Annotated in this window: 99 protein-coding genes, 1 tRNA gene and 1 riboswitch (2 of these 101 only partly in view); of the genes, 67 read left to right on the forward strand and 33 right to left on the reverse strand. The window is 50.9% G+C overall.

Features of this window, described 5'->3' with window-relative positions:
* Window positions 1-411: the beginning of a PIG-L deacetylase family protein gene (locus FW415_RS14170; RefSeq protein ID WP_148386106.1), read on the reverse strand. The gene continues 465 nt to the left of window position 1, outside the view; only the first 411 of its 876 coding nucleotides appear in the window; its start codon is at window positions 409-411; its stop codon lies beyond the left edge, outside the window.
* Window positions 412-535: 124 nt separating this feature from the next.
* Between FW415_RS14170 and FW415_RS14175 the strand changes: the two genes are divergently transcribed.
* From FW415_RS14175 to FW415_RS14190, 4 genes are all read left to right on the forward strand, one after another.
* Window positions 536-1,102, forward strand: coding sequence for an RNA polymerase sigma factor (locus FW415_RS14175; protein WP_148386109.1), 567 nt, complete (start codon window positions 536-538; stop codon window positions 1,100-1,102).
* A 67-nt stretch (window positions 1,103-1,169) separates the two neighbouring features.
* Window positions 1,170-2,183 carry a FecR family protein gene (locus tag FW415_RS14180; protein ID WP_148386112.1) on the forward strand — a complete coding sequence of 338 codons (1,014 nt, stop codon included), beginning with the start codon at window positions 1,170-1,172 and terminating at the stop codon, window positions 2,181-2,183.
* Window positions 2,184-2,251: 68 nt separating this feature from the next.
* On the forward strand, window positions 2,252-5,575 hold the full coding sequence (locus tag FW415_RS14185; protein WP_148386114.1) for a TonB-dependent receptor domain-containing protein: 3,324 nt from the start codon (window positions 2,252-2,254) through the stop codon (window positions 5,573-5,575).
* Window positions 5,576-5,594: 19 nt separating this feature from the next.
* Window positions 5,595-6,413 carry a hypothetical protein gene (locus FW415_RS14190; RefSeq protein WP_148386116.1) on the forward strand — a complete coding sequence of 273 codons (819 nt, stop codon included), beginning with the start codon at window positions 5,595-5,597 and terminating at the stop codon, window positions 6,411-6,413.
* A 212-nt stretch (window positions 6,414-6,625) separates the two neighbouring features.
* Here FW415_RS14190 and FW415_RS14195 read toward each other — a convergent pair whose 3' ends face one another.
* A complete protein-coding gene (locus FW415_RS14195) occupies window positions 6,626-6,829 on the reverse strand; it encodes a cold-shock protein (protein WP_148386119.1) in 204 nt (67 codons plus the stop codon).
* Window positions 6,830-7,003: 174 nt separating this feature from the next.
* On the opposite strand from FW415_RS14195, the gene FW415_RS14200 reads away from it, so the two are divergent.
* From FW415_RS14200 to FW415_RS14240, 9 genes are all read left to right on the forward strand, one after another.
* Complete coding sequence (locus FW415_RS14200) at window positions 7,004-7,837, forward strand: S1 RNA-binding domain-containing protein (RefSeq protein WP_148386121.1); 834 nt, start codon at window positions 7,004-7,006, stop codon at window positions 7,835-7,837.
* Window positions 7,838-7,965: 128 nt separating this feature from the next.
* Window positions 7,966-8,346, forward strand: coding sequence for an SRPBCC domain-containing protein (locus FW415_RS14205; RefSeq protein ID WP_148386123.1), 381 nt, complete (start codon window positions 7,966-7,968; stop codon window positions 8,344-8,346).
* Window positions 8,343-8,822, forward strand: a complete 480-nt coding sequence (locus tag FW415_RS14210) for a hypothetical protein (protein WP_148386126.1) — start codon at window positions 8,343-8,345, stop codon at window positions 8,820-8,822. Before FW415_RS14205 ends, FW415_RS14210 begins: the two co-directional genes overlap by 4 nt.
* 139 nt (window positions 8,823-8,961) lie before the next feature.
* Window positions 8,962-9,879 carry an AraC family transcriptional regulator gene (locus FW415_RS14215; RefSeq protein ID WP_148386129.1) on the forward strand — a complete coding sequence of 306 codons (918 nt, stop codon included), beginning with the start codon at window positions 8,962-8,964 and terminating at the stop codon, window positions 9,877-9,879.
* Between the two features lie 69 nt (window positions 9,880-9,948).
* Window positions 9,949-11,466, forward strand: a complete 1,518-nt coding sequence (locus FW415_RS14220; RefSeq protein ID WP_148386131.1) for a S10 family peptidase — start codon at window positions 9,949-9,951, stop codon at window positions 11,464-11,466.
* Window positions 11,467-12,692: 1,226 nt separating this feature from the next.
* The gene (locus FW415_RS14225; RefSeq protein WP_148386133.1) at window positions 12,693-15,845 is read left to right on the forward strand and encodes a SusC/RagA family TonB-linked outer membrane protein; all 3,153 of its coding nucleotides are present in this window, start codon (window positions 12,693-12,695) and stop codon (window positions 15,843-15,845) included.
* 36 nt (window positions 15,846-15,881) lie between these two features.
* The gene (locus FW415_RS14230; protein WP_148386136.1) at window positions 15,882-17,384 is read left to right on the forward strand and encodes a RagB/SusD family nutrient uptake outer membrane protein; all 1,503 of its coding nucleotides are present in this window, start codon (window positions 15,882-15,884) and stop codon (window positions 17,382-17,384) included.
* Window positions 17,385-17,404: 20 nt separating this feature from the next.
* On the forward strand, window positions 17,405-18,088 hold the full coding sequence (locus tag FW415_RS14235; RefSeq protein ID WP_148386138.1) for a fasciclin domain-containing protein: 684 nt from the start codon (window positions 17,405-17,407) through the stop codon (window positions 18,086-18,088).
* A 6-nt stretch (window positions 18,089-18,094) separates the two neighbouring features.
* Window positions 18,095-19,090, forward strand: coding sequence for a DUF5007 domain-containing protein (locus tag FW415_RS14240; protein WP_148386141.1), 996 nt, complete (start codon window positions 18,095-18,097; stop codon window positions 19,088-19,090).
* A 323-nt stretch (window positions 19,091-19,413) separates the two neighbouring features.
* Here the strand turns inward: FW415_RS14240 and FW415_RS14245 are convergent, their stop codons facing one another.
* From FW415_RS14245 to FW415_RS14255, 3 genes are all read right to left on the reverse strand, one after another.
* Window positions 19,414-19,626 (reverse strand): hypothetical protein, encoded by a 213-nt coding sequence (locus FW415_RS14245; protein ID WP_148386142.1) that lies wholly within the window; start codon window positions 19,624-19,626, stop codon window positions 19,414-19,416.
* Window positions 19,627-19,693: 67 nt separating this feature from the next.
* A complete protein-coding gene (dinB, locus tag FW415_RS14250; RefSeq protein WP_210420694.1) occupies window positions 19,694-20,767 on the reverse strand; it encodes a DNA polymerase IV in 1,074 nt (357 codons plus the stop codon).
* Window positions 20,768-20,796: 29 nt separating this feature from the next.
* On the reverse strand, window positions 20,797-21,819 hold the full coding sequence (locus FW415_RS14255; protein ID WP_148386144.1) for an NAD(P)-dependent alcohol dehydrogenase: 1,023 nt from the start codon (window positions 21,817-21,819) through the stop codon (window positions 20,797-20,799).
* Window positions 21,820-21,946: 127 nt separating this feature from the next.
* Between FW415_RS14255 and FW415_RS14260 the strand changes: the two genes are divergently transcribed.
* A complete protein-coding gene (locus tag FW415_RS14260) occupies window positions 21,947-22,336 on the forward strand; it encodes a helix-turn-helix domain-containing protein (protein WP_148386147.1) in 390 nt (129 codons plus the stop codon).
* 22 nt (window positions 22,337-22,358) lie between these two features.
* On the opposite strand, the gene FW415_RS14265 is transcribed toward FW415_RS14260, so the two are convergent.
* Window positions 22,359-22,673 carry a hypothetical protein gene (locus tag FW415_RS14265; protein WP_148386150.1) on the reverse strand — a complete coding sequence of 105 codons (315 nt, stop codon included), beginning with the start codon at window positions 22,671-22,673 and terminating at the stop codon, window positions 22,359-22,361.
* 95 nt (window positions 22,674-22,768) lie between these two features.
* On the opposite strand from FW415_RS14265, the gene FW415_RS14270 reads away from it, so the two are divergent.
* Entirely contained in the window at window positions 22,769-23,275 is a 507-nt protein-coding gene (locus FW415_RS14270) for a DUF4251 domain-containing protein (RefSeq protein WP_148386152.1), read from the forward strand.
* On the opposite strand, the gene def is transcribed toward FW415_RS14270, so the two are convergent.
* Window positions 23,276-23,809: a peptide deformylase gene (gene def / locus FW415_RS14275; RefSeq protein WP_148386154.1), complete on the reverse strand. Its 534-nt coding sequence runs from the start codon at window positions 23,807-23,809 to the stop codon at window positions 23,276-23,278. It abuts the gene before it with no gap.
* An 86-nt stretch (window positions 23,810-23,895) separates the two neighbouring features.
* On the opposite strand from def, the gene FW415_RS14280 reads away from it, so the two are divergent.
* Both FW415_RS14280 and FW415_RS14285 read left to right on the forward strand, forming a co-directional pair.
* Window positions 23,896-24,699: an AraC family transcriptional regulator gene (locus tag FW415_RS14280; RefSeq protein WP_148386157.1), complete on the forward strand. Its 804-nt coding sequence runs from the start codon at window positions 23,896-23,898 to the stop codon at window positions 24,697-24,699.
* A gap of 45 nt (window positions 24,700-24,744) precedes the next feature.
* Window positions 24,745-25,239, forward strand: a complete 495-nt coding sequence (locus FW415_RS14285) for a hypothetical protein (RefSeq protein WP_148386159.1) — start codon at window positions 24,745-24,747, stop codon at window positions 25,237-25,239.
* A 69-nt stretch (window positions 25,240-25,308) separates the two neighbouring features.
* Here FW415_RS14285 and FW415_RS14290 read toward each other — a convergent pair whose 3' ends face one another.
* Window positions 25,309-25,953 carry a DsbA family oxidoreductase gene (locus tag FW415_RS14290; protein WP_148386161.1) on the reverse strand — a complete coding sequence of 215 codons (645 nt, stop codon included), beginning with the start codon at window positions 25,951-25,953 and terminating at the stop codon, window positions 25,309-25,311.
* An 80-nt stretch (window positions 25,954-26,033) separates the two neighbouring features.
* Here FW415_RS14290 and FW415_RS14295 point away from each other — a divergent pair, with 80 nt between their 5' ends.
* Both FW415_RS14295 and FW415_RS14300 read left to right on the forward strand, forming a co-directional pair.
* Window positions 26,034-26,615, forward strand: a complete 582-nt coding sequence (locus FW415_RS14295) for a hypothetical protein (protein ID WP_148386164.1) — start codon at window positions 26,034-26,036, stop codon at window positions 26,613-26,615.
* 91 nt (window positions 26,616-26,706) lie between these two features.
* Window positions 26,707-28,668: a M1 family metallopeptidase gene (locus tag FW415_RS14300; protein ID WP_168208825.1), complete on the forward strand. Its 1,962-nt coding sequence runs from the start codon at window positions 26,707-26,709 to the stop codon at window positions 28,666-28,668.
* A 79-nt stretch (window positions 28,669-28,747) separates the two neighbouring features.
* Here FW415_RS14300 and FW415_RS14305 read toward each other — a convergent pair whose 3' ends face one another.
* The 7 genes from FW415_RS14305 to sufB are packed head-to-tail and all read right to left on the reverse strand — an operon-like array spanning window position 28,748 to window position 34,786.
* Window positions 28,748-29,215, reverse strand: a complete 468-nt coding sequence (locus tag FW415_RS14305) for a GAF domain-containing protein (protein ID WP_148386167.1) — start codon at window positions 29,213-29,215, stop codon at window positions 28,748-28,750.
* Between the two features lie 11 nt (window positions 29,216-29,226).
* Window positions 29,227-29,535, reverse strand: a complete 309-nt coding sequence (locus FW415_RS14310; protein WP_148386169.1) for a DUF59 domain-containing protein — start codon at window positions 29,533-29,535, stop codon at window positions 29,227-29,229.
* A gap of 6 nt (window positions 29,536-29,541) precedes the next feature.
* A complete protein-coding gene (locus FW415_RS14315) occupies window positions 29,542-29,970 on the reverse strand; it encodes a SufE family protein (protein WP_148386172.1) in 429 nt (142 codons plus the stop codon).
* An 11-nt stretch (window positions 29,971-29,981) separates the two neighbouring features.
* On the reverse strand, window positions 29,982-31,223 hold the full coding sequence (locus FW415_RS14320; RefSeq protein ID WP_148386174.1) for an aminotransferase class V-fold PLP-dependent enzyme: 1,242 nt from the start codon (window positions 31,221-31,223) through the stop codon (window positions 29,982-29,984).
* A gap of 12 nt (window positions 31,224-31,235) precedes the next feature.
* Window positions 31,236-32,552 carry a Fe-S cluster assembly protein SufD gene (gene sufD / locus FW415_RS14325; RefSeq protein ID WP_148386177.1) on the reverse strand — a complete coding sequence of 439 codons (1,317 nt, stop codon included), beginning with the start codon at window positions 32,550-32,552 and terminating at the stop codon, window positions 31,236-31,238.
* A gap of 4 nt (window positions 32,553-32,556) precedes the next feature.
* Window positions 32,557-33,324, reverse strand: coding sequence for a Fe-S cluster assembly ATPase SufC (sufC, locus tag FW415_RS14330; RefSeq protein WP_148386180.1), 768 nt, complete (start codon window positions 33,322-33,324; stop codon window positions 32,557-32,559).
* Window positions 33,325-33,340: 16 nt separating this feature from the next.
* Window positions 33,341-34,786: a Fe-S cluster assembly protein SufB gene (gene sufB, locus FW415_RS14335; RefSeq protein WP_148386182.1), complete on the reverse strand. Its 1,446-nt coding sequence runs from the start codon at window positions 34,784-34,786 to the stop codon at window positions 33,341-33,343.
* A gap of 235 nt (window positions 34,787-35,021) precedes the next feature.
* On the opposite strand from sufB, the gene FW415_RS14340 reads away from it, so the two are divergent.
* Both FW415_RS14340 and FW415_RS14345 read left to right on the forward strand, forming a co-directional pair.
* Window positions 35,022-35,663, forward strand: coding sequence for a metalloregulator ArsR/SmtB family transcription factor (locus FW415_RS14340; protein ID WP_148386184.1), 642 nt, complete (start codon window positions 35,022-35,024; stop codon window positions 35,661-35,663).
* 81 nt (window positions 35,664-35,744) lie between these two features.
* A complete protein-coding gene (locus tag FW415_RS14345) occupies window positions 35,745-36,878 on the forward strand; it encodes a serine hydrolase (RefSeq protein ID WP_148386187.1) in 1,134 nt (377 codons plus the stop codon).
* Between the two features lie 149 nt (window positions 36,879-37,027).
* Here the strand turns inward: FW415_RS14345 and FW415_RS14350 are convergent, their stop codons facing one another.
* The gene (locus FW415_RS14350) at window positions 37,028-37,441 is read right to left on the reverse strand and encodes a nuclear transport factor 2 family protein (protein ID WP_148386189.1); all 414 of its coding nucleotides are present in this window, start codon (window positions 37,439-37,441) and stop codon (window positions 37,028-37,030) included.
* Window positions 37,442-37,445: 4 nt separating this feature from the next.
* On the reverse strand, window positions 37,446-37,970 hold the full coding sequence (locus FW415_RS14355; protein ID WP_148386191.1) for a TetR/AcrR family transcriptional regulator: 525 nt from the start codon (window positions 37,968-37,970) through the stop codon (window positions 37,446-37,448).
* A gap of 169 nt (window positions 37,971-38,139) precedes the next feature.
* On the opposite strand from FW415_RS14355, the gene FW415_RS14360 reads away from it, so the two are divergent.
* The 4 genes from FW415_RS14360 to katG all read left to right on the forward strand — a co-directional run bounded on the left by FW415_RS14360 (window position 38,140) and on the right by katG (window position 43,336).
* Entirely contained in the window at window positions 38,140-38,709 is a 570-nt protein-coding gene (locus FW415_RS14360) for a hypothetical protein (protein ID WP_148386194.1), read from the forward strand.
* A 96-nt stretch (window positions 38,710-38,805) separates the two neighbouring features.
* Window positions 38,806-39,813 carry an SDR family NAD(P)-dependent oxidoreductase gene (locus FW415_RS14365; protein ID WP_148386196.1) on the forward strand — a complete coding sequence of 336 codons (1,008 nt, stop codon included), beginning with the start codon at window positions 38,806-38,808 and terminating at the stop codon, window positions 39,811-39,813.
* A 116-nt stretch (window positions 39,814-39,929) separates the two neighbouring features.
* Entirely contained in the window at window positions 39,930-40,739 is an 810-nt protein-coding gene (locus FW415_RS14370) for a helix-turn-helix domain-containing protein (RefSeq protein ID WP_148386198.1), read from the forward strand.
* A gap of 320 nt (window positions 40,740-41,059) precedes the next feature.
* The gene (gene katG / locus FW415_RS14375) at window positions 41,060-43,336 is read left to right on the forward strand and encodes a catalase/peroxidase HPI (protein WP_148386200.1); all 2,277 of its coding nucleotides are present in this window, start codon (window positions 41,060-41,062) and stop codon (window positions 43,334-43,336) included.
* Window positions 43,337-43,398: 62 nt separating this feature from the next.
* Here katG and ppsA read toward each other — a convergent pair whose 3' ends face one another.
* The 4 genes from ppsA to FW415_RS14395 form a co-directional block, all read right to left on the reverse strand.
* Window positions 43,399-46,014, reverse strand: coding sequence for a phosphoenolpyruvate synthase (gene ppsA / locus FW415_RS14380; RefSeq protein ID WP_148386203.1), 2,616 nt, complete (start codon window positions 46,012-46,014; stop codon window positions 43,399-43,401).
* A gap of 53 nt (window positions 46,015-46,067) precedes the next feature.
* Complete coding sequence (locus FW415_RS14385) at window positions 46,068-46,529, reverse strand: MarR family winged helix-turn-helix transcriptional regulator (RefSeq protein WP_148386205.1); 462 nt, start codon at window positions 46,527-46,529, stop codon at window positions 46,068-46,070.
* A gap of 176 nt (window positions 46,530-46,705) precedes the next feature.
* The gene (locus FW415_RS14390) at window positions 46,706-47,644 is read right to left on the reverse strand and encodes an alpha/beta fold hydrolase (protein ID WP_148386208.1); all 939 of its coding nucleotides are present in this window, start codon (window positions 47,642-47,644) and stop codon (window positions 46,706-46,708) included.
* 192 nt (window positions 47,645-47,836) lie between these two features.
* Window positions 47,837-48,367, reverse strand: coding sequence for an NAD(P)H-dependent oxidoreductase (locus tag FW415_RS14395; protein ID WP_148386210.1), 531 nt, complete (start codon window positions 48,365-48,367; stop codon window positions 47,837-47,839).
* Window positions 48,368-48,466: 99 nt separating this feature from the next.
* Here FW415_RS14395 and FW415_RS14400 point away from each other — a divergent pair, with 99 nt between their 5' ends.
* Complete coding sequence (locus FW415_RS14400; protein ID WP_148386213.1) at window positions 48,467-48,823, forward strand: helix-turn-helix domain-containing protein; 357 nt, start codon at window positions 48,467-48,469, stop codon at window positions 48,821-48,823.
* Between the two features lie 137 nt (window positions 48,824-48,960).
* A complete protein-coding gene (locus tag FW415_RS14405) occupies window positions 48,961-49,389 on the forward strand; it encodes an EthD family reductase (protein WP_148386215.1) in 429 nt (142 codons plus the stop codon).
* A 49-nt stretch (window positions 49,390-49,438) separates the two neighbouring features.
* Here FW415_RS14405 and FW415_RS14410 read toward each other — a convergent pair whose 3' ends face one another.
* Together FW415_RS14410 and FW415_RS14415 are read right to left on the reverse strand one after the other, a co-directional pair.
* On the reverse strand, window positions 49,439-50,356 hold the full coding sequence (locus tag FW415_RS14410; protein ID WP_148386218.1) for an AraC family transcriptional regulator: 918 nt from the start codon (window positions 50,354-50,356) through the stop codon (window positions 49,439-49,441).
* 70 nt (window positions 50,357-50,426) lie between these two features.
* Window positions 50,427-51,374 (reverse strand): SDR family NAD(P)-dependent oxidoreductase, encoded by a 948-nt coding sequence (locus tag FW415_RS14415; protein WP_246858745.1) that lies wholly within the window; start codon window positions 51,372-51,374, stop codon window positions 50,427-50,429.
* Window positions 51,375-51,521: 147 nt separating this feature from the next.
* Between FW415_RS14415 and FW415_RS14420 the strand changes: the two genes are divergently transcribed.
* The 14 genes from FW415_RS14420 (at window position 51,522) to FW415_RS14485 (ending at window position 69,973) form a co-directional block, all read left to right on the forward strand.
* Window positions 51,522-52,130, forward strand: a complete 609-nt coding sequence (locus FW415_RS14420) for a helix-turn-helix domain-containing protein (protein WP_168208826.1) — start codon at window positions 51,522-51,524, stop codon at window positions 52,128-52,130.
* An 89-nt stretch (window positions 52,131-52,219) separates the two neighbouring features.
* The gene (locus FW415_RS14425) at window positions 52,220-53,272 is read left to right on the forward strand and encodes a hypothetical protein (protein ID WP_148386222.1); all 1,053 of its coding nucleotides are present in this window, start codon (window positions 52,220-52,222) and stop codon (window positions 53,270-53,272) included.
* Between the two features lie 556 nt (window positions 53,273-53,828).
* The gene (locus tag FW415_RS14430; protein WP_148386225.1) at window positions 53,829-54,008 is read left to right on the forward strand and encodes a hypothetical protein; all 180 of its coding nucleotides are present in this window, start codon (window positions 53,829-53,831) and stop codon (window positions 54,006-54,008) included.
* 134 nt (window positions 54,009-54,142) lie between these two features.
* Window positions 54,143-56,158 (forward strand): hypothetical protein, encoded by a 2,016-nt coding sequence (locus tag FW415_RS14435; protein ID WP_168208827.1) that lies wholly within the window; start codon window positions 54,143-54,145, stop codon window positions 56,156-56,158.
* Entirely contained in the window at window positions 56,155-57,420 is a 1,266-nt protein-coding gene (locus FW415_RS14440) for a hypothetical protein (protein ID WP_148386230.1), read from the forward strand. The genes FW415_RS14435 and FW415_RS14440 overlap by 4 nt, the downstream gene beginning before the upstream one ends.
* Window positions 57,410-58,831, forward strand: coding sequence for a radical SAM/SPASM domain-containing protein (locus tag FW415_RS14445; protein ID WP_148386232.1), 1,422 nt, complete (start codon window positions 57,410-57,412; stop codon window positions 58,829-58,831). The genes FW415_RS14440 and FW415_RS14445 overlap by 11 nt, the downstream gene beginning before the upstream one ends.
* Window positions 58,832-58,849: 18 nt before the next feature.
* Window positions 58,850-60,058: a cytochrome P450 gene (locus FW415_RS14450; protein WP_148386235.1), complete on the forward strand. Its 1,209-nt coding sequence runs from the start codon at window positions 58,850-58,852 to the stop codon at window positions 60,056-60,058.
* A 1-nt stretch (window position 60,059) separates the two neighbouring features.
* Entirely contained in the window at window positions 60,060-60,980 is a 921-nt protein-coding gene (locus tag FW415_RS14455; protein ID WP_148386237.1) for a hypothetical protein, read from the forward strand.
* Between the two features lie 10 nt (window positions 60,981-60,990).
* On the forward strand, window positions 60,991-61,902 hold the full coding sequence (locus tag FW415_RS14460) for a hypothetical protein (protein WP_148386239.1): 912 nt from the start codon (window positions 60,991-60,993) through the stop codon (window positions 61,900-61,902).
* A 66-nt stretch (window positions 61,903-61,968) separates the two neighbouring features.
* On the forward strand, window positions 61,969-62,874 hold the full coding sequence (locus tag FW415_RS14465; RefSeq protein ID WP_148386241.1) for a GLPGLI family protein: 906 nt from the start codon (window positions 61,969-61,971) through the stop codon (window positions 62,872-62,874).
* Window positions 62,875-62,992: 118 nt separating this feature from the next.
* The gene (locus FW415_RS14470) at window positions 62,993-64,462 is read left to right on the forward strand and encodes a hypothetical protein (RefSeq protein ID WP_148386244.1); all 1,470 of its coding nucleotides are present in this window, start codon (window positions 62,993-62,995) and stop codon (window positions 64,460-64,462) included.
* On the forward strand, window positions 64,453-66,171 hold the full coding sequence (locus FW415_RS14475; RefSeq protein ID WP_148386246.1) for an O-antigen ligase: 1,719 nt from the start codon (window positions 64,453-64,455) through the stop codon (window positions 66,169-66,171). The genes FW415_RS14470 and FW415_RS14475 overlap by 10 nt, the downstream gene beginning before the upstream one ends.
* Before the next feature lie 14 nt (window positions 66,172-66,185).
* Window positions 66,186-68,876 carry a carboxypeptidase-like regulatory domain-containing protein gene (locus FW415_RS14480; protein WP_148386248.1) on the forward strand — a complete coding sequence of 897 codons (2,691 nt, stop codon included), beginning with the start codon at window positions 66,186-66,188 and terminating at the stop codon, window positions 68,874-68,876.
* A 260-nt stretch (window positions 68,877-69,136) separates the two neighbouring features.
* Window positions 69,137-69,973 carry a hypothetical protein gene (locus FW415_RS14485; RefSeq protein WP_148386250.1) on the forward strand — a complete coding sequence of 279 codons (837 nt, stop codon included), beginning with the start codon at window positions 69,137-69,139 and terminating at the stop codon, window positions 69,971-69,973.
* Between the two features lie 165 nt (window positions 69,974-70,138).
* On the opposite strand, the gene FW415_RS14490 is transcribed toward FW415_RS14485, so the two are convergent.
* A complete protein-coding gene (locus tag FW415_RS14490; RefSeq protein ID WP_148386253.1) occupies window positions 70,139-71,116 on the reverse strand; it encodes a GlxA family transcriptional regulator in 978 nt (325 codons plus the stop codon).
* Between the two features lie 139 nt (window positions 71,117-71,255).
* Between FW415_RS14490 and FW415_RS14495 the strand changes: the two genes are divergently transcribed.
* From FW415_RS14495 to FW415_RS14515, 5 genes are all read left to right on the forward strand, one after another.
* Window positions 71,256-71,675 (forward strand): SRPBCC family protein, encoded by a 420-nt coding sequence (locus FW415_RS14495; RefSeq protein ID WP_148386255.1) that lies wholly within the window; start codon window positions 71,256-71,258, stop codon window positions 71,673-71,675.
* Between the two features lie 23 nt (window positions 71,676-71,698).
* Window positions 71,699-72,073: a DoxX family protein gene (locus FW415_RS14500; RefSeq protein ID WP_148386258.1), complete on the forward strand. Its 375-nt coding sequence runs from the start codon at window positions 71,699-71,701 to the stop codon at window positions 72,071-72,073.
* Window positions 72,074-72,232: 159 nt separating this feature from the next.
* Window positions 72,233-72,634, forward strand: a complete 402-nt coding sequence (locus FW415_RS14505) for a glyoxalase (protein ID WP_148386260.1) — start codon at window positions 72,233-72,235, stop codon at window positions 72,632-72,634.
* 297 nt (window positions 72,635-72,931) lie between these two features.
* Window positions 72,932-74,521 (forward strand): sensor histidine kinase, encoded by a 1,590-nt coding sequence (locus FW415_RS14510; protein ID WP_148386262.1) that lies wholly within the window; start codon window positions 72,932-72,934, stop codon window positions 74,519-74,521.
* A gap of 1 nt (window position 74,522) precedes the next feature.
* Window positions 74,523-75,272, forward strand: a complete 750-nt coding sequence (locus tag FW415_RS14515; protein ID WP_246858746.1) for a LytTR family DNA-binding domain-containing protein — start codon at window positions 74,523-74,525, stop codon at window positions 75,270-75,272.
* A gap of 123 nt (window positions 75,273-75,395) precedes the next feature.
* Here FW415_RS14515 and FW415_RS14520 read toward each other — a convergent pair.
* Together FW415_RS14520 and FW415_RS14525 are read right to left on the reverse strand one after the other, a co-directional pair.
* Window positions 75,396-75,468: transfer RNA gene (locus FW415_RS14520), tRNA-Lys, on the reverse strand.
* A gap of 120 nt (window positions 75,469-75,588) precedes the next feature.
* Window positions 75,589-78,993 carry a HEAT repeat domain-containing protein gene (locus FW415_RS14525; RefSeq protein ID WP_148386266.1) on the reverse strand — a complete coding sequence of 1,135 codons (3,405 nt, stop codon included), beginning with the start codon at window positions 78,991-78,993 and terminating at the stop codon, window positions 75,589-75,591.
* 158 nt (window positions 78,994-79,151) lie between these two features.
* Here FW415_RS14525 and FW415_RS14530 point away from each other — a divergent pair, with 158 nt between their 5' ends.
* Entirely contained in the window at window positions 79,152-79,943 is a 792-nt protein-coding gene (locus FW415_RS14530; protein ID WP_148386269.1) for a TerC family protein, read from the forward strand.
* A gap of 45 nt (window positions 79,944-79,988) precedes the next feature.
* Here FW415_RS14530 and FW415_RS14535 read toward each other — a convergent pair whose 3' ends face one another.
* Genes FW415_RS14535 through FW415_RS14545 form a run of 3 tightly spaced genes read right to left on the reverse strand, consistent with a single transcriptional unit; the run spans window position 79,989 to window position 82,622 of the window.
* Entirely contained in the window at window positions 79,989-81,005 is a 1,017-nt protein-coding gene (locus tag FW415_RS14535; protein ID WP_148386271.1) for an MlaD family protein, read from the reverse strand.
* A 50-nt stretch (window positions 81,006-81,055) separates the two neighbouring features.
* Window positions 81,056-81,829 carry an ABC transporter ATP-binding protein gene (locus FW415_RS14540; protein ID WP_148386273.1) on the reverse strand — a complete coding sequence of 258 codons (774 nt, stop codon included), beginning with the start codon at window positions 81,827-81,829 and terminating at the stop codon, window positions 81,056-81,058.
* A gap of 1 nt (window position 81,830) precedes the next feature.
* Entirely contained in the window at window positions 81,831-82,622 is a 792-nt protein-coding gene (locus tag FW415_RS14545) for an ABC transporter permease (protein ID WP_148386276.1), read from the reverse strand.
* A gap of 162 nt (window positions 82,623-82,784) precedes the next feature.
* On the opposite strand from FW415_RS14545, the gene FW415_RS14550 reads away from it, so the two are divergent.
* The 9 genes from FW415_RS14550 (at window position 82,785) to FW415_RS14590 (ending at window position 93,492) form a co-directional block, all read left to right on the forward strand.
* Window positions 82,785-83,621, forward strand: a complete 837-nt coding sequence (locus FW415_RS14550; protein ID WP_148386278.1) for a metallophosphoesterase — start codon at window positions 82,785-82,787, stop codon at window positions 83,619-83,621.
* A 112-nt stretch (window positions 83,622-83,733) separates the two neighbouring features.
* A complete protein-coding gene (locus tag FW415_RS14555) occupies window positions 83,734-83,931 on the forward strand; it encodes a hypothetical protein (protein ID WP_148386281.1) in 198 nt (65 codons plus the stop codon).
* A gap of 162 nt (window positions 83,932-84,093) precedes the next feature.
* Window positions 84,094-84,639 (forward strand): DUF4199 domain-containing protein, encoded by a 546-nt coding sequence (locus tag FW415_RS14560; RefSeq protein WP_148386283.1) that lies wholly within the window; start codon window positions 84,094-84,096, stop codon window positions 84,637-84,639.
* Window positions 84,640-84,767: 128 nt separating this feature from the next.
* Complete coding sequence (locus FW415_RS14565) at window positions 84,768-85,265, forward strand: response regulator transcription factor (protein WP_210420695.1); 498 nt, start codon at window positions 84,768-84,770, stop codon at window positions 85,263-85,265.
* A gap of 144 nt (window positions 85,266-85,409) precedes the next feature.
* Window positions 85,410-86,012, forward strand: a complete 603-nt coding sequence (locus tag FW415_RS14570) for an RNA polymerase sigma factor (RefSeq protein WP_148386285.1) — start codon at window positions 85,410-85,412, stop codon at window positions 86,010-86,012.
* Window positions 86,013-86,077: 65 nt separating this feature from the next.
* Window positions 86,078-87,004: a FecR family protein gene (locus FW415_RS14575; RefSeq protein WP_148386288.1), complete on the forward strand. Its 927-nt coding sequence runs from the start codon at window positions 86,078-86,080 to the stop codon at window positions 87,002-87,004.
* A 55-nt stretch (window positions 87,005-87,059) separates the two neighbouring features.
* Window positions 87,060-90,440, forward strand: a complete 3,381-nt coding sequence (locus FW415_RS14580; protein WP_148386290.1) for a TonB-dependent receptor — start codon at window positions 87,060-87,062, stop codon at window positions 90,438-90,440.
* 104 nt (window positions 90,441-90,544) lie between these two features.
* Window positions 90,545-92,341, forward strand: coding sequence for a RagB/SusD family nutrient uptake outer membrane protein (locus tag FW415_RS14585; protein ID WP_148386292.1), 1,797 nt, complete (start codon window positions 90,545-90,547; stop codon window positions 92,339-92,341).
* Between the two features lie 38 nt (window positions 92,342-92,379).
* Window positions 92,380-93,492 (forward strand): glycoside hydrolase family 76 protein, encoded by a 1,113-nt coding sequence (locus FW415_RS14590; RefSeq protein ID WP_148386294.1) that lies wholly within the window; start codon window positions 92,380-92,382, stop codon window positions 93,490-93,492.
* 131 nt (window positions 93,493-93,623) lie between these two features.
* Here the strand turns inward: FW415_RS14590 and FW415_RS14595 are convergent, their stop codons facing one another.
* The 3 genes from FW415_RS14595 to FW415_RS14605 form a co-directional block, all read right to left on the reverse strand.
* Complete coding sequence (locus FW415_RS14595) at window positions 93,624-96,212, reverse strand: cation-translocating P-type ATPase (protein ID WP_148386296.1); 2,589 nt, start codon at window positions 96,210-96,212, stop codon at window positions 93,624-93,626.
* Window positions 96,213-96,260: 48 nt separating this feature from the next.
* The gene (locus FW415_RS14600; RefSeq protein WP_148386299.1) at window positions 96,261-97,082 is read right to left on the reverse strand and encodes a universal stress protein; all 822 of its coding nucleotides are present in this window, start codon (window positions 97,080-97,082) and stop codon (window positions 96,261-96,263) included.
* A gap of 128 nt (window positions 97,083-97,210) precedes the next feature.
* A riboswitch (TPP riboswitch) is annotated at window positions 97,211-97,307 on the reverse strand.
* Window positions 97,308-97,477: 170 nt separating this feature from the next.
* Window positions 97,478-97,699 (reverse strand): hypothetical protein, encoded by a 222-nt coding sequence (locus tag FW415_RS14605; RefSeq protein ID WP_148386301.1) that lies wholly within the window; start codon window positions 97,697-97,699, stop codon window positions 97,478-97,480.
* Between the two features lie 197 nt (window positions 97,700-97,896).
* Here FW415_RS14605 and FW415_RS14610 point away from each other — a divergent pair, with 197 nt between their 5' ends.
* A complete protein-coding gene (locus FW415_RS14610; protein WP_148386303.1) occupies window positions 97,897-100,491 on the forward strand; it encodes a fibronectin type III domain-containing protein in 2,595 nt (864 codons plus the stop codon).
* Between the two features lie 174 nt (window positions 100,492-100,665).
* On the opposite strand, the gene FW415_RS14615 is transcribed toward FW415_RS14610, so the two are convergent.
* Window positions 100,666-102,606 (reverse strand): PKD domain-containing protein, encoded by a 1,941-nt coding sequence (locus FW415_RS14615; protein ID WP_148386305.1) that lies wholly within the window; start codon window positions 102,604-102,606, stop codon window positions 100,666-100,668.
* Window positions 102,607-102,698: 92 nt separating this feature from the next.
* On the opposite strand from FW415_RS14615, the gene FW415_RS14620 reads away from it, so the two are divergent.
* The 10 genes from FW415_RS14620 to FW415_RS14660 form a co-directional block, all read left to right on the forward strand.
* Window positions 102,699-103,409, forward strand: a complete 711-nt coding sequence (locus tag FW415_RS14620; RefSeq protein WP_148386308.1) for a DUF2071 domain-containing protein — start codon at window positions 102,699-102,701, stop codon at window positions 103,407-103,409.
* Window positions 103,410-103,570: 161 nt separating this feature from the next.
* Complete coding sequence (locus tag FW415_RS14625) at window positions 103,571-104,206, forward strand: RNA polymerase sigma-70 factor (RefSeq protein ID WP_148386310.1); 636 nt, start codon at window positions 103,571-103,573, stop codon at window positions 104,204-104,206.
* A 76-nt stretch (window positions 104,207-104,282) separates the two neighbouring features.
* On the forward strand, window positions 104,283-104,729 hold the full coding sequence (locus tag FW415_RS25400) for a hypothetical protein (protein ID WP_246858747.1): 447 nt from the start codon (window positions 104,283-104,285) through the stop codon (window positions 104,727-104,729).
* Window positions 104,726-105,343 carry a FecR family protein gene (locus FW415_RS14630; protein ID WP_246859040.1) on the forward strand — a complete coding sequence of 206 codons (618 nt, stop codon included), beginning with the start codon at window positions 104,726-104,728 and terminating at the stop codon, window positions 105,341-105,343. The genes FW415_RS25400 and FW415_RS14630 overlap by 4 nt, the downstream gene beginning before the upstream one ends.
* A gap of 213 nt (window positions 105,344-105,556) precedes the next feature.
* Entirely contained in the window at window positions 105,557-108,910 is a 3,354-nt protein-coding gene (locus tag FW415_RS14635; protein WP_148386315.1) for a TonB-dependent receptor, read from the forward strand.
* Window positions 108,911-108,936: 26 nt separating this feature from the next.
* Window positions 108,937-110,832, forward strand: a complete 1,896-nt coding sequence (locus FW415_RS14640; RefSeq protein ID WP_148386318.1) for a RagB/SusD family nutrient uptake outer membrane protein — start codon at window positions 108,937-108,939, stop codon at window positions 110,830-110,832.
* 27 nt (window positions 110,833-110,859) lie between these two features.
* On the forward strand, window positions 110,860-112,059 hold the full coding sequence (locus FW415_RS14645; protein WP_148386319.1) for a DUF5000 domain-containing lipoprotein: 1,200 nt from the start codon (window positions 110,860-110,862) through the stop codon (window positions 112,057-112,059).
* A gap of 21 nt (window positions 112,060-112,080) precedes the next feature.
* Window positions 112,081-112,758 carry a DUF4998 domain-containing protein gene (locus FW415_RS14650; protein ID WP_148386322.1) on the forward strand — a complete coding sequence of 226 codons (678 nt, stop codon included), beginning with the start codon at window positions 112,081-112,083 and terminating at the stop codon, window positions 112,756-112,758.
* A 20-nt stretch (window positions 112,759-112,778) separates the two neighbouring features.
* The gene (locus FW415_RS14655) at window positions 112,779-113,507 is read left to right on the forward strand and encodes an SGNH/GDSL hydrolase family protein (protein WP_210420696.1); all 729 of its coding nucleotides are present in this window, start codon (window positions 112,779-112,781) and stop codon (window positions 113,505-113,507) included.
* Window positions 113,508-113,535: 28 nt separating this feature from the next.
* A protein-coding gene (locus FW415_RS14660; RefSeq protein WP_148386327.1) for an FAD-dependent oxidoreductase crosses the window boundary here: on the forward strand, window positions 113,536-115,343 show its 5' portion. It continues 178 nt past the right edge of the window; the window shows 1,808 of its 1,986 coding nt (coding positions 1-1,808); its start codon is at window positions 113,536-113,538; its stop codon lies off the right edge, out of view.

Below are 115,343 nucleotides of genomic sequence, written 5' to 3' on the forward strand. Positions count from 1 at the left end.
GTGATCGGGGTGATAGTCCACCGGGCGGTGGGAGATGACCACATCTGCTTTCCATGCCCTGATCCTGCGGATCAGGTCCAGGCGCACATCCAGCGAAGGCAGCAGTTCCCCGTCGTGATTGTCCATGACTTCATAGGTAAGGCCAAGTCGCCTGCCCGCTTCTTCGGCTTCAGCCCTGCGGCGTTTGGCCAGCGCGCCGCCGCCCTGCTCCATATGCCCTGCATCGCCGTTGGTTACCGAAATGAATTTCACGGCATGGCCCATTTCTGCAAAGAGCGCGGCCGTACCGCCGCTTTTGATGTCACAATCATCAGGGTGCGCCCCGATCATGATAATGCGTAGCTTGCTGTCCTGGGCTGATGCAAGATGGAAACTCCAGCCAAGGAGGATGGTACATAAGAGATGCTTCATACAAGGTGTTTTTTCGTAGCTGTCAGATTGAGGTTGCCTTCTCTGAAAGGGCATTGTAAAATACGCCTTCTTAACAATATGGTAATATTATTCGGTTATTTTCACCGCCATATTTATTCGCCTCATGCAGAATTTATCAGATAAGGAATTGTATGCATTACTGCGGGCTGGCAATCATGCCGCGTTTCAGGCGATCTATGAAAGACATGCTTCGGCAATGGTGCAGTTTGCGTTTTCGAGAACAGGGAGTGTAGATGATGCCAAAGATTGTGTGCAGGACGTATTTACCTGGCTTTGGCAGTCGGGCCGTGCCATTCAGGTCCCGGACAGCGCATCCGGGCTGGAGGCGTACCTGAAATCTGCGGTCAGGAACAAGATCATTAATCTGATGGAGAAAAGGCTGCGGCAGCGGCATTATTCCAGGGAGGCGGTGCTTGACCTGGCAGCGGATATGCCTCCTGATGTTCATCTCAGCCATCAGGAGCTGAATAACCTGGTGCAAAAAGAGATCAATGCAATGCCTGAGAAAATGCGCAGGATATTTGAGTTGAGCCGGGACGCGGGTTTATCCAACAAACAGATCGCCGGTAAACTTTCCCTCTCCGAACAAACCGTGAAGAACCAGCTGGGCAATGCCCGGCAACGCCTGCGCGGCAAGCTGGAACACTACCTCTCCATCTGGCTGCTCTAACCCCTTAACAATTATTTCATATGCAAACATCTGGTACTTTTCTTTAGCTTGACTGCTTTACTGGTATATGGGAAAATCAGATGATGCCCGTTTACTGCAATTGCTGGAAAAATTCAGGGCTGGTACCTTGTCTCCGGAGGAGAAAGAAACTGTTGACATATGGTTCTCATCCCTGCCGGTAACGGAGCAACCCTGGTACCGGGACCGGGAAGATGAGGCGGTGCAACTGGCCGCGCTTTGGCGCACAATCCAGGGAAAAACGCTGCCGGCGCAACCCCGCCGCAGATTCATTCACAAATACTGGTGGGCCGCAGCCGCTATGCTCACCGGCGTGCTGCTTCTCGCCGTTGTCTGGAATGCGCCGAGAAAACCACAAGGCGTTGCCACGCTGTATTCCCCGAAAGAAAAAGCGGTTACGGCGCCAGCTCGTCTCCGCACGGTAGCAGCATCATTGGGCACGGTAAAAAAAGTGGTCCTGCCGGATAGCAGCATTGTCGTGCTCAACTCAGGTGCCAGCCTGCAATACCCGGAACAATTCGGGGAAGGGGAGAGAAATGTATCCCTGGTGAAGGGCGAGGCATTTTTCCAGATCGCAAAAGACAGCCGGCATCCCTTCGTTGTGCGAAGCGCCGGGCTGCGGACAGCGGTGCTGGGCACTTCTTTCGAGATCAGCATAAAACAGGGAGGGCAGGTAGCAGTTGCCGTTGCAACCGGAAAGGTAATGGTCAGCAGGGATAACCGTACGGCGCTGGGACTATTGATGCCGGGTAAAAAGCTGACCTATAAACATCAGAACGGTCAGAGCAGTATCACGGACTTCGACCTGAGAACCGTAGCACAATGGCGCAGCAAACGGATAAGGCTGGAACGGGCGTCCTTTGCCGAACTGGCTGACGCCGTTCATACCATCTATGGCATAGCGCTGAAAGCGGGGGACAGTCAGGTGGCAGAACAGGCTTATACCATCGCGCTGCAATATGATACCGGTATGGAAGACATGATGACCGTGCTTGCCGCGATCCACAACAACGACTATACGATCCGTAATAAAACAGTAACCTTTAAGACCAAAGCGCTTTAAAAGCGGAAAGATGCCCGCTGTAACAGGCACCTTTCCCGGTATAAGTTGTATAAAATCAAAACAAAAGTATGAAAGAAAACAGAAAAAAGACGGCAGTCTTTGTACAATTCCTGTGCCTGCTCGCGGCCCTGCTTATGGTGGCTTCGCGCGCCCGTTCCCAGAACGGCATGAAAAAAGAGATCACCATCGCGTTCAACCAGGAGAAAATGGATGCGGCCCTGAAGAGGCTGGAGGCTGTATCTGAACTGACCTTTGGATATGACGCCAGCGCAGTTGGCCGATATATGGCTCCACAGATGAAGTTTGAAAACCAGCCGGTTGACAGCATACTGAAAGCACTACTCAAAGAAACAAACCTGTCGTATAATGCAGTGAACGGTTACGTTGTGGTGAAAGTGCAGGCGCCGGGCGCAGTAACGGGCAGGATCATTGATGCGGAAAGCGGGCAGCCGGTTCCGGATGTCACTATCCGCATCGGCAATAAAGGGACCATGAGCGCATCAGACGGCTCATTTCACCTCTCATTACCACCGGGTACTTATCAGGCTGAGATATCATCTGTCGGCTACGGGAAAAAAGTGGTGACAGACGTTGTGGTAAAAGAAAACGAGACGTTTGTGCTTAATGTTACCCTGAAAAGACAAAAAGGGCAGCTGGCCGCGTTTACGGTACAGGCATCCGCCAGGCAGGAAAGCATTGCTTCCCTCTTCACCCGGCAGAAAAATGCCGCCACCCTGTCTGATGGCATTTCAGCAGAGCAGATCAGGGCAACGCCGGACAAACACATCGGTGAAACGCTGAAACGTATAACCGGCATCAGTACCAAAGACAACAAAAAAGTGGTGGTGCGAGGCATTGCAGAGCGCTACAACGTTACGCTCCTGGATGGCAGCGCATTACCCAGTACGGATGTGCAGGACAGGGATTTTGAGTTCGATCTTATTCCCACCAACCTGGTGGATAATATCGTGGTCGTGAAATCCATCACGCCGGATATGCCTTACGGCTTCGCCGGCGGCCTTGTACAGATCAATACCAAAGCTATTCCCGCATCGGACTTTACATCTGTCAGTGCCGGGCTTTCCATCAATACGCGCACCATGGGGAAGGATTTTTACAGCTACGGCCGCGGTAAATATGACTACCTGGGATATGATGACGGCGGCCGCGACCATTTTCCCGATGGCATCATCAGCCTGAGCGATGCATTCAACCCGCGGATGCCGGACGATCAGAATGCTGTAACGGCCGCGCAGGTAGGAGAGCAGAATAAACGCATCGGCGGCACGGAGAGGCTCGGCGCACGCATCTTTCAGCCCATGCCTTCGCAAAATTACCAGTTCAACCTTGGGCGCGCTTATTCACTCAGCGAAGCAAAGCTGCGCCGGATCGGTTTCGTCGGGTCGCTTACCTACCGCAATACGCAGAGCAACGACCACATCTCGGAAATGCGCCGTGGTGGCTGGAGCCGGCAACGCACTGATCCCTACGATGCCACAGACGTGAATACGGGCAATATTTACGGGTTCAATACAACCATTGGCATGCTGCTCAACGGCGGCTTTAAAACAGATAAACACCAGATCAGCACGTATAACCTTTACACACATATCTTCAATGACCGGTTCAGCCGTATCAAAGGATGGTCCCATGAAAATCCGAAAGATAATTACGTAAATAAATTCCCGGATATCGAGGAAGACGACCGGCCGAAGTTCGTGGACCTGATCCAGAATAAGTTGAGTGGCAGCCACCGTTTCGATCCCGTGAAGATCGAATGGAACCTGGCGCGCACGCACCTGTCCTCCGTTGAGAAGGACGCCGTATCTGCATTTATCGCCGGCCGCGAAGTAGCCAATAAAGCACCCCTCTATGAATACCTGCCCGGTACTGCCACAGATCCCGGCCAGGGCAACCTGCATCGTGACCGCTATACCTACAAGGAGCGTAATCTTTCCGCTGATGTCAGCGCTGCCATTGATTTTCGCCTCGGAAAGACCTCCCATACCTTCAAGACCGGTTTCAACTACCTGGAGAAGCATGCCTGGTACTACTGGAATGTGCTGCCGCTGGTAACGCTCGCCGGACTGCAAAGCAATCTGCCCACCATTCCCATCCAGGAATGGGGTACCTATATGAGCATGGAAAACCCCCGCACGGATCTGTTCTATTATCCCGCCTACTACTCGCTCAATAACTTCGAGGGAACCAGTGTGAATAAAGGCGTATATGCCATGTTCGACAACAAGATACTCCCCAACCTGCGACTGGTATGGGGTTTGCGGGCCGACTACTTCCGGTTGGACACCATCCGGAATTCCGCCAGCCGGAGGGAAGACCTGACCCGCAAGGTTATCTTCGATGAAGCGAAGGACTGGTATTTCCTCCCTTCCGCGAATCTCACCTATTCCCCGGTGACGAATCTGAATGTGCGGCTGTCCTACGGCGAGAGCATTGTACGCCCCGGGCTGATGGAAAACTCGAAATTTTCCCGCTACAATCCTTCGTATGGCACTATCATGCGGAGCAATGGCGTTACCAGCACATTGGTAAAGAACTACGACGCAAAACTGGAATGGTTCCCGGGAGCCGGTGAAATTATTTCTGCCGGTTACTTCTACAAGTATTTCGACAAACCGGCAGAGTATTACGCGGAAGATCCGGAAAATACCGGGCTGTACTACATTATCGTTACGAATTCCGACTGGGCGAAAGTCAGAGGGTGGGAATTCGAGCTGCGCAAAAGCCTGGGCTTCATCTATCCCGCCTGGGATTTTCTGCAGGATATTTACCTGAGCGGTAATCTCACCCTGCAGGAGTCACAGGTGCGCGCCCGCAACAGGATCGTTCACCAACTGCCTGACGGAACGGATTCCCTTTCCTATACGTACATGAAATATCCCAGGCCTTTATACGGGCAGGTACCGCTACTTTACAATATCGGCCTGCAATACCGCGGTGAGCGCTTGGGTATGAACATCGTGTACAATTATATGGGCTACAAAACATTTATCACAGGAGCCAATCCCAACATGATAGAGTACGAACGCCCCCGCGCGCAAATGGACGCTCAGATCACTTACCGCTTTTTGTCCGGCAAGATGGAAGCGAAACTGAACCTCGGCAACCTGCTGGATATGCCGTTCCGTTTCTTCATCAATGATCATACGACCTATGAATATAAACCGGGAATGGAGGATGCGAAGAACTGGCCTGAGAATGCGGAGTGGGCAGATGCTTTCAGGTATAAATGGGGCTTTTCCGAACAATTCGAGGAAGGCTATATCGGCAGGCTCAATGAAAACGGTCCTGAACGGCTGATAGGCGACCGCCAGACCTTCACCCGCTATACGGGGCGCTCTTTCAGTCTCTCTCTTTCCTATAATTTCTAATCCTAAAAGCTTGACAATTATGAAAACAAGATCTTACATATATTGCCTGATGGCGCCATTGTTCCTGTTTCTGCTGAGCGCCTGCGAACGGGAAGGGGAATTGTTCATCAAGCCGGTGAAGGCATTCAAACCTGTTACGATGAGCGGGTTCATTCTCGGTGATACGCTGGAACAATATTTTGACGGGGAAAAGGTCAGAGAATTGTATGGGAGGGTAATGGTACCCTATTCCCAAAGCCAGGTTGCGTTTGAAGGAAATGAGGTGAAGATGGAGCTAAGGAACAAAAGCAATGGCGAAACTGTTTACACGCAAACGTTGAATTTGCAGGATGATACCAGCAAAGTGCCGCCCTTTTACTTCGATGGGAAGAAAATTGCAGAGCGGTACAATTATCCACAACCGCAGGGAGACGAATACCTGATCAATTTTTATTTTGATTTCCCCGACGACGCTCCGCTTGTAGATGTGACTATAGAAGTGGATGAAATTTATTATGATTTTACCCAGAACCCCTTTATGATAAATCTCGGTACAACGGTCATTCCCCTGTTGAGCGGTGTGAAGCCCGGAGAATGGTCAGAGCTGATCCGGATCAATATGCCGGAAATGGAAAAGCATCACCCGGAATCTTTCTTTCAGTCCGGCATTATTATCAGGAACGCGGAAAAAAAGCAATACTATATTGGGAATAACCGGGATTACAGCTTCATACAGGCTTCGGTGCCGGATATGTACGCAACGGAAGGAAAGGTACAATGCATATTTTCCGGGTTGAGCCAGCAGGGGGGCCAGCTGGTGCTGACCCCCCAGGAAGATCTGACCCAGATCTTCAGGTAAGGGCTGATAATGGCAGGTGAGTTTGCCTGCCGCAGCTGCTTCAAAAGTAATGATATCCGGTTTCCCGGATGTCCGGTGGGGCCATTGCGTTCCCCCCCGGGTTACTTTTGAGGCAGCTTTTTTTTTAGGCCGGGCGCCACGATTGTTCAGGTCCGGGCACAAAAAAGGGCTGGTCTTCAGACCAGCCCGTAAAACGATATTGTTAAGCAAGCTTAATCTATACGTTTAACATTAACAGCATTCATGCCTTTTCTTCCTTCCTGCAGTTCAAACTCTACGCGGTCATCTTGCTGGATCTCGTGAACGAGACCGTTTACGTGTACAAAAGTTTCTTTGGCTGATTCATCATGTTTGATGAAACCAAAGCCTTTTGTCTCATTGAAGAACTTTACAGTTCCGGTGAATTTTTGTTCCATTGTGTAAATAATTATAAAATGTATTGACACGAAGGTAGTACTAATATTTAATAGCACCTAATTAACCCATATGTTATTGGATGGTCTTGATGGCATTTTTTCATTATATGATTGATGGTAAAGCATTTCAAACGGTTTATTTTGTTGTACCTTTGTCCGAATTATATACAAAACATGGTAAAAATCGGGGAATACAACATTTTAAAGGTAAAAAAGGAAACAGATTTTGGCGTCTTTATGGATGGGGGCGACCAGGAAATACTGCTTCCCAAAAGGTATGTGCCCAAAGGCACACGGCCCGGTGACGAGCTGGAAGTATTCCTTTATCACGATTCGGAGAACCGCCTTATTGCAACAACAGACCGGCCTTATGGCGTGGCTGGCGATATTGTGACCCTCAAAGCGGTAGATGTGACCGAACAGGGGGCTTTTTTGGACTGGGGCTTGATGAAAGACCTTTTTGTACCGCTCTCCCAGCAGCTTAACCGGATGCATAAAGGGCAGGAATACCTGGTGCGGATCTATATTGATGCATTGACCGGCCGCATCGCCGCTACGGAAAAGATCGATGCCTATCTCAGCAACGAGGAGCTGACCATAAAAGAAATGGATGTGGTAGACCTGATCATTTACCGCCGTACAGACATCGGCCTGGTGACGATCATCAACAACAAACATACCGGCATCCTGCACAAAGCAGACCAGGTGAAGACCTATGATATCGGTGAACGCCTGAAAGGCTTTGTGAAAGCTATCCGGGAAGGCAACAAGATAGATGTGGTACCGGGTCAGGCCGGATATAAAAAGGTGGAAGACGAAGCCGGCAAGATATTACGGCTGCTGCAGGAAAATGATGGCTATCTTCCTTATCACGACAAATCCGATCCGGAAGAGATCGTGGCTTTCTTCGGCATGAGCAAGAAGACTTTCAAGATGACCACCGGGGCATTGTACAAGCAACAGAAGATCGCATTTACCCAAACAGGCATTCAGTTGCTGGATCAGTGATAATGAGGGAGGTTTCCCGTAAAAAATAAAATTGGCAGATGAAATAACATTCCATCAGCCCCGTAGAGAATAAAAATGAACTGATGAAATAACATTCCATCAGCCCCGTAGAGAATAAAAGTAAACTGATGAAAGATTATAAAAAGCACTATGTCATTCCCGCACCACCGGAAGATGTGTTCCGCGCACTGACACTCCCGGCCACCATTCAGCTGTGGTCTGGTGAAAAGGCCGTTATGAGCGCAACACCGGGCACCGAGTTTTCCCTGTGGGATGGCAGCATAGAAGGCATGAACCTGGAGTTTGAAGAAGACCGGAAGATCGTGCAGCAATGGTATTTCGGGGAACAGGAAGAAGCCTCCATCGTTACGATCATCCTGCATCCGCATAAAAAAGGCACCTCGGCGGAACTGCGGCACAGCAATATCCCCGATGAAGATTATGATAACATTACCGAAGGCTGGAATGAAGCCTATTTCGGCGCATTGATCGATTTTTATACGGAATGAGGACGGCAACTATTACTGAACTGAAAAAGGAGCTGAACACTGTTCCCCCGGCAGAACTGGTGGAGCTTTGCCTCCGCTTGGCCAAATTCAAAAAGGAAAGCAAGGAACTGCTCACCTACCTGTTGTTCGAGGCGCATGACCTGGACGCTTATATCGCTTCCGTGAAGGAATTCATCGACCTTGAATTTGCATCCCTGTCCACCTCGCATCTTTATTACACCAAAAAGACCCTGCGCAAGATACTCCGCATCACCAACAAGCACATCCGTTTCACCGGCTCAAAACAGGCAGAGGCGGAATTGCTGCTGTTCTTTTGCGAAAAAATGCGGCGCTCCGGTATCAAGCTGGATAACAGTGTACAGCTTTCCAACCTGTATTTCCAACAGCTTCGCAAGATCGAAAAATCAATAGCGGCGCAGCATGAAGACCTGCAGTACGATTACAGGAAGAAGCTGGATGCGCTGACCTATCCCTGAGGGCTTACGATGACCATTCAAAAATGATCAACGGCATTGGTCAATCCGTCCGCCAGCATCCCGCGATCCGCGCTGTTTGCGGCATACGGGGTCCTTTTCAGGTGAAGTGCGGGAGGAAAGTTTTGCTAATTTTACCCCGATGACCACCTCACTGCCCGCTCCGGAAACGATTTATACAGATGATCAGGGAATACAATCCAAAGTCCGTTGCCTGGAATATCAATGGAAGGACACCCATGTGTTCGCTACGGAATCCCGGCAGGAGAAGCCTGTGCGGTATGCAGAGAAACAGGACACTCCGTCTCTCTGCATGTACTTTTCCCTCGAAGGCACAGGTTCTGCCGTAACAGCCAGCCGCCGTGAAGACCTCCAGGTAGCGGGCAACCAGCATGTACTATGTTATACGCCGGATTTCGACGGGTATTACCTGGTGGAAACGCCGGTCACCCGGAATTTCGGCATCGATATCGGCCCCGCTTTCTTTGAAAGGCTGCTATCCACCGAACTGGATTGCCTGTTGCGGCTGGGTGACAAGATCGCGAGAGGACAGGTGGCCGATCTTTCTCCCTGGCCCATGCCCATTACACCGCAGCAGAAATGGGTGATCCGGGAAATGATCCATTGCGGTTATGAAGGGCATATGCAACAGCTTTTTCACGAAGCGAAGCTCATAGAGCTGTTCCTGCTACAGGCGCAGCAAGCGGAAGATCTTATGGGCCGGAAGCCGCTGCAGATCAAACCGGCGGACATCGAAAAGCTCCATGCCGCCCGCCAGTTCGTTACCCTCAATATGTTTGAGCCCATTTCCCTGCAACAGGTGGCCCGCGCCGCAGGCCTGAACGATTTCAAACTGAAGAAGGGGTTCAGGGAGCTGTTCGGCAATACCGTGTTCGGATACCTGAATGAACTGAAGATGAATCACGCCAGACGCCTGCTGCAGGACGGCGGTGTATCCGTAGGGGACATTGCTATAGACCTCGGGTATAGTGAACCCCAGAATTTTACAAAGGCCTTTAAACGGTATTTCGGATACACACCGGGAGAAGTGAAGGGGTGAGGGTTGTACTCCGCCCACCACTGATCAAAATCTTCGCTTTCATATCAGAATAATCCCTATGTTTAAAATATGAAAAGCATACTCACCATCGCCCTCATCCTGGGCAGCACCCATCTCTTCGCGCAGAAAGCGCCTGCCACCCCGGCTGAAGACAAATCATCCGGCGGAAAGAGCCGCACCCTGAGCATCGATACCTCGGTGGAGACCACGCACGAAGCGACCATCCGCGGCCAGAAGGTCCCCTACAAAACCATTGCCGGCACCCTGCCGGTATGGGACGATGAAGGCAAGGTCATCGCCGGTGTATTTTATACTTATTTTGAAAGACAGGGCGTGGCGGACCGCGGCACAAGGCCACTGGTATTTTCTTTCAATGGCGGGCCGGGCACGGCTTCTGTGTGGATGCAGATCGGTTATACCGGCCCCAGGGTGCTGAAGATCGATGATGAAGGCTATCCCGTGCAGCCATACGGCATGAAAGACAACCCGCATTCCATCCTCGATGTGGCCGATATCGTGTATGTAGATCCCGTGAATACCGGCTTTTCCCGCCCCGCTAACAAAGACGTGCCGGGCAGCAGGTTTTTCGGGGTGAACCAGGACATCAAATACCTCGCGGAATGGATCAATACTTTCCTTTCCCGATATAAACGCTGGGCTTCGCCCAAATACCTCGTTGGTGAAAGCTACGGTACCACCCGTGTTTCCGGGCTGGCACTGGAACTGCAGAACGCGCAATGGATCTACCTGAACGGGGTAGTGCTGGTGTCGCCTACAGACCTGGGCATCGAACGCACTGGCCCCGTAAGCGCCGCGCTGCGTCTCCCTTATTACACCGCCACGGCATGGTACCACAAGGCATTGCCGGCCGATCTGCAGCAGAAAGAACTGACCACGCTTTTGCAGGAAGTGGAGACCTTTACCATAAAGGACTATATCCCCGCGCTGGCGGAAGGCGGTTTCATCAGCGAGGCAGAAAAGAAGGCGATTGCCGGCAAGGTGAGCCGCTATGCCGGTTTATCAGAACGGGTGGTCATGCAGCAGAACCTGGACATTCCCACCAATTTCTTCTGGAAAGAATTGCTGCGCGATCGTGGTTATACCGTAGGCCGCCTGGATTCCCGGTACCTGGGCATCGATCGTAAAGATGGCGGCGAGCGGGTGGATTTCAATGCGGAACTGACTTCCTGGCTCCATTCCTTTACGCCCGCCATCAACATTTATCTGAGAGAAGAATTGAAGTATAAGACCGATCTGAAATATTATATGTTCGGCCCGGTGTTCCCCTGGGACAACCAGGGCAACCGCACCGGCGAGAACCTGCGTCAGGCTATGGCCCAGAACCCCTACCTCCATGTGCTGATCCAGAGCGGGTACTACGATGGCGCCTGTGATTACTTCAATGCCAAATACAGCATGTGGCAGCTGGACCCCAGCGGCAAAATGAAAGACCGCCTTTCCTGGGAAGGGTATCGCAGCGGGCACATGATGTATCTCCGCAAAGATGACCTGGCCACCAGCAATGACCATCTGCGGGAATTCATTTTACGGTCCATTCCCAAAACAGGGCAGGCCGCAAAATATTGACAGGAAGAGTTTTGAAATGTCCCGGTATCCTGAAAGGTGCCGGGATTTTTTATACCTGCTTTTGTTAAGATTTTGTAAAGATTGTTTTTTGTTTTTGTAACTTTAATCTGCATCAGCGCAATAGACAGGCCGTAACAACCAACTGCCTGTTGACGACAGGAAAAACAACTTGTCATTACAATGTCATTTAGCGGAAGAGGTATTTTTAAGTTATCCGCAAAGGTGATAGATTAGGAGTATTGTTACATCATACACCCAACAGAGAAGACCAGATCAGATCGCGAGAAACGCCAAATTGTATTGTTTGAAATGAGGGACTAGCTACTCAACTTTTTGGAACAGAAAAAGAAACTCACCAGTAAAAAGAAAACAGAAAAAACTTCACCAGTAACGAAACCAGAAAATCACCAGTAAAATTCGAAACACTTCCGAGAGGGAACAAACACTGTGTTGACCGAAACCGAAAGGACGCTAAATCGATTTTGTGAGGATGTTCCGGCTGACCCGGACGCCGGCAGGATACCCTGCGCGAATGCTTGATGAAAAGGGGCGGCAAACACACCAACAGTTGAACACATTGCTAAAGCTGCCTTCGGGCGGGAAGGAGAAGTATTGCCTTGGCGGCAGTAAAACACCAGCGTAAAGCAACATATCAGGCTTGTAAAAAATTGCCATCCGTGGCGAACGGGAGAGTATTGCCTTAGCGCAGCGAGGCAACATGTAACAGATCATATATCAGGCTTGTAAAAAAATGCCATCCGTGGCGAACGGGAGAGTATTGCCTTAGCGCAGCGAGGCAACATGTAACAGATCATATATCAGGCTTGTAAAAAAATGCCATCCGTGGCGAACGGGAAAGTATTGCCATAACGGTAGCAAAACAGTGCGCCGCAAGTGGCATAACAGGCTTGTAACAGGTATCATCTGTGGACGCACGGCTTTTATAAAACGCGACAACATATAACACATCACATATCACGCGTGTAAAAAATTGCCATCCGTGGCGAACGGGATATCTATGCCCTGACGCAAAATTTCCGTGTCCAAAGAACAACATATATGCAGCCGGTATAATTAAAATGATCGCTAACACACAGTAGATTTTTTAATCGTCAAAGGTTTCATCCGGCCTGTTAAAATTAAATATGAACATATGAAAGTAAACAGCTCCTGACCAACAAACATTTTCCTTACCAATTCAACAACGACAACCAAAATTTAACAGTATGTGTAAAAAAATGATCTACCTGATGTTCCTGCTACTGCTATCCTTACAGGGGATGGCGCAGGAACGGAACGTTACCGGCACGGTAACGGACAAATCCGGCAATCCTCTGCCGGGCGTAACTATTATGGAAAAGGGGACAACCAGCGGCACTGTAACAAATGCCGAAGGCAAATTCGCCATGACGCTCAGAGGGTCTTCCGGCGTGCTGGTCTTTTCCTTCATAGGCTTTAACAGCAAGGAAGTGGAGATTGCCGGCAGATCCATCCTTAACGTCACCCTGGAAGACAATCAGAAGATGCTGCAGGACGTGGTGGTGATCGGATACCAGGAGGTATCCCGCCGGAAGAATACCGCCGCAGTGTCAACGGTAAAAGGAGAAACGATCGCGAACCTTCCCGCGGCGAGTGTGGACATGATGTTGCAGGGCCGCGTCAGCGGGGTGAATGTACAGAACTTCTCCGGTGAGCCGGGTGTCCGCAACAGCCTGGTGGTGCGTGGCAATACTTCCGTACTGCGGGGGTACGACGAAGCCCGCGCGCTCAGTTCACCCTTGTATGTGATAGACGGTATCATCACCACCACCAACGATCTCGGTGCGCTGGAAGGGAATGGTACCGGTACCAACGTTATCGCCGGCCTGAATCCCAACGACATCGAATCCATCGACATCCTCAAAGATGCCTCCGCCTCGGCGATCTACGGTTCCCGCGGCTCGAACGGTGTGATCATCATCAAGACCCGCCGCGCCAAAGTAGGGAAACCGGAATTCAATTTCAGCACCTACATGGGCATCGCGCAAAAGCCCAAACTGGTGGAGACCGTGATAGGAGCGCAGGAGCGCAGAATGAAACAGGATGTGCTGTTCCTTTACAACGGATATGTAGATAATGAATACCTGCCCATGATGCTGACGGACAGCCTCAATCCCGCTTTCAATAATGCTACCGACTGGCAGGGGATGTTCTATAAGACCGGTATCCTCAATAACTACGATCTCTCCGTAGCCGGAGCCACTGAATCGGTGAATTACCGCTTAAGCCTCGGCCATTACAAAGAAGATGGTATCGTCAAGAACACCGGTTTCAAACGTTATTCCATCCTGGGTTCTGTAGGAGCTACCATAGCGCCCTGGCTGCGGAATCAAACCCGCTTCAGGCTGGGCCGGACGGACCGTCCGCGGAGCATCAACGAACGTACCGGCAGCTTCTTCGCGTTCAGCACCTATACATTGCCTTCCTCTTTTTATGCGTTGACGGATGAAAGCCGGGAATACCTGCTGGGGAACAATAACCGGGTGGACAAGAACATCGATAATGATCTCCAGTTCAGTACCACCTTTACAGCAGATATCCTCAAAAACCTGCACTTCAACGGTACGGTCAATTATCAGACAAAGACCTCGAACCGGGATTATTACCAGCCATCCGTGGTGCGGGACAACGGGCAGGGATTTGCCTCTTCCTTCGCCTCAAAATCTGAATACATCACCGCCTATGCTACGATAGACTACTCCACAAGTTTCGGGGAACACACCATCAATGCCCTGGCCGGCCAGAACATCGAATATACCATGTACCGTTCCAACTACGGGGAGGCGGACCTTATCCCCAATGACTACGTGTGGCGGGTGATCGTGGCGAACAAGAATTATTCCTATACAGAAAGCCAGATACAGGAAACCGGTCTGCAAAGCCTGCTAGCACGCCTGAACTACGACTATAAGGAACGTTACCTGTTATCTGCGGTATTTAACGCCGATGCCTCTTCCAAGTTCGGCCGGGACAGCCGCTGGGGCTTTTTCCCCTCCGTTTCCGTCGGATGGATCGCAACGGATGAGCCGTTCATGCAGGGGAAAGCCGGATGGATGAACTTCCTGAAATTCCGCGGCAGCTACGGTATTACCGGGAACCAGCCGGAAAGCAATTACCTGGGTTATAACAACTACACCGTCAACAGCGCCGGATTTAACGGCGCGGGTGGAACGACCTCCTACAACGGTACGCCGGTGATCACCCCGGATTACTATGACGGGATCGCACAGCGTAATCTCTCCTGGGAAGAATCGCGGCAGGGAAATGTGGGTGTGGAAATGGGATTGTTCAAAGACCGGGTACGCCTGGTAGCTGATCTGTATAGCCGGAATACCACCAAAGGTTTTTTCAACTACCTGCTGCCGAACGCCAGCGGATACACGCAGGCACAGACCAACGCTATCGGCCTGCGGAATTCCGGACTGGAGCTGACCCTCAATACCCGCAACCTGCCTGATCGCAGTACCCTGAAATGGGTGACGGACTGGACCTTTTCCTACAACAAGAACGTGATCACTGCATTGCCGAACGGCGGCCGAAGTATCGTATTCAATTATAATACCGGGGTATATGGACTGGATTACCTGCTCTCCGTAGGTCTCCCTGTAAATCAGTACTATGTATTCGAATTTGCCGGGATATACGCCAGCCCGGAAGACATCCCCTACAACTTCCTGACGGGCCAGCCGATGAAGAACTTCGTAGGGTGGGACTATCACGAAGGCGACCCTATCCTGATAGACCAGGACGGGAATTTCGACCTGAAAGAACCGATGGACCAGATCATCGGCGGCGATCCCAATCCTAAATTCTATGGCGGTATCCTCAATACTTTTGTCTGGAAGAACTTTTCCCTCAGCTTTTTCCTGAACTACACTTTTGGCCGCGATATTATGAACAGCTACCTGAACCGCCGCCTGGAATACCTTTTCGAGGCCACGGGCAATGGCGGTGAGCGTCAGTTGATGCAAAGAGGCATGATGGATATTTCCAAGCTCAACTACTGGAAGAAAACCGGTGATATTGCCGATATACCAACACTCTCCCTGGTGAATGGTGAGCGTTCCCCTTATCGTTTTTTTGATAAAAGCACCATGTATATCGAGGACGGCAGCTACCTCCGTGTAAAGAACGTTACGGTGGGGTATAACCTTGGCCCTGAACTGCTCAGAAGGCTCAAGCTCACGCGCCTGCGGTTCTACGGGATGATCGACAACCTGTACACCTTCCAGCGCTCCACTATTCCGGATGCGGAAGCGGTAAACGCCTACGGCGTATATACGGGAGATGGATACCCGATCCCTGCAAAATATACCCTGGGGCTGGACTTCAGCTTCTGACACAAATCCGATTGTTATCTGTTAAACTGAAAGATCATGAAACGTTTCAAATATATCATACCCATTTTGCTGGCAGGATGGTTCCTGGTAAACAGCACGGCCTGCAACAAGGTGCTGGAACTGGAATCCAAGGAAAATCCCTCCAGCGGCAAGTTCTGGAAAAACCAGGGGGATGCCCTTGCCGGGCTCCTGGGCGGTTATTCCCTGCTGCGCGATGCATTGACGGATGAGAACCGCTATTATGTTTACGGCGATGTGCCGGCCAATACTTTCCGGATCACTTATTACTCAGATTACGCCATCCACCAGCTCCGCGAAGGCTCTTTTGACGGTGTGTACTACGGATACCTGGAGAACCTGCAGAACTGGACGAAATTCTATAAAGCCATCGCCCAGGCGAACCTGCTGATCATGAAAATACCGGACATCCCGGAAGCAACGTTCACATCCGGCTACAAGGACTATTTCCTGGGAGAAGCCTACTTCCTCCGGGCCTTCAATTACTTTTTCATCTCGAAGGTATGGGGAGATGTGCCATTGGTGCTGGAAGCAGTAGAGGATGTTGATGACGCGAAAAATTACGGCAGGGAAAAACAGGATATCGTATTGGCCAAATGCCTGGAAGACCTGGATTCTGCTGTAGCACTGCTGCCGCAGATGCCGGTCAATACATCGGACAGGGGAGTGCGGGCTACCCAAGCCTCCGCGCTGGCATTGCAGGCACATATTTACGCCTGGATGAAGAATTATGAGAAATGCGAGGAGGTAACACGGGACCTTGTGGCCAATCCCGGCAGCTATGGGTTGACTTTCGTTACGGATTCCGCACAGTATGAAGCCATCAGTGTAGGCCGCTCTACGGAAGGCATCTTCGAGATCAATATCAACTATGAGCAGAATGAAGGCTCATCCCAAGGCATCGGTCAGAAAACGCTGTATGCACCATACCTGGCTACGAGGGAGCCGGGCAGCAATCTTGAAGGAGTGCCCTGGCTGGTGCTCCGCGAAACCATGAACAGGCTGTTCACCCCGGATGACCTGCGCAGGAAAATATGGATATTCGAAGATCCCATCGCGCAGGATATGCTCATGCTGCGGAAATACGCCAAAGTATATTACCGCGATGGCGATGAGCGCAGAGATCCCCGCTATTCCAACAACATCATCATCAACCGTCTCTCGGATGTCATTCTCCTGCGTGCCGAAGCGCTGTATATGAACGGAGATGAGCCGGGCGCCCGCACACTGGTGAATATGACCCGTAACCGCGCCGGTATCGGAGACGTAGACCCGGGCATCACCGGCGATGGATTTTTCCGTGAACTGGTGTATGAACGTCAGCGGGAACTGTTCGCGGAAGGCCATGCTTTCTGGGACCTGCTCCGTACCGGAAAGATCACCGATTTCAATTCCATTTTCAACGGCGCGCTTGAACCGGGGCATACCGCCTATGGCCGTAATTACTGGCCTATACCCAGAGTATTGTTCAAAGACAACCTGCTCATGAAACAAACGCCTTACTGGAACGGCAGACTCTGATCATCTTAAAAACTGACATCATGAAACGTATCATAAAATGGCCGCTTTTTGCATTGTTGATCTTCTCTTTTGCTTCCTGCAAAAAGAATGACTACCTCGTGGGCGGAGACCTCCACAACCCGCAATTCAACGGCACCACTTACGAATACCTGCAAACGAACCCGCTGTTCGATACCCTGCTGCTGCTGATCGACAGAACAGGTTTGCAGGAAGAAGTGAATGCCGCAGGCAGCACTTTCTTTGCCCCTTCCGATTATTCCATCCAGCATTACGTGAAAAAGGTGGTGCAGGCCAGAAAGCGACTGGAAGCGAATGACGAGAACCTTGTGTTCGAGTTCAGCGAGCTTGATTTTGACCTGCTAAAGGATTCCCTAAGGGCCTACCTTTTCCCCGAAAAGATCGAGCGGACCGGGCTGACGGAAGATGGCGCATTCTTTTCCGCCAAAGATGGTGAAGAAAGGCATATCTCCCTGCGGGACGATCCCACCGGCGAATACCAGACCGGCGGGCTGACCATCATCCCGCAATACATCTATTTCTCAAAGGTGATCGGCACCGTTGATCCTATCGACAATTCCGATATTCCGGAAGCGGAAAGGGACACCCGTATAGTTGCGCAAACCACTGGCATCCTGACCACCAACGGAGTGCTGCATGTGCTGGCCAACTCCCACATCTTCACCTTTGCCACCGAACCTAAATAAACGATCATGACCACAAGTAACATGCATAAAAAGATACACCGGGGCATACTGGCCAGCCTGTTCATCCTGGCCGCCGCCGTTTCCTGCAAAAAGATCCCGGTAGGGTATATCAGCGACCAGATACGCTATGTGAACGATACGTTCCGCGTGCCCAGAGGTACGAATTATAGAGCTGATCCGAAAGCATTCGAACTGGATGGTTCCAATTACCCCATCAGCGTGAAGCTGCTGGAAGTGAGGGACCTGGCTACGGGAAAACCCACAACCCTTTTTTCCGAAGAGAAAGAGGTGTATATCTGGACCGCGCTTTTCAATCCCGATACAGATACCACGGTGGAATTGCTGAACCTGAAACGGGAGAAAAAAATGGTGCCGCCGCTGGAGATCGTGGAGAAGTCCGGCCAGTTGATCTTCAACGAGGGTTCTATCAACATTCCCACCGGCAATTATTCGTTTGATGTGCAGGTGTCCAACGGCAGCGGCACCAAAACTTTCCGCGATATATCGGTGATCCAGATACTGGATCAGCCATTCCGCCAGGAGGGCGCGCCAGGCTGTGCCTATTTCATCGACGGTACCAATACCTATGGGGACCTTGCCATCCCGGTAATGACCTATCGCAAGGTGTCCGACGAAGGGTACCAGGTAAGGCTCAAGATAGTGGACAAGAACGGTGTGCCCTTCAATCCCAAAGCCGGTGAGCTGATCCGCCGCGGTGACAGGCCGACATTTGAGACCTATGCCAAATTCAACCCGGTAGAATATACGGACACAACGATGGTCTGCAATTTCGAGTTGACGCCTTTTCCTATACTGGAATATCCAGGTTATGGATACCTGATGTATTACCGCATTCCCAGCGAGTTTGCTACAATAGACCCAGGCATAACGCCTACGGAGGAACCGATCTACAACGTGAATCCCCGTTTTGCGTTCCGCCTGTTGGTAGCGGGTACTTATGAGGTAACGATACAAATGCCGCAGGTGACCAGAAAAGCGTAGAAAAACCCTGAATAATGGTGGCGGGAAGTGAAAGGCTTTCCGTCACCTTTTTTATTTACACTGCCTCTTTATACCGCCTCGGGAAATCCTCTTTTCTTGTCAGCACCAATGGCCCGCCGCAGTTTGATCAGTTCTTCAGCGATGATTTCCCGCCTCGGATGGTCAGCCATCCCAGTTTATTTTGCCGTTAGCACGCAGCACTTCTATGATCACATAAATAGCGTTTGAAATGACGGGATAGTCATCCAAAAGATCAGTGATAGACGTTGCTTCTACAAATTGTACGGCATAAATGTGACCATTGATGGTCTCAAATTCATAGGTCACATTTGGTTTTGCTGGAAGGAATCCTGGTTTGATTGTGAAGTTGTAAGGGCTAACCAAACAGGTTGAGTTTTTTTCCAGGTTTTAAAATTGCTTACATCACCGCCTTCGCGCAGGAACTTGCGGAGCAACTCCTTTTCTAGGCGAAGCGTCTTTAAAAAAAGGATCGCTTTTTTGTTTTCTGGTGATATAATTGTTACCGTCATATTCATAACACCACTAAATTAGGATGTTTTGCTAAAACAGAAAAATATTTTAGCAATTATTTTTTCGACCTCCTCAAAACAACGTCAGCTGCGGACTTTCAGCATTTTTACCTTCATCAAAATTAGATAGCGTGATCCCCAGCAAACGTATTTTCACATCATCCGGCTCCGTTTTCAGCAGCAACTGTTTCGCCGTTCCTGCGATCGTTTCAAGATCGCTGACGGGGTAGGGGAAAGACTGGTTGCGGGTGATCTGCCTGAAATCACTGTACTTGATCTTCAGCGTGACTGTCCGTCCTTTCAGATCATATTTTTTCAGACGTTCCGTGACGGTTACAGCGATCTTGTCCAGCTCCGCATTCATTTCCTCTACGGTGGTAAGATCATACGGAAAGGTATCTTCCGCGCCCAGTGATTTGGTTTCCCGGTGCGGTTGCACTTCACGCTCATCGATGCCGCGAACGATCCTGTAGTAAAAGCGGCCGGTTTTTCCGAAGTGCTGCACCAGGTCATTCTCTGTCAGCTTTTTGAGATCGGCGCCGGTATGCAGGTTCATCCGTCTCATTTTTTCCGCGGTCACTTTCCCTACACCAAAGAATTTCTCTACCGGCAGCTTTTCCATGAATGATTCCACCTGTTCCGGTGCAATAAATGTCAACCCATCGGGTTTCTGCATGTCGGACGCGATCTTGGCCACGAATTTATTGACAGAGATACCCGCCGAAGCGGTCAGCTGCAGTTCCTCACGGATGGCCTGTTTGATCTGCTGGGCAATGGCGATGGCGGAGCCGATCTGCAGCTTGTCTTCCGTCACATCCAGGTAGGCTTCGTCAAGGGAAAGCGGCTCTATCAGATCGGTGTACCGCCGGAAAATTTCCCTGACCTTTTGGGATGCCTCGCGGTATGCGGGGAACCTGGGGCGCACGAATATCACATCGGGACAAAGCTGCTGCGCTCTTTTGGAAGGCATGGCGGAGCGGATACCGAACCTGCGTGCCTCATAACTCGCCGTGGCTACCACGCCGCCACGCCCTTCCGGAGAGCCGCCTACCGCAATGGGCTTGCCCCTGTATTCCGGGTTGTCGCGCTGCTCTACCGATGCATAGAACGCATCCATATCTACATGAATGATCTTCCTGACAGGCATGTATGCAATATACATCACATGCCGGGATACTACGACTGGATATCGCGGAAGCTGATCACCACTTTGCCGAAATGCTGCCCGCTTTCAAGGTATTGCAGCGCATCGGCAGCTTTATGAAAAGGGAAAACGGAATCGATCACCGGTTTTAACCCCGTTTTTTCTATGAACGTCACAAAATGCGCATAGCTTTCGAGGCTGCCGACGGTGATGCCTGCTATCCTGGCGTTACGTTGGAGCATACTAAAAAAATCAAGCGGAATGGCGGGATTGTCGAGATACCCGACCAGGCCGATAAAACCGCCGATGGCAAGCGCCTGTACGGACTGGCTGACGGTGCCGCCGCCGGCGATATTCAATGAAGCGTCCACACCGCGGCCGTTGGTGAGCCGAAGTACTTCCTTTGGCCATTCGGGATGGGTCTTGTAATTGATCACTTCATCCGCGCCGAGCGCTTTCAATTTTTGGGCCTTGGATTCCGCGCCGGTCAGGGCAATGGTTTTCATGCCCAGATAGTTGGCGATCTGCATGGCGAAGATGGAAACACCACCGGTTCCCTGTATCAGCACCGTTTGTCCGGGTTTTGCTTCGCCGGCCTCTACCAGTCCTGCCCAGGCCGTAAGCCCGGCAATGGGCAATGTAGCGGCTTCTTCATCACTCAGATTCACAGGCGCGCGCATGATGCCTGCGGCAGGAAGCACGATATATTCGGCCAGCACACCGGGAAATTCAAGCCCCTGGCGTTTATGGAACATGGCTTCCGTTCTCCGGCCGCTGATCCATTCCCGTAGATAATGAGTGGTCACCCGGTCGCCTTTCTTCCATTGGCTGACGTTGTTGCCCACCGCTTCTACAATGCCGGCCGCGTCGGACACGGGGATGTGCGGAAGCGGCAAATGCGGATCGTAATTGCCCCTGATCACGTCCAGGTCGATATAGTTGAGAGAGGCGGCCGTTACTTTTACCAGTACTTCATCATTCCCGGGCTGCGGTACAGGGATATCCTGCATGGAAAGTTGTGCCAGCCCGAAGCTGTTGATCTGTATGCTTTTCATTGTTTTACATTTTAATGATGATGCAAATCTAGGGATGGTACTATATTTGAGACAAGTATGCACCTTTTGGTAAGCTATGTACCAGAAGGTGACTATTGTTGATTATCAACAGGAAAATTTTTCATGTATGCTCAAAAAAAACGGCCTGGAAGAACAGGAAGAACAATGCACGGTCGATTATGCCTTTCAGCGCATTGGTGGAAAATACAAGGGACGCCTGATCTGGGCGTTGAAGAAAGGTGTGATGCGTTATGGAGAGCTGCGGCGGTATGTGACCGGTGTAACGCCCAAGATGCTGACACAGGCTTTGCGGGAGCTGGAAGAGGACGGTCTGGTGACCCGTATCGTATATCATGAAGTGCCGCCCAGAGTGGAATACGGGTTAACGGAAGAGGGGGTGGAGCTGTTGCCTTTTATTGAGATGCTGAGCGCCTGGGCGGAGCGGCAAATGAGTATCCGGGGCATCCCTTCGATGACGAAGACGGAAGAACAGCGAATGAAGTCATGCCCCGCCTGAGGCAGGGCATGCCCCCCGTTGTTTACTTTGCCTGGTAACGGGGCAATACCAGCCGCCGCACGATGGTGTGGGCCACGATGGAAAGCGCGGCAGTGACCACCAGGATGAGCCAGCGTTTGACAGGTGTATCAAACACGTCAACGATGGCGGATTCACCGGTACCGGCATACAATGAGGTAAGGGTGAAAACGAGGATGCCGCAGATCCAGAGCGTCAGGTGAGACCAGAGGTACTTGAGCTTGCTGTAACTTTCCCTGCCAAATGAGGTGAACAAAAGGAACACATGGGCAACGAAAAACACCGCTGCTGCGAGCGAGAATAGCATAACAGATGTCATAGTGTATGGTATTAGGATTACACGATAAATATATACAAAAATCCCCAACTATTATGGCCTGTGATTTGTTGTATAGGCTTATAAATCATTGCAACATGAAAATCATCCGGTCAATCTTAGCCTTGTTCCTGTTTTCAGGTGCATTTATAGCCTGCTCCCCTGTGCAGTCGCAGGAGAAGAGCCAGGATATGGACGAAAGCCGTATAAGCCAGCTGGTAAGCTCCCGTACGTTTGTTTTCCAGGCGCAGACCGTTTTCCCGATGCGTGGCAGGAACCGCCAGATCGCGGGGGATGGATATGATGTAGTTGTTTCCCGGGATACGGTAAACTCCTTTCTGCCTTATTTCGGCCGTGCCTTCACCGCGCCGATGGACCCCACAAAAGGCGGCATACAGTTCGTTTCGAAAGATTTTGAATACAAAGAGGAGGCCGGCAAACAGGGTGGATGGAATATCACCGTCAAGCCCAATGATGTGCAGGACGTGCAGCAGCTTTATTTTACCATCTCGCGGGACGGGTATGCCTCCCTTCAGGTGACCAGTACCAACCGCCAGCCCATCTCGTTTAACGGCATCATCCGGGAGAAGCGGGACCGGCGGTGATCAGCGGGGAGTAAAACGGAGCGGGTAAGGGCATGATACCTGTCCTTTCCGGATCCGCTCCAGGCGTTTCCGCAGCAGACGTTTGCGCAAGGGGCTTAACCTGTCGAAGTACAACCTGCCTTCCAGGTGATCGTACTCGTGCTGAATGATGCGGGCTACGGGACCACTTAGGTTTTGCGATTGGGGTATTAGATTTTCATCCAGCCAGTTAATGGTGATTTCCAGTGCCCGGGGAACGGGTTCCTGCAAACCGGGGACGCTCAGGCAACCTTCTTCATCCAGCCAGATTTCATCGCTATAGGCGGTTATAACCGGGTTAATGAACACAATTACGCCTTCATGTTCATCTTGCTGCACTACGAAAATACGCGCGTCTTCATTGATCTGTGGCGCGGCAAGCCCGGCGCCGTTCGCATGCTGCATTGTATCCCGCAGGTCACGGATCAACGCGGGAAGCCCCGGATCGGAGATGTTCACTGGCAGGCAGGCTTTCCGCAGAATGGGCGCTCCATATACTACGATCGGTTTTATCATGCAGGCAAGTTGCAACGAAGTGAAAACTTCACATAGTAAAATTTAGACAAAAACTGCATGGCGGCTTTGCCGTAATTTTACATCGTATGCCTGTTCACCTGCTCAAATATCTTTTACGGGAGGAGGCGCTTCCTGCGGATAGCATGACATTCCGTCCTGCCGGAGATTTGCATTCCGTAGTGGAGGGCTTCTGGTTATTTGGAAAGGAAGCGATCATGCCGGCTTCTCTGTTATTCAGTGATGGCGTACCAGTGCTTGTGTTCTGCCTGGATGAGCAACTGCGGCCTTTTGACGGCTGGTGCAGCGCGCAATTGCTCCTGAACGTTCATTTACGCCCGTCTGCACATGCGATGTTGATCGTACGGTTCACTGCTACTGGATTTTATATGCTGGCGCCAGAAAAATTGCCTGTGCTGAGGTGTCAGCCGGTATGGCCGCTGGGAGAGGTATTGGGGAGAGATTGGGACGCATTGCTGCATGCGGCAGAAACGCCTGAAAAGATGATCGGGATGATATCGGCGCTGATCCGCCGTGATATGCTGCAGCAACGGATGCCGCCTCCTTTACTGGAAACCGCTGTGGAGAATATCCGGAGAGCAAAGGGTGTGGTATCAATAGAAACTCTGGCAGGCCGTTTGCAGGTAAATTACAAATGGCTCGAACGGCAGTTCATTACGGTCACCGGTATCAGCCCGAAGGAATATGCCCGTCTGCAACGTTTCCTGCATGCCTACTTCCATTTACGGAATACCAATGGCCGGGATCTGATGGGGACCGCTGTGCGGAATGGCTATTACGATCAGAACCATTTTACCAAGGAGTTCAGGCAGTTCGCCGGGAAGTCTCCGCTGGCGTATTTGCGACAGTGTTCGGAGCAGTTCCCCAAATAAGTAATACTTTCGCATAACACGCTCATAACCACCAAATATCCTTGCATGAAAAACAAATCAGTGATCATTCTGCTGTTCCTGTTATCCGGCAGCATTGCCGCGCATGCCCAGCTCAAACGTTTCAGCATCGGGCCTTATGCGGAGGCCGGTTTTCCTGTTGGAGATTTCAGTAGTACCCACAATACCGGGTACGGTGTCGGGCTGAATGCCGATATCAAACTGGTAGCGGGCCTTGGCGTCACCGGGTCGGTGGGGTACATGCGTTTCGGCGGCCAGCGCGATGCGGCCGGGGACAAGTATCCTGCGGTGTCTGCGATCCCGGTAAGAGTGGGACTGAAATACCAGCTGGTGTCCATCCTTTACATGAAGCTGGAAAGCGGTGCGGCCAATTTTACCGGGGACAACAGCGGTTCGGCGGTGATCCTGGCGCCGGGCATAGGCATCCGTGTACTTGGCCTGGACGTGCAGGGCAAATACGAAGCCTGGTTCAAGGACGGTACCACCGGGTTTTTCGGGCTGAAGGCCGGGTTTAACTTTTAAGCGATCCTTTCCGGTTTGCCGGAACCCAGCTAGCCTTTAGGTGATTCTTCCCACCAGCGGGAACTCCGTTTAACTTTTAAGCGATTCCTCCCGGGCTTGCTGCAACGCCTGCAGGAACACGGCCACCGGCTGCGCGCCGGAAACCGCATATTTCCGGTCCAGCACAAAGAAAGGCACGCCCCGTATCCCCAGCGACTGCGCCTCCGCTTCATCCGCCCGTACGGCTTCCGTATAAGCGTCTCCGTTAAGCATCTCCGCTGTAGCGGCAGCATCCAGACCAATTGCCTCCGCTATCTCCTGCAGGGTCTCCTTCCGGCCGATATGCTTCCCTTCTTCGAACATCGCTTTAAAGAGTTTTTCTTCCGCCGCATCCTGCAAGCCGTGCCTGTGCGCCAGCTGTATCAGGCGGTGGGCATTGAACGTATTGGTGGGCACCACACGGTCAAAATCAAAAGCAATACCGGCAGCCTGGCCGGATTGCACCACCCGTTCGGTATTGTCTTTCGCCTGCTCTACAGTCATCCCGTATTTTCTGGCCAGCAATTCGTATTGATTTTCTTTGTAGTCCGTTTTAGCCTGCGGGTCCAGCTCAAAATTATGCCAGGTGACGGCTACCTCATCCCTGTGCGGGAATTGCGCCAGCGCTGCTTCCAGGTTTCGTTTACCGATAAAGCAGAAAGGGCAGGCCACATCCGACCAGATATCTATCTTCATACATCCTCATTTTAAGGGCATAAAATTACGATTTATTAAGGGCTTGCCGTGCAAACGGAGGATTACCGTATTTTAGAATTATGTTATTCAGGCATATACACCTTCAGGGCATCAGGGATGGCCGGATCAGCCTGGCTTTCCGCAAATGGCTGCGGCCAACGGTGAAGACCGGCACTACACTGCGTACAGGCGTTGGCGTACTGGTGATCGATGCGGTGGAGGAGATCACGGAAAAGGAGATCACGGACCAGGACGCGAAACGGTCCGGTTTCCCGTCGAAGGCCTCACTGATGGCGGAACTGGAGAAACATAAGGGGCAGTTGTACCGCATCCGCCTGCATTATAGGGGAGAGGACCCGCGCATTGCATTAAGGGAGGATGCGGATGTGGATGCCGCCACTATCGACATGATCCGAAAAAAGTTGGCTGGCCTGGATGCACGCAGCATCTACGGGGCCTGGACCCGCAAAGTGCTGGGGTATATCGAACGGCATCCGGAAGAAAAGGCCGGGGATATGGCCATTGCCCTGAAAGTGGATAAGGAATGGCTGAAACTGCAGGTGCGCAAGCTGAAAGAACTGGGGCTCACGGAAAGCCTCAAACCGGGATACCGGCTGTCACCCCGGGGGGAAGCGATCCTGTCTGCTATGAAACAGTCCTGAAGTCCCGGGGCTCTCACCCGCCACCCATCATAACCGGTTTTAAAAAACGGGATTTTATGCCTAGATTACCGGGAAGTTAATCAACAAATCTATGCCCGCATTAAGACACAGATACCGTTTGCTGGCGGTCCTCCTGGGATCGTTATGCCTGCCGATGGCAGTATCCGCGCAGCAAAGCGCCTCCAAATTCAATGCATACAAAGCATTCGAGCCTCTTTTTTATGTTTCTGAAGGCGATGAAACCCGTACCGCCAGCGGAAGGCCCGGTACCCGATACTGGCAGAACGCAGCGGACTACAAGATCGATATCACTTTCGATGATGTGAAGGAAAGCATCAGCGGTTCCGTGATCATCACTTACAAGAACAACAGCCCGGAAACGTTGCCTTTCCTCTGGTTGCAGCTGGACCAGAATATTTACAAACCGGATTCCCGCGGTGGCGCGGTAACACCCGTTTCCGGCGGCCGCTGGGCCAACCGCAATTTCGATGGCGGGTACACCATCGGTACGGTGGCCCTGATCTCCGGCGGTAAAGAGCAGAAAGTTGATCATGAAGTGATCGATACCCGCATGCGGGTGGACCTGCCCACAGCGCTGAAAGCCAATGGCGGCGTGGTACAGCTGAAAGTGAACTTCTCTTTCAATATCCCCGAGTACGGAACAGACCGTATGGGCATCCTCAAAACTAAGAACGGCAAGATCTACGAGATCGCGCAGTGGTATCCCCGCATGTGCGTGTTTGATAATGTGCTGGGATGGAATACGCTGCCTTATCTCGGCCAGGGTGAATTTTACCTGGAATACGGCACTTTTGAATATACCATCAATGCCCCGGCCAACCATATCATCGTTGGTTCCGGTGAGCTGCTTAATCCTGCCGAGGTACTGACGGCCACACAGGTACAGCGCTACAAAAAGGCGCAGCAGAGCGATAAGACCGTTATGCTCCGCTCTCCCGAAGAGGTAACGGACCCGGCTACACGGCCGAAGAAGGAGCGCCTGACCTGGAAATTCAAATGCGTGAATACGCGGGACGTTGCCTGGGCTTCTTCCCCCGCCTTTATCTGGGATGCCGCCCGTATTAACCTGCCCGGTGGTAAAAAGGCGCTGGCTATGAGCGTTTACCCGGAAGAAAGTGCCGGAGACTCCGCATGGCGCCGCTCGACAGAGTTCGTTAAAGGCTGTATCGAGCATTATGCGGAAAAATGGTATCCTTACACTTACCCGGTGGCCGTGAACGTAGCGGGTATCGTTGGCGGGATGGAATACCCTGGCATCGTGTTCTGCTCCGCCCGCTCCCAGAAAGCCGGCCTGTGGGGGGTGACCAATCACGAGTTTGGGCACAACTGGTTCCCCATGATCGTAGGCAGCAATGAAAGAAGCAGCGCCTGGATGGATGAGGGTTTCAATACTTTCATCAACAGCCTGGCGGACAAAGCTTTCAACAACGGCGAGTTTGCCCACGGCACGAGGGACCGTCACCAGATCAGCCGCACCATGTTCTACGATTCCGCCAGCGCGATCTTCCATCGCGCAGATGTGATCCGCGGCGCCAGCCTGGGCATCCTGGCCTATTATAAACCGGCATTGGGGCTCCAGCTGCTGCGCGAGGAAGTGCTGGGCGAAGAGCGGTTCGATAAGGCATTCAAATATTATATCGATAACTGGGCGTTCAAACATCCCACCCAATGGGATTTTTTCCGTGCCATGGAAAACGGCAGCGGTGAGAGCCTGGACTGGTTCTGGCGCGCATGGATACTCGATAACTGGAAGCTGGATATGGCGGTAACCGATGTGAAATACCAGAACGATACCACCGCCATCATCAGCATTGCCTGCCTCGAGGAAATGCCCATGCCGGTAACCGTGGAAGTGAAAGAAACCGGCGGAGCCGTTAAGCGGGTGAAGCTGCCGGTGGAAATTTGGCAGAACGGGGCTGTAAAGGCTTTCCGTCATACCGTAGGCGGGAAGATTGAAAGCGTAACGATTGATCCGGACAGGGTACTGCCGGATGTGAACAGCACGAATAATACCTGGAAGGCTGCGCAATAGCCGTTCCGGAGAATATAAAAAAAGCGCGTGCACCCTTTACCGGTACACGCGCTTTTTTTGATTATTGCGATCCTGGTTTTTACAGCCAGGAAACGATCTCTTCCAGGAACCGCTGGTCGGTTTCATCAAATTCGTTGAGGGATATGCTGTCCACATCCAGCACACCCACTACTTCACCATTCCGTTTCAACGGCACTACGATTTCCGAGCGGGACTGGCTGCTGCAGGCGATATGCCCCGGGAATGCTTCCACATCCGGTACGATCAGGGTAGCGGCGTTGGCCCATGCGGTGCCGCAAACGCCTCTGCCCTTACGGATACGGGTACACGCTACAGGTCCCTGGAAGGGGCCGAGTACCAGCTCGTCCTGTTTAACGAGATAGAACCCCACCCAAAGCCAGTTAAACTGCTCTTTGAGCGCCGCGGCAATATTAGCCAGGTTGGCGGTTTCGTCCGGTTCGCCGGTGATGAGTGCTTTGATCTGCGGCAGCAGGGATGTGTATTGTGCGGTTTTGCTGCCTTGTATGATGCTGAGGTCTTCTGCCATTTGTCTTGCGCTTACATAAATCCTAATTCGAGTCTTGCTTCTTCGGTCATCATTTCCTTTGTCCAGGGCGGATCAAAGGTAAGGCGCACATCCGCGCCGGTAACGCCTTCTATCGCCAGTATCTTGTCATTCACTTCCTGCATGATGCTGCCCGCTACGGGGCAGCCGGGGGCGGTGAGGGTCATTACCACCAGCACCTGTCCTTCGTCCTGTATCTCGATATTGTACACCAGCCCGAGATCGAAGATGTTCACGGGTATTTCCGGATCGTACACGGTATGCAGTGCTGCTTCTACCTGGTCTCTGAGTGTTGTTTCCATCCTTCGTCAGTTTTGCATTGATTTCATTTGATATCCGATAGCGTAGAGCTTGATCTGTTTGAGCATGGACAGCAGGCCGTTGGAGCGGGTGGGGGAGAGATGGCTGGTGAGGCCGATAGCGTCTATGAAATAGATGTCGGCTTCCGCGATGTCTTTGGGCGGCTGACCGCTCAGTACCTGTATCACCAGTCCCACAAGCCCTTTTGTGATCACGGCATCGCTGTCCGCCGTGAAGACCAGTTTGCCTTCCTTCATTTCCGCATGCAGCCATACTTTGCTCTGGCAGCCGCGGATGAGGTTTTCATCCGTCTTGTATTTCGGATCGATGAGCGGCAGGTCTTTCCCGAGCTGGATGATGTACTCGTATTTCTCCATCCAGTCCCCAAATACCTCAAAGTCTTCAATGATCCTGTCCTGTTGCTCTTTAATAGTCATAATAACACGGTTTATCCCAGCAAAGTTACGGCTTTCCGCACGCCTTCCACCAGTTTGTCGATCTCCTCTGCGGTATTGTAAAAAGCGAGGGAGGCCCTTACGGTACCGGGGCATTCGAAGCGGTCCATCAGCGGTTGGGTGCAGTGGTGGCCGGTGCGTACGGCAATGCCCTGCTGGTCCAGCAGCACGCCTACATCTGAAGGGTGCGTATTGCCGATCAGGAAGGAAATGGCGCCGGAGCGGTGTCTAGCATCCCCGATCAGGCGGAGGCCATCGATGGTGCGCAGTTGTTCCAGCGCATAATTGGTGAGCTGATGCTCATATGCCATGATCTTGTGGATGCCGGTCTGGGTAATATAGGCCAATGCCGCGCCGAGCCCTATGGCTTCCGCGATGGCGGGGGTGCCGGCTTCGAATTTAAGCGGCGGCTCGGCATAGGTCGTTTTTTCAAAGGTCACCTGTTTGATCATATCGCCGCCGCCCTGGTAGGGAGGCAGTTTGTTCAGCCAGGTTTCCTTTCCGTAGAGGATGCCGATGCCGGTGGGCCCGTACACTTTATGGCCGGAGAACGCGAGGAAGTCCACATTCAGCTCATGCACTTTCAGCGGCATATGCCCTGCGGCCTGAGCGGCGTCCAGCAGCACAGGGATGCCCTGTTTGTGCGCCAGTTCAATGATATCCTTCACCGGGTTCACGGTGCCGAGGGTATTTGATATCCAGGTAATGCTCACGAGTTTCACACGGGGATTGAGCATGGATGCATATGCTTCCATATCCAGTTCCCCTTTATCGTCCACGGGCACTACTTTCAGGTTCGCTTTTTTCTCTTCGCAGATGAGCTGCCAGGGAACGATATTGGAATGGTGTTCCATGGCGGAGATGATGATCTCGTCCCCTTCATTCAGAAAGGCTTTCCGGAAACCGGCCGCTACCAGGTTGATGGCATCGGTGGTGCCTTTGGTGAACACGACTTCATGCGCATGTGCGCCGATGTAGTGGGCTACCTGCTGGCGGGCTGCTTCATAGGCGGAAGTGGCCTGCTGGCTGAGGGTATGCACACCGCGATGTACATTGCTGTTATAGCCGGTGTAATAGTCCTGCATGGCGCGGAGCACCTGTACCGGTTTCTGCGTAGTGGCCCCATTGTCGAGGTACACCAGCGGTTTGCCGTTAACGGTCTGTTTGAGGATCGGGAAATCGTTCCGGATCAGCTCCAGTTCAGGCCATACGATATGCTGGGTGATGGTTTCCATTGTTGTTCCGGTTTAGTTGTTCGCGGCAGCGGACAGGTATTGGGCAGCCAGCTGCTCTACCTGTTTGCGGACGGCGGGAATTTTCACCTGTGCCGTAATGTCGAAAGCGAATGCCTTCACCAGCATGCTGCGGGCGGTCATATCTCCGATACCGCGGGCTTTGAGGTAGAAGAGCGCATCTTCACTCACCTGCCCGATGGTGGTACCGTGGCTGCATTTCACATCATCCGCGAAGATCTCCAGCTGCGGCTTGGTGTAGATATTGGCATCCGGGCTGAGCACCAGGTTGTTGTTCTGCTGAAAGGCGTTGGTCTTCTGTGCATCTTCATGTACATAGATCTTGCCGTTGAATACGCCGGTACTTTTGTCCAGCATCACGCCGCGGTATAGCTCATTGCTTTCGCAATTGGGCATGCGGTGGTCTACGGAGGTGTGGTTATCTACCAGCTGGTTGCCCATGGCCAGGTAGAAGCCGTAGAGGTGCGTTTCCGTCCTTTCGTCGTCCAGTGAAATATTCAGGTTGTTACGAATGATGTCCGCTCCCGTGAGGGTAAAAGTATAGTTGTTGTACAGGCTTTTGCCGTGTTGCTGTACCAGCGTCTGGTTGATGAAGCGTGTTTGCTGGCCGGCGGTTTGCAGCTGATAGTGGCTCAGTTGCGCACGTTCGGTCGTAACGGCTTCAATCACGCTGTTGACCAGTACGGAACCGGAAAGGCTGAGGGCTGCTGCGGATTCGATGATCTGCAGGCTGGCGCCGGGCTGTACTACCCAGAGGTGCCGGGGTTGTACGAGCAGGTTGCCGGTGCTGTGGTACAGTTGTATGATATGCAATGGTTGTTCCACCATTGCTTTCGCCTTTGCTTCGATGAAGAGGCCATCGGTGAACAGCGCGGTATTGAGCTGTGCGAAATGGTGCTCATCGAGCTTGCGGCTTTTTGAAAAGTATTGCTGGAAGGCGGCTTCTTCCGCGGCTTCGCTCAATTTGCGCACGGTCACCTGTGCGGCCGGGGGCAGTTCAGAAAGTTGCGGCTGCAGTTCTCCGTTCACCAGTACCACGCGGTAGGTATCCGGCAGCAGGAGGCCGGTGGCTTCCAGCTGTGCGGCGGTGAGTTCGGGCGTTGCGGGAAGTTGTATGCTGATACCGTTTTTCAGGTAGGGCAGCATATTGGTATATTTCCAGTCCTCTGTTTTTACGGTAGGAAAGCCCAGTTCCCGGAATCGCTGAAAGGCGGCCCGGCGGGTTTCCGGTAACAGTGCACTGCCGATCTGCTCTTCAAACAGTTCCGGCAGGCTGTCGAATAATGATATGTTCGTGGCGATGGTCGTCATGTTGTTATTGTACAGGTTCTTCTAAACGGATGTCGGCTTTCAGCCAGTCGTATCCTTTTTCTTCGAGCTCCAGGGCGAGTTCTTTCGTCCCTGATTTCACGATGCGGCCGTTGTACAGAACGTGCACATAATCCGGAACGATGTATTCCAGCAGGCGTTGGTAGTGGGTGATGATCACAAAAGCGTTGTCTTTCGTGCGCAGTTTGTTCACGCCGGCGGAAACGATGCGGAGGGCATCGATATCCAGCCCGGAATCCGTTTCATCCATGATCGCCAGTTTCGGGTCGAGCATGGCCATCTGGAAGATGTCGTTGCGTTTCTTTTCCCCACCGGAGAAACCTTCGTTAAGGGAGCGGTTCATCAGATTGGCATCGAACTCCATCAGTTTCTGTTTTTGTTTCAGCATGTCCAGGAACGCTTTCGCAGGCATGGGGGGCTGGCCGTGGTGAGCGCGGATCTCGTTCACGGCTGTTTTGAGGAAGTTGATGTTGGAAACACCGGGTATTTCTACGGGATACTGGAAAGCGAGGAACAGTCCTTCACGGGCGCGTACTTCGGGGTTCATCTCCAGCAGGTCTTTCCCCTCGAATTCCACAGATCCTTCGGTTACTTCATAAGCTTCCCTTCCGGCCAGTACGGAGGCCAGGGAACTTTTACCGGAGCCGTTGGGCCCCATGATGGCGTGCACTTCACCCGCTTTCACATTCAGATTAATGCCTTTCAGTATAGCATTGCCTTCTACTGCAGCATGCAGATTCTTGATATTGAGCATTTCTTTTACTTTTATGTTATCCTACACTACCTTCCAGGGTAATGGATAATAATTTTTGCGCTTCCACGGCAAACTCCATGGGAAGCTGGTTAAGAACTTCTTTTGCGTATCCGTTCACGATCATGTTCACTGCCTGTTCGCTGTCAATTCCGCGTTGATTCAGATAGAACACCTGGTCTTCCCCGATCTTGGAGGTGGTGGCTTCGTGTTCTACCATGGCTGTATTGTTCCTGGATTCGATGTACGGGAATGTGTGCGCGCCGCAGCGGTCGCCGATCAGCAGGGAATCGCATTGTGTGAAGTTCCTTGCGTTGGAGGCATTCGGGCCGATCTTTACCAGTCCCCGGTAAGTATTCTGGCCGTGTATGGCGGAAATACCTTTGGAGATGATGCGGCTTTTGGTGTTTTTGCCGATATGCACCATCTTGGTGCCGGTATCTGCTACCTGTCTCTTGGAGGTCACCGCCACGGAGTAAAATTCCCCGATGGAATGGTCACCCTGCAGGATCACGCCGGGATATTTCCAGGTGATGGCGGAGCCGGTTTCCACCTGCGTCCAGGATATTTTGGAATGGTGGCCTTTACAAATGCCACGCTTGGTCACGAAATTGTAGATGCCGCCTTTACCGTCCTTGTCACCGGGATACCAGTTCTGTACGGTAGAGTATTTGATCTCGGCATTGTCCAGCGCTATCAGTTCCACCACAGCGGCGTGAAGCTGGTTCTCATCGCGCATCGGTGCGGTGCAGCCTTCCAGGTAGCTCACATAGCTGCCTTCATCCGCGATGATGAGGGTGCGTTCGAACTGGCCGGTGTTTTTGGCGTTGATACGGAAGTAGGTGGACAGTTCCATGGGGCAGCGGACGCCTTTCGGGATATATACAAAGGAGCCGTCCGAGAATACCGCGCAGTTAAGGGCTGCATAGATATTGTCGGACTGCGGAACAACGGAGCCGAGGTATTTCTTCACCAGTTCCGGATGGTCCTGCACGGCTTCGCCGAAGGAACAGAAGATGATGCCCAGCTCATTCAGCTGTTTTTTGAAGGTGGTGGCTACGGAGATGCTGTCAAATACCGCATCCACGGCTACACCGGAGAGCATTTTTTGTTCTTCCAGGGGGATGCCCAGCTTTTCGAAGGTACGGAGCAGCTCGGGGTCCACTTCATCGAGACTTTCGTACTTTATCTGGTTTTTGGGAGCGGCGTAATAGGAAACACCCTGGAAATCAACATCGGGAAGTTTGAAGTTCTGCCAGGTGGGCATGGCCAGCTTTTTGAAGAGCTGGTAGCCTTTGAGGCGCCATTCCAGCATCCATTCGGGCTCGTTTTTCTTCGCGGAGATGAACCGGACCGTTTCCTCATTCAGGCCCGGGGGCGCAATATCCATTTCTATCTGCGTCTCAAAGCCAAACTCGTACTCGCGGCCAGCCAGTTCCTGTAATATGTCTTGTTCTGCACTCATGATATATTTTTCTTCTCTATCAGTTTGTCAATTTGTCAACGACCGTTCCTGACCATGCCGTCCGGATCGCCTATCTCTATTTATTGCCGTATTTGCAAAGGGTTGGTAGTACAAAGATAGTACGTCAGGAGCGGTAAATTGTCAATGGTCTCCGGTAATTTCCGTCATGGTAATAAATACGATGATTAAAATTCGCCACAAAGTTACGATATTTGCCAATAAAGCAAGTAAAAACTTGGAAAATTACAAGGCACATATTACTTCATCTACGGATCGTCTTTTATTGTTGTTGAAGACGAAGGGGCCTTTGGCTACGGGCGTTATAGCGCAGGAGCTGGGGATCACGGGGGAAGGTGCGCGTCAGCAGTTGCAGCGGCTGGCGGAGGAGGGCTGGGTGCAGTTTGAGTCGATTTCCAGGGGAGTAGGGAGGCCGTCGCTCGTGTGGAGCCTGTCCGGCCGCGGGAACCGCCGTTTTCCCGACACGCATGCCGAATTGACGGTACAGCTGATCAACACCATCCGGGATGTGCTGGGAGACGAGGCGCTGGAGAATGTGATCACCGCCCGGGAGCATAAAGCCTTGCTTAGATATTACGATATTCTTGTATTGGAAGACGGTTTGGAGGCGAAAGTGGCGCGTTTTGCGGCCCTGCGTTCTTCGGACGGTTATCTGGCCGAGTGGCAGAAGGACGGGGAGGGGTATCTGCTGATCGAGAATCATTGCCCGATCTGCGCCGCCGCCAATGCCTGTCACGATATCTGTAAAGTGGAATTGCAGACCTTTCAGCAGATATTCAAAGCCTGGGCTACGGTGGAGCGGCTGGACCATGTGATCGAAGGGGCGCGGCATTGCGCGTACCGGATCATGCCGGTTTGAGCGTTAAGTTAAAACATCTTCCCCCAAAAAATAAACCTGTAAATTGGCGTTATCCATCACTAAACTGGCTTGACTCCTCCTATGCGATCATTTTTACTCCCTTTCTGCCTCGTTATGCTATTATGCGGATATGCCATATCTGCCGTATCGCAAAGCACAGCAAAGGCTGAGCAGGCGGATAGCGACAATCCCCTGTTGTCGGCTATAGACAGCCTTGTGGAAAGCACGGTAAGGCCCTACATCCAGCAGTCTCATACAGCAGGGTTGAGCGTGGCGGTCATACGGAAGGATGCGGTTTACCGGTATAACTACGGCGAGGTCCGCAAGGGCAACGGTATGCTTCCCGATCCCGCATCCACGATATACGAGATCGGTTCCATTTCCAAAACATTTACGGCGCTGTTGCTGGCCAGGGAAGTGATCGATGGAAGGATGCGGCTGGATGACCCTGTTTCCGGTTATCTTCCGGATTCCATCCCTGATCTGCATTACGAAGGCAATGCCGTTACCTTGCAGCATCTTTCCAACCATACTTCCGGACTGCCCCGTCTTCCGGATGATTTTTTCAGCGGGATGATCAATTTTGCTGATCCCTATCTGCATTATGATGATGCCCGGCTTTACGGCTTCCTGATGTATTACAAACCCTCCGTGATACCGGGGACCCATTATGCCTATTCCAACTATGGCGGCGGGTTGTTGGGTAATCTTCTTGCCCGCAGGGCAAACCGCACTTATGAAGAATTGATAGTGGACATCATCTGCCGTCCACTGGGAATGAACCATACGCGCATCACCTTGACCAAAGCGGATAGCGCCGGCATTGCACAGGGATATAATGAAAAAGGACTGCCCGCTTCCCCCTGGCACTTCCCTTCCATGCCGGGCACCGGCGCCATCCGGTCAACTTTGAACGATATGATCAGCTATGCCCTTGCGCAAATGGGCAGGCATGCCGGTTCGCTTGAAGCGGCCATTTTGTTGACGCAACAGACCACTTTTCAGCAAGGGGACTTAGCCCTGGGCCTCGGCTGGCACATCGGCGGAACGGAAGATAGCCGCTACTGGCACCATACCGGCGGCACGGGCGGTTTCCGCTCTTTCTTGGCTTTTGACAAAAACAGGGATATGGGCGTGGTGATATTGTCGAATTCAACCGAAGATGTTTCGGGCATGGGCGTGCGCCTATTAAAGGATGCGTTTCGTTATTTTTAGCTATCACCGAAATCAGTCCTTGGTATGGGCGTGCACCTATTAAAAGATGCGTTTCGTTATTTTTAGCTATCACCAAAATCAGTCCTGGGTATGGGCGCTTACTGAAGGATGCGTGCTGCTTTTGACCCGGCAGCGCGATGCAGCAGGTGCTATTTCAATTTTCTTTCCTGCGCAGTGATCGGCAGATCATTGATGCTGGCAAACCGCTTTTTCATATAACCGTTTTCATCGAATTCCCAGTTCTCATTTCCATATGAGCGAAACCACTGCCCGCTTTTATCATGCCACTCATACTCGAACCGTACGGCAATCTTGTTGTCCGTAAAGGCCCATAGCTCCTTTTTGAGCTTATAATCCAGTTCCTTTTGCCATTTAGCGGTGAGAAATTGTTTTACTTCCTCCCGTCCATTGATGAAAAGATCGCGGTTCCGCCATTCCGTATCAATGGTATAAGCCAGGGCTATTTTTTCGGGATTTTGGGTATTCCAGGCGTCTTCGGCCATTTGTACCTTCAGGCTCGCCGTTTCCCGGTCGAACGGCGGCAGTGGAAATTTCTGTTCCATATGATCAGCGTATTAATTTATGTACGATCGATTTAGCTTTTTTTACCGGCCACTGGCTTCTGAAAAGTTGACTTTCGACAATGGCGCTCTCAAACAGCAGATAAACATGGTCCGCCAGCGGAGCATCCTCCAGGAGAAGGGTGAAATGTTCCCGCAGTTCGTTCTTGTGACGCTGCATGATAAGCAGTATCGCCGTTTTTTCAGCAGGGATCTCGGACAGGAGGTTCAGAAAACTGCATCCTCTGAAATCTTCCGTTTCATTCATCAACTCCAGAAAATCGAAAGCGGCCAGCACCTTTGTCTTCGCCGTTCTGCTCTTTGCAGTGAATTCCCCGAGCCTGGCAAACCAGACGTCATGCCGCTTATTCAAAAAGGCCGCGCACAACTCGTCTTTCGACTTGAAATGCTGGTAGAAGCTGGCCTTTGCAACATTGGATTCGGCTATGATCTGGTTGATCCCCGTAGAATTATAGCCCTGTTTGTGAAAAAGCGCCAGCGCGGTATCCAGTATCCTTTCTCTTGGTTGCATAGCGGAATGGGTTTATGATGCAAATGTAGGAGATTTTATTGAAAGTAGACAGACTTGTCTGTTCATTGCGCAACTCGAGTGAATTTATCCAGTTCCGGAAAAAGCAGGCTTTCGGGCCGTACCCCTGAAACTTTTTGCGCACCGGGTCGTCTTGCTGAAAACACCCAACATGAAGCCGCTTACCATCTTGCTTTTTGCTTTACTGACCATTTCAGCTTACGGACAAGACAAGTACAGTTCTGCCCACTTCACCAGGCTGACTTTGCTCGAAGGAACAGATTATGTGATGGCCGCGATCGACAATGTAGAGAAGATGTTCGCTATGAGCAGCAAAAGCCTTTTGTTCATCAACACCCGGAACGGGCAATCGAAACAGGTTGATTTCCCTGAAGACGCTTTCATAAAGAAGATCGAACAGATCAGGATAGACAGCTTGCAGATCAACCGGGTGATCGTTGTGGCCAATACCGTTAATCTTGACAACAGTAAAAACATCGACTGGAAAGATCCCGGCCAGATCATTATGCTTTCCACGGATGGACAGGAAAAGGTGCAGCTGACGGAAGACCGTTTTTTTGTGCGGACCTGGATCGTTAATCCTCAAACAGGAGGGCTTGTGGTTACAGGGGATTATGACTCGAACAATAATGGCAAATACGACAGGACGGATAAGCCTGAAGTATTGCTTTTTGATCTGAAGACCCTGAAGCTGATATCAAAGATATCAGCAGGAAAATGAAAAAGTGGTCTTTTAAACAAAGCAAAATCGGCCTTTAAAACAAAGTCGGGGGTTTTTGCGCGCTTTACTTTTGTTCCAACAAAAACAAATCAAAAAATGGAACAACACAATTACCAGGGAGCGCTGCAGCAACCGCTGAACTCCGGTTTTAACGCCAAGTCCACAGCAAGCGATGTTATCAAAGGCATAGACCTCACCGGAAAGGTGGCGATCGTCACGGGCGGCAACGCGGGCATTGGCCTGGAAACCGTCAAAACCCTGGCTGCCGCGGGCGCTACGTTGGTGATACCGGCACGGGATATTGAAAAGGCGGCACGGAACCTGGCGGGTATCGCCAATGTGGAACTGGCGGCTATGGACCTGATGGACCCGGCGTCCATTGACGCATTCGCGCAGCAATTCCTGTCATCGGCCAGGCCGCTTCACCTGCTGATCAACAACGCAGGCATCATGTGGGTGCCGCTGCGGCGGGACAATCGCGGTATCGAATCACAACTGGCCACCAATTACCTCGCACAATTCCACCTGACAGCAAGATTATGGCCTGCCCTCAAAAAAGCCAATGGCGCCAGGGTAGTCAATGTATCCTCTTCAGGGCATCATATGTCCCCGTTCAATTTCGATGATCCTCAGTTCCTGCATCGCGAATACCAGACCTTACAGGCTTACGGGCAATCAAAGACCGCCAGCAACCTGTTTGCATTGGAGCTGGACAATGCGGCCAAAGCATTTAACGTCAGGGCATATTCCTTACATCCCGGCTCTATCGGGGGGACCGAATTAGCCCGGGAAGCACCGGTAGAATTGTTTCAGCAGATGGGTATCTGTGATGCCGAAGGCAATATTTTACCGGAGGTGGCGGCAGGGCTGAAAACGATCCCGCAGGGTGCGGCCACCACGGTCTGGTGTGCTACCAGCCGGCAGCTGGACCATATCGGCGGGGTGTATTGTGAAGATGCGGATGTGGCGGAGCTGGTGTCCGGTAGTACCAGCGGTACAATAGGGGCAGGAGGCGTGCAGCCTTATTCGCTGGACCGGGATAGCGCCAAAAAGCTCTGGAAGCTAAGCGAAGAGCTGACGGGCCTGAAGTTTGTTGTGCATTGATTTTCAGATGTCTGTGTCTGCACAACCTTTTGTGGCCGGATGAACAAAGTGAATCTGGCCTTTAAAACAAAGCGTGATTGAAGCGTACGGATTATTTTTGTACCAAACCTCGCCATATGGAGTATAAAGCAAAGTATATAACGGATGACATCAAGCTTTCCTGCTATGAGGACAAATTCTTCAAGTCGGATATCATGTTCGAGCATCATATGCTGATATGGTTCATTTCCGGGGAAACAAAGATCGTGCAGGCAGATGCCACCTATATGTTCAAAAAGGGGGATATTTTCCTGATCCCCCGCAACCAGCTGGCTACGATCATCAACTATCCCAAAGACGGGCAGCCGCATAAAACGGTGGTGATGCATTTGTCCGCCCCCAGGCTCAGGGAATTTTATGACCGGTTGAATGTAAAGCCCCCGGCCGCTGTGTCGCAGAAGATCCATTGCTACAGCGATCACCCTTTGCTGGAAAGCTGTCTGGCTTCGTTGATCCCTTATTTCGAGATGAAAACGCTCCCCGCGGATATTGCTTCCCTGAAGATAATGGAGGCCATCAGCATTCTCCGGACAATAGACCCGGGAATCGATGATGTGCTGGCAAACTTTGAAGAGCCGGGAAAGATCGATCTGGTCGGTTATATGGAAAAGAATTTCATGTTCAATATGACGATGGAAAAGTTCGGTTACCTGACCGGGAGGAGCCTGACCACCTTCAAGCGCGACTTCAAAAGGGCTTTCAATACAACGCCGCAGAAATGGCTTACGCAGAAGCGCCTGGAGCTGGCACACTACCGGTTCGTGGAGCAAAAAAGCAGGCCGGTGGATGTTTGTTATGAAGTAGGTTTTGAGAATCTTTCCCATTTTTCCTACGCTTTCAGGAAGCAGTTTGGCTATGCTCCCTCTGCGTTGCTGGAAGGCAGGTAGTTTGGATGAAATGATGTTATAAGGATGTGTTGTTGAGAGAGCCGTAACATCAGGTGCAGGTAAGCATATCATAGCGGCGTGTCACCAGGTTCCGGAGCCGTAGCGCACAAGCCTTCAGGTCAAACTGCCTGAAGGCTTTTTTCGTGGTCCGGTCCGGATTGACTATCTTGTAACAGGCGGAAATGATTATCTTGTAATAGATTATAGCTATTGAAATATAGAATCAATTGATTCTGATTATACCTTAAACTGTTCTAATTTTATTGATCTGCAAAAATGCAGGAGCAGTCTAGTATTATCCAACTCCACAACTTATAACAATGGGAAAAGAATCAAACGACATCAGTAAATGCCCCTTTCACAACGGCAGCATGCAGCAGAGCATTGGCGGTGGCGGCACCAGGAACCGCGACTGGTGGCCTGACCAGTTAAAATTGAATATCCTTCGCCAGCATTCGTCCTTATCCAACCCGATGGGGGAAGATTTTAACTATGCCGAAGCATTCAAAAGCCTCGACCTGGAAGCGGTGAAAAAGGACCTTCACGCACTTATGACCGATTCGCAGGACTGGTGGCCGGCGGACTTCGGGCATTATGGTCCCTTGTTCATCCGTATGGCCTGGCATAGCGCCGGTACCTACCGTGTAGGTGATGGCCGCGGCGGTGCGGGAGCAGGGCAGCAACGTTTTGCCCCGCTGAACAGCTGGCCGGATAATGTGAGCCTGGATAAAGCCCGCAGGCTGCTTTGGCCGATCAAGCAAAAATATGGCAACAAACTCTCATGGGCGGACCTGATGATCCTTACCGGGAATGTAGCGCTGGAATCCATGGGATTCAAGACCTTCGGCTTTGCCGGTGGGCGTGAAGATGTGTGGGAGCCGCAGGAAGATGTGTATTGGGGTGCCGAGACTACCTGGCTGGGTGGTGACCTGCGTTATGCGCATGGTTCCGAAGGTGTTCCGAAAGAACATGGCGTACTGGTGTCTGACGATGATGCGGATGGCGCTATCCACTCCCGCAACCTGGAAAATCCGCTCGCTGCCGTGCAGATGGGGCTGATCTATGTGAATCCTGAAGGTCCCGATGGCAATCCCGATCCCATTGCCGCAGCTAAAGATATTCGTGATACTTTCGGCCGCATGGCCATGAACGATGAAGAAACGGTAGCCCTGATAGCCGGCGGGCACAGCTTCGGCAAAACCCATGGCGCGGCCCCTGCCACCCATGTAGGCAAAGAGCCTGAAGCAGCCGGTCTGGAATTGCAGGGCCTCGGCTGGAGCAATAGCTATGGCTCCGGTAAAGGCGCTGATACCATTACCAGTGGACTGGAAGTCATCTGGACGAAAACGCCCACCCAATGGAGCAATAATTTCTTCGAAAACCTGTTCGGCTTTGAGTGGGAGCTTACCAAAAGTCCGGCCGGCGCACATCAGTGGGTAGCGAAAGATGCCGGGGATATCATTCCCGATGCGTATGACGGTGCAAAAAAGCATCGCCCTACCATGCTGACGACCGACCTCTCTTTGCGATTTGATCCGGTGTATGAAAAGATATCCAGGCGCTTCCTGGAAAACCCGGAAGCATTTGCGGATGCTTTTGCCCGCGCATGGTTTAAACTGACGCACCGCGATATGGGGCCGCGCAGCCGTTACCTGGGCCCGGAAGTGCCGGAAGAGGAATTGATCTGGCAAGACCCGATCCCCGCAGTTGATCACCCATTGATAAACGAGCAGGATATCGCAGCCCTGAAGACAAAAGTATTGGCATCCGGCCTGAGCGTATCTGAACTGGTGTCCACCGCCTGGGCTTCGGCTTCCACCTTCCGCGGTTCCGACAAACGCGGCGGCGCCAACGGCGCCCGCATCCGCCTGGCTCCGCAAAAGGACTGGAAAGTAAACAACCCGGTACAGCTGCAAAAGGTATTGAACATACTGGCCGGCATTCAGAAAGAATTCAATGACGCACAGACGAACGGAAAGAAAATTTCCCTGGCGGACCTGATCGTACTGGCCGGTAACGCAGGTATCGAAAAAGCGGCGAAAGATGCCGGGAATGCGGTAACCGTTCCTTTTACGCCCGGCCGTATGGATGCCTCGCAGGAACAGACCGACGTGGAATCGATGGGGTACCTGGAGCCGGCTGCTGATGGTTTCCGCAACTACCGCCAGTCGAAATTACCCGTATCTACCGAAGCATTGCTGATCGACAAAGCGCAGTTGCTCACCCTTACCGCTCCCGAACTGACCTTGCTGGTGGGTGGCATGCGTGTGCTGGACACGAACTTTAACGGTTCCAGGCATGGTGTTTTTACCGCCCGCCCGGGCCTGCTGACGAATGACTTCTTTATAAACCTGCTGGATATGGGCATTGCCTGGAAGGCAGCTACGGAGGACAAAGAGTTGTATGAAGGCAGCGACCGCGCCACCGGCAAAATAAAATGGACGGCTACCCGCGCCGATCTGGTGTTCGGCTCCAATTCCGAGTTGAGAGCTATTGCAGAAGTGTACGGAAGTGTAGACGCGCAGGGTAAATTTGTGAAAGACTTTGTAGCGGCCTGGAATAAAGTGATGAACCTGGACAGGTTTGATGTAGTCTGATTGATCACTTGCCATATTGATACAGCAGCCTCCGGTGACGGGGGCTGCTGTTTTTTGGGATGCTACAGTATCTCCACATACCCTTCCGTTCCATGCACCCGGATCCGTTGCCCGTCTTTGATCAGGCTTGTAGCATGCTCTACCCCCACAACCGCAGGCAGTCCGTATTCCCGGGCAATAACAGCGCCATGGGTCATCAGTCCGCCTACTTCGGTGACCAGGCCTTTTATGGAAACGAACAATGGCGTCCAGCTGGGGTCGGTAAAGGCCGTCACCAATATATCCCCGTCTTCCAGATCGGCATCTTCCATGTTCAGGATAACCCGCGCCCGTCCCTCTGTAACTCCGGAGGAAACCGCCAGGCCCGGAATGGCCCCGGCGGGGAGATCTTCCCGCTTGTACCGGCCTGTAAAGATCTCGCCGTCTGATGTGATAACGCGTGGGGGAGTGAGTTTTTCATATGTTTTGTAAGCGTCTTTTCGTTGCCTGATGAGCTGGTCATCCACCCTGTTTGTGCGCAGGGCTTCGCGGAGCTCTTCAAAAGAGAGGTAGTCAATATCTTCGGTTTCCTGCAGTACCCCGGCTTGTACAAGTTGTGCGGCTGTCTTTAACAGCGCCTGCCTGTAAACGAAGTAGCGGTTGACCATCCCGTATTTTGGATATTCCCGGTAGCCGATGAAATTCCGCACCAGGTCGATCATTCGTTCCGTTTCTACCGCTTTTTGTTCACCATCCGGCAGTTGCTTCAACCGGTCCAGCAACGCCTGCTTTTTTTTGAATGCTTCCTGCCGTCCCTGCTCAAATTTCCGATGGCTGGCGCCCGGCGCAAAGTTTCTGATATTGCTGAGGAGCAAGGGGAGCAGGGTAACAGGCTTTTCGATCCAGCGTGTTCTGGTGATATCGATCTCCCCGGCACAACGCATCCCGTATTTGTCAAGATAAGCGGAGATCGCCGCTCTGCCTGCCTGCCCGCCTTCAAATTGAGGCAGTTCTTCGAGAAAGCGCTCATTCTTCGTATGCTGTAGATAGTCCACCACTGCCGGATACGGACGAATTACGTCGGCAACATCCAGCAACGCAAGACCCATTTCCGAGGTAATATTACCGGGGGCGGATTGAGACAGGGTATCTACGGCGTTCTTTTCACCCAGCCATTCGTTCATTTTTTCATTGATCCATAATGAGGCCTCTACAACAGCTTTGATCACCGTTGCGCTTTCAGGGCCAAACAGGAGACTTTTCAATTCCTGCAGATCTTCCAGGATAAAATCCAGCAGATCTGATCCTGATCTCGTTTGAATGTTTTGTTTTAACGCTGCTATCGACGCCTGGTTGTTCCTGATCAGGTCCGCAACGATGGCCGGATCGTTTTCTATCTGCGCAGGAGAAGCCGGAGGCGGAATGTTCCGGCCGTTTTTGGCGGGGTTTTGTGCTTGCTGATCATCCGGCAATAATTTTATGAAATCCTCCTGCGCCACAACAGTCATCAGTGCGTCTTTTATAAGCGGATCGGATTGCCCCAGGTTATGGATGACTATTTTTCTGCCGGCTGGCGAAGCCAGCATGGCGGTAATGTCAATAAACAGCCTTCCGGCCGCAGTGCGCATAGGGGCGCGGGTCGTCAGCAGGAAAAAGGACAGGCCCAATGGCCTGATGGGATCGGTCATCATTTGCTGATGGCCGACAGATACATAGACGTGATTTTCCCCGTCATTGGCTTCGGGGATGGGGAACAGGGTGGTGACCGGCCGGCTCTGGACAATATAAAACGTATCATCAGCCAGGCACCATTCGATGTCCTGCGGGCAGCCGAAATGCGCTTCGATCTTTCTGCCGGTTCGCTCCAGCTGCAGGATCTGCTCATCCGTCAACGCCGGTTTGTGCCGCATCTCCTGTGCAATCTCCATTTGTTTTGTACCGCCATCTTTCAGGGGATAGACTGCCAGATGCTTGCCGGATATCTTTTTATCGATGATGCTGCCATTGCGCACTTTATAGTTGTCCGCATTCACGAGGCCGGAGACCAGGGCCTCGCCAAGTCCGAAGCTGGCATCAATGGATGTTATTTTCCTGCTGGAGTTGACAGGGTCTGCCGTGAACAGTATCCCTGCGGCCTGCGGGAATACCATCTGCTGCACAACTACAGCCAGGCGTACTTTACGATGGTCGAAACCCTGCTGAAGGCGGTACATGACCGCCCTTTCCGTGAACAGCGAAGCCCAGCATCTGCTGACCGCCTTCAGGACCGCCTCCTTCCCGATGACGTTCAGATACGTATCCTGCTGGCCGGCAAAGGACGCCGTTGGCAAATCCTCCGCAGTGGCGCTGGACCGTACGGCATAGGCGTTGTTTTCACCAGACTGTTCCAGGTGCAGGGTGATCTCACCGGCAATGTCCGCGGGGATCGCTATGTTTTCTATCGCCTTCCGGATGCCGGCGCAGATCTCATGAATGCCTTGCCTGTTATCCGCTTTCAGCGCGGCCAGCTGATCCAGCAGCGTGTCAAGCATTTCGTTATTGCCCATGATGGCTTTATATGCTTCCGTGGTAATGCAAAAGCCCTCCGGTACCCTTACGCCTTCCATCCGGGATAATTCCCCCAGGTTGGCGCCTTTGCCTCCGGCCATGGCAAGCGTTGTTTTATCTGTTTCCTGAAAACGAAGTATGTAAGCACGCATATGCTGTATTTATTTGACTTTTTGCTGCTATTGCAGGTAAGGTTGTTTTTATACTAGGAAGCTGTTGAACGCAACGTGTCAGTTGTTTCATTCATCAGTTCAATAGCCTTCGATAAGTACGTTTCAATGATTTTGATTTCCTTGTCCGGGAACGATGCAAAGAGTATTTCCGATTTGTTCCGGAATTCCTTGTACAGCGGTTCTAAAAGCGCCATGATATTTTTCGTGTTTGGCATGATGAAGACTTTCCGCCTGTCGTCTTCCGCAAATTTTCTTTTGACCAGTTTTTTCTTTTCAAACCGGTCTATTAAACCCGTAACCGCGCCGGTCGTCAAGCCGGTCAATGTAGCCAGCTCGCCGGCGGTCATCCGTCCCTTTTCTATCAGAAAGCCCAGGTATTTATGGTCGGTTCCCGAAAGCCCCGCCTTTCGGGCAACGGCTTCGTGCATCTGAATAGTCGTGTAAGCATGTAACTGGTTCAGTTTTCTGACGTGTTTGATGATGTCGGTATTCATTTTATATCTTATTATGTAAGTATCTTAGTTACAAAGATAATATTTATTCTGCGGGATGAACAACAAATTCCGGGGAATAAGGGAGGTTAATGTAAAAAGCCACTGAAAATCAGTGGCTTTTGATATTTGTGATCCTGCATTTGCAGGCTGATGGGAAAGATAATGGCTATGTCGGCCTAAAACATCGGCGGCGGTGCATTCAGGTCGGCATCCAGGAAATCGGTGATCATGGGGATCAGCCAGTCCGTCTGCATCATCATCCCGATATGGGTAGTGCCCGGTAGAATGGCCAGGCGGGATTGGGGCAGGCCGTGGATATCGCCCATTTTTCCGCCGCCCTTGGCCCGGAACAGCTCCAGGGCATGCTCATACCGTACGCCGTCGGCATCGCCAATAGCCATGAACAGGGGAGTTTTGATGTTCTTAACCTCTGCGGACCAGTCATAAGGCTTCAGGTCTATGCTTATCACCTTCTTCACAAACTCCGGAAAATGCGCCGGATCATTTCCAAGGCTGTCGTATTGCGTTTGTATGGGTGATCCTTTGAACATATCCGCATTGATCGTTGAATACATGGCCTCTACATCAGGCCACCATCCGTCATGCGCATAGGTACCGGACAGTACCACCAGCCGGCGTACCTGCTCCGGATGCCGCACGGCCATCTGGAAGGCAACTCCGCCTCCCATGCTGTATCCCAGTATGTCCGCACTGTCTATCTTGAGATGCCTGAGCAGTCCGGATACATCGTCCGCCATATTTTCATAGCTGAATTCCCGGGATATATCCCTTGTGCGCCCGTGGCCCTGCATTTCCGCTACGATGACCTGCCTGTCTTTCGCCAGCAGGGGGATGATGTGCGACCAGTTCAGGGGGATATTCATAAAGGAGCCATGGAGGAGTACGATGGGCTTGCCTTTGCCATAAACCTCATAGTACAGTTTTAGCCCGTTTACAGCTGCGTAACCGGTGTCAGCAGGCTGAATGCTTTTGCCGGCAACCGTTTCCGTTGTTTCAGCTGAGGTATTTTGTTCATTGGTGGAACGCGGCTGGCAGGCTGCCAACATCGCTAAAGCAATAATAACGGGGAGACGGGTGAGGATGTGCTTATTCATATCGTGTGTTTTTTTACGATACAAATGTCGGCAACAATACTATGTCCTTTACAGTGCGTATGTGCCATTCCTGCGGGGAGAATGCGACATGGAGATGTAGCATGGTTAACCGCAGGGGAGCGTACTGTTTATGCCAATAAGCGCTGTAAAAGGGGGCAGACTGTCCCCGTTCTCCGGCAGCAGGCAAAGTCTTTATAAAGCATCCAGGAAATCAAGATACAGCGGAACGCTTCTTTCAATCCATTCCTCCGAAGTGTTGAACTCCATCCCGTAGTAAGCAAAGAATGGCCTGTAATCGGCTTTTACATATTCAAAAGTCAACTCAAAAGGTCTCGTTAATTCTGCCAGGGTGTATTTATATCTTTCTTCCCGGCGATATTCGTGTTCATCAACCCCCAGTGATATCGCCAGTGCAATTTTCTTCCCCGAAACCCTGTACCCGCTTTTACTGCCGTAAGCCCATCCATGCGTCAACACTTCATCGAACCATTTCTTCAAAAGCGGAGGACAATTGAACCAGTAGTACGGGAACTGAAATACAATTTTGTCATATTGCTCAACCAGCCGTTGTTCCGCCAGTACGTCGATTTTTTCATCAGGGTAAACCTTGTATAGCTGGTGGACTACATATTTGTCAGGGAATTTATGCAGTTCTCTGATCCATCTTTTGTTGACAGCTGAATTTTCAATATCAGGATGTGTTACGATTACCAATGTTTTCATCTTGTCAAAAACTTGAAAGTTATGACGCAAAAATAAAGCGGATACCCTTAGTTTTGTACATTAGCAGCTGATTGTAATGTACTATAAAAAATGTAAGTAATGTCCCGCATCAAAGAAACGTCAACAAACTTTGCCAACAAACAGGCCCTGGCAGATGAATGTGCAGAAGCTTATGCAGCAAACATTATTGGCGGGCAATGGGCATTGGTCATTTGTTCCTGGTTAACGAACGGGAAGCACCGGTTTGGGGAACTGAAGAAAAAGCTGCCCAATATAACGGAACGAATGTTGACTTTGCAACTGCGGAAACTGGAGGAGCATAAAATTGTGAAACGGACCGTTTACGCAGAAGTGCCGCCGCGGGTGGAGTATGAATTGACGCCGATAGGTTACCAGCTGAAACCCATCATCAGACAACTGGAGAAGTGGGGGGAGCAGCATAAAAAGCTGATGTAAAGGACGACCGTGGTTGGCCTGCCCCGTTGATAAGAGCGCATGATGGAGAATGGAGTGTGCCGCCTATTTTAAGGGCGACCTTTTTTTCTGATGTTGGTTTCATGGGGTCAACGGCCGCTGCCGTAAAATTATCAGTCATGAAGTTCAAGCTAATTTTATCTTTTTTGCTTTCAGCCACTTGTTTTGCCGCATTCAGCCAGGAAAAGCGATCCGGCGAACCCGAAAAACGCGACATTGCCGCTACGGAGAATGGCTTGATCAAGATATCCGTCATGTACCCATATGCCGAGGGTAAAACCTTTGATATGGCGTATTATGAGACTAAGCACATGCCCATGGTGGCCGGTTTTTTGGGATCAAACCTGGTTAAATATACTATTGAAAAGGGGCTTTCCAGCGGTGTTCCCAACCAGCCTTTGCCTTTTATGGCTATTGGTACATTTTATGTTAAAAGCTTACATGAATATCAAGCGGCTATCGCTCCAAATAGAGATAGGATTCGTGCGGATTTTATAAATTATACCAATGCCGTTCCCGTTATTTTGGTGAGTGAGGTGGTAAGGTAAAGTTTATTTTAATGGTAAAGCATCCGGCATCCTTCCCATGATTTAACAGTCAATTGAACGATGCCCTGAATTCCAAAGGCGACAGGTCCGTCTTGTTTTTAAACAGTTTACTGAAGCTCTGCGGATGCCCGAAGCCTAGTTCGTAAGCGATTTCACTGACTGTTAATTGTGTCGTAGAAAGTTTTTCTTTCGCTTTTTCAATCAGTTTTTCATGAATGTATTGTTTAGCGCTTTTTCCTATCAATGAGCGGAGCACATCACTTAAATATCCCGCGGAAATATTCAATTGTCCGGCAAGAAAACGTACGCTTGGGATTCCCTGCTTCAAAGATTGTTCACTGTTGAAATACGCATCTAAAATGGTTTCCGTTTTTTGCAGGATATCATTATTGATGGTTTTACGGGTTATAAACTGTCGCTGATAAAAGCGGTTGGCATAGCTCAACAACAGTTCTATTTGGGCAATGATTACTTCCTGGCTGAATTCGTCAATCCTGCCGTTCAGTTCTTTTTCTATTATTGCGCATACGGAGAGAATGGTTTGTTTTTCTTCGTCTGACAAATGGAGGGCCTCGTTCACAGCATAGGAAAAATAGCTGTATTGTTTTATCTTTTTTGCCAGGGGATAACCTTGTAGAAAATCAGGATGGAGCAGCAGAATATAGCATGATGCGTTACCATTATTCTCTGTGCTTCCCACCAATTGATTAGGCGCCAGAAACAACATTCCTCCTTCGTCAAAATCGTAATAGCTCTGGCCGTATTTCAGCCTTCCGGCATTTTCTGCAATGAACGTTATTTTATAGAAACTCAACACATCATAGCCAGGTATGTTACCGGGATTTAAAGGCTGGTCTTTATCAAAATAGGTTATGCTGACCAACGGGTGTTTTGGTTTGGGCATCCCGAAGGCTCTATGTATCTCGGAAATGGACCGGAACCGGATAAGTTGATCTTCCTTTTTCATTTTTTAAATTTAAGATAAAATAGAAACCTATGGAGCAATCATCTCCATAGGTTTCAAGCCTTTTGGAAATTTACCAGGGGAAAATTTCGCGATTGGGTCCCGTAAACATGCCAGTGGGACCATCTTCCTCTAATGCCACACGCACCGGCTCCTGCGAACCTACTTCCACGGGATCAGTACCCTGAAAGTTATTCAGTGCAGTAGCGGTAAAGCTGGGCGTTACGGCATTTACCCTGATATTGGAATCTTCCAGTTCAATAGCAAGCGCCACCGTAATGGCATTAAGTGCTGTTTTGGATGCGCCGTAGATCACTTCGAAGCTTTTTCGCCAGGGGGTATTCGTTTCCATATTGAGCGCGAGCGAACCCAAAGCGCTTGATACATTTACGATTCGCGCAGCAGGCGCATTGCGCAATAATGGCAAAAATGCCTGGGTAACAGCCAGAGCGCCAAAAACATTGGTATTCCAAACGGTACGCATCTCATCAATAGAGGCTACACTGGCGCGGTTGGCGGCCATGATCTCTTCGAGTGTCCGGTTGGGAATCCCGGCATTTGATATCCCGGCATTGTTGACCAACAGCGTAAGATAGCCAAAGTCGCTATGGATCCGGGCGGCAGCTTCACGAACAGAAACCGGATCGGTTACGTCCAACTGTATGGCGCGGGCTTTTCCGCTGATTTCAGCCACAGCATCTTCACCATTTTTCAGGTTGCGTGAAGCTACATATACGGTGTAGCCATTATCGGCAAGCGCTTTCGCGATCTGAAAACCAACGCCTTTATTGGCTCCTGTTACGAGGGCTGTTTTGTTTGTTGCTGAGGAGGTGGAACCTGAAGTTCCTGTTTCATTTGCTTGCATAACTTTGCTTTTTATTGAAAATTTGTTTTGGCAAAATTCCGGAATCCGGCAGTGGCAGTTGTTGCCAAACTCAATATGATTGTAGTCGTATTGAGGATCGTGTTTTGTCTGATTGCCAACAACCGTCCTGCTGTCTCCGGGTCCCGGTGCTGCCATGTCTAATGCGATGGGTTGTTGCGGGAGACGCCTGAACCGGCTATATCGGGTCTTCACCGGCATCTCCCTGCGTTTTCAATGCTTTTTAGCTATCTTGCAAAGCAAGGTGCGGCGCAATTGTGCGGCCTCCGGAAAACAATTTTTGGGATGGAATTACATCAGAAAATAGCAGTTGCCAGGAAGAAGAAGGGATTTACCCAGGGGCAGTTGGCGGAAATGGCGAATGTTACCGTCCGGACCATTCAACGGCTGGAGAGTGGGGAGAGCGTTCCGAGGCCTTATACCATCAAGGCCATTGCTGCGGCCCTGGATACAACCTTCGAAATGCTGACCGCCGATGTGCCCGGTACTGCTGTGGCCGGCAGCTCAAATTCTCCGGTAAGCCGGGGCGGCGCTGAACAGGAGAAACATTTCCTGGAGATCCTGTGCCTTTCCTGTTTCAGTTACCTGGTAGTTCCGTTGGTGCATTTCCTGATTCCGGTCTATTTGCTGAAAAGGTCCGGCCAGCAGAATCATGCGGTCATCGCTTTTGCCCGGTTAATGATCAGGCGGCAAGTGTACTGGGCGGTGACCCTTAGCATGCTGCTGCTGCTGTCACTGAGCTATAACTTTATTGTATCTGTATATTTCCCGGGGGGCTTCCTGCTCCACTATATCTGGATCTTTGTGTCCATGTACCTGCTGAATGCCATCCTGATCAGCACCACCCTCTGGCGGATCAGGAATGCCGGGTTTTTGGTGAATATAAGAAGCTGATTATCAATAAATGTCGTGTTAAAGCCGGGTAAACTACGGCTGAAGGGCAGCCAGGAGAGCGTAGTTTTGTATCCTGAAAAAGATCCAGGATGCAAACGAAACCCAGATTCTTAAGCGGCATTTTACCGGCAGTTGTTGCGGGGTTGTTTTTTATGACCGCTGCCGCAAAGGCACAATCCGTTCCCGGCCTGCCGGAAAACCAGCTTGTCCTGCCCGCGGGAACATCCACTATTCCTTTTATCTGGCAGGGTGATAGCATCGGCCGGCAATGGGAACCTCATGCGGCCCTGCTGATCCCGGTGAGGTTGGCCCATTGCCCGCGTCAGTTTTATATGCAGTTCGACCTGGGCTCTCCTTATTCCCTGCTGTACCGGAACATGCTGACCGCTATTCAGCGGAAATATCCTCAAGCCCTTCCGCCGGGCGAACCGGGGAAGACATTAAAGAACATATCTTTTGAAGCCGGGGAAACACACGTTACAGCCGGCGAAATAGCGGTGGAGCAGTTCGATAGCACAGACATTGACTGGAATGACGAAAGCCGTATGGACATCATCGGCACGATAGGGACCGACCTGATTGACGGGAAAGTGGCCGTCATTGATTATCCCGGATGCCAGCTGAGCATTTCACCAGTCGTACCCGCAGCGCTGCTTCCTCATCTTTCCCTCGTGGATTTCACGTACGTGCGGCGAAGCATATTGCTTCCGGTGAAATTGCAGGGGGATGCGAAGATGATCTTCTTCGATACCGGCTCCAGCATGTATGAACTATTGACCGATGAAAGTACCTGCCGGCAACTCGCGGTTCACAATACCGCACATCTGCGGCACCAGGTTAAATCCTGGGATAAATATATCACGGCCAACAGTTTCGCATCAAATGAAACCATCGAGATCGCCGGCAAAAAGATCCCGCTCCGGTATTCCACGTACATGGAAGGGGTCAGCGATGCACAGGTTGAACAGATGGCCAAAATGGGCATCGCGGGCATGACAGGCAACAAACTTTTTTTGAACTACAAGCTGGTGCTGGATACCCGGAATAAAAAATTCGGGCTTATCCACGCTTTCGGACCTTCACTGAAACTGGACCGCAGTGGGGAGATAACGCGAAAAAAATATTCTGAAAAAAGTAGGTAATTCAAATGAGTTTTTGCTACATTTGGATGAGTAAGAAAATTTCCAATGCGCATTTTTGTTTGAAAGGAGTTGACCACGATGTATGTGCCAGCCCCGTCAGCTTAAACCTTTTAGCAAAGTGTACCGGCGGAAAGTTTGTGAGGCCCTTGATATAGCTAAGACGTTTGAAATTGTGCGCCGATCCCATTCCAGGTGTACAAAATGTAATTGTTGAGACACTATTTTTTAACACCCTAAATCTTTTTTTTAACCGGCTGCAAGCCATCCGCAAGACCAATACTCAGTTTGTTGACTTTTAGTGACCCTATGTTTGTAACGGAGTGTAATGGCTTGCATAACCCAGATATCAACTCAATATATAGCCCAGCATCGCTAAGCTCAAACATGTTTTGTGCATTCGTTAACGTAATGCGCTAAGGCGGACCTTTTTTGCCCGCTGGCGGAGAAACGCTGTTCGCACCGGTGAGCATTGTTCTCGTGTGCCCATACCATGGCAACAATACTTGCCTGAACTTTTTTTCTTTTTTTATTTCTTCACCATTTAAACAGTTTTTCTATGGAAAAAAGACCATTGAAGAATGTTGATCAAAAAAGCGCCGCTGAGAAGGTTGATCTGAACCTTTTCAAGATTGAGGAACTGGAAGAGAGGTTGGAAATGGCACAGCTGTCAACTTCTGCAGTAGGACCCAACAGCGTTTGCTGGATTGGAGACCCGGGATGTGGTGGTGGCGGTTGAGCCATCCATTACCTAATGATCCTTTAGGTCCGAAGTATATAGAGGGCAAAAGTTCTTTTGTCCTCTATATCATCCTTGCTGCAGCCACAGCACCGCGGTACGGTGTTCCTGTTTTAAAAATTCATTGGAGAATAATGAAAATCATCAGCGCTCATATACCCATTGACAAGAACGATATCTTCGCCATTGAACAACATCTGTACAAGTACCTGGATGACCATGTAGATCTGCCAACCGGCATAAGGTCCACGGTTTTCCCGGATCGTTTTACAGAGGAGAAGATGCACCTGATCATGCCTGTCTTCTTTTTCAAGGCATTTGGCCTGAAGTTCAATTCGTTTGTGCAGGATGTATCGATAGGCGGCTTCTTCTATTTTAAATACCTGTTGTGCCTCGATTTGCTGGCAGACCAGGATTCCCTCATCAACAATAAAAAGCTCTCGCAGGCCACTCTGCTGCAATCGCACATCTATCACGAAGAGGCGATGAAGATACTGGGCAAACTGCTGGGAGGCAATCATGCATTCTGGGCCACCTGGAGCATCAGGACAAAGGAGCTCATGGCCAGCATCATGCAGGACAAACAGTATAATATCAATATGAGCTTTGCGGATTATGAAAAGCTGTGTATCAGAAAGTGCAGCTTTTATAAAGCGGCAGTAGATGTTTTCTATCATAAGGTATCTTCCGGGAAAAATGAAGGTGCGGCGGAGATCTACAGGGACCTGATATCGCTGATCGATCATTTTTCAATAGCCCGGTGCATCCAGGATGATATCGAGGATGTGGTAAAGGACCTGCAGTTTTCCAAGAACAACATATGCCATATCGAGCTGAACAAGTCCCTGAGCGAGCGCGGGCTCTTTTTTTCGATGTGTAATGCGGACAATATACAGAGCTTATGCATCGGTACCGGCACCTTTGAGAAAGCGCTGGACCTGTCCATTGCCTACTACCGGAAGGCGCTCCTGGTCTGTAAGAAGTACAGCAGCAAGCTGGATAAACTGGAAACCCTGCTGAACGGGATGCTGAATACCCTGAGCCTTTACCTGGTGCAGATAAAAGCGTACAGGATCGATAAGATCATCAGGCGCGGCGCCCCGGCAGCGCCTTCCTGCGGCAAATACGATGTGCACAGCGGAAGACAGACGGCCCTGGAGTACATCAGGGACAAACAGTTTGCCGATGGCAGCTGGAATGATGTCATGAACAAGCAGGGCCTGAGCAATGTATGGGCCACGGGCTTCATATCGATCTTCAACGATGAGCCGGCCATGCTGGATGCTGCAGGAAAATTCCTGATCAATAATACCCATAATGGTTTATGGGGATATAATAACGACTGGACGTTCGACTACGATTCCAGCACCTGCTCCCTTATCGCCATCGCCAAGGCCGGGTATGCCCCGCTCAGTTCCGGAGCATTAGGCTTGTGGGCAGGCGGGCAAAATGAAGACGGCGGGTTCAGTACCTATAAGCTCAGCAATACGGAATTTGTGGAGAGGATAGGCCTTAGTCCCGGTAAACTGAAAGGGTGGTGCCAGTCACAGGTGTGCGTCAGTGCGCTGGCGTACTATTTTGCATGCAGGTATGCCAGGGATGAAGCATTTGTGCCCGGGTTGAGGGAATACCTGTTGAAAAATCGATCGGACAACGGGTTATGGCCGTCCTATTGGTGGACCTCCGAAATATATGCCACCTATTTTGTGCTGCAGGGAATGCTTTATGATGATCAGGTGGACATGTCGTATTTTGACAAGGCGGTCTCGCAGCTGGTCAGGCTGCAGAAAACGGATGGCAGCTTTGCCTGCAATTACACCAGGTCCGGCAGCGCTTTTTATACGGCGCTGGTGCTGGACCTTCTCTGCTCGGATACGGTCACCCGCGAAAAATATACGGGAACGGTGGACAAAAGCCTGCAATGGCTGCTTGACAACCAGTTCCAGGACGGCTCTTTTCCCAATACGAACTTCCTTGCGATCCCCAATCCCAACGTGGTAAAGTGGAATTTCAGCCGCACTGCCGGCTCGCTGAACCGCTTTGGGGGCGGCAGTTCCATCACCGGCGAGCAATATTCCTGCTATACGACCGCGGTGGTGCATAGCGCACTGACAAAATACCTTCACCAGGAAAGACAGGTCAATGTATGATGGACGTAAATGCAAATACCGTTCTGACGATCAACCCGCGCTGCCGCTGGTACACTTTCGATGCGAGGAAGAGCTTTATATTCATCAACGATGATAAGGAGAATATCCAGCAACGGTTTTTCGTGGACAACAACGTTGTGAAGATCATCAGCGGCATCAACGGGAACCTGAGCATTTCGGAACTGACCGACTACGTCAATGAAAAATACCTCTGGAACCTGTCCACCGATAACGTGATCACGATCATAAAGGACAACCTGGCCGGGTATAACCTTTTCCAGGGCGAAACGGAGATGAAACGCATCCCGGACCTCTCTTTCTCCAACAAGTACATCAAGCTGAAGCTCCGCATCTTTCCCGCCAGGGTGGCCAGGGCTATTGCCGGCAAGTTCGTTTTCCTGTTTTCCCCGAAAGTATTTTATACCCTTTTGGCCTGTACAGTGCTTTTTAATGTAGCGCTGTTCTTCTCCGAGATCGGGGTATCGCAATTCCCTCAGTTTTCAACCCACGGGATCATATTCCCCTTTTTGCATTTGAACATCATTATCCCTTGTCTTCTCCTGAATTTCTTTTCCCTGTTGCTCCACGAGTTCGGCCATTCATCCGCATCCGAGAAATTCAAGGCAAAATGCGGGGAGATCGGGTTCGGGTTTTACCTGCTGACGCCGGTGCTCTATTCCGATGTTACGGAAATTTGGCGCCTGAAAAAGCAGCAAAGGATCATTGTGGACCTGGCGGGCGTTTACATGCAGTTCCTGTTTATGACCATCTTGTCCGTGATCTATCTTTTTACCTTCCGGCACGTTTACCTGGCGGCATCGTGTTTTATAGGCATAGGGGCGCTGATCAATCTCAACCCGTTCCTGCGGTTCGATGGATACTGGGTGCTGTCTGACATGACGAATATCGTCAACCTGAGAAGCCGGTCCAATTTGCTCGCAAACCAGTTCTATGGAAAGATGATCGGGATCAACAAGAGTTGGCAACCTTCCCCGCTCAATATTTTCCTGACTTCCTACGGCGTAGCGTCCATGGTATTTATTCTCCTCTTCGTGTTTTACATGTTATTCATGAATGCAGATTCGGTGATCAACTTTCCGCTCCGGATCTACAGGATCATCGAAGCGCTGATAAACGGGCAATCCGTATCTATTGAATATCTGTCTTCCAATATCCTGTCCTTCGTGTTTACGGCTATATTCTACTACCTGGCGTTCAAACTGATTGTTAACTTATTTAAAAAGAAGAAAAATGCAGTATAAGCTATCTTCCTACATCGTGTTTTCAGAAAGTTTTTTGGAGCCGGACAAGGTGTTGGTGTATTCTACAAGGACCAATAAGCTGCTTAAGATAGCCAGGGAATTCAGAACGCTGTTGCAGGACAACAGGCTGGAAGATATTCCCGAGGGCGCCATTCAATACCTGGCAGACCAGAAAGTGCTGGTAGCGGATGGGGAACAGGAACTCAGCACGGTCATAGCAGAGAACAGGGCGCATAACGAAGAGAACAGTTCAACGCTGTACGAGGTGATCCAGCCCAGTGCCTGGTGTCAGCTGGGCTGCCATTATTGCGGGCAGGAACATAAGGAAAAGCTGCTGGGTGAATTGGAAATAGACAAGATACTGTCCCGCATTGAAACCAAGCTGGCGGCCGGCAATTGCACCGGGCTGGAGATTGGCTGGTTTGGAGGAGAGCCCTTATCCGGCCTGAGCAGCATGCGGATCATCAATGCCCGGCTGAAAGAGATGACCGCCAGGCTCAATATCAGGTATCAAAGCAAGATCGTTACCAATGGCGTGAACCTGAAGTTCAGCGTTTTTAAGGAACTGATCGAGGATTTCAACGTCAGGCATATGGAGGTGACGCTGGACGGACTGGGTGACTTTCATGACCAGAACAGGGCGCTGAAAACGAAGAAAGGATCATTCCATACCATCTATAATAACCTGTTGAGCATCCTGCTGTCCGATTACTTTGATGTGAACAGGCACAGCATTTCCATCAGGTGCAATGTGAACAAGGATAACTTTTCCGGCATTGAGCCCTTGCTGTATAAACTGAAGGAAGATAACCTGCACGACAAGATCAGGAGCATCTATTTTATGTCCATTTATTCCTGGGCGCAGAACCATGCGGATGTAAGCTCCTACACCAAGGAAGAGTTTGCCTACCTGCGGCTGAAGCTCGAATGCCTGAAGATCATGCTCGGATACCGTTATTCGTTTATCCTTCCCCGGGAGAGAAAATACAATACCTGCATGGCTACGGATGCGCGCTCGGAGATGTACGACCCTTACGGTAATGTTTTTAACTGCACGGAAGTTTCACTGACGGACGTGTATAAGGATACGGCCTATGAAATGGGCAATATCAAATTCCTGGATGCAGACAGCAAGCCGAAACGGATCTTCAGCAACTGGTTTGAGTCGATTGAAAAGAACGCGCATTATCAATGCCATTCCTGCAAGGTTTTCCCGATCTGCGGTGGAGGATGCCCGAAATCATGGATGGAAAAGAATGCGCCCTGCCCGACTTTCCGCAATTCCATTGCCGCGGATATCCGGTTAAAAGAAATCATGTCCCACGCGGGAGAAGAAAACAAAGCGGACCTGGTAGCGTCTTTTGAAAAGGGGCTGAAGTCCTCCGATTTCATTTATAACAACAACTGGTGATATAAAATAGAATATACTATGGATGCTATACAGCACATTATGCCGGAACCTGTTTCTTTTGACAACCCGTTTAAAGATTACAAGAAGATCAGGAGAAAGAAGGATATGCTGAGGGTTTCTCCCACCAAATGGCTGGTGATGGGCTATAATGCTTCATTTGCGGCACTTTGCAGCCCGCATGTATCCCACTGGCAGGATGAAGAGAACAAAGGTGACGGGGGGCAGCTGAAAAATTCGGTCGTGGATATCGCCCGGTTATTTACGCCGGAAACCAATACCCGGTTCCGCGATATTATCATTCAGGCGCTTTCTATGAAGAACCTGATCTGCGATGAAGCAGGCCTTAAGGCAAAAGCGGAAAAGCTGCTGGAAAAGTTCGAGGGGAAGCCGGGTTTCGACTTCATCGGCGAGTATGCGGACCCCTTTACTTTCAAGATCATCTGCGAGGTAATGGGCTTCACCGAAGCAGAAAGCGATGAGCTGTATGTTATCATAAAAGCAAAAGAGCAGCAATACCTGCAATACATTCTGTTCAATGCCCGGAAGGACCGGTCCGCGGAAAATGATACATACCGGGAGCTCATACGGTTTATGGAGAAATTCACGGAAAGGCAGCTGCAGAACAAGGACAACCCTCATTCGCTGATCGCGATGCTGATCACGGAGTCCGCCGCTAATAACGGAGATAAGGCGGTGGACGTGCTTTACCTCTGCTCGATAGTTTTGTTCCTGATCTACACCGGGCATCATAACATGACCAATTTCCTGGGCAATATCATCGTCTTTTTGTCGAAGCATAAAAGCATACTGGACGCCTTAATTGCCGATCCCGGCCTGGTAGACAAATCCATCAATGAGTTTTTGCGGCTGGAGGGGCCTGTTCAGTTTTTAATGGTGCATGCCAAAAGCGATTTTGTGCTGGAGCAGACAGACATTAAATCAGGCGCTGAACTGCTGGTTTGCATAGGCGCATCCAACCGGGACGAAACGGTTTTTGAAAGTCCGGATGAATTCAAGCTGGACAGGGAAATGACCCGGCACCTGAGTTTCGGGTACGGCGCATACCGCTGCATCGGGTCCAAGCTGGCCAATATGGAGATTGCCGCGGCGCTGAAGGCGCTCCTGGAGAAATTTCCCGCTTTCCGCGTAGATAAGAACGGCATCGTCTGGAAGACCGATAACATCGTGGAACGGGGACCGGAAAAACTAATGCTTAAACTTTCGTAGCATGCTGCAGGTAAGACTATCCAGGCTGAATATCTACACACGGCCGTTCCGGGAACGGGGCGATGAGCGGGAGCATGTCATTATTTTTTCCTGCAGGAAGTGCATGGGTGTTAAGCTAAACGTGCATCTCTTTCAAATGATCAAGGCTGAACGCTGGGAGCTGTTGCCGGATGAATTGTTCACGCTGCTGCTGTATTATGAGATAATAGTACATGATGAGCCCGGGGAAATAAAGACGTTTTATGATTTCCGGGCGCTGGTGCTGAAGCACCTGAAGGTAGCGCCGCTCCGCATAGACCATAGCCATGTGTTATCGGCTGAGCCCGCATGGTCCGTGCCGGGGAATGATTCCCCGGAGTTGGCTATTGAGGGGCTGGACGTAGCGCGGAAATTTTATGAAAGATACGGTATTGGCCCGGCGGACCATGCTGTTGTAGTCAGGATAGCAGTGTCTTTGACGGAGGAAAGCGCCCTGCCGTTGCTGCTCGGCCTGTTGAAGCAAGCCGCCGCCAGCGAAGCTGTTGTAGTGAAAAACATCACCGTCCGGCTAAAGGCGGTTTCGCTGATAGATGATAAAACGCTGTTGAACAGCTTTCGGGCGTTTTCCCGGAAAGTTCCCCTGAATTTCACAATGATGGAAGAGGACTATGCAGCATCGGACACATTATACACCCTGCTGCTCAATAATGAAATATGGGGGGACTATTTCTTCGATCTGAGCGAGTACACCACATTTGCTGAGGAGGGGGCGGGCGTTAAAAGGATAGCCCCTGAGGAGGTGCCGGCTTCTTATTCCGATGCCGGCATGCTGCATGTTCCGTTGGCGGTTGCCATGAAGGAAATACAGCAAAGCCTGTTGGTGGTATTGAACGCCTGCCTGGAGAAAATGATCTTCATCAAGTATAAAATATGGCCGGTTTAAAATAGACGAAATGGACTACAGAGACCGATACAAGTGGAATAAAAACAGCTTCATCAGCGATTCCGCGTACCTCAGGATGTACATTGACACGTTGAAGCAGTTCTTTTCCTTGCAGGAAAGGCAAACGATATACGTCATATCGAAATATTTTACAGACGGTGTGGAATATGCCAGGAAGAACCTGGAGGTGGCAAATGCCTGCTTTGAAGCGGGAGAGCGGCTGGTTAGCCGGTTGGACAGCGGTCTGCCCCCCTTGCTGTTTGACTTTATTGCCAATATCTATAACCGCTCCAAATCCTATTATTTTCATAAAGCAGGCGATCATCAGCGCGCAACCCGCCTTGTTGCCGCTGCTATTGAAACCAACGAACGCCTGATCGCATCCGGCCATTTCGATATGCTGCTGTTCGATTCCATTTCCCATTACCATAATTATACGGCCTTGCTGCGGCGGAATAACCAGGCGGAAAAGGCCGGTTCCATACTTGGAATGTTGTCCGCATTCTTGCTGACCGCCCGGCCGAATGCAATTTTCAGTTCGGATAAAGCTGCTGCTATTATGAAAGATACGGCGTTTTATAGCTTGAAATATTCCAATATCCATACTGTGATATTAATGAGCCTGCTGAAGGAAGTGGAACAACGCCGGTTTACCGGCCATTCGGACGGGATGCAGGGCCCGGTAACGGACGCCGTGCGCTCCTGTGTTGCGGATATGGTCGTTCAGACGGATGACGACGACAGGTTAAAGCGATGGTTTGCCTGTTATAGCAATATCAGTTCCGGTAGTATGCCGGCAAGAGAATACAGCAGCGAAGCATTTGACCAATTCCTGAAGAATACGCCGAATATGATCATGGGCCTGCTGGCGGAAAAGATAGGCGCATCCGGGCAATTAACGGCAAACCTTCATCATTTATAAACAGTTTGGTGCCGGTGGGAGATCGCAGAACCGCCGGTGTATTTTCTAAGTGTTAAATTCTTTTTTATGAAATTCGACAAGTTATTTATTATCATTCCTGTGCTCATTGTTGGCGGTGTTTTTGCCGTGCTGATGTCCAACAAAGTGCCTGATCCCAAGGTGGCTTCTACACGGTTCTTTTATGAATTGAAATATAAGCCCAACCTGAGCAGTGATTCCCTGGCGAGCGTTTTGACCGTACTGGACGTTGTGAGCGGCAGCCAGTCTGTTTACAGGGATTATACTGTACTGGCGCAGGATTCCATATTAAAGGCGCAGATGGAGACCATGCGGAAAACAGGCGTTTTCGTGCAAATGGAAAAGCTCATCAAGATGCCGAAGTTCGGATACCGCATTTTAAAGAAATACCCGCTGGCCGCCTCCAACAGCATCCAGTTCATCGACGGGATCGAAAGAAAGCTTTTTGCATACGAGGAGAAACTGAAGTTCGACTGGAAAATACAACCCGACACGGCCACTATTTCCACTTACAAAACACAGAAAGCCACGATGAATTTCGGAGGCAGGACCTGGACGGCCTGGTTTACACCGGATATTCCTTTCCAGGACGGCCCTTACAAGTTCTGCGGGTTGCCCGGTCTGATCGTGAAGTTGCAGGACGGGGAAGAGAATTATTCCTGGACGCTGGTAGGCAACAAGAACATTGAAAACTACACCTTCATTACATATGCGGATCAGCTGTATTACGGTAATAATGTGACGCCTAAGTTAATTTCCAGGAAGCGGTTTATGACCACTTACCAGGAGTATAAAAAGGAGCCTTTTGCCTCTATAAAAGCCCAGTTGACAAAAGAAGAGCTGAATAACAAGATTCCCGGCAGCAATCTTACCCAGGGAGATATGATTGCGTCCCAGGAAAGGGTGATGAAGGAATTCTTCAGCTTTAACAACAATCCGATCGAGAAGAACTGAGCAGCGACCATTTTCCCGTTGCGCATTGCGATGTGTTTGGGCGAATGGCTGCATTTTTTGTATTCACCAATGATCTGTTCATATGAAACAGTGTGTGCTATTTTTGTGTTTACCCTTTTTGCTATTTTCCTGTGAAAGGCCCGAAGCCGGCGGGATCGACTGGGGCAAGCTGGAAAGGAAGTATGCCGCGGAGGAGGATTCCCTGAAGTTGAAGGCAGTGGCTTTCCTGAAAGAGAATACCCCATACGTTGGCAGTGAAACCGTTGAATTCTACAGGAATGATAACAATGAAATTGTTCCGCTCAGGTTTGCAGATTATAAGAACGATACGATACTGAAGGAACACTTGTTTTCCAATAACATCGATTTCCGGCCCCATTACCGCTACGACACTACCATCATGACCACAGCGGATATTGCAGAAACGATCGAAGAAGCATTTGCGGATTGGCGGAAGTATCCCTGGAACAAGCACGTATCCTTCGATCATTTTCTGAACTACCTTTTGCCCTATAAGGTATTTGATGAGTATCCGGGCGCATGGCGGAAGGATGTTAAAGAAAGGTATGCGGAGGACATATCGGAACTGATCCAGAAGTCGCGGCAAGATTCTTTCCGGAACCTGTACATGAAGAGCAATGAACTGTATTATGCGTTCAATTTATATAAGGTAGGGCGCATATTCGACTATACGCCCAGGCCTTCTTTTATGTCGAAAAGCCCCGGGTATGACGAGATCTTGTGTTTCCGGTACGGAGATTGTTATGCCGGCTCTTATCTGAATGTTTACTTCTTACGGGCCATTGGCATACCCGCTACCGTTGATTTCATTCCGCACTGGGGCTGCAAGAACGGTACCCATTCCGCGGAAGTGTTTATAGATGAGACAGGGAAGTTCTCCACGCCTTCCGGAAGGGAGTTGGTCAACTGCGCCAAGGCATTCCGCCTGAATTTCAGGAAACAGGACGTTTGGAAGGATTCCATTGCCCCTTTTGTCGATTCCCCGAAGTTTGTACTAAAGCACCTTCAGCACAACCATTGGTCAGACGTTACCGGCGAGCACACCCGGGTAAAGGATATTGCGCTGCCTGCTGTGCTGAAGGAGCCGTACGGCTATTCCTACGCCTATATCTGTGTGCTGGATTATGGAAAATGGGCTCCGCTCTATTGGGGGAAGGTCACCGCAAAGGATACCGTTACTTTCAGGAATATGGGCTATCCCATGCTTTACCGGGTGGCTATCCAGGATGGTGACAGCTATAAGATCGCCAGCCCGGTCTATATGGTGGACAGTACCGGCAAGGTAAATCATATTGCGCCGGATTTCCGGGCGAAAATTGATGCTTCATTCCAGAAACTGAACACCGGTACGGATTCCTGGGTCGAAAAAGGGGAGGAGTATGACCTGTTTGTGATGAATGGGAACAGTACCTGGCAAGCCGTTGCTTCCGGGATCTGCGCAAAGGATTCGGTGATCAGCTTTTCCGGCATCCCGGGCAAGGGATTGTACAGGCTGGTTAAAAAGGGAGATATGCGGGAATTGTCCAGGCCATTTACGATCAGCAATAAAACGCAGGTATGGTGGTGACGCAGGATAAGACGAAACTTCCCGCTTTGGAGGCGTCATTTCTGGTGATCTGTTGCCTGTTGCTGTTAACGCCTTTGGTGTACACCACCCAAATAGCCATGGGCGTGATGTCTTTCAAGTTCTTCTACCTCTTTTTCCTTACCTGTGCAGGCGCGCTGGTAGCTGTTATGCAGCTGCTGCGCCAGCATCGGGAAAAGGGCGTTTTTTTCTTTAGCAGGCTGGATATCGTTGTATTTGTCTTTATCCTTTACCTGGTCTGCGACATCTTCTGGATCGGGAAACCGGCCAACTTTATCAGTGAACAAAGCGAGAAGATCATCACTTTCCTTTGCGGGGGCAGCGTGTACTTTTCGGTAAGGGTCTTTGCCGGGAACGGTAATGTCAGGCGACAGCTGTATGCCCTGGCAGAGATGACCTTTATGGGCATCGTGCTGTTGGAATGTTTGTTTGCCGTTCTTCAGAAATTTTCTCTTTTACCCGGCTTGAGCGAAGACCCGCGGATCAAAGTATCCGGCACATTCAGTCACCCCGCTATGCTGGGAGGGCTGCTGGCGGTTATTATCCCCTTCCTTTACAGCAGGCTGGAGATCAGGTGGGGCCAGCTCAGCGGCATAAAGGCTTCCGCAGTGGCAGTCATCCTTGCAGGCCTGGCCGCATTGCTGCTTTCGGAATCCCGGGCTGCTTTCCTTGCTGTATTGGCTGGCGTCCTCTACTGTGAGTTCGCGAAAAATGACGTGGCTCCCAGAGCATGGGCTTACCTGAAGGCGCATAAAGCGATATTGGCCGGGGGAGTTGTGGGACTGGCGGCATTTTTATTCGTAGTGATCAACATCCGTACTGTTTCCGTGTTCGGCAGGATGCTGGTTTGGAAGATCTGCCGGCCCATGGTCGCAGATGCGCCGGTATTCGGGCACGGCCTGGGTACTTTCCGGGAAATTTACCCGGCATACCAGATGAACTATTTCTCCGACCCGGCGAATGCCGGTGATAAACGCCTTGCGGACTTTGTGCTGTATGCCTATAATGAATTCCTGCAGATCTGGATAGAGACGGGTATTGTTGGTCTGGGGTTGTTTGTTTTAATGATCGTGCTCAGCGTTTTTGCCCGCCAGTCCAAAAGTGCGTTCAGCGCGGAAGAAAGGGGCGTTGGGGCTGCTATACTGGCCTTGATGGTCTTTAGCCTCTTTTCTTACCCGTTTTCTTTAAGCTATATGGTCCTGTATTTTTTCTTCTTTCTGGCCGTTTCGGGCGCCTGGGCAGGGGATCGCGGGAGGAAAGCCGGCATTCCCGCCAAAGCCGCCATCGCACTGGTTGCCATCCTGCCCTTCTTTTTTGCCCGGCCGGTAGTGCTGAAATTGGCCGCTTACCGCCAGCTGGCTGTAGCTGAAGGCAAAACGGATATAGCCGCCAGCGGCCAAATCATGGGGGAACTGTATGATGTGCTTTGGAACGACAGGCCATATCTCAGCCAGTATGCGGGCTTGTTGAATGAAGCGAACAATCAGGAACTGGGATTAAAATTACTGTTGAAGAAAAAGGGGCTTACCTACCTGGACTACCTCCTGGCAGGCGATATGTACTCAAACCTGGAAAGACCGGATTCCGCCATCATATACTATGAAAAGGCGCACCTGCTGTTGCCCAACCGGGACCAGCCGCTGCAGCGGATCACTAGCGAAAGGTCGCTCCGGCAGCGATTCAATCCTTAGATGTAATGTTGAACATGAAGCATATATTGCCGATAGCGTTTTTATTATTTTTTAATGCTGCCTTTTCGCAAAGCGTCATAAAAGGAAAAGTGACGGGGCCGGACGGGGAGGGGATTGCCAATGTCAATGTTATTGTAGGCGATACCCTGTCGGCAGCCATCATCACCTTCGCGATGACCGATGTGAACGGCGCCTATTCGATGAGGCTGAACACCACATTGCAGGGGCTTTATATCAGGACGAGGGCATTTAATTTCAAAGATGAACGGCGGAGTATCAGGAATGAAAGCCAGACTATAGATTTCGTTCTGTCAAAACAGGTATCGTTGCTGAAGGAGGTGGTCGTACAGTCGCAGATCATTACAAAATCCGGCGATACCATCTCCTACAATATCAGTGCTTTTGCGAATCAGAAAGATCGGGTGCTGGCGGATGTGCTGAAAAGGCTGCCGGGCATTAAGGTACAGTCAGACGGAACGGTTTTCTACAACGGGGAAGCCGTCAACAAGTTCTATGTAAATGGGAAAGATCTCATGGAAGGCCGCTACGGCATTATTAATAACTCATTGCCCATATCAGCAGTCGGCAATGTGGAAGTGCTGGAGAATCACCAGCCGATCAGCATCCTCCGCGATAAGGTGCCCGGTGAAAAAGCGGCTATCAATGTTAAGCTGAAGAGCAATATAACGTACACCGGAGAAGGAAGGGTAGGGGTCGGATATTCGCCGTTCCTGTGGAATATACAACTTACGCCCATGTTCCTGGCGCAGAAGAAACAGTGGTTGCTGAGCTATAAGACCAACAACAACGGGGAAAGCGTGGAAAGCGAGGATAATATCCTGGCTTTTGGCGATCGTTATGAAGGGATCGTGAAGAACGCGGATCCCATCAGGTTCCTGTCCGTTGAAAATGCCGCCGTGCCCAACATATCCCCGGAAAAATACCTGATGAACAATGTGCATATGGCGTCCGGCAACCTGGTCACCTCCATCGGGAAGGAGTGGGAGGTGAAGGCCAATGTGAGCTTCATCAATAACAAAACCGACCGTACATCCGCCTCGGAAGAATCATTTTACCAGTCGAATATCGGGGGGCTGAAACTGTCCAAACAAATTACGAACCATTATTATAATAATTCCCTGAAAGGCAGCTTCACGATCACCAAAAACTCGAAAAAGACCTTTTTCAAGAATGTTTCCTCCTACCGGATGTTCTGGAATGATGACAGTGCATTGGTGCACCGCACCCTGTCCGGGCAGCGCCTGACGGCAACCGAGAACCTGAGCTCGCCTACCGGCAGTTTCCAGAATTCGTTGAGCGCCATTCTGCCCCTGGGCAAGAAGCTGATAAACGTGCAGTCGTTTGTGAGCTACCAGACAGACCGGCAAACACTGGATGTTTATCCCAGGGAATATTTGCAGTTTTATTATCCTGACAAGTCCATCATTGATTTCGGGGATACGGTGCTGCGGATGTCCCAGGGATACAGGATGGAATCGTTTGATCTGAGCAAATCCGCCAGCATCAAGTTTGCAAGGGAACACTGGACCCTTTCCGCAGATGCAGGCATTGATTTTTCGCGCAAGGACCTGTCTTCCCGCTTGTCCGGCCGGGGTGATAAAGATGTGGCAACATATTACGGAGACGCGTTCAGGAATGAACTGCAGTTCAACAATCTGTGCAGCTACCTGGCATCCGGCCTGAATTTCAGGAACCAGAGGTGGATCGTGTCAATGCATCTGCCCCTGAAATTATATCATATTTCCGCCCGCGATCGCGTCAGGGATTTGCGTTCGCACGAAAACCGGTTTGTCCTGGAGCCGAGGGTCTATGCGCAGCGGGAGTTTTTCTCCTACTGGAAAGGTGTACTCATTGCCGGTGTTACTACAAGATTTTCTCCCATAAACGAGCTGTACGATGGGTATATCCTGACTTCTCCCGCCACGCTGTCTGTCATGAACAGCAAAAACCTGATGAACCGGAATATTTCAAAATATGTGAACCCGATACTGGAATTCAGGAACCCGCTCAGCAATTTTTTCTTCAACTTCCGGTATAACTACACTATCGAGAACAGGAACCAGATGCCGGGTATCTATACCACCGGAAATTCCAATACGGTGGCGAATATCATAAAGGACAACAATGCAGTGTCAAGCAAATTTACCGGCGGCGCGGGGAAGTTCTTCACAAAGCTCAAAAGTAATATTTCGCTGGATATCAGCCATGGTGTGAGCAGGTCTGATATGCTGTTCAACGATTCGGTCATTCATAACCGGAACAGCAATGAAACGCTGGAATTCAGGTTCAACAACAAACGCTTCAAATGGGCCAGCCTGGATTATACTTTTTCCCTGTCACAAAGCCGGCAGCACAGTTCCGGCAGCGCTGATGCCGCCAGGGCAAAATACCTGGTGCAAAAGCTGGACATGATGTTCTACCCGCTCAATAGCCATTCGGTAGGCGTCGAATGGAACCAGTTTCATGCAAAATTAGGCGGGAATGCCTATAACAATCTTTTTTACGACCTGAAATACCAGTATAACTGGATAAAGAAAAAGATTGAATTCGAGTTAAAGTGGGTGAATATTTCCAATAACAAGTTGGTGGAACAGGTGATCCTGGGCCCGGTCAGCACCACGCTGAACAGGATGGAGATCAGGCCGGGGTATGTCATGGTGACCGTTAAATTCAATTTTAAATAGGTTTCTTTTCAAGTAGTATTGTAAATGCTGTGTATTTCCGGCCATTGGCAGGATTACGATTATTGCCGGGACCTCTCATAGTAAATTTCCCATAAATGAAAATTCGGAATATCCTACAGTTTAGGATATTGATTTAGATAAACCGTGTAATAACCCGCCACAAATCAGCGATAAATTTGCGTACTGCCATGGCATAAAAAATGTATTACGCCTTAATTCAAGGAAGTAATCAGTTTTCAATAAAATTTAAAACTAAGTCTATGAAACCATTCATGAAACTATGCATGGCCGCATGCGCATTCATTGCTATTGTTATAACTATTGGCATTAGTTCCTGCAAAAAAGGCAGTGGAGTTACCTCTTCCGTTAAATCGGAATTGTCCAAACCCAAAGCGTTCTTTGAAAAACTTCATCAGCATCTAACCGATGAAAGCGCCCAGATATTATTAGAGGATTACAAATCGCTGACACCAGAAGAGATGGATGAATTCCTCCGTTTGAAGAATGAGGGAGAATCAAATGAAATTGAAGAAATGGAGGAAAGTGGAAGCCTGGGTAGGCAAGGCATCAGCAAAGCGTTGCTTGAACAACAGGTAAAGGCAATAGGGGAGTTCAGGAATGAACTGAATAAACTATCCCGGGAGAAATATGGGTATTCGCTTAATAAAACCAGTGAGGCACAGTTCGAAACATTAGCAAATGAGATTTCAAGGGAAGGAAAGTATGGCATTCTGAATATTAACGCTGCGGAAAATAACGCTGATCGTGATTTAGGTGTAACTGCCTGTACGGTGCCGCCCTATACCAGCCTGTCTACTTATGTTAGTAGTGGTGGCAAGCGATGGTACACCTATGTGCGTATGGACGACGATCGTAATGCTTCGGTTTGTGATGTTGAATACCGGTTCGACGGAGATTTCAAGTATTATCGGCCTGTAAGGAATGCTGACTATCTGGCAACAGGTTCAGGTGCCAGTTTGTTAAGACGTTACTTGCCATACTCCGATGGTATTGATACTTTTGTCCTTTGCGGGTATAACAAAATTGTATTTTGGATCGGGCCACTTGGTAATTTGCAGTTGAATATGAGGAATTGAGTTTTTGGATAATCCAATCATTTTGTTGATTGTATCTGATTTTTTATAATTTGATTTGAGTTCTTAAAACACGGTTCGGATAAGCATTTTGGCGGAAAAGGTCGCACCAGATTATCCTGATCTGGTGCGACCTTTTTTGGTACAAGACAGAGCAATTGGTCGTTGTCACACCTCATTTGCCATCCTTGCAAACTTGTTCCTGTACTCGATTGGCGTAAGCCCTGTGATCTTCTTGAAGGTGTCCCGGAATGCTTTCGTATCCGTATAACCTACATCAAACATGATGTCAGTTATATTTCTTCTTGACGCTTCAAAATATTTTTTGGCGGCTTCAATCCGTACCCTTTGTATGTAGGCTACGGGTGTATTATTGGTGGCCTCTTTAAATTTTCTCTCAAAAGTTCTGCGGCCGGTATTGATCAGTTTGGCCAAAGTTTCAATAGATAATTTATCGCAATAGTACTTTTCAATGTAATCCTGTACTTTTTGAATATCCTCATGCCCATGATTTCGTTGGCCTTTGAATATTGCAAATTGTGATTGGCTATCCCTTCCGATATCCAACGCAAAATATTTTGAGATCATGATCGCTGTTTCCTTGTCCGAAAACTTCTCAACCAGGTACAATATTAAATTCCATAAACTGCTTGCCCCACCACTGCTATAAATATTATCGTATTCCGTTATTATCGCGCCATCTTCCACTTCCACATCCGGGTATCTTTCTTTGAACTCATTGATATAAGCCCAATGTGTCGAGCATTTTTTACCATTGAGCAAACCCGTTTCGGCCAATAGAAAAGCGCCGATACATAAACTGGCGAGGCTTGAACCGTTCTTATGCAGCTTCTTGAAATAAGGTATTGCTTCAGCATTGGCCTGAATTCCTTTAACGGTATCGCCAAAGGCAGGTGGTATGATCAGCAGGTCGGTTGCCGAGACGTCTTTGAGCAGCCGGTCGGTTTTTATCGTGTATTCGCCATTGTTGGCGGGTACATATTCTTGCAAGCCCACATACTCGACTTTGAAAACAGGCTTTTTGCCAAATGCAGTTAAAAACTCATTGGCGGTATGAAAGGTTCTGAACGGCGGCGTAACGGCTTCAATTACCCCATATTCAGGTACAAAGACAGAGATCTGCATATCAATACTTGGTATTATATAGCAAGATAAAATATAGTTTTGTCATAATCACCCCTGAAATTGTCATTTTCACAACAGCCAATGTCTTGTCTTCTATCATAATTTTGAACTGTAAACATTAAACAACAAAAATTCAGTTATGGAACAAGCAACAAGAATTACGGTTGAAGCAACAGTGAATGCTCCCGTAGCAAACGTCTGGAAGGCCTGGAATACACCGGGCGACATTATGCAATGGAATAGTCCGGATCCAAGTTGGCACTGCCCGGCCAGTGAAAACGATCTGAGAACAGGTGGCAAGTTCAAGAACCGGATGGAAGCTAAAGACGGCAGCTTCGGTTTTGACTTTGAGGGCATTTATGACCGGGTGGAGCTGCATAAGGAAATTACCTACACCATGTCTGACGGCAGAAAGGCTACTACCTTGTTTACGGCACAGAATGGAAAGACCCGTATCGCAACCACTTTTGATCCCGAAACAGAAAATGCTCCGGAATTTCAGCAACAAGGGTGGCAAGCCATCCTGGATAATTTTGTGAAATATGTTGAGTCAAAATAGTTTATAGTTAATAATTAGTAAAAATGAAGAAGAATAAAATAATCTTTTGGGTAGCAACGATCATTATTATCCTCTGGGAAGGTGTTATGCCACTAGGCACCCTGCTTTTTTCACCGGAGTACGCAACCGCAGGTACAAGACCGTTGGGTTATCCCGATTACTTTGCATACACGCTTATTATCTGTAAAGCCCTCGGTGTTTTAGCGATTTCCCTTCCCCGGATACCAGCGAAGCTGAGAGAATGGGCATATGCGGGCCTGGCCTTTAATCTCATCTTTGCATTCATCAGTCACGCCTGTGTAGATAAAAACATCGGGTTTATGCTGCTGCCATTGGTGGTGCTGGGCATTCTAACGGTTTCGTATGTCTACAACCGTAAGGTCTATACGAATGGGTGAGATGAATTATCAAAGCCCACCGACAGGGCATAAAATCATGGAGAGCAATACAGTTTTATTGCGCCGGATCGTCAAGGCAAGTCCGGAAATGATATTTCGGGCATTTTCGGGCCCTCTGGCCAGTTCGACCGGGTATTCCGGGTGCTTAATTTATCTGTTATGAATGATTCTGATCGTGGTAAATTTGTGAGTGCTGTTTTTATTACGTTTTCCGGTAGTTGCAGGAAAGCACTCACTTATTACCAAACCTGTTTTGGCGGCACTTTGCAATTTGAAACTTTTGAGGAGGAATTGGAAGGTTACACAGAAATGCCTGTCGTCAGCGGGTCGCTTGTTTCCGATAGTGTGATTATTTATGGTTCGGACCTGGTACACAGCGAAGGGAGAACACTTGGGAATTATCTGTCTATTTTTCTGCATTGTAAAAATACGGATGACAGGCAAGCGCTTATTGAAAAACTGGGATTAAATGAACCCCATCTTTTTGCAAGGAATAGCGATGACCAGAAACTAGTTGAGGTAACCGATGCTTTTGATGTCAGATGGATACTGGGGGTTTAGCAATGATGCGTTGTCCGGCGGTCCTGGTATTAGGGCCTTCAAGTTCCGCGATTTGAAGGCCTTTTTGTTTTCCTGTGAGCTCATTGGTACTAAGTTCGAACTCTTTGTCAGAAGATCTGAGAAAATTGTTGCCTATTAAATAAGGTAGTTTTGATTATTAACGAAGACCGCTTCTTTTGACTATATTCAAATACTGCACAAAACACTACATTTGCTAGCTCAAACATTGCCTTTACTGTTTTATGGTTTTAAGTTTGCTATTATTGCGACAAGTTTGATGAAAATTAAACTAAAACCATGAAAAGGATCATCTTTACATTTCTCAGCTTCGTTGTCGCTCTATCTACGGTGAATGCACAAAAAGGCATCAACTTTTCCCGCAAGTACGCTGCTGGAGGAAAATTACTTATGTCTGTTGATAGTTCAGCAAAAAATGTCTATTATAATAATATTTTTCCTAATCAACCCAATACCTCCTTCAGTTATTTACCGGAAGTCAACAATGTAAGTATCCAAATTTATTTTAGAAAGAAAGATAGTGTACAACACTATCGGTACACAATTTTAGCCGATGATAAACCAATAGTAGTAAATAAACCGATCAACCGAGAGCAACTAAAGGATGTTGAAAGGCCGGACGAAATATTCAGATCTACAACACTTGGTATTTTCCCTATAAAGGACAAAACTATTACAACAATAATTTACAGCATCGAAAAACCTCTTGATATTGAGAAGTCTGTTTTTTACGGGAAGCCTATTCCAAGAGCGGAAATCAAGGCTTTTGCAAAACGTTCCGTAACTGAAAAGGGCTTTGATCATAGCCATATAATAGGGCCAAAAGAAAGAACAAGCTTTATTTTCACTGAAAAAGACGACGAGCTAACCATTGTTAAAGACAGAACAGATATTGACTATCTCTACTACACCTCCATAAAGGATAAACAAACAAATAAAACAATTTTTGAATCAACCAGTTGGTTATATGGCGGTTATGTTGATGATCATAAGCTTTCGCCTTATATAAAGATTGACAAAAGTGTTTTCAAAAAATCGGGGGATTATGAAATTATTATTCAACCATTGATTAGATGGAATACCTCTCCGCCAACAGATATAGAAGAATACATAACCAGACATACGCTCTCTGTCACTTTAGATCAGGAGAACTATACCAAATCAGAACTTTTGAAATATGCGCTTATCGTAGCATTATCTATTGGATTAGTCTTTCTCGTTATCCTTTACTTCATCAAAGAAAGTAACAAAAGAAGGCTGACGGAAAAAGAGCAGCAAAGAAACACTGTCAGGCTTCAGCTAAATTCGATCCGTTCCCAATTAAACCCTCATTTTCTATTTAATGCACTCTCCGGTATCCAAAATTTAATGAACAAAAACGAAATAGATAATGCCAATAAATACCTTTCTAAATTTGCCCGGTTAACTCGTAATGTACTTGATGATAAAGAACTGATCAGTTTGTCACAAGAAAAAAAATTATTAGACGATTACCTGCAAATGGAGCAATTGCGGTTTGGTTTTAAGTACGAAATTAACTGCTCCAAAAACCTCGATAACGTTGAGATACCAAGTATGCTACTGCAGCCTTTTGTAGAAAATGCGGTGAAACACGGTATATCACAAAAAGCTACCGCTGGAAAAATCATGATTGAATTTATTAAGGAAGCAAATAATTTGGTCTTAACTGTTTCCGATAATGGAAATGGATTTGACACGGAGAAAAAGTTCGATGGCTTGGGTCTTCAATTAAGTGACAGTAGAATAGCACTATTAAATAGAATTTATAAAGGAAATCATTTTACCTTAGCTATACAGTCAACCACTAACGGCACTAAAATATGTTTAACATTAACGGATTGGCTATAATATGATGAGAGCTGTTTTAATAGATGACGAAATTTCCAACTTGGAAAACTTGCGGACTTTACTGGAAAAGCACTGTCCGCAGGTAAGTATTATCGCCACGGCGCAAAGTGTAAGTGATGCGGTTGATGCTATTGAAAAGTATTTGCCTGATTTAGTATTTCTGGATATTCAGATGGGCGATAAAACAGGTTTTGATGTACTAAAGCTGCTGCCATCCCGTAATTTCGAAGTTGTTTTTGTTACCGCTTACGACCAATATGGAATTCAAGCTGTGAAATTTGCTGCGTTAGATTATCTTTTAAAACCTGTCGATATTGAAGAATTGATCAAATCGGTAAATAAAGCCGAGTATAAATTGGCAACACAAATACAGACTTCGCAGCTCGACTTTTTACTGCAACAACTAAAGAAACCAGAACCGAACATTCGCAAGATTGCCCTGCAGATGCAAGGCGAAATAAGGTATGTTATTTTGTCAGAAATTGTACGTTGTGAAGCAGATAATACTTATACTCAATTCTTCCTTTCGAGTGGTGAAAAAATATTGGTTTCTAAATCGCTTAAAGAATATGCGGATTTACTACACCCCAACGGATTTTTAAGAACTCACCAAAGTCACTTGGTAAATCCAAAATACGTGAAAAGCTGGTTAAAAGAAGACGGTGGTATTCTACTCTTAATGTCTGGTGAGAAAATACCGGTTTCTAAGCCTAACAAGGACACTGTAAAACAAGCCTTGCAGCTGCTCTGATTAATGAATTATAACCCGGAAAATGCTCTAACAACTTTTGTACATGACCGAAGCCACCCCATCCCTTCGTTCGAATCCCGTCTAAGTACAAAACGCCCCTCATTCATCATGAGAGGCGTTTTGTGACCCTGTAGGGACTCGAACCCTAGACCCGCTGATTAAGAGTCAGCTGCTCTACCAACTGAGCTACAGAGTCTGAAATCCCGGACCGTTTCCAACCCGGGCGCACGAAAGTAAGCAAAAAAATTAAATTTTCAGCCTTTATAACCGTTGCCGGGAAGTGATTTTCCCGGCAACGGCAGCATTGTTCAATCAACTAATTATCCTCCTTCAACTCTCCCAGAAAAGCCACCAGATCCCTGATCTCCTTCTTGGACAGTAGCGCCTTCATATCCGGCATGCTCGAAGGGAAATACGTCTTTTTTACGATCTGCGCATTTGGGATCACCCGGTCTGCTTCCGTACCGGCTTTCAGTTTCAGGCCGGTGGCGGTTTCTCCCTGCAATACGCCGGTGAGTTTTTCCCCATCCTTCAATTCCAGGGATACCATGCCGAATCCCGGCGCGAGGCGCGCACTGGGGGAGATGAGCGATTCCAGTATCTGTTCGCGGGTGAGGCGTCTGGCTACGCCGTTCAGGCGCGGCCCGGCATTGCCGCCACGGTCGTCAAACGCATGGCATTTCATACACTGCGCGTTCTGGTTCCGGAAAAACAGCTGTCTTCCATGTCTCGGGTCTCCGCCCTGCAAGGTGCTGGCATAGGAGGCGAGGAGATCATCCGGCGAGAATTTGCTGCTGATCTCCTTGTAGCGGGCGATCAACGGGGCAGAGCGAGTGCTGTCGATCGCTTCACCCAGCTCCAGGTACACATCGGCGCCCAGTTTGCCGGAAGCCATATTGTCCAGTAGTTCCGTAAAGGCCTGGTCCGTTTGGGCAACGGGGAGTTTCCCCAGCGCCAGGATGGCGGCCTGTTTCTCTTCCATGGTTTTTGTGGCGATCACGCCTTTCAGCAGCACCACCATCGTTTCGGCGGGAATGTTCATTTTCTCCAGCAGGTCAAGTCCGGCCACCCGCACATTTTTCTCTTTATCGGAGAGGGCGTAGCGGATGGCTTCTTCCACCTGCGGCGCCTGCAATGCCACCAGGGCTTTCAGCGCTTCGGCGCGCATAACGGCTTCCCGGTCGGTTTTCAGCACGGTCAGCAACTGGGCGGATGCGTGTTTGATCTTGAGTTTGCTGATGGCTTGCGCCGCGCTGATCCTCACGCTCAGTTCAGGATCTTTCAGCAGCGCCGTAAGGGCATCGGCGGATTTGCTGGTCAGCAGGGCGGCATCTCTTTCTATAGCGCCTCTCAATCTGCCGTCCACCCGGTCCAGCACGGAGGGTTTGGCCCAAACGCTCAGCACTTCGATGGCTTCAGCGCGCATTTTATCGGGTGCCCCGGTTTTCAGGGAATAATTGACAACGTTCTGCAGCGCGGAATCCGAGCCTACCCGGAGGTTGGCATTGATCGCGCGCCTGAGCAGCGCTTCATTGGTGAACGCAGTGGTATTCAGTAATCCGGCCAGCGCGGGTAATGCGTCTTTGATGGAAAGGTCGTCATTGATGGCCCTCGCGGCTTCGGTCACTACAAATTCATCGGTATCATTTAAGAAAACGGCAATCCCTGGATGGCTCATCCTCCGCAGCGTTACCACGCCTGCGATCCGCAATGCCCGGGATGGACTGGTGGCGAGGGCGATGACCGGCTCTGCCTTGCCGATCTCTGCCAATGCCACACAACCGGCATGCCGCAGATAGGCATCTTCATCGTTGTTCGCTTCCAGGAAGGCGATCAGCGGCTGCACGGCTCCTTCAAATTTAATTCTGCCCAGGGCCTCCGCGGCAAAGAAACGCGCCCTGCTGGCGGTGTCTTTCAGCAGCGGCACGAGCATGGGGCCGGCTGCGGCATACCGGATGTCTCCCAGCCATTTGGCGGCCTGCGCCCTGATCTCGGGGTCATTGTCTTTCAACAGGGGCAGGAGAGTAGCGGCATACTGCGCGTCTTGCCGTGCCAGCTGGCTGATGCCCCAGATCGCGTGTACGCGTGCGAGCTGGTCGCCTGTCTGCCTGAGCGCCTGTTGGAAGATACCAGCGCCTTCGTCCTTGCGCTTCACCAGCTCAAATTGTGCCTTGAGCCGCACCCGCATATCGGCATGTTTGAGCAAATTGCCGAGGTCGCTTTCCTTGCGGCTGCTGAAATCTGCCGCCAGCAGGGTCTGCACTTCCTTGCGTATCGCCATGGCCGATGCGTCCTGATGATCGAGTTTCCAGATGCGCCCGTAATTATGCGTGCCCCATCCGTCTATCCAGTCGGCTACGTACAGCGCGCCATCGGGACCGAAATCCAGCCCGGTTGCGAGTACGCCGCCCAATATCTTTTTATGCTCACCCAGCTCGAAGCTGGCGCCTTTCGGGTTCAGGCGGAAGCTGTGTATGCCGGAATTGGAGGGGTTGCCTACAAATTCCGCGATGAAGAATGTGTTTTTATATTCGGGACTTAACGCGGTACCGGGGTTGTACACCATTCCGGCCGGGCCGCTGACGAAGTTGCTGATGCAAGGGGTGATATAGGCGGCCTGGCCTTCAAAGCGGGGGAGGTACATCTTTTCATCCATCCATACTTTGTAGGTGTTGTTGTCCGGGTCGCGGTACTTGCCGTATTGCCAGTTGCTGCGCCAGCCTGCGTCCGAATCCCGCACGATGTACACCAGCCTTTCCTTTTCTCCGGGATGGTCGCCATCATTGTCTTCACTGATCAGGTTGCCGTATTCATCAAATACAAATTCGTGGGTATTGCGGATGCCATAGGCGAATATCTCGAAGTCACTGCCATCCGGGTTGGAACGGGCGATGACGCCGCTGTTGGGGTGTTCCCATTTCCGGCCATCGGGACCTTTGCCGTTGAATCCGATATCGCCGATCTGCCAGTATATCCGGCCATCCGGGCCCATTTCCACGCCGGACATGCCGTGACCGCTGAATCCCACATGAATGCCATATCCATGAGAGATAGACGTTTTCTCGTCTGCGATGCCATCCTTGTTCTTGTCGCGCATCTTCCAGAGGTCGGGCGCTACGGCTACGTAGAGGTCTTCTCCGTCGCTCAGCACACCGCCGGCCACATCGGTCACTTCATCATGGAAATCGTCCACCACCAGTTGGGAAAGATCGGCTACGCCGTCACCGGAAATGTCTTCCAGGCGGTAGACGTTCTCCGTTTCAATGGTGAGGTCGCGCCAGTCGTGCGAGCTGTCCCCGTTGAGGTCCGCCAGCCAGCGGTTCCTGTCGCTGTTTTCGGGGGAAAGCTCTTTGCGCAGGAATTCCCGCCTGTCTTCCACCGTTTGCAGGCTGATGGAGGGTATTTCCCAGTCCCGGTGCCCCCGGATATCGAACTCGGAGTTCTTTTGCCGGTTGGTGGTGGTGTAATACAACCTTCCATGATCATCGATATCGATGGCAATGGGGGAGATCACGAGCGAGTCGATCCCCCAGAGTTTCACGGTGAGGCCTTCCGCCAGTTCCGGTTTTACTTCGGATTCGATGGCAGCGGCTATCCGGGCGGTTTGTGTCGAATCCATCTGTTTGATCCTTTTATCAGCCGGTCCCTGGTCCCGGCAAGCCGGAAGGAGCGCTGCGGAGGACAGGATGGATGCCCAGGCAAGGTGAGTCAGTCTTTTCATTATAACGGATTGAAGATATCATGGCTTTAGGCCACAACGGGTTGTCTGGCCAAAAATCAGAGTAAGATATAATAAAAAAGGGCCGGATGCAAGGGGAGGAATTGCAGATTCCCGGAACTGGCATATCTTGTGCTTGCTAAAACTGAAAAATAACACCCATGGAATTCATTATTCCCGATTTTGCCGATCCGTCCGTCTGGATAAGCCTGCTGACCCTCTGTTTCCTGGAGATCGTGCTGGGCATTGACAACATTATTTTTATCTCCATTGTAGCAGGGAAACTGCCATTGCACCAGCAGCGCAAGGCCCGGAACATCGGGTTGAGCCTGGCAATGGTGTTCAGGGTTGGCCTGTTGCTTTGCATCAACTGGATCATTGGCCTGAAAGACCCTGTGATCAATTTCAAATGGCTGAACGGAGAGGTCATCCCGCTAAGCTGGAAAGACATCATTTTGCTGGCCGGGGGGCTTTTCCTGATCGTTAAAAGCACCCTGGAGATACATCACAAGCTGCAGGAAAATGCGGAAGATAAACATGAAAGCACCCGTAAGCCTCACGGCCTGGGCTCCGTACTGTTGCAGATCGTGCTGGTGGATGCCGTCTTTTCCTTTGATTCCATCCTGACGGCGGTGGGACTGGTAGAGAATGTGCTGGTGATGATCATTGCCGTGGTGGTATCCATTGTGATCATGATGTTATTTGCCGGTCCGGTGACGAGGATCATCAACAAACAGCCTACGCTGCAAATGCTGGCACTGTCTTTCCTGGTCGTTATTGGTGTGGTGCTGATCGCCAGCGGATTTCACCAGGAGATCAGCAAGAGCATCATTTACTCCTGCCTGGGCTTCTCGCTGATGGTGGAGTTCCTGAATATCAGGCTGAGAGGGCGGCGAACCAAAAATATCAAGCTGAATACCGAGCCGAAGAATATTGATTCCAATAAAGAATAATGTTCAAACAGGGCAGGTGTTTTTAATGCCTGTCCTGTTATTTTCCTACCTCCCCGCATTCCTTACACTGTCTTTCTCCTTTTTCTGCTGTTCCTTTTCCTGCTTCCTGAAGTATCTTCTGAAGAGGAAATTGCTGCGCAGCGCCTCCATATTCATATCCAGTTTTTTCGTGGTGCTTTCCAGGTTGGAGAGGGTGGCCTTCAGGTCTTCCGCTGCCTGGGGGTCGTTCAGGATCACGCCTGCGGCGGATTCGCTGCTGCCCAGTTTGTTAGTTACGTCCGCGCTGATGGCTTTGAAGTTGCGCATCATTTCATTGGCGTCCTGAGAAGCCGCCTCCAGCTGTACCGATGTGCTGCGGAGTTTGCCGAAAACAACGGTATCGCTGATCAGGTCGTTAGCCAGAGAACCTTTTGTCTGCAATTTCTGCGCATAATCGGCCAGGCCTTCTGTCAGCAGGCGGGTATTGGCCATGGTCTGGCTGAGCGAAGCCATCGTCTCGTCCAGTTTTAAAAACACGGAAGAGTCGTTGATCAGCCGGCCAAGGGTACCTTGTCCATCTACGATGCTTTTTGAAATGGTCTTCAGGTTGCCGGTGATCTCCACGAGGTTTTTATTGTTCACCTGCAGGGTGTTCATCAGTTCATCGCTGCTGATGGTATTGGCGATGGCCAGCACATCCCCGTCCTCGATGGGCGGTGCCTGTTCAGTGCCTCCGCTCAGGGCGATGATCTTGTTGCCCACGAGTCCGTCTGTACCTACTTTCGCCAGCACATCCTTATGAATGAACTGCCGGGAGCTTTTTTCGATGTCCATCAACACTTCAATGCGGTTATGGTCTACAAAGCTGATCTTTCTGATAGTGCCTACTTTCACACCGGAGAACCAGATGTTATCGCCTTTGGCGAGGCCGCCTACATCGCTGAAAAGGGCTTTTACCTGCACGGACTGGATGAAGGATTTCCGCTGTCCGCCCAATACCAGTATCGCCGCGGCAAATATGAGCAGGCCAACAAATATGAATATGCCTACGATAACGCTTCTCTTAGTACTTGAACCTTTCATAGCTTATATTTAATTTTTACGGGTCAGATGGAATGCTTCTGCGTCACAGCTTATTGTATAAAGTTATAATCATAAAACTCCCTGATCAGCTCATCATCTGATTCAAAGACCTCTTCAAAATTCCCTTTTTTGATGAACCGCCCTTCTTTCAGCACGGCTATTTTGTCACCCGTGGCCTTGGCACAGGTGAGATCGTGCGTGATGATGATAGAGCTGGTCTTGAACCGCCGCTGCACTTCATTGATCAGGTTATTGATCTCGATGCAGGTAATGGGGTCCAGCCCCGCAGTGGGCTCATCGTACAGCATGATCTCCGGCCGGAGGATCAGTGTGCGGGCGATGCCGATACGTTTCCTTTGCCCGCCGGACAGCTCCGCCGGCATCTGGTCTATGGTCTGCGAGAGGCCAACGGCATCCAGCACGATCTCAATGCGTTTGTTGCGTTGCTCCCGTTTCATGCCCGGTTCATTACGGGTAAGGGGGAATGCGAGGTTTTCCCCTACCGTCATGCTGTCGTACAGCGCACCATTCTGAAAACAGAAGCCGACTTTAAGCCGGAGCTCCCGCAATTCCCGGTTGTTCAGTTTATTCACTTCCAGCCCCAGCACATTCACCGTCCCGGCATCCTGCTTCAGCAATCCCGCAATGATCTTGATCAAAACGGATTTACCGGTACCGGAACGCCCCAGCACAACGATATTCTCCCCTTTGTAAAGGTCCAGATCCACTCCCTGCAATACATGATTATCCCCAAAGGATTTGTACAGCCCGCTGATGGTGATCACCTTTTCTTCCCAATCGATATCCGGTGTAAATGTTTTCATATCAGCGTATCATATTTACCAGTTGAACAATAATGATCTCTTCAATGAATATCAGGAACATGGAAATGACCACCGAAACGTTGGCAGCTTTCCCCACACCTTGGGTACCTTGTGTGGCATTATATCCCAGGTACGAGGATACTGTGCCGATGGTGAACCCGAAAATGATGGCTTTTCCAAGCGAAGCGGCGAAATCCAGGAAAGAGATGTTGGACAGTGCGCTCTGCAGGAAAGCAGCCAGGGTGGTCTGTTCATTCAGGTGTACATCGAGGTAGGAGCCCGCCATACCGATCAATGCCGTATAGGCCATTAGTATAGGCAGACAGATGGTACAGGCCAGTATCCGGGTGACTACCAGGTATTTGAACGGGTTAATGGCCGATACCTCCATCGCATCGATCTGTTCCGTTACCTTCATGGATGCCAGTTCGGCCCCTATGCTGGAGCCTACTTTACCCGCACAGATCAGCGCCGTTACCAGCGGGGCCAACGCCCGGATCACGGCTATTGCGATCAGGGAAGGCAGCCAGGAGGTTGCCCCGAATTCCGCCAGCGAGGGGCGGGATTGCTTCGTGAACACCAGACCGGTGATAAATCCGGTTAAACTGATGAGCGCCAGGGATTTATATCCGACCTGGTAACACTGGCGAATCAACTCTTTGATCTCGAATGGCGGAAGCATCACTTCTCTGAAGAAACGGCCGATGAACTTGAAAATGTTGTAAACCCCGGTAAAAAAAACGTCCACACTTTTGGAAATAACCGGTTTGTCACGCTGTTCTGTATTGTCCATTTGCCAATTTTACAGGTAAATAAATATAATATCCGGATGAACTACGTCAGATCGTTTCTTTTTTTCACTACAATTTAACCATATCATTTGTTTTACTGTTGTTCCCGGGCTATTATAATCAAACAGCATTCCATATATTTCGGTAATCATTATCTTCATATTATGCTCACTCGCAGAGATTTCCTCGAAATGGCCCTGAAAGGCATCGTGATCATCGGTGCGGGCAATACTTTGCAGTCCTTTTCACCCGTGGGTTTTCGCCTGCCGGACCGGGAAAAGGTGCGGTTCCGCTTTGCCCTGGCTTCTGACGGGCATTACGGGCAACCCAAAACCACCTATTACGAGAGCCATAAAAAGATGGTCAAATGGCTGAACCGGGAAGGCCGCCGCAGGGGGCTGGATTTCGCCGTGATCAACGGGGATATTTTTCATGACGACAGCCGGTTCCTGCCGGAGGCGAAGAAGACCTGGGACCAGTTGAAGATGACCTATTATGTATCGCATGGCAATCACGATATGGCGCCGGAAAGCGATTGGGAGCAGACCTGGGGTATTCCCTGGCACCACGCCTTCGAAACGGAGGACGCCGCCTTCCTGATCCTGAACACCGCGGATGTAAAAGGGAAATATATCTGTCCGGATCTCGGCTGGACGGAAGAACAGCTGCAACGTTACCGCAACAAAAAACACCTGTTCGTATTCATGCATATCACCCCGGTGAAATGGACGGAGCATGGTATCGACTGCCCGGAACTGGTGGATATGTTCTCCCGGCAGCAGAACCTGCGCGCCGTATTCCACGGGCATGACCATATAGAGGATGGCATGAAGGAAAAGAACGGCAAACATTATTTCTTTGATGCACATATCGGCGGCAGCTGGGGAACGCCTTACACGGGCTACCGCATTGTAGAGCTGCTGGAGAGCGGGGAAGTGCTGAGCTACCAGGTGAACCCCGGGGAGGATGAGCCGGTGAACAGCACAACGATACCGGTCTGAGTGGTTCACGGACAGTCGCTAAATTACTACAGCACTTTAGGAATACAACTACAAAAACAGTGGGAGCGCTTGCCTAATTTTAGACAAGTCAATTATATCTCTCACATATCCTATGAAAATCTTTCTGTTACCTGCCCTTCTGCTGGGAATCATCCTGGTGTCCCTTTCCTATTTTTCCGCAACTTATAACTGGATATGGAACGATGTTTTCGTAGTCCTCGGCTTTGTCGGGTACACCCTGATCATCAGCGCCATTGCCTACTTCCTGATATGCCTGCTGGACAGGCGGTTTGATGACCTGTCCAAATAACAGGAAAACCGGTCATGACGGCAGATACTCCGGGGGAATCGACCTCATAATGCCCCTGACCGGTCAGCCAAAAGTACCATCCGCCTAAAAATCAGCCTAAAGTATGAACCGGAATACCGGAAAATCGTTGATTTTTGAACCGGACTTATAAACCGGATCTATATGAAAAAAAATGTGATCGTTTTCGGGTTGATCTCCGGATTGATCCTCACCGTACTGATGGTGACCTCTACGGTAATGTGTTACCGGAATGAGAATTTCGAGGGAAATATGGTGCTCGGGTATGCCGCCATGCTTCTCGCTTTCTCCCTGATCTTCGTAGGGATAAAGAATTACCGGGACAAATTCAACGGTGGCCTGATCACCTTCGGAAAGGCTTTCAGGATCGGGATGTTCATTTCGTTGATCGCCTCCAGCATGTATGTGCTGGTATGGCTGGTGGAGTACTATGTGTTCATCCCGGATTTTATGGACAAGTACATACCGCATGTGATGAATGCGGCCCGGGAGGATGGAGCCACCGCGGCAGAGCTGGAAAAGAAAGCGGTACAGATGGCCGATTTCAAGGAGATGTACCGGAATCCGCTTTTCGTGGTGCTGATCAGCTATTTCGAGGTCCTCCCGATTGGATTGGCCGTTTCCCTGATCTGTGCCTGGATATTGAGGCGCAACCGGAAGGATGGGGAAGTCCTCGCCACAGCCCATTGAGCAAGGGCGCCCCGCAATTATTGACAGGGCTGGCCGGGAGGCTGGCCCTGCTTTTTTATGGTCTGCCGGCCGGTTTTGCCGGGCTCCGGCACCTGTTCCCTGTATTTTCTCTAATTTAAGGGCCGTAAATGAACTATTCCGGATGTATGATGGCCAATAACTTCCTGTCGAAATACAAACTTGTTTTCCTGTATGGTGTGGCGCTGGCGCTGCTGCTGTTCCTGCTGCGCCTGCTGGAGCTGCATTTTGTGATCATGGGCAACGCCATGGAGCTGTATATTGGCGCCATCGCGGTCATTTTTACGGCGCTGGGCATCTGGCTGGCGCTGAAGCTGGCCCGGCCGAAAGTGGAGACCGTGGTGGTGGAAAAGGAAGTATTTGTCCATCAGAACGGTGCGCCGTTTATATTGAATGAAACAGCCCTGCAGGCGCTCCAGCTGACCAAAAGGGAATTTGAAGTGCTGCAGCTGATGGCCGAAGGGCTTAGCAACCAGGAGATCGCCGCCCGGCTGTTCCTTTCCCTTCACACGATCAAAACCCATTCTTCCAGGCTGTTTGAAAAAATGGAGGTGAAACGGCGGACACAGGCCATAGAAAAAGGGAAGCGGCTGCAGATCATCCCCTGAAGGACCATGCCCTGTAAATTGCCGGATGGCTTGTTGTTCCATTTCGGGCATATATATGGATAGTCATTGAAAATTAAAACCCGGAATTAACGAAGAATATTATTTTTGCCCGTTACCACTAATGTCCAAACCACTCCGCAGACAATGTACGACAAGCAGATCAGCGATGGAGAATTACTACGATCTTTAAGAGGGGATGATACCGCTGCCTTTGAGGTGCTGTATGATCGCTACTGGAAGGCTTTGTACCTCAAGGCTTGCCAGCGGGTGGACAAGGATGAGGCAAAAGACCTGGTACAGGAAGTGATGATCAGCCTGTGGCGCCGCCGGAAGGAGATAGCGCCGGACCAGGAAGGGGACCTCGGCCGTTACCTCTTCACGGCCATCAAGTACCGCGTCATCAGCCATTATGCATTCACCGCCACCGAGATCAAAAAGCTGGATATCTTCGATATCCTTGAGGGGCAGCTGAACAATGACGCGCTGGAAACCAAAGAACTGAAAGCCTCCATCGAATCGGCCGTCAGCCGTCTGCCGGCCAGGATGCAGCAGATCTTCCGGATGAGCCGGGAAGACGACTGCTCCATCCCCGATATTGCCAGAAAACTCAACCTGTCCGAGCAAACGGTCAAGAACCAGCTCACGGAAGCCCTCAAAAGATTACGTAACTCCCTGCAAGCCAGTTCTTCAGGGGAATGGGCATTAATGCTTGCCTATATGTTCCTGCACGTCCACAAAAACCTTTGAAATTTTTTTTCCTGTTGACTAGTACCAAACCCTGTTTTTCAGGATAAGGTATTAAAACGCGCATATTGGAAGCAAAGAAAATTAAGCAGCTGTTCCGGCAGTATTTGCTTGGAAAGGCTCCGGAGAAGGAGAGCGAAGTAGTGGAAAACTGGTACGATTCCTTCGACGAGGTTCCTGTCATGTTGATGGGAGCGGAGGAGGAGCGCCTTGTCCGCCAGGAAATATGGCAAAATATCCAACCCCAAATTTCAGTTGCTAAATCCTTTTACCTGCGCACGGCAAGCCGTTGGGCCGCCGCGGCGGTGATCCTGCTGGGGATCGGCGGTCTCGCCTATTTCCTCCTGAACCCGTCCCCATCCTATACCCAAATCAGCACCGCTGACGGAGAGCAAAGGACCATACAAATGGAAGACGGTTCCCGCCTTGTGCTCAATGCCGGTTCTACCGTCCGTATCTCCGCTGATTTCTCCCGCGAAAGGAAACTCCATATCCTTGACGGGGAAGTATTCGTGGATGTGAAAGGCGATATCCAAAAGCCCTTTATCGTGGAAAGCGGCCCGCTGACCACTACGGTACTGGGCACATCCTTTAATATTTCCGCCTATGAGGGCCTGCAGAGACTGAGCGTGGGCGTAGTGTCCGGCAAAGTGAGCGTGAAGGCGGCCGGAAAGGTGAACATCCTCGAAAAAGGCCGGGAACTGGTGTATGACAGGCAGCTGGGCACCAGCAGCGTAGCAGTGCTGGCCCCTGGTACGATCGAATGGCAGCAGGGCAAACTGATACTCAATGATGTTTCTTTTGATGATATGGTGGTGCTGATGAAAAAGAATTTCGGCATTCAGATCACTTCCACGGAAGACCACGTTAAAGCAACCCGGTACACCACGGAACTACCCACTACCATGGAACCTGTTAAAGCAGCGGAAGTACTGGCCGCTATTCACCGCCTGAAAATAAAAGTCAACAATAACCATCAAATACTGATCTACTAAAAGCAGTGCAAACAGCTGCGATACTTACGCTATAACATTTAAGCCTGAACTACGTATGAAAAAAATGATCAAAACACTCAGGAAAAGGGTGCTGGTTATCATCGTCATGCTGACGAGTGCCTCCATCATACTGCCCGTATATGCCGGGCAGGGGCAGATCCTGAAAAAAACCAACGTCACCATCAACCTCAAAGGGGGATCCCTGGAATCTGCCATCCAGGCATTGCATCAGACCACAAAAGTCACATTCGCTTATGACAAACAGCTGTTACGCTCCTATCCCGCAGGGTCACATTCCTTTTCGAACGAGCGGCTGGACAGGGTGTTGGAAGCCCTGTTGCAAAACAAGCAGCTTGCTTTCGATGAAGTGAACGACATTGTGGTGATCAGCCGGAAAGCTGCCGCCGCAGGGCAGCCACCCGCACCCGCGGCAGGCCGTGCGGATATTGTAGTGTCCGGCACCGTGGTGGACGAGAATGGCAGCCCCCTGCCGGGTGTAAGCGTAGCCGTGCAAGGCGTCAGCACCATGACCTCTACCGATGTGGCGGGCAAATTCAAGATACTGGTGCAATCACCAGAAGCCAAACTGGCATTCAGCTTCATCGGCTACGAAACCGCGATAGTGACCGTAGGTACGCAGACCACGCTGAACATCCAGATGAAAGTGGCCAGCCAGTCGCTGGACGAGGTCGCAGTGATCGGCTTCGGTACCCAGCGCAAGGTAAGCCTGGTGGGTGCGCAATCCACCGTGAAACCTGCGGAGTTCAAACAGCCTTCACAGGATATCACCTCCATGCTTGCGGGCAGGATCGCGGGTGTAGTGGGCGTGCAGCGTACCGGTGAACCGGGAAAAGGCAGCGCAGACATCTGGATCCGCGGCATCTCCACCTTCGGCGGCGGCAATGCTTCCGGCCCCCTGATCCTCGTGGATGGGGTGGAACGTTCTATCAACAATATCTCCCCCGAAGACATCGAATCCTTTACCGTACTGAAAGATGCGGCCGGCACGGCAGTGTACGGCGTTCGCGGCGCCAATGGCGTGATCCTGCTGAAAACCAAGACCGGCAAAGTGGGCAAACCCCAGATCTATTTCGATTATAATGAAGGGGTGAACACCTTTACCAAAAGACCCGAGATGCTGGACGGTATCACCTATATGAATCTCGCCAACGAAGCATTGACCACCCGTAACCAGAACCCCAAATACTCCCAGGAGCACATCGACAATACAAAGAACGGGACCGACCCGCTGCTGTATCCGAATGTGGACTGGATGGATGCGGTGTTCAACAAATACGGCCATACCCGCAGCGCCAACCTCAACGCCAGCGGCGGTGTGGAGAACGCGCAATATTATGTGTCCCTCGGCTACTTTAACGAAACCGGTTTCCTCAAAACGGATGACCTGGCACAATACAATTCTTCCCTGAAGTACAACCGCTATAATTTTACGACCAACGTGAACCTGCGGGTAACCAAAACAACGAAGCTGGATGTGGGCCTGCAGGGATATTTCTCCAACGGCAACTATCCGGGCATCAACACGCATGATATCTTCCAGAGCGCGATGGACGCGGCGCCGATAGCATACCCCGTGATGTATCCCGGCGGCTTTGTGCCCGGCCAGTCATCCAATGGCGGTTTCCGTAACCCTTATGCGGACCTTACCCGCCGCGGATACCGCAACGAATTCAGGAACCAGCTGTTTTCCAATATCAGGGCTACGCAGGAGCTGGATATGCTTACCAAAGGCCTGTCCGCCACCGCCATGTTCGCCTTTGATACTTACAACCAGAACTACATCACCCGTTCAAAAAGGGAAGACACTTATTTCCCCGATCAGAACGACCCATATAAGCCTGATGGCAGCCTGAACCTGATCAAGACGTTCACAGGAAACGACTACCTGAACTTTGACAACAACGGCGGCGACCGCCGGACCAGCCGGAAGTTCTATACTGAAACGGCCATCAACTACGACAGGGCGTTTGACAAACACCGGGTAGGCGGTCTTGCGCTATTCTATACCAGCGATTATTCCAATGCCCTTGCCGGTGATTTCATCAGCTCTATCCCGGAGCGTTCACTCGGCCTGGCCGGCAGGGCTACTTATTCGTATGACGACCGTTACTTTGCCGAGTTCAATTTCGGCTACAATGGTTCCGAGTTGTTTGAGCCGCAGGACCGGTTCGGGTTTTTCCCGGCCATGGGCGTAGCCTGGGTGGTATCCAATGAAAAGTTCTTCGCTCCGCTGAAGAATGCCGTATCCTTCCTGAAGTTCCGCTACTCCAACGGTAACACCGGGCTTGGTACGGCGGAAGAAAGGTTCCTGTACATCACCAGGCTGGATACATACGGTGGTGCTTACCGCTTCGGCAAGTCGTTCGAGAATGTGGACGGCATCAACATCAACCGTTATGCCACCAATGTGAGATGGTCCGTTTCCAACAAGCAGGACCTCGGTATGGAAGTCCGTTTGCTGAATGACCGGCTGTCCCTGATCGTGGACCTCTTCAAAGAGCATCGTACCGGCATCTTCCTGAGACGTGCTTCCAATGTGGATTTTATGGGATTGCAGAACCAGCAGTACGGCAACCTCGGCATTGTGGATAATAAAGGCATAGACGCTACGCTGGAATACAATACCCGCATCGGGGAAGTGGACCTGAGCCTGAGGGGCAACATCACGTACAACAAGGATATTCTGGTAGAGGACGATTCTCCCCCGCAGTTGTATCCCTGGATGGAGCGCCGCGGCAACAATGTGCTGGCGCGTTACGGGTACATTGCGGAAGGATTGTTCGAGACCGAGGAAGAGATCAACCGCAGCGCGGTGCCTGGCGATAAAGAGCTCATCAAACCAGGTGATATCAAATACAAGGATTTGAACGGCGATGGGCTGATCAATTCAAATGATATGACCAGGATCGGCCGGGGAGATGTGCCTTCCCTGGTGTATGGCTTCGGTTTCAATGTTGGCTATAAAGGTTTCCAGATCGGGCTGCTGTTCCAGGGGATTTCCGATGCGGACCGCATGCTGCGGGGATCTGCCATCATTCCCTTCAACGGCGGTGGCGGTCTCACCAATGCCTACAGTATTGCAACCGACAGGTGGACGCCGGAGAACCCGGACCCCAATGCTTTTTATCCCCGCCTCGCTTACGGCGAAGCCGAGAACAAGAACAATACACAACCCAGTTCCTGGTGGGTGAAGGACGTGAGCTTCATGCGCCTCAAATCCGCGCAGCTGGCCTACAACCTGCCATCCAGTTTCCTGAAGCGGTACGGCATACGCAACTCTTCCGTGTACCTGCAAGGCATCAACCTGCTTACATTCAGCAAGTTCAAGTTATGGGACCCGGAGCTGAACACGGATAATGGTACTTCCTATCCAAATATCAGAACGATTTCCATGGGTGTGAACCTCAGGTTCTGATCCCGCGGATCCATTGGAAAAGGGGAGCGAACCCCCGAAAAATAAACATACACGGATGAAACCAGCAAGGTTCCATCCGGCCCGTAAAAAATAAATATTCACGGATGAAAAAGCTACTATATACTTTCCTGGCACTGGCCGTATTTTCCTCCTGCTCCAAGTTCCTGGACCAGGTGCCGGATGACCGGCTGACCATAGAAGAGACTTTCAGGACCTGGGAAACCGCCCGTAAATTCCTGGCGGATGTGTACAGAAGAGTGCCGGACGAGTTCGGCCAGCGTAACCCCGGCGGGGACAATAACCGCGGCCTGTGGACCGGCGGCAGCGATGAAGCGGATTACGTATGGTCTTTTGTACAGTCCAACGAAGTGAATATCGGCAACTGGGATGCCAGCTCCGGTTTCGTGGGCGATTACTGGCGGAACTTCTATCGCGGTATCCGCGCGGCCAGCGTATTCATGGAAAACGCGGATCGCATCACAGATCTTTCTCCCGCGCTGATCACTCAATACAAGGCGGAAGCCAGGGCGCTCCGGGCGATGTATTATTTTTACCTGATGCGCATCTACGGCCCCATCATTCTTCTGCCGGAAGAAGCGCCCCCGGTGGAGGCAGACCTGCAGCTGCCCCGCAATTCCTTTGAGGAATGTGTGGCGTATGTGGCTGCCGAACTGGAGAAAGCTGCGGCAGACCTGCCGGTGAATCCCAGGAATGATCAGGACTTCGGCCGTATCACCAAAGGTGCGGCCCTCGCTTTCCGCGCCAATGCGCTCATGTATGGCGCCAGTCCCCTGTACAACGGGAATACGGATTTTGCGGATATGAAGAACAAGGACGGCAAGCAGCTGATCAGCCAGACCTATGACGTGCAGAAATGGAAGGACGCTGCAGATGCCTATAAAGCTTTCCTTAATGAGTTTGTGCCGGGAACATATGACCTGTTCAAAAAGAACAATGCCCAGGGTGTTTTTGATCCCTATCTTTCCTGCCGCGATGTGATCCTCACGGACTGGAATTCCGAAGTGATCTTCGCGAGGGTAGGCAACTCCCTCGGTCCCCGTCAATATGAACTGACCCCTTATCATAACGGCGCCAGCTCCCGCGATGTAAAAGGCAGCGGCGGCCTGGGCGCTACCCAGAATATGGTGGACGCATTTTTCATGAACAATGGCCGGAGCATTACCGATCCGCAGTCGGGCTACGTGGCCACAGGTTTTTCCGATTTTCAGACACCATACGACACGGAGGCGCGTAACATCTATAATCAGTGGGTGAACCGTGAGCCGCGCTTTTATGTGAATATCACTTTTGATGGCAGCCTCTGGCTGAATAAAGATTATGGCGAGATCATCTCCCGTTTCAACAATACCGGCAACTCCGGCAAACAGACCGGCGGCGGTGATTATACTACTACCGGTTACGTTGTGCGCAAGGCCATGGGTCTGGGCAAGTGGGATACGGACGGGCGTACGCTCATCCTCATCCGCCTTGCTGAAATATACCTGAGCTATGCCGAATGTATCAATGAAGCAGAACCCGGCAATGCGGATGCCCTGAAATACCTGAACCTGATCCGGGAGCGGGCAGGCATCCCGCAGTATGGTTCCGCCGGATTGCCCGCACCGGTGGGGCAGGCGGAGATGCGCGAAGCGATCCGCAAGGAACGCCGTGTGGAACTGGCTTTCGAGAATAACCGCTTTTTTGATGTGCGCAGATGGAAGATTGCCGAGCAAACGGAGAACGGGCCGATATACGGATTGAACATCACATCGGACATGCCGGAATTTCTGGATGTTGTACCGTTTGAAACCCGCGTATTCAACAGAAGGCATTATTTCTTTCCCATACCATCAAATGATGTGAATAACGACCGGGAGCTTGTACAGAACCCGGGTTGGTAAACCCGATTTGCAGAGATGTAAATTCAAACAATAGACGGATGAAAAAGATGTTTCTTTTATTGGTTGCCTTCGCTTCCCTGTCGTGCAGCAAAAGCGATACGGGCGGAGGCCCTTCACCGGAGCCGCCGCCGCTGCCCGTAGTATCCTATACAGCGAAGGATGCCAATGCGGCGTTCAATACTTTCAACGCCGTATTTTACAGTACGAAAGACAAGCTCTATTATTCCACAACAGAGAGGAAGGATATCGGTTCCATATGGACGCAGGCCGTGTATTGGGACCTGGTGATGAATACCTGGAAACGCACGAAAGACCCTGCCCACCTGGCGATGATCACAGATGTTTACCAGGGCGGTTATAACCGGTACGACAAGTTCAACTGGAATAACAGGACCGTCTGGTTCATCCATGACGACATGATGTGGTGGATCATTTCCCTGGCCCGTGCGCACCGGATCACCGGCAATGAAGACTACCTGGCCTCATCCATTGCAGGTTTTCAGCGGGTATGGGACGAATCTTATGATGCTGAAGGCGGGGGCATGTGGTGGGATTTTAACAAGACAGGGAAAAATTCCTGCATCAACTACCCCACGGTGATCGCTGCCATGACCTTATATGACATCACTGGCGAAACCGCTTACCTGGACAAAGCCAAAAGCATTTACAGCTGGGGCCTCGCCAACCTGTACGACCCCGCAAAGGGAAGGGTAGCGGACAACAATGTCAACGGCAACAAAGGCTGGTCTGATTACACCTACAACCAGGGCACATTCATCGGCGCAGCCGTAATGCTCTACAAAGCTACGGGAGAGCAGTCCTACCTGGATAACGCGAAGCAGGCAGCCGATTATACAAAGAACGTGATGTGTGATGCCGATGGCATTCTTCCGGCGGAAGGGGACTGGAACGAACAGGGTGTGCTGAAGGCGATCTTCGGCCATTACCTGATGACGCTGGTGAACGAAGGCGGGCAGGCGCAATATCTGCCCTGGGTCCGGCACAATATCAACACCGCCTGGGGAAACCGCGATGCCACGCGCGGGATCACTTACAGGAATTACAAAGTGCCTTGCCCGGGCGGCGTGGTACAATCATACGAGGCCAGCAGCGCTGTGATGCTGATGCAGGTTTGCCCCCCTGCAGAGTAGTGCGGGTGCAGGCAGCATGAAGGAGCTGTATTTAAAGTAATGCTACCGGTTTTATCCGGATAGCTGATGGAGCGCATTTTCGCTGACGCGATTCTCCGTGGCATTACTTTGGGTACAGCTCCTTTTTTGTTTCAGGCAACGATCTTCAGGCTCCTCAGCAACCGTATGACCACCAGCGATCCGGCGCTGCAGAGGGCAATAATGCCCCAGTTGCGCCATGCCATCTGTTCCAGTTGCAGGGCTTCTGCTACGGCAGGAATGGTCAGCGCCAGCAGCGTCAGGCCGATGCTCAGCAAATTGGCGAACCAGAGATATGTATTGCGGACCACCGGGCCGGAAAGGAATTTCTCTCTGCCGGTGGTCATATTGAAGGAATGCAGCAGTTGGGAAAAGATCAGTGTGAAGAACAGTGCATTGTTCGTTGCACCATCTGTTGCGAATGCGGCGGTCACTGCGCTGCCGCCGATCACGGCAGCATATACCCAGATGGAGATCCACCGCTTTTTATCAACGATCGGCTGGCGCGGGTCTTTCGGCTTCTTCAGCATCACCGTATTGTCGCCTTTCGTGAAGCCCAGTGCCATTGCAGGCAGCACATCGGTGACCAGGTTGATGAACAGTATCTGCAATGCAGCCAGCTGGAACGGCAGGTTCAGCAGCGCGATCACCCCGATCACCAGCAGCTCGCTCACATTGCAGGACAGCAGGAAGATGATGAACCGCCGGATGTTCTCGAAAATGATCCGGCCCTGTTTGATCGCCTTTACGATGGAAGAAAAGGCATCATCTTTCAGGATCATATCCGCCACCTCCTGGGAAACCTGCGTGCCGCGTATGCCCATGGCAATGCCGATGTCCGCTTTCTTCAGCGCGGGCGCATCATTCACACCATCACCGGTCATGGCTACGATATGATGTTGCTGTTGCAGCGCTTCCACAAGGTCCAGTTTCTGTTTGGGGCTGACGCGCGCAAATACGGAAGATTGCAGCCATTTGTCCCGCTGGCCGTCCATATCCTTACCGTTGATAGCGCCGTTATTTTCATGGCTGCTGATACCCAGCTGGCTGGCGATTTTGGCGGCGGTGGCGGGATGGTCTCCCGTGAGCATGATAATGCCGATACCCGCGGTATGACATTCCCTGATTACCTGTTGCACACCTTCACGCGGAGGATCAAGGAATCCCGCGATCCCCAGGAACACCAGGTTTTGCATAAAATCATCTTCCTGCCGGTCGGTTTCCTTCATGGCAAAGGCCAGGGGCTTCAGGCCGGAGGCTGCGAGCTTGTCGGTCAAATCCAGCCACCGCTGTTTATCCGCATCAGGGAAAGGCGCTGTTTCGCCACGGCGGAAGATATGGGAACAATAATCCACCAGGTTTTCCGTGGCGCCTTTTGCGGAGATGAAATATCCTTTTTCTCCCTGATGGATGGTGCCCATCACCCGGGTATCCGAATTAAAGGGCGCTTCTGCTTTTTTATGAAATGCGGCATGCATTTTCCTGATATCGGCGCCGGTCCTCCCTGCGAATTGCAGGAGGCTCAGCTCCAGCGGGTCGCCGGTTTCCCCTTCCAGTGAGGCATTGTTGCAAAGCACGGCCACCCGTTGCAGCAGATCAAGCCCGGGCGCATCATCTGTTCCGTTCTCCGGGTCTATTTCTTTTTCATCCAGCACCACGGCGGTAACTTCCATTTTGTTTTCCGTCAGCGTGCCGGTTTTGTCCGTGCAGATCATGGTGGCGGCGCCCAGTGTTTCCACGGCGGAGAGTTTTTTGACGATCACCTGGTGCCGGGCCATCCGCATCATGCCCCGCGCGAGGGCCAGCGTGGCCACAATGGGCAATCCTTCCGGTATGGCCGCTACCGCCAGTGCGATGCAGGTTTGCAGCATATCCATGAATGGTACCTTATTGAGCAGCCCGGCTACGAAAATGAGCAGCACGATCACAATGGTGATGCCGATCAGGCGTTTGCTGAAGCCTTCCAGTTTCTTCTCCAGCGGTGTTGCCGTTTTTTTCGCACCGGCCACCATGGTGGCAATATGGCCCAATTCCGTTTGCATACCGGTAGTGGTAATGACCACATGTGCGTTGCCTTTTCTGATGAAAGTGCCTTTGTACACCATATTGGTGCGCTCGGCGAGCGGGGTTTCCGCTTCCACGGGCTCAGGGGATTTTTCCGCTGGTACGGACTCCCCGGTGAGTGCGGATTCGTCCGCCTGAAGGTCTGTGGCATCGGCGATCCTTCCGTCCGCCGCCACCATGTCCCCGGCCTCCAGGAACGCGATGTCCCCCGGTACGATCTCTTCCACCGGCACTTCTTTCAGTTTCCCGTTCCGCAATACCCTGGCGGCCTGGCGTGTCAGCTTTTCGAGCGCTTTCATAGACCGCTCTGCCTGTAACTCCATAATGAACCCGATGGCCGTATTCAGCAGGATCACCACGCCGATAGCGATGGCATCCGGCCATTCCCGGAAGAAGAGGGACATGGCTGCCGCTACGAGCAACAGGTACACTACCGGGCTTTTAAGCTGATGCAGCAATATCATCCAGGGGGAGATCCTTTCACGGCTTTCAATGGCGTTAGGGCCATATTCTTCCAGGCGCGCTGCGGCAGCGTCATCCGTGAGGCCATGACGTATATCAGTCTTTAACCGGCTGCCCAGTTCATCCGGTCGCAGCTGATGAGGGGAAAATTCAAGGGTATCCATGCGGCTGTTCATTGATCGCAAATTAACTGCAATATTCCTGCCTGATGATGACAGCGATCATCAACGCTGCCGGAAGGTAATGACAGGCGTCAGCGTCCGGTAAGCCAGTTTTTGGGTAATGCTGCTGTGGAACAACCCCTGGTCTTTATGCACCATTACGATCAGGGAAGTATCTTTCTGTTGCGCAAATCCCATGATACCCCGCACAACATCATGTTCATCTATAAATTCATAAGCAGGCGCAAAACGGTCAAGCAAGGCATGAAGCGTTGCCAGTTGATTTTTCGTTTCCGGATCATATCCCTTATCCGGCGGTGTTACATTCAATACCCACAGCTGCGCCTGCAGGGACCCGAACAATTGTTCAAGCAGCGGGAGAGGGGTGTCTTCCGCCGTATCATCGAGATCAGTGGTAAAAATGATATGCTTTACCGCCGCTATGGAAGCCGCGGGAGGAACCAGGAGCACCGGGTAATCGCTGCTTTTCAGCACATCGATCGCCGTGCTGCCGATCAGCATCTTTTCCAGGCGGGATTTTCCCGTAATACCCATCGCCACGAGTTCCGTTCCTTCCCGCCGGCATATCTCGTTCAGCGATTCGGGCAATACCACATCGTCCGTCCGCAGGATGATCTCCGTGTCCCCAGGTAGCTTGCCCTGCAACCGTTCCGCCAGCTTTTCCAGCAGCAGCAGGCTCTCACGGCCGAGCTGCCCGCTGTCTTTCACCGGGGATACCGGGAGGTCCGTTGTGGGAACAAAACTCCGGTAAGCATGGTACAGCACTACCTTTTCACATTGCATCTGTGTTGCCAGCGCACAGGCATATTCCGCCGCGTGAAATGCGGCATCTGAAAAATCGGTAAGGATCAGGATAGATTTCATCAGTTCATATTTACTTTTTACGGGTCAGATGGATTGCTACAAAGGTAGACCTTATCACCATTGCGCCCCGGTGTTTATTTTTATTCCTGCAGTATAAAAAAAGAGGCCGCCTCTGTTGAGACAACCTCTTCAGATGTTTCTTTTTTTCCTACGCTGGAATTATCCAGATCAGGTAATGTGGGTTTGTTCTCAGATCCTTCTTCAGGACCACCCCTTTCAAGAAACTTCTGTCTGAATATATCGAAGAATAATGCCGGAAATATGGTTGTTAGACAGAAGGCAGATTTACCGCCCGGTAAATATTCCGGGAAAATGCAATGAGTGACGCAGCCATGCAATATTTTCCACATCCGGCGATAAAAATACCCATTATGCCGCCTCGGAAGACAGCGGAGTTAGTTGCTTTTGGCCAGATAGGTTTCTATCGCCTGCCCGATACCCCGGGTTTCTGCCGTTTCATTGTCACGGTTCTCTTCAAACCAGTGATTCGCCCCTTCATTATCCTGCCGGAGTTGCAAGCGCATGGTAAAATCGGGTAAATGCACCGTGAAAAGCGCTTCCTCCTGTTGCTCTACTTTTACGTCGTGCTGATGATAACTGATATGGAATGTACGCATCTGACAAGGTTTTGCTGACAATGTCGCAATCATTGTGCCTGTATCCCAATAATTTAGCCGCCGGTTTAAGTTCTGTTAACAATCTGTTTGCTTTCTGTTGACAACGCTGACCCGGAAATTTCAGGAAATTATAGCAGCATGAGATTGTTGAACCCGTGTTGCCCTATTCCATCATCACTTCATTAAAACCCGTTTTTATGAACCTGAAAATTTTACAGAGCACTGCCTGCTGCGCTATGCTGCTATGCGGCGTTATGCAGGCTTCCGCGCAGGCGGACATTACGGACAACGGCGGTATCCTTACCGCGCAGTACAATAACACCAATGCGAACGAGAACTATCCCAGGGTGATAGACAACAGCGTGAGCACCAAGTATTTCACCGGCGGCCAAACCGCTTTATGGATCCGCTACCAGTCCGCTTACCCCGCCATCGTTAACCAGTACACGCTTACCTCCGGGAATGATCATGCGGACCGTGACCCGAAGAACTGGACGCTGGAAGGCTCCAATGACGGCAGCAGCTGGACGGTGCTTAACACCCAGACGAACCAGTTGTTCACCGCACGTTTGCAGACGCGCACCTTTCCCTTTTCCAATTCCGTGAGTTACCTGCACTACCGGCTGAATATCACCGGCAACAACGGCAGCGTGGATACCCAGCTGGCGGAATGGGAGCTTTGGGCCACGGGAGTGGCCACAGCACCGGATGATCTGTCCGCCACCGCTTTATCCGGCCAGCGGGTCAGCCTCAGCTGGACGGACAATTCTACCAATGAAACCGGTTTTGTGATCGAGCGCAGTATGGATGGTGTTGCGTTTCAGACTGCCGTGGTCACCGCAGCGAATGTGCAGCAGTACACGGACAGCAACCTCAGTGCGTCCGCGCCCTATATCTACCGTGTGAGGGCCCAGAATGCCGCAGGCACTTCCGCAGCCACCGCTTCCGCGAGCGTGATCACTACCGGCGCACCGGTGTTGGCAGATATCACCGATTTTACGGAAGGTGTGATCAGCGATCAACACAATACAACCGGCGGGGAGGGCATCGCAAAGCTTATCGACAACGATCTTTACAGCAAATACCTGGCGTGGGCCAGCACTACCTGGATGCGGTTTTACCTGCCCGCCGGTGCGGTGGTGAGCCAGTATGCCATCGTTTCGGGAAATGATGCGCCGGACCGCGACCCGAGGAACTGGACGTTCGAAGGTTCAACGGACGGCACGAGCTGGACAATGCTCAATACCCAGACCGGGCATAAATTCACCGGCAGGCGGCAACGGCGGCTGTTCAGTTTCCCGAATACAAATTCGTACACCTATTACCGTTTGCGCGTGACCGCCAACAGCGGCAGTTCCATCACACAACTGACAGAACTGGAATTGTTCGGTACAGGCAGCGGCACGCTCAATACCTCGGCTCCCGCAGCACCGTCCGGGTTCACGGCGCAGGCTGTATCCGGCAACCAGATCGTGCTGAACTGGACGGATAATGCTGTTAATGAAACGATTTACAAACTCGAAAGGTCAACAGACAGCCTGAACTGGAACTATTCCCGGGAGATCAAACCGCAGAATACCCGTTTCCATTCCCTGGAGCTTTCCCCCTTCACAACATATTACTATCGGCTGCGCGCGGAGAACGCCTACGGAAATTCAGCATATGCCCATGTAAAGGCCACCACGCCAACGAACGCTTCGCCCGCAACCTGGCAGGAACACTGGTTCCAGCATAACAAATTGCTGGATCGTGTGTATCAGGATGGCGAGATCAGTGTGTATTATGATGAAGCCGTCAGCCCCTCCATTACCTGGATGCAGGAGGATTTCTCCGGTGTATGGAGCTATGTGAAGGAGAACTACGGCACCTTCAGCGATCCGACGCTTTACCTGATATTCCATGGCGCCACATACTCCGGTGGGCACCCGGCTACCGTATTCGGCGCAGACCATGATTACCGGAACGTTTCCGATGTAGGAGGGGTGTGGACGGACAGGAGCGGCTGGAACCTGGGCGCTACTACGCACGAGATCGGGCATGTGGTGGAATTTGCCGCGCATGGGGTGGATGGCTCTCCGGCCTTCGGTATATGGGGAGACAGCAAATGGGCCGAGATATTTGTGTATGATGTGTACAAACGCATGGGCTGGACGGCTGATGAACAATCCGCTTACACCGATTTTATGAATAATGTGGACGATTTTCCGAGAGCCGGCACCCAATGGTTCAAAAACTGGTTCTATCCCATCTACAGCCAGTCGGACAGCAGCGCCTGCCTCAACCGGTATTTTGTGTTGCTGGCGGAATATTTCCCCCAGCGTAACGGCAAGTATGAAAGAGCGCTGAACATGGGAGAGTTTGTACATTTTTGGAGCGGTGCGGCCAATTTCAATGTACAGCGGCATGCCGATACGGCCTTTGGCTGGACGGACCAGTTGGAAATGCAGTTCCGTCAGGCCCAGATCGATTTCCCCTTCACCTATCCCGAGCCGTCTTTTTTCAGCCCGATGCTGATGAAAGCGCCGGTACTGACCACGCCGGCGGAGCCTTCGATACGGCCCAATCCGGCTTCAGGCACAGTGTACTTCACCAGTCCAGATCCGGCACAGACGTATAACGTGGATATCTACTCCATGTCCGGTGCAAAAGTGGCGGCATCGCGGGTTTCCGGTACCAATGTGCCGGTGAGCGTAGCCGGTCTTCCGGATGGGGTGTATGTAGTAGCGGTGAGCGATGTGAAAGGAAAGATCGTGCGGAGGGAGAAGATCGTTGTGAGCAATTCCAGGAGATAGCGGGATGCAGGGTTTGGCACTGCCTGCTGAACTTTGGCCCCGCCTGCCAGACAATGGTATGATACGCTGCAGATAAGAGGTTGCCGCAAAGCGGTCCGAAGGGCCTGAATGGCTATTTAGCCGGTCAGGTTGCAGGACATACGCTGGCGGCAGCCTTTTTTTGGCACATATACATCAGCGTATAAGCGTTACCGTGCCCTGGCGGCTGAATCTCTTTCCGAGGTAATCCACACCCTGCACCATCCATACATAGGTGCCGGAACTGGCGGGCTGGCCGTTTACAGTGCCGTTCCAGGGAGTGGAGAGATCGGCCGTCTGGAAGACCTGCCGGCCCCAGCGGTCCCACACCCGGAGGAAGTCCAGTACCGGTACCCCGGCAGCGATGACCCTGAACAGATCGTTACGCCCGTCGTTATTGGGCGTGAAGGCATTGGGAACATAAAATTCAGGGCCAACATAGGCTTTGACAGCTATCATATCATCATCCCGGCATCCTTCGGGAGATGTCACCGTTACCTGGTACACCTGGTCTTTCTGCAATACAGCAACCGGGTCGGGGCTGTAAGGATCATTCAGGCCGATGGCCGGGAGCCAGGTATATTGGAGGTTTTCACCGGTTGCCTGCGCATGCAGCTGCAATGGCTGGCCTTTAGCTACTATGGTATCCCTGCCGGCATTCACCTCCAGGTCCACTACATCCACATCTACCGCTACAGGCGCTGCGGGGCAGCCGTCCGTGCTGATGGCATGCAGCCTGGCCGTATAGGTCCCGCCTGCGGCATAGGGATAACTGACCAGCCTGCTGCGGCTCGTGTCCCCGTTGCCGAGGGCCCAGTACCACTGTGAAATGGCGATGCCCGGCGTAAGATTGTTCCCTTCCAGTTCCGTTGGATCGCCGATGCAGACGTTGATACCGGTTCCGCTGATCAGGGGTGTGGGAAAGAGGTCTATAGTACCCGTGCTGCCGGCGCTGCAACCTTCCTGCGTGGTCACCTGGAGAGAAACATCGTACCGGCCCGGTGCGGTATAGGGAATGAACGCATTTTGCGCGAGGGACACAGATCCATTGCCGAAATCCCATTCCCATCGGGCTTTGGTGCCCACATCTACCTGCGAAGCATCCCGTATCGTTAAAGGGTTGCCGGTGAGGCAGAATTCAGTTGGCCCGAAATCCACCACAGGGTAGGAGCCGATCGTCACCGGGGAGCGCATGGTATCGGAAATACAGCCGCTGTTGTCCTCGATCACCATTTTCACTTCATACACACCCGGAGCGGGATAAGTATGCGGAGGCGGCTGCACTGCCGTTGAGATGGTGCCATCCCCGAGGTCCCACCAGCGGCGGGTGATCACGCCAAAAGAACTGGAATTGTCAGCAAAGCTTACCGGGGTGCCGTCACAGAGTATCTGTCCAGCGTTAAAGGCGAACTCCGGCCGCAGCGCTGCACAGAACTGCTGCACATTGGTGGCCCCGCCGGTGGAACCGGCAAAACCCCAGTACACCATCGGATCGCCGCCAAAGATATCGTTGACCAGGTCTTTTGTAATGGAAAGCCTTGGCCGGTTATCCACGCTTACTTCCAGCAGATGGGTCACAGCGTTCCAGTTGATGCGGAAAAGATGCCACTGGCAATCCTCAATATTGCTTTGTCCCTCCGCAACCGTAACGGGACCGGCCAGGTTACCCGGACCAAGGTGGTCGGACAGGCCGTTCATTTGAATCGCCAGGTGGTCATATCCGGGATCGTTTTCGTCCCCGTTCATCCAGGTGTCTATCAGCACGCCGAGGGAAGGGGAGATGCCCTTGAAGCCCAGTCCCTGCCCGGATCCGCCGAGATTCGTTCCCTGGGTCTGGAGGATAAAGCCGATGCCATCCGCCCCGGTTTCGTCCTTGCAGCCCAGGTTTACTTCAAAAACGTAATTGAAAGACCGGGTGAGGTCGATCCTGTTCTTGTTCCAGACGGTGCCGCTGGCGTTGGTCACATCCTGCGTCAGCACATAACAGTTACAGGTACGCTGGGTAGCTGAGCCGTTCAGGATGTACGGCTGCTGTATCTGTGCATGCGTGCGGGTATTAAGCAGAAATATGCCGATCAGGCATAGCAAATGTCTCATGTGGGCAGGCTGAAGGAACAATATAGAAAATCTGCGGCTATCGTTTGAATGTTTTTTTGTATCATATCTTTGCTGAACAGCAATTGACAATTATGAAAATACCGGTTATTGAAGGAGTGATCGACCGCAGGATACTGATCAATTTTACAGTCGACCCATCCGCAGTACAAAAAATACTTCCCGCGCCCTTCCGGCCGAAGTTATATAAAGGACGGGCGATTGCCGGTATCTGTCTCATTCGTCTGAAGAACATACGCCCTAAAGGGTTGCCACAGTTTACCGGGATATCCTCTGAGAATGGCGCGCACCGCATTGCGGTAACCTGGGAGGAAAACGGAGTGGAAAGGGAAGGGGTATATATTCCCCGGCGGGACACCAGTTCCCGCCTGAATGCATTTGCCGGTGGCCGCTTCTTTCCCGGACGGCATTATCTGGCAAAATTCGATGTGCGGGAAAACGGGGACCACTATCATGTTTCCTTTCGCAGCGAAGACGAAACCTTCATATCTGTTGACGGTAAACGAACAGACCAATTGAATACAGACTCAATATTTGACGATCTTGCCGGCGTATCCCGTTTCTTTGAGAGAGGTAGCACCGGTTTTTCGCCTGACGGGCAAAAACTCGACGGGTTGCGGCTGCAAACCAGGGAATGGAAGGTAGAACCGCTTGCCATTACAAATGTGCAGTCCAGCTTTTTTGAAGACACGGAGATCTTCCCCGGGGGAACGGTGCAGTTTGATAACGCGCTGCTGATGCGAAATATCGCCCATGAATGGCATAGCGTGCAGGCGCCCTGCTAATATTCCAAATTCCACCCCCACATTTGCATTTCCAATATTTAAATGTACTTTAGACACCCGGAACACCCTCGTATATTACCGGGTAGTCACAAATTCCATGTCAGCAGATACTTACAGTATATATCTATGAGTGAAAGCGTTTATGAATAAATATTCCCGGTATGAAGATTGACAAGACTTACCTGAATACTTTATGGCAAAGAGTTTCACAGGAAAATGACCAACGGTCGTTCGAAGAATTGTTTCATCTTTGCTACCAGCGGCTGGTCCGTTTTGCCGTGGAATATGTGCATAGCCACGAGTCCGCCGAGGAGATCGTATCAGATATCTTTCTCAGGCTTTGGGCGGGACGAAATACCTACCAGGACATTCTGCATATCGAAAAATACCTTTTCACCGCCGTCCGCAATCAATCCCTGAACTATCTCCGTAAATTTTCCGCCTACCGCGTGGTAACCACGGATAACCCGGAACAACTCAATATCGCCTATTCTCACGATCCCTATAAAGCATCCGAATGGAAGGAATTGCTGTCCAGGTTGGATGAAGCAGTAGAAATGCTGCCGCCCAAACGGCGGAAGATATTCCGGCTTATCCGTGAGGATGGTTTCAAGCCCCGGGAAGTGGCGGAGATCATGAACCTTTCGCACCGGACGGTGGAAACCCAACTGTTCAAAGCGGTGAAAACGCTCCATATCGTCCTCCAGCCATATTTATCAGCCCGGCAAAAGAACGCGCCCGCAGCCGTGGATACCACTGTTTTACTATCCCTGTTACTGGCTTCCCTCACGATTTGAAATTTTTTTTCCGGAAGAGTACGTAAGATGATTCCTGTTTCGTGTCTTGGTATAAAAGAGAGCAAACGCAGCTTTTATGCAAACGCACAAAGAACGCTATTTATGGCTGCTGTCCAGGAAACTCTCCGGTGAAATACTGGATGAGGAAAAGCAGGAACTGGATGCCCTGACCCGGGGAAACCCGCAACTCCGCAAGGAGGGCGAGGCCCTGCAGGTCTTCTGGGGGCATGGTGACGGCCATCCGGACGAAAACGAGACCCGCACCGCCTTTGACAAGCTCAAAGGAAGAATGGAGGCTATGGATACCAGCTTGTGGCCGGTGCAGGAAACCGGTGTCCGCCGCGTAAAACTGGTGGACACTCATGGCCCGCATGGCGGCGGCTTTGATCTTTTTTGTGGCAACCTATTATATCCTGGAAGCAACGGGCCTGCTGCCGGGACGGGAAGACGGGCTCCGGAGAATACAATATCCGCGGCACCCGTTCCCATATCAAACTGGCGGATGGTACCACCGTATGGCTGAATTCAGATAGCGAACTGAAATATCCCCTCCGCTTTAAAGGCGATAAGCGGGAGGTCTATCTGAAAGGAGAAGCCTTTTTTGATGTGACCAAAGATGCGTCCCGCCCCTTTATTGTACATACGGAACAGATGAATATCAATGTACTGGGCACCAGCTTCAATATCAAAGCCTATCCGGATGACAGTACCAGTGAAACCACACTGATATCGGGAGAAGTGGAAGTACAGCTGAAGAACAGACCGGAAAAAAAGATCAGGCTGCGGCCCGCGGAAAAACTGGTCGTGACCAACGGCGTGGATTCCCTGCAGCAACTGTCCGACAGAACAACACCGGCGATCATCAAACCAATATACTTTTCAAAGGAAGACAGCGCCATTGTAGAAACGGCCTGGATAGACAACAAGCTGATCTTCCAGGATGAGTCCTTTGCCAGCCTTGCATCCCGCATGGAACGCTGGTACAATGTGTCTATCCGCTTCGAGAACACAACCATTCAACAGCAACGGTTTACCGGCATCTTTTCCAAAGAGCCGCTGGAACAGGCGCTGGAAGCCTTGCGGCTGACGGAACATTTCAATTACAAAATAGCAGACGATACCGTAATCATTTATTAAGCGATCACCAAAATCAGTAGCCTATAGAAATAGGAATAAAAAAACGGGAAATGTTGAAGCCATTCCCCGTTCCATTAGCCTAATGGAAAGCAGTCTCTGTTGAGGGATGGCTGTTTCCGATTATTAACAACTAATTCTACACAAGTTATGAAAAAAAAGCATTTAGTGCGTGCTTGCAGTCCACCGCATGCGCTAATAAAGGTACTCGTGATTATGAAACTAGCCTTTTGCCTTCTCTTGTTATCTTTTTTACATGTTTCCGGGTCGGTTCATTCGCAGGACAAGGTTTCCCTTGACCTGCAGTCCGCAGACCTGAGAAAAGTGCTGCTGATGATCGAAGCACAGACCAAATATCATTTCATCTTCAGCGAACGAAAGCTCAGGACCGATAAAAAGATCGACCTGAATGTAAAGGATGAAACGGTATTTAAGGTGCTGGAAACTGTGCTGCCGCTCGCCAATCTGCAATACAAGCTGCTGGATGGCAACCTGATCGCCATTACTACCAAAGGAGAGGAGGGAGCGGTGCAGATGAAAAGGGATGTGCGGGGCACCGTCACCGATACCACGGGCATGCCGCTGCCGGGCGTGACGATTTCCGTTAAAAGCACGCCCAGCATTGGTACCACTACCGATCTGAACGGCAAGTATGTGCTGGATATCCCCGATGATGCCACCGTGCTGGTGTTCAGCATGATCGGCTACGATCGCCAGGAAATACCGATCAGCGGCCGGGAAGTCATCAATGTACAGCTTGCGATAGCCTCCAATCAGCTGGAGGAAACCGTGATCGTAGGTTTCGGCACGCAGAAAAAGAAAGAAGTGGTAGGCGCCATTACCACCATCAACCCCAAAGAACTGAAAGTTCCGTCCAGCAACCTCACGACCGCCCTTGCCGGCCGTCTGGCCGGTGTGATCGCTTATCAACGCAGCGGAGAGCCTGGTGCGGACAATGCGGACTTCTTCATTCGCGGGGTGACCACCTTTGGATACAAACAGGACCCCCTGATCCTCATAGACGGCATCGAAACCACCACTACGGACCTTTCCCGCATGCAGGTGGACGATATTGCCAGCTTCTCCATCCTGAAAGATGCCACCTCCACCGCCCTGTACGGCGCCAGGGGCGCCAACGGTGTGATCCTCATCACCACCAAGGAAGGTGTGGAAGGCAAGGCCCGGATCTCCGTAAGGCTGGAAAATTCCAATTCCACCCCTACCAGGAATGTAGAACTGGCTGACCCCGTGACCTATATGCGCCTCGGCAACGAAGCTGTGCTGACCCGCGACCCGCTCGGTCAGCTGCCGTATTCCGAAGCCAAGATCGATAACACGATCGCCGGCACAAATCCTTACGTTTTTCCTGCAACCGATTGGCGGAAAGAGCTCTTCCGGGAATCTACCATGAACCAGCGCGCCAACTTCAACGTCAGCGGCGGTGGTAAAGTAGCCCGTTATTACCTGGCGGCTACCATGAACCGCGATAATGGCATGCTGAAAGTGGACAAACGCAACAACTTCAACAACAACATCAAGCTGAATACCTACTCCATGCGCTCCAACGTCAACATCAACCTGACAAAAAGCACAGAAGTAGGCATCCGCCTGTCCGGCACCTTCGATGATTACAATGGACCGCTGGCCGGTGGCGCCACCATGTACAAAAGAGTGATCCAGTCCAATCCCGTGCTGTTCCCCGCGTATTATCCGATAGACGATGAACATGCCTATGTGCAGCATATCATGTTCGGCAACTACGGAGATGGTAATTACATCAATCCCTATGCGGACATGGTGAGAGGATACAAGGAATACACGCGCTCCAAGCTGCTGGCACAGTTTGAGCTGAAGCAGAACCTGTCCTTTATCACGGAAGGGCTTTCCTTCCACGCCCTGTTCAACACCGCCCGCACCACCTATTTTGATGTGCAGCGTTTTTACAATCCCTTCTGGTATGCGTTGGGGAACTACGACAAGTACACGGACAAGTATAATCTCTCCATGCTGAACCCCAATACCGGCACGGAGTATCTTAATTATGGCGAAGGGCCGAAGGAGATCAGCGCTACCACGTATCTGCAAACGACAGCCAACTATAACCGTACTTTTAACGACAAGCATAACGTAAGCGGCATGCTGGTATTTCTCATGAATAACCAGGTGATGGCCAATGCGGGTTCTCTCCAGCTTTCGCTGCCCAGGCGGAACATCGGCGTATCAGGCCGCCTTACCTATGGATATGACAGCCGTTATTTCTTTGAATACGATTTCGGGTACAACGGATCGGAGCGTTTTTACGAAAGCAATCGTTTCGGGTTCTTCCCTTCCATAGGCGCAGCCTGGATGGTATCCAACGAACCTTTCTTTAAACCCCTCACCAAAGTGGTCAGCAACCTGAAGCTGCGCTACACTTACGGCCTGGTGGGGAATGATGCGATCGGCGACCCGAATGCCCGCTTCCTCTATCTTGCCGATGTAAATATGAATGACGGCAGCCGCGGTTTTTCCTTCGGAACGGACTACGCCTATTCGCGCCCCGGCGTTTTCATCAATCGCTACGGCAATAATGACATTACCTGGGAAACAGCCACCAAGACCAACTATGGCATCGAGGTCGGCCTGTTCAACAAGATCAATATCCTGCTGGATATCTATACCGAAAAGAGAAGGAACATCCTGATGACCCGCGCGGACATTCCCATAACCATGGGCCTGCTGAGCAATGCGGACATACAGGCGAATATCGGTGAAGCCAGCGGCAAGGGCTTTGACCTTTCCGTTGATTACAGCCACAGCTTCAATGCGGATTGGTGGATGCAGGCGAGAGGTAATTTCACCTATGCCACCAGCAAGTTCGATGTAGTGGAGGAACCGGACTACGTGGAAAAATATCTTTCCAGGGTAGGTTACCCGCTTTCACAGCAACGCGGATATATCGCGGAACGCTTGTTTGCTGATGATGCTGAAGTGATCAATTCCCCGCTGCAAAGCTTCGGTGAATATGGTGCTGGTGATATCAAATATCATGATGTGAACGGAGACGGGCAGATCACTACCCGGGATATGGTACCTATCGGTTATCCTACCCGGCCGGAGATCGTATATGGTTTCGGGTTCTCGCTGGGGTACAAGAATTTTGATCTTTCTGCATTCTTCCAGGGACTGGCCCGGGAATCATTCTGGATAGACGCGGACTCTACCGCGCCATTTGTGGGAGACCGCGCCATGCTGAAAGCCTATGCCGATGACCACTGGTCAGAAAGCAACCGCGATCTGTACGCCACCTGGCCCCGGCTCAGCGCCCGCAGGATAGCCAATAACGCGTTGACCAGCACCTGGTTCATGCGGAATGGCGCCTTCCTTCGCCTGAAAACCGTGGAGCTGGGCTACACATTGCCTACCGCGCTCACCCGCAGGATCAAAATGGAAAAGACCCGCATTTATGCCAGCGGTATCAATCTGTTCGTCATCAGCAAGTTCAAGATGTGGGATGTGGAAATGGGGGGTAATGGTCTGGGTTACCCTGTGCAGCGTGTCATCAACATCGGCGCCCAATTGTCCTTCTGATCATGTTTAATTCAAAAAATAAACGGATGAAAAAATTAAAAAGATGGCTGATCGCTTTATTCGGGCCATTATTATTTTCCTGCAATTACCTGGATATTGTACCGGATAACATCGCTACGGTAGACCACGTTTTCAGGATGCGCAATACAACGGAACAATATCTGTTTACCATATACAGCTATCTGCCGAGGGTTACCGATTGCTACAATTATCCCACCTTTCTCGGAGGTGACGAGCTTTGGGCAAACGAATTCAATGTGAACCTCGTGAAACCTGCCTGGCAGATCGCAAAAGGCTTCCAGAATGTGGTAAATCCCTATTCCGATTACTGGAGCGGCACCAACGGAGGCCGGGGCTTTTTTGTGGCCATCCGGGATTGCAACACCTTTCTGGAGAATATCTACAAGGTGCCGGATATGGATGATTATGAGAAAGACCGCTGGGCGGCAGAGGCTACATTCCTGAAGGCATACTATCATTTTTTCCTGTTCAGGATGTACGGGCCTATCCCGCTGATCCGCCAGAACCTGCCCATTACCAGCAATACTGCGGATGTGAAAGTAAGCCAGGAACCAGTGGATTCGGTAGTCAACTATATTGCCAGCCTGCTGGACGAAGCGGTGGTGAACCTGCCGGACCGCATTGTGAATGAGGCAACAGAGCAGGGCCGTGTGACGAAGTCTGTCGCCAAAGCCCTGAAGGCCCGGTTGCTGGTAACCGCAGCCAGTCCGCTTTTTAACGGGAACCCTGATTATGCCGCACATACCGGTGGCGGCAAGAATGCTGTAAAACTCTTTCCTTCCGCCTACGAGGATACGAAATGGGAACGCGCGATGATCGCCTGCAAAGAAGCGATCGATGAATGCCACGCCGCAGGGCATGAATTGTATTATTTCAACCAGGCTTTCCTGCCGTTCCCCGGTTCCCCGGAAACGATCACGGAAATGAGCGTCCGGAATGCGCTGTGCGAAAAATGGAATCCCGAGGCGGTTTGGACCAACCCGGTTGCACGGCCTGTCGCCGCACAACTGGAAAACCTGCCCCGCCTGTATTCCGGCGACAAACAATCTGCAACATTATCTTCTTTCGGTGTGCCGCTGAAGATCGCTGAACTGTATTATACCAAAAATGGTGTGCCGATCTCTGAAGACAAAACCTGGAACTATAACGCCCGTTACAGCACGCGTACCGCTACTTCCGCCGATGCGCTCCGCCTGAAACCCAATTACGTGACCGCCAATCTCAATTTCGACCGGGAAGTAAGGTTTTACGCCGGTCTCGGTTTCGATGGTGGCCGCTGGTTCGGACAGGGCCGTTTCAACGATGCGGACAATGTGTACGTGGAAGCCAAGCTGGGGCAGATCGCCAACAACCACGCCTGGGCTTACTCCATGACCGGGTACTGGGCCAAAAAGCTCGTGAACCCGCAAACAGTGTCCTCCGCAACGGAAGTGACCCCGCAAACCTATCCCTGGCCCGTTATCCGCCTGGCAGACCTGTACCTCCTGTATGCGGAAGCATTGAACGAATGGCAGGGCCCCGGTGTGGAAACATTCAAATGGATCGATCTGGTAAGAGCAAGGGCAGGCCTCAACGGTGTGGAGCAATCCTGGACGGACTTTTCCACCAGTCCCGGTGCGCCGCAGTCAAAAGCCGGCCTGAGAAAGATCATTCATCAGGAAAGGCTGATAGAGCTGGCATTTGAAGGCCAGCGCTTCTGGGACCTTCGCCGCTGGAAAGAGGCGGAAAGCGTGATGAGCCAGCCTATTACCGGATGGAACAACTTCGGGAAAACAGCCGATGTCTATTACCAGGTGAAATACCTTTTCAACCCGGTATTCCGTAAACGCGACTACCTGTGGCCGGTCAAGGAAGAGAACCTGATCGATAACAGCCAACTGGTGCAAAGCCCGGGCTGGTAATGCTCCTGATCGATAAACCTTAATGACATGACAATGCGTATATATCACCTTTTTATATTTGGCATGCTCCTGGCAGGTTTCGGCTGCAAGGAGGAAAAGCTGGAGCCGCTCACCAAAGGCGGCAAGGCGCCCGGGATGGTCTCCAACGTGAACGTAGATAATCAGCCCGGAAAAGTTGTATTGACCTACGACATCCCGTCCGATCCCGAACTCCTGTACATCAAGGCGGTGTACGAGATCCGCGATGGGAAAAAAATGGAATCCATTTCCACGTTCTACAACAATTTCGTTACACTCGAAGGATTTGGCAATACGGATGAAAGAGAAGTAAAGCTCTATGCCGTGAGCAGATCGGAAGTGAGCTCGGAGCCGGTAACAGTGAAAGTAAAACCGCTGACGCCTCCTGTAATGTCCACACTCGCTTCGCTGGATTTTTCGGAAGATTTCGGCGGCATTACCGCAAGATTCAGTAACGAAGATTCTGCCAGTATTGCCATCGGGGTTTTAACGAGAGATGAGAACGGTGACCCTGTTCAGTCTGATATGTATTATACCAGCCAGACGGAAGGCGAATTCTCCGTACGCGGTTTTGACGATACGGAACGCTGGTTCGGGTTGTTCGTGCGGGACAGATGGCAGAATTATTCAGATACGGTCTGGAAGTTGCTGACGCCGTTATTCGAGCAGCAGCTGGATAAAGCCAATTTCAGATCGATGAAGCTGGCCACTGATGCGAACATGTTCGGTTCAGGGCCATTGACTAACCTCTGGAACGACAAGGTACAGGGCGGTTCCAGCTCCAATAGCACCTGGACCCGTACTGCCAATGGCTCCGGCGTCCCGCATTGGGTGACGTTCGACTTGGGGGTGACCGCAAAGCTCAGCCGTTTCGTGGAAATACCCCGCGGCGCATTCGACGAACTGAACCTCCTGTACGCCGCCGGCGATCCGCGGCTGTTTGAGCTCTGGGGCGCAACGGACTATAATCCTGACGGCAGCTTTGACGGATGGACGAAACTGTCCGAATTCGAAGTGGTGAAAGTATCAGGCCTGCCCACAGGCGTGAACTCAAATGACGATATTCTCCGTGCCCAGGAAGGCCATCAGTTTAAAATACCCATTGACGCGCCACCGGTAAGGTACATCCGCATCAAGATGCTGGAAACCTTCGGCAATTCAGATTATTTCTGGATGGCGGAATTGACTTTCTTTGGTCAAATACAGTAATCAAACTGAAAATCGTAAAGCATGAAACTCTTGAAATATATATGCTTTTCACTGGCGGCGGGATTTTGTCTCGCTGCCTGTGAAAAGACAGATAAAGCCTATAAGGATTTTGTACCGGGCGGGGAAAAGGTATATCCCGGAAAAGTAGATTCCCTGAAAGCTAATCCCGGGAATAAACGCATCCAGTTGGAATGGCTGCTGAAAACCGACTCCCGCATTGTGAAATGCCGCATTTACTGGAATAAAAAGGCAGATTCCGCGGAAGTTACCGTTAACCGCACGAATGGAGTGGATACGATCAGAGCTATCCTTGATAATATGGTAGAAGGACCGTATATTTTTGAAGTGTACAGTTACAATGCCCAAAACGACCAGTCTGTCAGAACAGAAGTGAATGGTGATGTGTATGGTGATTTTTATGAAAGCAACCTGATCAACCGCATTCTGAAAAGCGCGGTGATAGATAACGGTAACACTAAACTGCAATGGGACGAAGCGGATCCCCGTTCACCGGGGGTAAGGCTTACCTATACAGATCAGGATGGCGTTGCGCAGACGCTGCTTATTCCATCCGAAGAAAGCACAACCGTATTGCCCGGCATACCACAAACAGGTACAATGGAATTCAAAACTTTGTATCTTCCGGTGCCAAACGCCATTGATACGTTTGCGGCGCCTGTGGTACAGGTGAATTTGTAGATAAAAAAATAACGAGAACCGTGCAACGCAGAACTTTCCTGTCTGCTGCTACCCTGGGCGCACTGGCCCTCGCAGCGGACCTTCCGGCATTGGCCGGAAAAAAAGATGATCCGGATTACCTGGTGATCAATGCCGGCATCGGCGGCAACAATACCAATGATCTGCTGAAACGGATCGATAAGGACTGCCTCGCGCACAAGCCGGAGTTGACGGTATTGATGATCGGCACGAACGACATGAACAGCATGAAATATATTCCGCTGGATCAATACCGGCGGAATGTGGCCACTCTTATCGAAAAGATACAGGCGCAGCAAAGCCAGATACTGTTGATGACCATTTGTCCGTTTATTGAGGAATACCTGTTCTCCCGGCACAAAAAGGAACATTACGGGACGGAAGGTCCTTCCGGCAGAAGGGCAGCGGTAAACAGAACGATAAAGGAGCTGGCGGCGGAATACCATGCCGCTTTGCTGGATCTCGGCATGTTGTTCGACAAGGCCGGGAAAGTGGGGCTGGATAAATACTCGCTGATCCAGAACGTTGCCAATACCAATAAAACCGATGGTGTACATCCCACGCCGGAGGGGTATCGTTTTATCGGGCTGGCCGCGTATCAATATATAGTTTATCATGATCTGCCGCAAAAGCGCATCGTCTGCTTCGGGGACAGTATTACGGCCGGGGATGGCGGTGTTGATAAGAACAGCTATCCGGCATACCTGAAGAGATTACTGACACCGGCATAATATCATTCACATATAACAGATTCAAACCATGAAGTGCAAATTCCTGATCTGCGCGGTAGCGTTTTTTTTATGTCAGCAACTGGCATGGGGTAATTTTAAGGTAGATGTATGTATCTATGGCGGCAGCTCAGCCGGCGTAATTGCTGCATACACGGCGAAGAAGGCTGGGCGTTCCGTACTGCTGATAGAACCGGGCAAACATCTTGGCGGCCTTTCCTCCGGGGGGCTGGGTTACACTGACATCGGCAATAAATACGCCATCCGCGGCCTTTCGCTGGAATTTTACCGGCAGATCGGGCAACACTACGGCAAATTTGAACAATGGATATTTGAGCCGCATGTAGCAGAAAGCCTTTTTACAGATTATGTGAATCGTGCGAAGGTGGAAGTGCTGTACCAGCATCGCCTGCTCTCCGCCCGTAAAGAGAACGGCGCCATTACGGAAATTCAGCTCGATGCCGGCGGAGCAACCGTTACCGTTTCCGCAAAAATGTTCATCGACTGCACCTATGAAGGCGACCTGATGGCAAAAGCCGGGGTGAGCTACACCGTGGGCAGGGAAGGGAACGATATGTACAACGAAACCTGGAACGGCGTGCAAATGCTGGACGGGCATCAGATACCGGACGGTGTTGATCCATATAAAACACCCGGCGACCCTTCCAGCGGACTGTTGTGGGGGATCAGCCCCGCGCCGCTGGCGCAGAAAGGCAGCGGGGACAAACTCGTACAGGCTTATAATTACCGCATCTGCCTCACCAGGGACCCCGCCAATATGGTGCCCATTACAGAGCCGGATAACTATGATATCAACCGTTACGAGCTGCTTGCACGGCTGTTCAAGGCGCAACCCAACAGAACAACCCTCAACGATTACCTGATCGTGAGCGGAATGCCCAATAACAAAACAGATATCAATAACAGGAACGGATTTTCCACAGATATGATCGGCGCGAACCACGATTACCCGGAAGCAGACTATGCGACCCGTGCAAAGATCATCAAAGCGCATGAGGACTATACCAAAGGGCTGCTGTATTTCTTCGCTACGGATCCCCGTGTGCCGGCGCCCCTGCAGAAGGAAATGCGCAAATGGGGCTATCCAAAGGATGAATACACAGACAACGGGCATTGGTCTCCGCAGTTATATGTGCGGGAAGCCCGCCGCATGGTAGGCGCCTATGTGATGACACAGGCGAATTGCGTAGGGGAGGAAGTGGTGACCGATGGCGTAGGCATGGCGGCCTATACTATGGACTCGCATAATACACAGCGTATCGTCATCCGCAAGAACGGGAAAGATATGGTGAAGAACGAAGGAAATGTGGAAGTGGGTGGTTTCCCGCCGTATCCGGTATCTTACCGTGCACTGATCCCCAAGGCAGGGGAGTGCAGCAATCTGCTCGTGCCCGTTTGCCTTTCGGCCAGCCATATCGCCTACGGCTCCATCAGGATGGAACCGGTGTTCATGGCACTCGCACAGGCAACGGCAGTGGCGGCGGACCTCGCCATCGCCAACGGCACTTCCGTGCAGGAAGTGGACGCCGCCAAAGTGGCCGGCATCCTTACCAGCAACCCGCTAGCGGACGGCAGACTGGGTGATGTGCTGCTGGACAATGCGACGGCAAACCCGGAGCTGGCAGGAGACTGGAAAACAGAAAAAGGCAAAGGCGCTTACGGTACGGATATGCTTACAGCGGAAAAAAATGCAAAAGCCATCTTCCGCCCGGCTATCGGGAAAACCGGCCGTTATGCGATCTATATGTATTATCCGCGTCTGAAAAATAACGCTGCTGTTACTCATGTAAAAGTGGTGAGCGGCAAAAAACAGCAGTT

The organism is Chitinophaga sp. XS-30 (assembly GCF_008086345.1).
Classification (GTDB): Bacteria; Bacteroidota; Bacteroidia; order Chitinophagales; family Chitinophagaceae; genus Chitinophaga.

Coding starts and splice junctions, on each gene's coding strand:
- FW415_RS14175 (WP_148386109.1), top strand. CDS start 536: ATGCAGAATTTATCAGATAAGGAATTGTATGCATTACTGCGGGCTGGC.
- FW415_RS14180 (WP_148386112.1), top strand. CDS start 1,170: ATGGGAAAATCAGATGATGCCCGTTTACTGCAATTGCTGGAAAAATTC.
- FW415_RS14185 (WP_148386114.1), top strand. CDS start 2,252: ATGAAAGAAAACAGAAAAAAGACGGCAGTCTTTGTACAATTCCTGTGC.
- FW415_RS14190 (WP_148386116.1), top strand. CDS start 5,595: ATGAAAACAAGATCTTACATATATTGCCTGATGGCGCCATTGTTCCTG.
- FW415_RS14195 (WP_148386119.1), bottom strand. CDS start 6,829: ATGGAACAAAAATTCACCGGAACTGTAAAGTTCTTCAATGAGACAAAA.
- FW415_RS14200 (WP_148386121.1), top strand. CDS start 7,004: ATGGTAAAAATCGGGGAATACAACATTTTAAAGGTAAAAAAGGAAACA.
- FW415_RS14205 (WP_148386123.1), top strand. CDS start 7,966: ATGAAAGATTATAAAAAGCACTATGTCATTCCCGCACCACCGGAAGAT.
- FW415_RS14210 (WP_148386126.1), top strand. CDS start 8,343: ATGAGGACGGCAACTATTACTGAACTGAAAAAGGAGCTGAACACTGTT.
- FW415_RS14215 (WP_148386129.1), top strand. CDS start 8,962: ATGACCACCTCACTGCCCGCTCCGGAAACGATTTATACAGATGATCAG.
- FW415_RS14220 (WP_148386131.1), top strand. CDS start 9,949: ATGAAAAGCATACTCACCATCGCCCTCATCCTGGGCAGCACCCATCTC.
- FW415_RS14225 (WP_148386133.1), top strand. CDS start 12,693: ATGTGTAAAAAAATGATCTACCTGATGTTCCTGCTACTGCTATCCTTA.
- FW415_RS14230 (WP_148386136.1), top strand. CDS start 15,882: ATGAAACGTTTCAAATATATCATACCCATTTTGCTGGCAGGATGGTTC.
- FW415_RS14235 (WP_148386138.1), top strand. CDS start 17,405: ATGAAACGTATCATAAAATGGCCGCTTTTTGCATTGTTGATCTTCTCT.
- FW415_RS14240 (WP_148386141.1), top strand. CDS start 18,095: ATGACCACAAGTAACATGCATAAAAAGATACACCGGGGCATACTGGCC.
- FW415_RS14245 (WP_148386142.1), bottom strand. CDS start 19,626: ATGAATATGACGGTAACAATTATATCACCAGAAAACAAAAAAGCGATC.
- dinB (WP_210420694.1), bottom strand. CDS start 20,767: ATGCCTGTCAGGAAGATCATTCATGTAGATATGGATGCGTTCTATGCA.
- FW415_RS14255 (WP_148386144.1), bottom strand. CDS start 21,819: ATGAAAAGCATACAGATCAACAGCTTCGGGCTGGCACAACTTTCCATG.
- FW415_RS14260 (WP_148386147.1), top strand. CDS start 21,947: ATGCTCAAAAAAAACGGCCTGGAAGAACAGGAAGAACAATGCACGGTC.
- FW415_RS14265 (WP_148386150.1), bottom strand. CDS start 22,673: ATGACATCTGTTATGCTATTCTCGCTCGCAGCAGCGGTGTTTTTCGTT.
- FW415_RS14270 (WP_148386152.1), top strand. CDS start 22,769: ATGAAAATCATCCGGTCAATCTTAGCCTTGTTCCTGTTTTCAGGTGCA.
- def (WP_148386154.1), bottom strand. CDS start 23,809: ATGATAAAACCGATCGTAGTATATGGAGCGCCCATTCTGCGGAAAGCC.
- FW415_RS14280 (WP_148386157.1), top strand. CDS start 23,896: ATGCCTGTTCACCTGCTCAAATATCTTTTACGGGAGGAGGCGCTTCCT.
- FW415_RS14285 (WP_148386159.1), top strand. CDS start 24,745: ATGAAAAACAAATCAGTGATCATTCTGCTGTTCCTGTTATCCGGCAGC.
- FW415_RS14290 (WP_148386161.1), bottom strand. CDS start 25,953: ATGAAGATAGATATCTGGTCGGATGTGGCCTGCCCTTTCTGCTTTATC.
- FW415_RS14295 (WP_148386164.1), top strand. CDS start 26,034: ATGTTATTCAGGCATATACACCTTCAGGGCATCAGGGATGGCCGGATC.
- FW415_RS14300 (WP_168208825.1), top strand. CDS start 26,707: ATGCCCGCATTAAGACACAGATACCGTTTGCTGGCGGTCCTCCTGGGA.
- FW415_RS14305 (WP_148386167.1), bottom strand. CDS start 29,215: ATGGCAGAAGACCTCAGCATCATACAAGGCAGCAAAACCGCACAATAC.
- FW415_RS14310 (WP_148386169.1), bottom strand. CDS start 29,535: ATGGAAACAACACTCAGAGACCAGGTAGAAGCAGCACTGCATACCGTG.
- FW415_RS14315 (WP_148386172.1), bottom strand. CDS start 29,970: ATGACTATTAAAGAGCAACAGGACAGGATCATTGAAGACTTTGAGGTA.
- FW415_RS14320 (WP_148386174.1), bottom strand. CDS start 31,223: ATGGAAACCATCACCCAGCATATCGTATGGCCTGAACTGGAGCTGATC.
- sufD (WP_148386177.1), bottom strand. CDS start 32,552: ATGACGACCATCGCCACGAACATATCATTATTCGACAGCCTGCCGGAA.
- sufC (WP_148386180.1), bottom strand. CDS start 33,324: ATGCTCAATATCAAGAATCTGCATGCTGCAGTAGAAGGCAATGCTATA.
- sufB (WP_148386182.1), bottom strand. CDS start 34,786: ATGAGTGCAGAACAAGACATATTACAGGAACTGGCTGGCCGCGAGTAC.
- FW415_RS14345 (WP_148386187.1), top strand. CDS start 35,745: ATGCGATCATTTTTACTCCCTTTCTGCCTCGTTATGCTATTATGCGGA.
- FW415_RS14350 (WP_148386189.1), bottom strand. CDS start 37,441: ATGGAACAGAAATTTCCACTGCCGCCGTTCGACCGGGAAACGGCGAGC.
- FW415_RS14355 (WP_148386191.1), bottom strand. CDS start 37,970: ATGCAACCAAGAGAAAGGATACTGGATACCGCGCTGGCGCTTTTTCAC.
- FW415_RS14360 (WP_148386194.1), top strand. CDS start 38,140: ATGAAGCCGCTTACCATCTTGCTTTTTGCTTTACTGACCATTTCAGCT.
- FW415_RS14365 (WP_148386196.1), top strand. CDS start 38,806: ATGGAACAACACAATTACCAGGGAGCGCTGCAGCAACCGCTGAACTCC.
- FW415_RS14370 (WP_148386198.1), top strand. CDS start 39,930: ATGGAGTATAAAGCAAAGTATATAACGGATGACATCAAGCTTTCCTGC.
- katG (WP_148386200.1), top strand. CDS start 41,060: ATGGGAAAAGAATCAAACGACATCAGTAAATGCCCCTTTCACAACGGC.
- ppsA (WP_148386203.1), bottom strand. CDS start 46,014: ATGCGTGCTTACATACTTCGTTTTCAGGAAACAGATAAAACAACGCTT.
- FW415_RS14385 (WP_148386205.1), bottom strand. CDS start 46,529: ATGAATACCGACATCATCAAACACGTCAGAAAACTGAACCAGTTACAT.
- FW415_RS14390 (WP_148386208.1), bottom strand. CDS start 47,644: ATGAATAAGCACATCCTCACCCGTCTCCCCGTTATTATTGCTTTAGCG.
- FW415_RS14395 (WP_148386210.1), bottom strand. CDS start 48,367: ATGAAAACATTGGTAATCGTAACACATCCTGATATTGAAAATTCAGCT.
- FW415_RS14400 (WP_148386213.1), top strand. CDS start 48,467: ATGTCCCGCATCAAAGAAACGTCAACAAACTTTGCCAACAAACAGGCC.
- FW415_RS14405 (WP_148386215.1), top strand. CDS start 48,961: ATGAAGTTCAAGCTAATTTTATCTTTTTTGCTTTCAGCCACTTGTTTT.
- FW415_RS14410 (WP_148386218.1), bottom strand. CDS start 50,356: ATGAAAAAGGAAGATCAACTTATCCGGTTCCGGTCCATTTCCGAGATA.
- FW415_RS14415 (WP_246858745.1), bottom strand. CDS start 51,374: ATGGCAGCACCGGGACCCGGAGACAGCAGGACGGTTGTTGGCAATCAG.
- FW415_RS14420 (WP_168208826.1), top strand. CDS start 51,522: ATGGAATTACATCAGAAAATAGCAGTTGCCAGGAAGAAGAAGGGATTT.
- FW415_RS14425 (WP_148386222.1), top strand. CDS start 52,220: ATGCAAACGAAACCCAGATTCTTAAGCGGCATTTTACCGGCAGTTGTT.
- FW415_RS14430 (WP_148386225.1), top strand. CDS start 53,829: ATGGAAAAAAGACCATTGAAGAATGTTGATCAAAAAAGCGCCGCTGAG.
- FW415_RS14435 (WP_168208827.1), top strand. CDS start 54,143: ATGAAAATCATCAGCGCTCATATACCCATTGACAAGAACGATATCTTC.
- FW415_RS14440 (WP_148386230.1), top strand. CDS start 56,155: ATGATGGACGTAAATGCAAATACCGTTCTGACGATCAACCCGCGCTGC.
- FW415_RS14445 (WP_148386232.1), top strand. CDS start 57,410: ATGCAGTATAAGCTATCTTCCTACATCGTGTTTTCAGAAAGTTTTTTG.
- FW415_RS14450 (WP_148386235.1), top strand. CDS start 58,850: ATGGATGCTATACAGCACATTATGCCGGAACCTGTTTCTTTTGACAAC.
- FW415_RS14455 (WP_148386237.1), top strand. CDS start 60,060: ATGCTGCAGGTAAGACTATCCAGGCTGAATATCTACACACGGCCGTTC.
- FW415_RS14460 (WP_148386239.1), top strand. CDS start 60,991: ATGGACTACAGAGACCGATACAAGTGGAATAAAAACAGCTTCATCAGC.
- FW415_RS14465 (WP_148386241.1), top strand. CDS start 61,969: ATGAAATTCGACAAGTTATTTATTATCATTCCTGTGCTCATTGTTGGC.
- FW415_RS14475 (WP_148386246.1), top strand. CDS start 64,453: ATGGTGGTGACGCAGGATAAGACGAAACTTCCCGCTTTGGAGGCGTCA.
- FW415_RS14480 (WP_148386248.1), top strand. CDS start 66,186: ATGAAGCATATATTGCCGATAGCGTTTTTATTATTTTTTAATGCTGCC.
- FW415_RS14485 (WP_148386250.1), top strand. CDS start 69,137: ATGAAACCATTCATGAAACTATGCATGGCCGCATGCGCATTCATTGCT.
- FW415_RS14490 (WP_148386253.1), bottom strand. CDS start 71,116: ATGCAGATCTCTGTCTTTGTACCTGAATATGGGGTAATTGAAGCCGTT.
- FW415_RS14495 (WP_148386255.1), top strand. CDS start 71,256: ATGGAACAAGCAACAAGAATTACGGTTGAAGCAACAGTGAATGCTCCC.
- FW415_RS14500 (WP_148386258.1), top strand. CDS start 71,699: ATGAAGAAGAATAAAATAATCTTTTGGGTAGCAACGATCATTATTATC.
- FW415_RS14505 (WP_148386260.1), top strand. CDS start 72,233: ATGAATGATTCTGATCGTGGTAAATTTGTGAGTGCTGTTTTTATTACG.
- FW415_RS14510 (WP_148386262.1), top strand. CDS start 72,932: ATGAAAAGGATCATCTTTACATTTCTCAGCTTCGTTGTCGCTCTATCT.
- FW415_RS14515 (WP_246858746.1), top strand. CDS start 74,523: ATGATGAGAGCTGTTTTAATAGATGACGAAATTTCCAACTTGGAAAAC.
- FW415_RS14525 (WP_148386266.1), bottom strand. CDS start 78,993: ATGAAAAGACTGACTCACCTTGCCTGGGCATCCATCCTGTCCTCCGCA.
- FW415_RS14530 (WP_148386269.1), top strand. CDS start 79,152: ATGGAATTCATTATTCCCGATTTTGCCGATCCGTCCGTCTGGATAAGC.
- FW415_RS14535 (WP_148386271.1), bottom strand. CDS start 81,005: ATGAAAGGTTCAAGTACTAAGAGAAGCGTTATCGTAGGCATATTCATA.
- FW415_RS14540 (WP_148386273.1), bottom strand. CDS start 81,829: ATGAAAACATTTACACCGGATATCGATTGGGAAGAAAAGGTGATCACC.
- FW415_RS14545 (WP_148386276.1), bottom strand. CDS start 82,622: ATGGACAATACAGAACAGCGTGACAAACCGGTTATTTCCAAAAGTGTG.
- FW415_RS14550 (WP_148386278.1), top strand. CDS start 82,785: ATGCTCACTCGCAGAGATTTCCTCGAAATGGCCCTGAAAGGCATCGTG.
- FW415_RS14555 (WP_148386281.1), top strand. CDS start 83,734: ATGAAAATCTTTCTGTTACCTGCCCTTCTGCTGGGAATCATCCTGGTG.
- FW415_RS14560 (WP_148386283.1), top strand. CDS start 84,094: ATGAAAAAAAATGTGATCGTTTTCGGGTTGATCTCCGGATTGATCCTC.
- FW415_RS14565 (WP_210420695.1), top strand. CDS start 84,768: ATGAACTATTCCGGATGTATGATGGCCAATAACTTCCTGTCGAAATAC.
- FW415_RS14570 (WP_148386285.1), top strand. CDS start 85,410: ATGTACGACAAGCAGATCAGCGATGGAGAATTACTACGATCTTTAAGA.
- FW415_RS14580 (WP_148386290.1), top strand. CDS start 87,060: ATGAAAAAAATGATCAAAACACTCAGGAAAAGGGTGCTGGTTATCATC.
- FW415_RS14585 (WP_148386292.1), top strand. CDS start 90,545: ATGAAAAAGCTACTATATACTTTCCTGGCACTGGCCGTATTTTCCTCC.
- FW415_RS14590 (WP_148386294.1), top strand. CDS start 92,380: ATGAAAAAGATGTTTCTTTTATTGGTTGCCTTCGCTTCCCTGTCGTGC.
- FW415_RS14595 (WP_148386296.1), bottom strand. CDS start 96,212: ATGAACAGCCGCATGGATACCCTTGAATTTTCCCCTCATCAGCTGCGA.
- FW415_RS14600 (WP_148386299.1), bottom strand. CDS start 97,082: ATGAAATCTATCCTGATCCTTACCGATTTTTCAGATGCCGCATTTCAC.
- FW415_RS14605 (WP_148386301.1), bottom strand. CDS start 97,699: ATGCGTACATTCCATATCAGTTATCATCAGCACGACGTAAAAGTAGAG.
- FW415_RS14610 (WP_148386303.1), top strand. CDS start 97,897: ATGAACCTGAAAATTTTACAGAGCACTGCCTGCTGCGCTATGCTGCTA.
- FW415_RS14615 (WP_148386305.1), bottom strand. CDS start 102,606: ATGAGACATTTGCTATGCCTGATCGGCATATTTCTGCTTAATACCCGC.
- FW415_RS14620 (WP_148386308.1), top strand. CDS start 102,699: ATGAAAATACCGGTTATTGAAGGAGTGATCGACCGCAGGATACTGATC.
- FW415_RS14625 (WP_148386310.1), top strand. CDS start 103,571: ATGAAGATTGACAAGACTTACCTGAATACTTTATGGCAAAGAGTTTCA.
- FW415_RS25400 (WP_246858747.1), top strand. CDS start 104,283: ATGCAAACGCACAAAGAACGCTATTTATGGCTGCTGTCCAGGAAACTC.
- FW415_RS14635 (WP_148386315.1), top strand. CDS start 105,557: ATGAAACTAGCCTTTTGCCTTCTCTTGTTATCTTTTTTACATGTTTCC.
- FW415_RS14640 (WP_148386318.1), top strand. CDS start 108,937: ATGAAAAAATTAAAAAGATGGCTGATCGCTTTATTCGGGCCATTATTA.
- FW415_RS14645 (WP_148386319.1), top strand. CDS start 110,860: ATGACAATGCGTATATATCACCTTTTTATATTTGGCATGCTCCTGGCA.
- FW415_RS14650 (WP_148386322.1), top strand. CDS start 112,081: ATGAAACTCTTGAAATATATATGCTTTTCACTGGCGGCGGGATTTTGT.